The 112,420-nt window shown below is 68.8% G+C and carries 107 protein-coding genes, 1 tRNA gene, 1 pseudogene and 1 riboswitch (2 of these 110 running past the window's edge); of the genes and pseudogenes, 46 read left to right on the top strand and 63 right to left on the bottom strand.

Going from position 1 to position 112,420, the window contains the following annotated elements:
• Positions 1-188, bottom strand: partial view of a serine hydrolase gene (locus FHR20_RS10475; protein WP_167299603.1) — the start only. It extends 889 nt beyond the left edge of the window; only the first 188 of its 1,077 coding nucleotides appear in the window; the start codon lies at positions 186-188; its stop codon lies off the left edge, out of view.
• A gap of 126 nt (positions 189-314) precedes the next feature.
• On the opposite strand from FHR20_RS10475, the gene FHR20_RS23160 reads away from it, so the two are divergent.
• Positions 315-1,706, top strand: a complete 1,392-nt coding sequence (locus FHR20_RS23160; RefSeq protein WP_167299602.1) for a LytTR family transcriptional regulator DNA-binding domain-containing protein — start codon at positions 315-317, stop codon at positions 1,704-1,706.
• On the opposite strand, the gene FHR20_RS10465 is transcribed toward FHR20_RS23160, so the two are convergent.
• The 20 genes from FHR20_RS10465 to folK all read right to left on the bottom strand — a co-directional run bounded on the left by FHR20_RS10465 (position 1,700) and on the right by folK (position 19,493).
• Complete coding sequence (locus FHR20_RS10465; RefSeq protein WP_208413558.1) at positions 1,700-2,668, bottom strand: hypothetical protein; 969 nt, start codon at positions 2,666-2,668, stop codon at positions 1,700-1,702. The two genes, FHR20_RS23160 and FHR20_RS10465, sit on opposite strands and share 7 nt — an antisense overlap.
• A 68-nt stretch (positions 2,669-2,736) precedes the next feature.
• Positions 2,737-3,243, bottom strand: a complete 507-nt coding sequence (cobU, locus tag FHR20_RS10460; protein WP_167299601.1) for a bifunctional adenosylcobinamide kinase/adenosylcobinamide-phosphate guanylyltransferase — start codon at positions 3,241-3,243, stop codon at positions 2,737-2,739.
• The gene (locus tag FHR20_RS10455) at positions 3,240-4,697 is read right to left on the bottom strand and encodes a cobyric acid synthase (RefSeq protein WP_167299600.1); all 1,458 of its coding nucleotides are present in this window, start codon (positions 4,695-4,697) and stop codon (positions 3,240-3,242) included. The genes cobU and FHR20_RS10455 overlap by 4 nt, the downstream gene beginning before the upstream one ends.
• Complete coding sequence (gene cbiB, locus FHR20_RS10450; RefSeq protein ID WP_167299599.1) at positions 4,685-5,623, bottom strand: adenosylcobinamide-phosphate synthase CbiB; 939 nt, start codon at positions 5,621-5,623, stop codon at positions 4,685-4,687. The genes FHR20_RS10455 and cbiB overlap by 13 nt, the downstream gene beginning before the upstream one ends.
• Positions 5,616-6,581: an aminotransferase class I/II-fold pyridoxal phosphate-dependent enzyme gene (locus FHR20_RS10445; protein WP_167299598.1), complete on the bottom strand. Its 966-nt coding sequence runs from the start codon at positions 6,579-6,581 to the stop codon at positions 5,616-5,618. Before FHR20_RS10445 ends, cbiB begins: the two co-directional genes overlap by 8 nt.
• Positions 6,578-7,297, bottom strand: a complete 720-nt coding sequence (locus FHR20_RS10440) for an adenosylcobinamide-GDP ribazoletransferase (RefSeq protein ID WP_167299597.1) — start codon at positions 7,295-7,297, stop codon at positions 6,578-6,580. The genes FHR20_RS10445 and FHR20_RS10440 overlap by 4 nt, the downstream gene beginning before the upstream one ends.
• On the bottom strand, positions 7,294-7,848 hold the full coding sequence (locus tag FHR20_RS10435) for a histidine phosphatase family protein (RefSeq protein WP_167299596.1): 555 nt from the start codon (positions 7,846-7,848) through the stop codon (positions 7,294-7,296). The genes FHR20_RS10440 and FHR20_RS10435 overlap by 4 nt, the downstream gene beginning before the upstream one ends.
• Positions 7,845-8,858, bottom strand: a complete 1,014-nt coding sequence (cobT, locus tag FHR20_RS10430; RefSeq protein WP_167299595.1) for a nicotinate-nucleotide--dimethylbenzimidazole phosphoribosyltransferase — start codon at positions 8,856-8,858, stop codon at positions 7,845-7,847. Before cobT ends, FHR20_RS10435 begins: the two co-directional genes overlap by 4 nt.
• On the bottom strand, positions 8,855-9,262 hold the full coding sequence (locus tag FHR20_RS10425; RefSeq protein ID WP_167299594.1) for a DUF1636 domain-containing protein: 408 nt from the start codon (positions 9,260-9,262) through the stop codon (positions 8,855-8,857). Before FHR20_RS10425 ends, cobT begins: the two co-directional genes overlap by 4 nt.
• Complete coding sequence (locus tag FHR20_RS10420; protein WP_167299593.1) at positions 9,262-9,798, bottom strand: hypothetical protein; 537 nt, start codon at positions 9,796-9,798, stop codon at positions 9,262-9,264. Before FHR20_RS10420 ends, FHR20_RS10425 begins: the two co-directional genes overlap by 1 nt.
• Before the next feature lie 14 nt (positions 9,799-9,812).
• The gene (locus tag FHR20_RS10415; protein ID WP_167299592.1) at positions 9,813-11,768 is read right to left on the bottom strand and encodes a TonB-dependent receptor plug domain-containing protein; all 1,956 of its coding nucleotides are present in this window, start codon (positions 11,766-11,768) and stop codon (positions 9,813-9,815) included.
• A 144-nt stretch (positions 11,769-11,912) separates the two neighbouring features.
• A riboswitch (cobalamin riboswitch) is annotated at positions 11,913-12,096 on the bottom strand.
• Positions 12,095-12,790, bottom strand: a complete 696-nt coding sequence (locus FHR20_RS10410; protein ID WP_167299591.1) for a phytanoyl-CoA dioxygenase family protein — start codon at positions 12,788-12,790, stop codon at positions 12,095-12,097. It overlaps the preceding riboswitch by 2 nt.
• Complete coding sequence (locus FHR20_RS10405; protein WP_167299590.1) at positions 12,787-13,560, bottom strand: ABC transporter ATP-binding protein; 774 nt, start codon at positions 13,558-13,560, stop codon at positions 12,787-12,789. The genes FHR20_RS10410 and FHR20_RS10405 overlap by 4 nt, the downstream gene beginning before the upstream one ends.
• The gene (locus FHR20_RS10400) at positions 13,554-14,546 is read right to left on the bottom strand and encodes a FecCD family ABC transporter permease (RefSeq protein ID WP_167299589.1); all 993 of its coding nucleotides are present in this window, start codon (positions 14,544-14,546) and stop codon (positions 13,554-13,556) included. The genes FHR20_RS10405 and FHR20_RS10400 overlap by 7 nt, the downstream gene beginning before the upstream one ends.
• Positions 14,543-15,412, bottom strand: a complete 870-nt coding sequence (locus tag FHR20_RS10395) for an ABC transporter substrate-binding protein (protein WP_167299588.1) — start codon at positions 15,410-15,412, stop codon at positions 14,543-14,545. Before FHR20_RS10395 ends, FHR20_RS10400 begins: the two co-directional genes overlap by 4 nt.
• A gap of 142 nt (positions 15,413-15,554) precedes the next feature.
• A complete protein-coding gene (gene cobO / locus FHR20_RS10390) occupies positions 15,555-16,163 on the bottom strand; it encodes a cob(I)yrinic acid a,c-diamide adenosyltransferase (protein WP_341786437.1) in 609 nt (202 codons plus the stop codon).
• Positions 16,164-16,182: 19 nt separating this feature from the next.
• Complete coding sequence (locus tag FHR20_RS10385) at positions 16,183-18,123, bottom strand: TonB-dependent receptor plug domain-containing protein (RefSeq protein ID WP_167299586.1); 1,941 nt, start codon at positions 18,121-18,123, stop codon at positions 16,183-16,185.
• A gap of 388 nt (positions 18,124-18,511) precedes the next feature.
• Positions 18,512-18,587, bottom strand: a tRNA-Lys gene (locus tag FHR20_RS10380).
• Positions 18,588-18,624: 37 nt separating this feature from the next.
• Positions 18,625-19,029, bottom strand: a complete 405-nt coding sequence (locus FHR20_RS10375) for a nuclear transport factor 2 family protein (RefSeq protein WP_167299585.1) — start codon at positions 19,027-19,029, stop codon at positions 18,625-18,627.
• Positions 19,026-19,493, bottom strand: coding sequence for a 2-amino-4-hydroxy-6-hydroxymethyldihydropteridine diphosphokinase (folK, locus tag FHR20_RS10370; RefSeq protein WP_167299584.1), 468 nt, complete (start codon positions 19,491-19,493; stop codon positions 19,026-19,028). Before folK ends, FHR20_RS10375 begins: the two co-directional genes overlap by 4 nt.
• A 23-nt stretch (positions 19,494-19,516) precedes the next feature.
• Here folK and FHR20_RS10365 point away from each other — a divergent pair, with 23 nt between their 5' ends.
• Positions 19,517-20,122 carry a uracil-DNA glycosylase gene (locus tag FHR20_RS10365; RefSeq protein ID WP_167299583.1) on the top strand — a complete coding sequence of 202 codons (606 nt, stop codon included), beginning with the start codon at positions 19,517-19,519 and terminating at the stop codon, positions 20,120-20,122.
• Positions 20,119-20,814: an aspartate/glutamate racemase family protein gene (locus FHR20_RS10360; RefSeq protein WP_341786436.1), complete on the top strand. Its 696-nt coding sequence runs from the start codon at positions 20,119-20,121 to the stop codon at positions 20,812-20,814. The genes FHR20_RS10365 and FHR20_RS10360 overlap by 4 nt, the downstream gene beginning before the upstream one ends.
• 66 nt (positions 20,815-20,880) lie before the next feature.
• Here FHR20_RS10360 and aguB read toward each other — a convergent pair whose 3' ends face one another.
• Positions 20,881-21,732 (bottom strand): N-carbamoylputrescine amidase, encoded by an 852-nt coding sequence (gene aguB, locus FHR20_RS10355; protein ID WP_167299582.1) that lies wholly within the window; start codon positions 21,730-21,732, stop codon positions 20,881-20,883.
• Between the two features lie 186 nt (positions 21,733-21,918).
• Here aguB and lnt point away from each other — a divergent pair, with 186 nt between their 5' ends.
• From lnt to FHR20_RS10325, 6 genes are all read left to right on the top strand, one after another.
• Positions 21,919-23,457, top strand: coding sequence for an apolipoprotein N-acyltransferase (lnt, locus tag FHR20_RS10350; protein WP_167299581.1), 1,539 nt, complete (start codon positions 21,919-21,921; stop codon positions 23,455-23,457).
• Positions 23,458-23,529: 72 nt separating this feature from the next.
• Complete coding sequence (gene metK / locus FHR20_RS10345; RefSeq protein ID WP_167299580.1) at positions 23,530-24,744, top strand: methionine adenosyltransferase; 1,215 nt, start codon at positions 23,530-23,532, stop codon at positions 24,742-24,744.
• 160 nt (positions 24,745-24,904) lie between these two features.
• Entirely contained in the window at positions 24,905-25,666 is a 762-nt protein-coding gene (locus FHR20_RS10340) for an EAL domain-containing protein (RefSeq protein WP_208413557.1), read from the top strand.
• 250 nt (positions 25,667-25,916) lie between these two features.
• Positions 25,917-26,747 (top strand): EAL domain-containing protein, encoded by an 831-nt coding sequence (locus tag FHR20_RS10335; RefSeq protein WP_167299578.1) that lies wholly within the window; start codon positions 25,917-25,919, stop codon positions 26,745-26,747.
• A 38-nt stretch (positions 26,748-26,785) separates the two neighbouring features.
• Positions 26,786-27,466, top strand: coding sequence for a class I SAM-dependent methyltransferase (trmB, locus tag FHR20_RS10330; RefSeq protein WP_167299577.1), 681 nt, complete (start codon positions 26,786-26,788; stop codon positions 27,464-27,466).
• A gap of 67 nt (positions 27,467-27,533) precedes the next feature.
• Positions 27,534-28,757, top strand: coding sequence for an aminotransferase class V-fold PLP-dependent enzyme (locus FHR20_RS10325; protein WP_341786435.1), 1,224 nt, complete (start codon positions 27,534-27,536; stop codon positions 28,755-28,757).
• Positions 28,758-28,787: 30 nt separating this feature from the next.
• Here FHR20_RS10325 and FHR20_RS10320 read toward each other — a convergent pair whose 3' ends face one another.
• From FHR20_RS10320 to FHR20_RS10310, 3 genes are all read right to left on the bottom strand, one after another.
• On the bottom strand, positions 28,788-29,480 hold the full coding sequence (locus tag FHR20_RS10320; protein WP_167299575.1) for a Crp/Fnr family transcriptional regulator: 693 nt from the start codon (positions 29,478-29,480) through the stop codon (positions 28,788-28,790).
• A 77-nt stretch (positions 29,481-29,557) separates the two neighbouring features.
• Positions 29,558-30,772, bottom strand: coding sequence for a GNAT family N-acetyltransferase (locus FHR20_RS10315; protein ID WP_167299574.1), 1,215 nt, complete (start codon positions 30,770-30,772; stop codon positions 29,558-29,560).
• 51 nt (positions 30,773-30,823) lie between these two features.
• Positions 30,824-31,183 (bottom strand): SpoIIAA family protein, encoded by a 360-nt coding sequence (locus FHR20_RS10310; RefSeq protein ID WP_167299573.1) that lies wholly within the window; start codon positions 31,181-31,183, stop codon positions 30,824-30,826.
• A 42-nt stretch (positions 31,184-31,225) separates the two neighbouring features.
• On the opposite strand from FHR20_RS10310, the gene FHR20_RS10305 reads away from it, so the two are divergent.
• On the top strand, positions 31,226-31,687 hold the full coding sequence (locus FHR20_RS10305) for a DUF2721 domain-containing protein (protein WP_167299572.1): 462 nt from the start codon (positions 31,226-31,228) through the stop codon (positions 31,685-31,687).
• Positions 31,688-31,772: 85 nt separating this feature from the next.
• Here the strand turns inward: FHR20_RS10305 and FHR20_RS10300 are convergent, their stop codons facing one another.
• The 3 genes from FHR20_RS10300 to FHR20_RS10290 form a co-directional block, all read right to left on the bottom strand.
• Positions 31,773-33,404, bottom strand: coding sequence for an amidase (locus FHR20_RS10300; protein ID WP_167299571.1), 1,632 nt, complete (start codon positions 33,402-33,404; stop codon positions 31,773-31,775).
• A gap of 286 nt (positions 33,405-33,690) precedes the next feature.
• A complete protein-coding gene (locus tag FHR20_RS10295; protein ID WP_167299570.1) occupies positions 33,691-34,854 on the bottom strand; it encodes an HlyD family secretion protein in 1,164 nt (387 codons plus the stop codon).
• Entirely contained in the window at positions 34,847-36,520 is a 1,674-nt protein-coding gene (locus FHR20_RS10290; RefSeq protein ID WP_167299569.1) for an MFS transporter, read from the bottom strand. Before FHR20_RS10290 ends, FHR20_RS10295 begins: the two co-directional genes overlap by 8 nt.
• A 676-nt stretch (positions 36,521-37,196) precedes the next feature.
• On the opposite strand from FHR20_RS10290, the gene FHR20_RS10285 reads away from it, so the two are divergent.
• A complete protein-coding gene (locus tag FHR20_RS10285) occupies positions 37,197-39,131 on the top strand; it encodes a ribonucleoside-diphosphate reductase subunit alpha (protein ID WP_167299568.1) in 1,935 nt (644 codons plus the stop codon).
• 193 nt (positions 39,132-39,324) lie between these two features.
• Here FHR20_RS10285 and FHR20_RS10280 read toward each other — a convergent pair whose 3' ends face one another.
• From FHR20_RS10280 to FHR20_RS10260, 5 genes are all read right to left on the bottom strand, one after another.
• Positions 39,325-41,775 carry a TonB-dependent receptor gene (locus tag FHR20_RS10280; protein ID WP_167299567.1) on the bottom strand — a complete coding sequence of 817 codons (2,451 nt, stop codon included), beginning with the start codon at positions 41,773-41,775 and terminating at the stop codon, positions 39,325-39,327.
• Between the two features lie 43 nt (positions 41,776-41,818).
• Complete coding sequence (locus FHR20_RS10275; protein WP_167299566.1) at positions 41,819-42,547, bottom strand: phosphatase PAP2 family protein; 729 nt, start codon at positions 42,545-42,547, stop codon at positions 41,819-41,821.
• 27 nt (positions 42,548-42,574) lie between these two features.
• Positions 42,575-43,564, bottom strand: coding sequence for a YncE family protein (locus FHR20_RS10270; protein ID WP_243857282.1), 990 nt, complete (start codon positions 43,562-43,564; stop codon positions 42,575-42,577).
• Positions 43,565-43,735: 171 nt separating this feature from the next.
• On the bottom strand, positions 43,736-45,112 hold the full coding sequence (locus FHR20_RS10265) for a sensor histidine kinase (protein ID WP_167299564.1): 1,377 nt from the start codon (positions 45,110-45,112) through the stop codon (positions 43,736-43,738).
• On the bottom strand, positions 45,102-45,776 hold the full coding sequence (locus tag FHR20_RS10260) for a response regulator transcription factor (RefSeq protein ID WP_167299563.1): 675 nt from the start codon (positions 45,774-45,776) through the stop codon (positions 45,102-45,104). Before FHR20_RS10260 ends, FHR20_RS10265 begins: the two co-directional genes overlap by 11 nt.
• 173 nt (positions 45,777-45,949) lie before the next feature.
• Here FHR20_RS10260 and FHR20_RS10255 point away from each other — a divergent pair, with 173 nt between their 5' ends.
• The gene (locus FHR20_RS10255; protein ID WP_167299562.1) at positions 45,950-48,220 is read left to right on the top strand and encodes a TonB-dependent receptor; all 2,271 of its coding nucleotides are present in this window, start codon (positions 45,950-45,952) and stop codon (positions 48,218-48,220) included.
• Positions 48,221-48,222: 2 nt separating this feature from the next.
• Here FHR20_RS10255 and FHR20_RS10250 read toward each other — a convergent pair whose 3' ends face one another.
• Positions 48,223-49,590, bottom strand: coding sequence for a sensor histidine kinase (locus tag FHR20_RS10250; protein WP_167299561.1), 1,368 nt, complete (start codon positions 49,588-49,590; stop codon positions 48,223-48,225).
• Positions 49,577-50,254: a winged helix-turn-helix domain-containing protein gene (locus tag FHR20_RS10245; protein ID WP_167299560.1), complete on the bottom strand. Its 678-nt coding sequence runs from the start codon at positions 50,252-50,254 to the stop codon at positions 49,577-49,579. The genes FHR20_RS10250 and FHR20_RS10245 overlap by 14 nt, the downstream gene beginning before the upstream one ends.
• Before the next feature lie 149 nt (positions 50,255-50,403).
• Between FHR20_RS10245 and FHR20_RS10240 the strand changes: the two genes are divergently transcribed.
• From FHR20_RS10240 to FHR20_RS10205, 8 genes are all read left to right on the top strand, one after another.
• Positions 50,404-50,706 (top strand): PepSY domain-containing protein, encoded by a 303-nt coding sequence (locus FHR20_RS10240; protein WP_167299559.1) that lies wholly within the window; start codon positions 50,404-50,406, stop codon positions 50,704-50,706.
• A 94-nt stretch (positions 50,707-50,800) separates the two neighbouring features.
• A complete protein-coding gene (locus FHR20_RS10235) occupies positions 50,801-52,153 on the top strand; it encodes a TolC family protein (protein ID WP_341786434.1) in 1,353 nt (450 codons plus the stop codon).
• Positions 52,150-53,190 (top strand): efflux RND transporter periplasmic adaptor subunit, encoded by a 1,041-nt coding sequence (locus tag FHR20_RS10230; protein WP_341786433.1) that lies wholly within the window; start codon positions 52,150-52,152, stop codon positions 53,188-53,190. Before FHR20_RS10235 ends, FHR20_RS10230 begins: the two co-directional genes overlap by 4 nt.
• Positions 53,191-53,240: 50 nt before the next feature.
• On the top strand, positions 53,241-56,258 hold the full coding sequence (locus tag FHR20_RS10225) for an efflux RND transporter permease subunit (protein ID WP_208413613.1): 3,018 nt from the start codon (positions 53,241-53,243) through the stop codon (positions 56,256-56,258).
• Between the two features lie 43 nt (positions 56,259-56,301).
• On the top strand, positions 56,302-56,775 hold the full coding sequence (locus FHR20_RS10220) for a DedA family protein (RefSeq protein ID WP_167299556.1): 474 nt from the start codon (positions 56,302-56,304) through the stop codon (positions 56,773-56,775).
• Positions 56,776-56,906: 131 nt separating this feature from the next.
• Positions 56,907-57,158, top strand: a complete 252-nt coding sequence (locus tag FHR20_RS10215; RefSeq protein WP_167299555.1) for a hypothetical protein — start codon at positions 56,907-56,909, stop codon at positions 57,156-57,158.
• Complete coding sequence (locus FHR20_RS10210; RefSeq protein WP_279589412.1) at positions 57,142-57,438, top strand: phosphatase PAP2 family protein; 297 nt, start codon at positions 57,142-57,144, stop codon at positions 57,436-57,438. Before FHR20_RS10215 ends, FHR20_RS10210 begins: the two co-directional genes overlap by 17 nt.
• A 945-nt stretch (positions 57,439-58,383) precedes the next feature.
• Complete coding sequence (locus tag FHR20_RS10205) at positions 58,384-58,806, top strand: SPFH domain-containing protein (RefSeq protein WP_243857281.1); 423 nt, start codon at positions 58,384-58,386, stop codon at positions 58,804-58,806.
• 89 nt (positions 58,807-58,895) lie between these two features.
• Here FHR20_RS10205 and FHR20_RS10200 read toward each other — a convergent pair whose 3' ends face one another.
• Positions 58,896-59,159, bottom strand: a complete 264-nt coding sequence (locus tag FHR20_RS10200) for a DUF2171 domain-containing protein (protein ID WP_167299553.1) — start codon at positions 59,157-59,159, stop codon at positions 58,896-58,898.
• A gap of 101 nt (positions 59,160-59,260) precedes the next feature.
• Here FHR20_RS10200 and FHR20_RS10195 point away from each other — a divergent pair, with 101 nt between their 5' ends.
• From FHR20_RS10195 to FHR20_RS10180, 4 genes are read left to right on the top strand one after another with little or no spacing between them, the layout of a single operon-like run.
• Positions 59,261-59,605 (top strand): hypothetical protein, encoded by a 345-nt coding sequence (locus tag FHR20_RS10195; RefSeq protein WP_167299552.1) that lies wholly within the window; start codon positions 59,261-59,263, stop codon positions 59,603-59,605.
• On the top strand, positions 59,602-59,823 hold the full coding sequence (locus tag FHR20_RS10190) for a hypothetical protein (RefSeq protein ID WP_167299551.1): 222 nt from the start codon (positions 59,602-59,604) through the stop codon (positions 59,821-59,823). The genes FHR20_RS10195 and FHR20_RS10190 overlap by 4 nt, the downstream gene beginning before the upstream one ends.
• Positions 59,820-60,032 (top strand): hypothetical protein, encoded by a 213-nt coding sequence (locus tag FHR20_RS10185; protein WP_137864450.1) that lies wholly within the window; start codon positions 59,820-59,822, stop codon positions 60,030-60,032. Before FHR20_RS10190 ends, FHR20_RS10185 begins: the two co-directional genes overlap by 4 nt.
• 5 nt (positions 60,033-60,037) lie before the next feature.
• Complete coding sequence (locus FHR20_RS10180; protein WP_167299550.1) at positions 60,038-61,096, top strand: ribonucleotide-diphosphate reductase subunit beta; 1,059 nt, start codon at positions 60,038-60,040, stop codon at positions 61,094-61,096.
• Between the two features lie 143 nt (positions 61,097-61,239).
• On the opposite strand, the pseudogene FHR20_RS10175 reads toward FHR20_RS10180, so the two are convergent.
• A pseudogene (locus FHR20_RS10175) lies at positions 61,240-61,485 on the bottom strand (type II toxin-antitoxin system RelE/ParE family toxin); the annotation flags it as partial.
• A gap of 1 nt (position 61,486) precedes the next feature.
• A complete protein-coding gene (locus FHR20_RS10170) occupies positions 61,487-61,663 on the bottom strand; it encodes a CopG family transcriptional regulator (protein ID WP_167299549.1) in 177 nt (58 codons plus the stop codon).
• A gap of 198 nt (positions 61,664-61,861) precedes the next feature.
• Here FHR20_RS10170 and FHR20_RS10165 point away from each other — a divergent pair, with 198 nt between their 5' ends.
• On the top strand, positions 61,862-62,494 hold the full coding sequence (locus FHR20_RS10165; protein ID WP_167299548.1) for an outer membrane protein: 633 nt from the start codon (positions 61,862-61,864) through the stop codon (positions 62,492-62,494).
• A 132-nt stretch (positions 62,495-62,626) separates the two neighbouring features.
• Here the strand turns inward: FHR20_RS10165 and FHR20_RS10160 are convergent, their stop codons facing one another.
• The 4 genes from FHR20_RS10160 to FHR20_RS10145 form a co-directional block, all read right to left on the bottom strand.
• Positions 62,627-63,586, bottom strand: a complete 960-nt coding sequence (locus tag FHR20_RS10160; protein WP_167299547.1) for a lipase family protein — start codon at positions 63,584-63,586, stop codon at positions 62,627-62,629.
• A gap of 136 nt (positions 63,587-63,722) precedes the next feature.
• Entirely contained in the window at positions 63,723-64,199 is a 477-nt protein-coding gene (locus tag FHR20_RS10155; protein ID WP_167299546.1) for a c-type cytochrome, read from the bottom strand.
• 330 nt (positions 64,200-64,529) lie between these two features.
• A complete protein-coding gene (locus FHR20_RS10150; RefSeq protein ID WP_167299545.1) occupies positions 64,530-66,593 on the bottom strand; it encodes a S9 family peptidase in 2,064 nt (687 codons plus the stop codon).
• Positions 66,594-66,614: 21 nt separating this feature from the next.
• The gene (locus FHR20_RS10145; protein WP_167299544.1) at positions 66,615-67,781 is read right to left on the bottom strand and encodes an MFS transporter; all 1,167 of its coding nucleotides are present in this window, start codon (positions 67,779-67,781) and stop codon (positions 66,615-66,617) included.
• 99 nt (positions 67,782-67,880) lie between these two features.
• On the opposite strand from FHR20_RS10145, the gene FHR20_RS10140 reads away from it, so the two are divergent.
• Positions 67,881-68,783: a LysR family transcriptional regulator gene (locus FHR20_RS10140; protein WP_167299543.1), complete on the top strand. Its 903-nt coding sequence runs from the start codon at positions 67,881-67,883 to the stop codon at positions 68,781-68,783.
• 51 nt (positions 68,784-68,834) lie between these two features.
• Here FHR20_RS10140 and FHR20_RS10135 read toward each other — a convergent pair whose 3' ends face one another.
• Both FHR20_RS10135 and mutS read right to left on the bottom strand, forming a co-directional pair.
• Positions 68,835-69,059 (bottom strand): hypothetical protein, encoded by a 225-nt coding sequence (locus FHR20_RS10135; protein ID WP_167299542.1) that lies wholly within the window; start codon positions 69,057-69,059, stop codon positions 68,835-68,837.
• A complete protein-coding gene (mutS, locus tag FHR20_RS10130) occupies positions 69,056-71,635 on the bottom strand; it encodes a DNA mismatch repair protein MutS (RefSeq protein WP_167300463.1) in 2,580 nt (859 codons plus the stop codon). Before mutS ends, FHR20_RS10135 begins: the two co-directional genes overlap by 4 nt.
• 227 nt (positions 71,636-71,862) lie before the next feature.
• Here mutS and FHR20_RS10125 point away from each other — a divergent pair, with 227 nt between their 5' ends.
• The 4 genes from FHR20_RS10125 (at position 71,863) to FHR20_RS10110 (ending at position 76,402) form a co-directional block, all read left to right on the top strand.
• On the top strand, positions 71,863-74,118 hold the full coding sequence (locus tag FHR20_RS10125) for an NADP-dependent malic enzyme (RefSeq protein WP_167299541.1): 2,256 nt from the start codon (positions 71,863-71,865) through the stop codon (positions 74,116-74,118).
• A 77-nt stretch (positions 74,119-74,195) separates the two neighbouring features.
• Positions 74,196-74,570: a BlaI/MecI/CopY family transcriptional regulator gene (locus FHR20_RS10120; protein WP_167299540.1), complete on the top strand. Its 375-nt coding sequence runs from the start codon at positions 74,196-74,198 to the stop codon at positions 74,568-74,570.
• On the top strand, positions 74,567-76,015 hold the full coding sequence (locus tag FHR20_RS10115) for a M56 family metallopeptidase (RefSeq protein ID WP_167299539.1): 1,449 nt from the start codon (positions 74,567-74,569) through the stop codon (positions 76,013-76,015). Before FHR20_RS10120 ends, FHR20_RS10115 begins: the two co-directional genes overlap by 4 nt.
• A gap of 84 nt (positions 76,016-76,099) precedes the next feature.
• Positions 76,100-76,402: a UrcA family protein gene (locus FHR20_RS10110; RefSeq protein ID WP_167299538.1), complete on the top strand. Its 303-nt coding sequence runs from the start codon at positions 76,100-76,102 to the stop codon at positions 76,400-76,402.
• Here FHR20_RS10110 and FHR20_RS10105 read toward each other — a convergent pair.
• Together FHR20_RS10105 and FHR20_RS10100 are read right to left on the bottom strand one after the other, a co-directional pair.
• Positions 76,399-77,187: an SDR family NAD(P)-dependent oxidoreductase gene (locus FHR20_RS10105; protein WP_167299537.1), complete on the bottom strand. Its 789-nt coding sequence runs from the start codon at positions 77,185-77,187 to the stop codon at positions 76,399-76,401. The two genes, FHR20_RS10110 and FHR20_RS10105, sit on opposite strands and share 4 nt — an antisense overlap.
• 109 nt (positions 77,188-77,296) lie before the next feature.
• On the bottom strand, positions 77,297-78,442 hold the full coding sequence (locus FHR20_RS10100; RefSeq protein WP_167299536.1) for an acyl-CoA dehydrogenase family protein: 1,146 nt from the start codon (positions 78,440-78,442) through the stop codon (positions 77,297-77,299).
• Between the two features lie 151 nt (positions 78,443-78,593).
• Between FHR20_RS10100 and FHR20_RS10095 the strand changes: the two genes are divergently transcribed.
• The gene (locus FHR20_RS10095; protein WP_243857280.1) at positions 78,594-80,054 is read left to right on the top strand and encodes an MFS transporter; all 1,461 of its coding nucleotides are present in this window, start codon (positions 78,594-78,596) and stop codon (positions 80,052-80,054) included.
• Positions 80,055-80,095: 41 nt separating this feature from the next.
• Here the strand turns inward: FHR20_RS10095 and FHR20_RS10090 are convergent, their stop codons facing one another.
• Positions 80,096-80,248 (bottom strand): hypothetical protein, encoded by a 153-nt coding sequence (locus FHR20_RS10090; protein WP_167299535.1) that lies wholly within the window; start codon positions 80,246-80,248, stop codon positions 80,096-80,098.
• 23 nt (positions 80,249-80,271) lie between these two features.
• Positions 80,272-81,558 carry an isocitrate lyase gene (gene aceA, locus FHR20_RS10085; RefSeq protein ID WP_167299534.1) on the bottom strand — a complete coding sequence of 429 codons (1,287 nt, stop codon included), beginning with the start codon at positions 81,556-81,558 and terminating at the stop codon, positions 80,272-80,274.
• A gap of 234 nt (positions 81,559-81,792) precedes the next feature.
• Between aceA and FHR20_RS10080 the strand changes: the two genes are divergently transcribed.
• Positions 81,793-83,166 (top strand): short-chain fatty acyl-CoA regulator family protein, encoded by a 1,374-nt coding sequence (locus tag FHR20_RS10080; protein WP_167299533.1) that lies wholly within the window; start codon positions 81,793-81,795, stop codon positions 83,164-83,166.
• A gap of 115 nt (positions 83,167-83,281) precedes the next feature.
• Here the strand turns inward: FHR20_RS10080 and FHR20_RS10075 are convergent, their stop codons facing one another.
• From FHR20_RS10075 to FHR20_RS10055, 5 genes are all read right to left on the bottom strand, one after another.
• A complete protein-coding gene (locus tag FHR20_RS10075) occupies positions 83,282-83,770 on the bottom strand; it encodes an SRPBCC domain-containing protein (protein WP_167299532.1) in 489 nt (162 codons plus the stop codon).
• Positions 83,751-84,116 (bottom strand): ArsR/SmtB family transcription factor, encoded by a 366-nt coding sequence (locus tag FHR20_RS10070; protein ID WP_167299531.1) that lies wholly within the window; start codon positions 84,114-84,116, stop codon positions 83,751-83,753. Before FHR20_RS10070 ends, FHR20_RS10075 begins: the two co-directional genes overlap by 20 nt.
• Before the next feature lie 83 nt (positions 84,117-84,199).
• Positions 84,200-85,213, bottom strand: a complete 1,014-nt coding sequence (locus FHR20_RS10065; protein WP_167299530.1) for an inorganic phosphate transporter — start codon at positions 85,211-85,213, stop codon at positions 84,200-84,202.
• Positions 85,214-85,222: 9 nt separating this feature from the next.
• The gene (locus FHR20_RS10060; RefSeq protein ID WP_286712789.1) at positions 85,223-86,341 is read right to left on the bottom strand and encodes a DUF47 family protein; all 1,119 of its coding nucleotides are present in this window, start codon (positions 86,339-86,341) and stop codon (positions 85,223-85,225) included.
• A gap of 68 nt (positions 86,342-86,409) precedes the next feature.
• Positions 86,410-87,096 carry a helix-turn-helix transcriptional regulator gene (locus FHR20_RS10055; protein WP_167299529.1) on the bottom strand — a complete coding sequence of 229 codons (687 nt, stop codon included), beginning with the start codon at positions 87,094-87,096 and terminating at the stop codon, positions 86,410-86,412.
• Positions 87,097-87,185: 89 nt separating this feature from the next.
• Here FHR20_RS10055 and FHR20_RS10050 point away from each other — a divergent pair, with 89 nt between their 5' ends.
• Positions 87,186-87,593, top strand: a complete 408-nt coding sequence (locus FHR20_RS10050; protein ID WP_167299528.1) for a GFA family protein — start codon at positions 87,186-87,188, stop codon at positions 87,591-87,593.
• Positions 87,594-87,600: 7 nt separating this feature from the next.
• On the opposite strand, the gene FHR20_RS10045 is transcribed toward FHR20_RS10050, so the two are convergent.
• A complete protein-coding gene (locus FHR20_RS10045; RefSeq protein ID WP_167299527.1) occupies positions 87,601-88,002 on the bottom strand; it encodes a hypothetical protein in 402 nt (133 codons plus the stop codon).
• Between the two features lie 126 nt (positions 88,003-88,128).
• On the bottom strand, positions 88,129-90,498 hold the full coding sequence (locus tag FHR20_RS10040) for a TonB-dependent receptor (RefSeq protein ID WP_243857279.1): 2,370 nt from the start codon (positions 90,496-90,498) through the stop codon (positions 88,129-88,131).
• Positions 90,499-90,671: 173 nt separating this feature from the next.
• Between FHR20_RS10040 and FHR20_RS10035 the strand changes: the two genes are divergently transcribed.
• Entirely contained in the window at positions 90,672-91,817 is a 1,146-nt protein-coding gene (locus tag FHR20_RS10035; RefSeq protein ID WP_167299526.1) for a serine hydrolase domain-containing protein, read from the top strand.
• A gap of 6 nt (positions 91,818-91,823) precedes the next feature.
• Here FHR20_RS10035 and FHR20_RS10030 read toward each other — a convergent pair whose 3' ends face one another.
• A complete protein-coding gene (locus FHR20_RS10030) occupies positions 91,824-92,597 on the bottom strand; it encodes a nuclear transport factor 2 family protein (protein WP_167299525.1) in 774 nt (257 codons plus the stop codon).
• Between the two features lie 88 nt (positions 92,598-92,685).
• On the opposite strand from FHR20_RS10030, the gene FHR20_RS10025 reads away from it, so the two are divergent.
• Complete coding sequence (locus tag FHR20_RS10025) at positions 92,686-93,528, top strand: LysR family transcriptional regulator (protein ID WP_167299524.1); 843 nt, start codon at positions 92,686-92,688, stop codon at positions 93,526-93,528.
• Here the strand turns inward: FHR20_RS10025 and FHR20_RS10020 are convergent.
• Genes FHR20_RS10020 through FHR20_RS10010 form a run of 3 tightly spaced genes read right to left on the bottom strand, consistent with a single transcriptional unit; the run spans position 93,525 to position 94,891 of the window.
• On the bottom strand, positions 93,525-94,472 hold the full coding sequence (locus tag FHR20_RS10020; protein WP_167299523.1) for an aldo/keto reductase: 948 nt from the start codon (positions 94,470-94,472) through the stop codon (positions 93,525-93,527). The two genes, FHR20_RS10025 and FHR20_RS10020, sit on opposite strands and share 4 nt — an antisense overlap.
• On the bottom strand, positions 94,469-94,633 hold the full coding sequence (locus tag FHR20_RS10015) for a hypothetical protein (RefSeq protein WP_167299522.1): 165 nt from the start codon (positions 94,631-94,633) through the stop codon (positions 94,469-94,471). Before FHR20_RS10015 ends, FHR20_RS10020 begins: the two co-directional genes overlap by 4 nt.
• A 3-nt stretch (positions 94,634-94,636) precedes the next feature.
• Positions 94,637-94,891 carry a hypothetical protein gene (locus FHR20_RS10010; protein ID WP_167299521.1) on the bottom strand — a complete coding sequence of 85 codons (255 nt, stop codon included), beginning with the start codon at positions 94,889-94,891 and terminating at the stop codon, positions 94,637-94,639.
• 118 nt (positions 94,892-95,009) lie between these two features.
• Here FHR20_RS10010 and FHR20_RS10005 point away from each other — a divergent pair, with 118 nt between their 5' ends.
• The 7 genes from FHR20_RS10005 to metH all read left to right on the top strand — a co-directional run bounded on the left by FHR20_RS10005 (position 95,010) and on the right by metH (position 101,659).
• Complete coding sequence (locus FHR20_RS10005) at positions 95,010-95,963, top strand: ArsR/SmtB family transcription factor (protein ID WP_167299520.1); 954 nt, start codon at positions 95,010-95,012, stop codon at positions 95,961-95,963.
• Positions 95,960-96,874 carry a methylenetetrahydrofolate reductase gene (gene metF / locus FHR20_RS10000; protein WP_243857278.1) on the top strand — a complete coding sequence of 305 codons (915 nt, stop codon included), beginning with the start codon at positions 95,960-95,962 and terminating at the stop codon, positions 96,872-96,874. Before FHR20_RS10005 ends, metF begins: the two co-directional genes overlap by 4 nt.
• A gap of 150 nt (positions 96,875-97,024) precedes the next feature.
• A complete protein-coding gene (locus FHR20_RS09995) occupies positions 97,025-98,071 on the top strand; it encodes a homocysteine S-methyltransferase family protein (RefSeq protein ID WP_167299518.1) in 1,047 nt (348 codons plus the stop codon).
• A gap of 2 nt (positions 98,072-98,073) precedes the next feature.
• Positions 98,074-98,349: a hypothetical protein gene (locus FHR20_RS09990; RefSeq protein ID WP_167299517.1), complete on the top strand. Its 276-nt coding sequence runs from the start codon at positions 98,074-98,076 to the stop codon at positions 98,347-98,349.
• Positions 98,350-98,371: 22 nt separating this feature from the next.
• Positions 98,372-98,503, top strand: a complete 132-nt coding sequence (locus tag FHR20_RS23025) for a hypothetical protein (protein ID WP_279589411.1) — start codon at positions 98,372-98,374, stop codon at positions 98,501-98,503.
• A gap of 1 nt (position 98,504) precedes the next feature.
• On the top strand, positions 98,505-99,029 hold the full coding sequence (locus FHR20_RS09985) for a GNAT family N-acetyltransferase (RefSeq protein WP_167299516.1): 525 nt from the start codon (positions 98,505-98,507) through the stop codon (positions 99,027-99,029).
• Positions 99,030-99,043: 14 nt separating this feature from the next.
• Positions 99,044-101,659 carry a methionine synthase gene (metH, locus tag FHR20_RS09980; RefSeq protein WP_167299515.1) on the top strand — a complete coding sequence of 872 codons (2,616 nt, stop codon included), beginning with the start codon at positions 99,044-99,046 and terminating at the stop codon, positions 101,657-101,659.
• 18 nt (positions 101,660-101,677) lie between these two features.
• Here the strand turns inward: metH and FHR20_RS09975 are convergent, their stop codons facing one another.
• Positions 101,678-101,980 (bottom strand): fucose-binding lectin, encoded by a 303-nt coding sequence (locus FHR20_RS09975; RefSeq protein WP_167299514.1) that lies wholly within the window; start codon positions 101,978-101,980, stop codon positions 101,678-101,680.
• 181 nt (positions 101,981-102,161) lie between these two features.
• Between FHR20_RS09975 and FHR20_RS09970 the strand changes: the two genes are divergently transcribed.
• The 3 genes from FHR20_RS09970 to alr all read left to right on the top strand — a co-directional run bounded on the left by FHR20_RS09970 (position 102,162) and on the right by alr (position 106,152).
• Positions 102,162-103,424 (top strand): NRAMP family divalent metal transporter, encoded by a 1,263-nt coding sequence (locus FHR20_RS09970; protein ID WP_167299513.1) that lies wholly within the window; start codon positions 102,162-102,164, stop codon positions 103,422-103,424.
• A 74-nt stretch (positions 103,425-103,498) separates the two neighbouring features.
• Positions 103,499-105,085, top strand: coding sequence for an MFS transporter (locus tag FHR20_RS09965; protein WP_243857277.1), 1,587 nt, complete (start codon positions 103,499-103,501; stop codon positions 105,083-105,085).
• A 50-nt stretch (positions 105,086-105,135) separates the two neighbouring features.
• Positions 105,136-106,152, top strand: coding sequence for an alanine racemase (gene alr, locus FHR20_RS09960; RefSeq protein ID WP_167299511.1), 1,017 nt, complete (start codon positions 105,136-105,138; stop codon positions 106,150-106,152).
• Positions 106,153-106,203: 51 nt separating this feature from the next.
• Here the strand turns inward: alr and FHR20_RS09955 are convergent, their stop codons facing one another.
• The 3 genes from FHR20_RS09955 to FHR20_RS09945 all read right to left on the bottom strand — a co-directional run bounded on the left by FHR20_RS09955 (position 106,204) and on the right by FHR20_RS09945 (position 111,885).
• Complete coding sequence (locus tag FHR20_RS09955; RefSeq protein ID WP_167299510.1) at positions 106,204-109,428, bottom strand: TonB-dependent receptor domain-containing protein; 3,225 nt, start codon at positions 109,426-109,428, stop codon at positions 106,204-106,206.
• Between the two features lie 242 nt (positions 109,429-109,670).
• The gene (locus FHR20_RS09950; protein WP_167299509.1) at positions 109,671-110,852 is read right to left on the bottom strand and encodes an acetyl-CoA C-acetyltransferase; all 1,182 of its coding nucleotides are present in this window, start codon (positions 110,850-110,852) and stop codon (positions 109,671-109,673) included.
• 37 nt (positions 110,853-110,889) lie between these two features.
• On the bottom strand, positions 110,890-111,885 hold the full coding sequence (locus FHR20_RS09945; protein ID WP_243857335.1) for an alpha/beta hydrolase: 996 nt from the start codon (positions 111,883-111,885) through the stop codon (positions 110,890-110,892).
• A gap of 88 nt (positions 111,886-111,973) precedes the next feature.
• Between FHR20_RS09945 and phaR the strand changes: the two genes are divergently transcribed.
• Positions 111,974-112,420, top strand: partial view of a polyhydroxyalkanoate synthesis repressor PhaR gene (gene phaR, locus FHR20_RS09940; RefSeq protein ID WP_167299507.1) — the 5' portion only. 132 nt of this gene lie beyond the right edge of the window; the window shows 447 of its 579 coding nt (coding positions 1-447); the start codon lies at positions 111,974-111,976; its stop codon lies off the right edge, out of view.

Genomic DNA, 112,420 nt, shown 5'->3' with positions numbered 1-112,420 from the left:
CTGCTCGCGGTTGCGTGTCCCTTGCGGCCGAGCGCGACCAGGCCCCTGAAGCCCTGCTCGTTCGCCCATTTGCGCACCAGCGCGTCGAGCCCGGCCTGCTCCGCACCGCTCCCGAAGCGCGCGGCACGGGCAGTGACGGGCAGCAGGATCATGCCGGCCATCAGCATGCGGCGATCGATATGCTCCACTTCTCGATTCTCCCTTGGGGGCCCCTTGCGCGATCCCGGCGCGAACGTCAGGAACGCGCCATGGGGCGTTCCATCCACTCCTGCGATCGGCTCCGCCGGATCGCCACCGCCAATCGGTGAGCGTTCGTGGCGGTCGGTGAACGCATCCCCGCATCGCTGATCGCGCCGTTCCTGCTCCTTGCCGGGCTGGCCGCGCTCGGGATCGCGGCGTGGCCCCGGCCCGTGCCGGCCCCGCAGTCGAGGGGCCCGGCATGGTGGATCTGCCCCTCGAATGCCGCGTGCGGCTGGGGCGAGCCGACCGGCGCGCCGCTCGCCGCGCCGGTCACGGTGATGCGGCGCGTGGTGCGGATCGCCGATCCGCGGCGGGAGGAGGCGCTGGCGGTCGACGTGACGGCGATGGCGAGTGCCGAGGTGCGGTGGAACGGCACGGTGATCGGCGTCAACGGCCGAGTCGGCCCGGATCGCGCGCGCGAAGTGCCCGGCAGGTTCACCGCGAGCTTCCCGGTGCCCTGGGAACGGCTGCGCGCGGGGGACAATCTGGTCGAGGTGCGGTTCTCCGCGCATCATCGCTGGGTGCCGGTCGGCCGGCCGGTGCACCGGCTCGCGGTCGGCCCGCCGCAGGAGCCGCTGCGCAGCGTGCTGCGCGCCTATCTGCCGACGCTGATCGCCCTGGGGCTGCTGGTGGCGGCCCTGCTGCTCCAGCTGTTCGCCGGAACCGGGCGCGTGGCCGCGCTGCTGGGCGGCGTCGTACTGGCGCAGGCGGTGGCCGAGGCGTCGAAGCTGATGCTGACCTATGCCTATCCCTGGCAGGTGACCCGGCTCTTCGTCGTGGCGCTGCTCGCGGGGATCGGCGCGCTGCTGCTGGCATGGCTGGCCGGCGCGCTGGTGGAGCGGCGGGCGCGGCTGCTGTTGCTGTCGGCCACGGCGCTCGCGGTGGGCGGGGCATGGTTGCTGCCGGCCTGGGATGCGAAGGCGCTCTGGGCGCTGCGTGCCGGCGCGGGCGCCGCGCTGGCGGGCGCGGCACTCGGGCGGGGGCGGATGCGGGTGCTGCTGGGCGGCTATGGCCTGGCGCTGCTCTGGTCGTCGCTCGTGCCGGGCTTTCTGGATTCCGGCTATTACCTGCTGGCCGCGGCCTTCCTTGCCGCCGTCGCGTTCCCCAGGCGCGCGGTCCCGGTGGGAGCACCGATGCCGGCGCCGGTCGTACCGGCCTATGTGACGCTGCCGCACGGCAATGTGCAGCACCGCATCGCGAGCGGCGACCTGCTGCGCGCGCAGGCCGAGGACGATTATTGCCGCGTCCATCTCGCCGACGGGCGCGACCTGCTCGTCACCGTCAATCTCGGTGCGCTGGTGCGGATGGCGGCACCGCATCTGATACGCGTGCACCGCAGCCACGCCGTCAACGGCGCAAGCGTCGCGGCGCTGCACCGGGGCGGGCCGATCGAACTGATCGACGGGAGTTCGATCCCGGTCGGCCGCACCTATCGCGCGGCGCTGGCGGCCTGGCGCGATCAGTAGATCGCGGGCGGGTCGCTGGCCGGAAAGGTTTCCTTCAGCGCCTCGTCCAGCTCGCGGTCGCGCTGCCGGGCCCGTTCGTCGATGGGCAGGCGGCCGGCCAGCCACAAGGCCAGGTTGCGCGCATAGTTGCGGACCGAGGCCTGCGCCTCGGGCGAAGCGGCAAGACCCTGGCCGGGCGCCTCGGCCACGAAGCTGGGGCAGCCGCGGGCGGGATCCCAATTATAGTCGGCGAAATGGTGGAAGGTCGATTCCGCCCAGGCCGGACCGCCCTGTTCCGAAGGCTCGAAGGCGATGGCGATGTTGAACGCGCGCCCGCTGACCTTGCTGGTGCCCATCGCCACCACCCGCGCCGAAGGATCGTCCGCCGGCGCGCCGACCGCGCCCTCGTGCGGATGCGCGGGCAGGAAGCGGATCAGCCCGCCCGCCGCATCCGGGTCGCGCAGCACCGGATGGACGTCGCCGAGGATCGCGATCTCCTGGAAATCGCCGTTCGCGCCCGAATGATAATTGGGCCACCGGATGTCGCCGGTCTCGCGATCGTCGTCGACGCGGCGGTCTTCCTCGGGATCGGGATTGTGGCTGTGGAAGAAATGCGCCGCGCCCACGCCGCCCAGCGAGCAGACCGAGCAGCCCAGATCCATATGGTCGCGCGTCACCAACAGGCCGCGCCCGCTCCGGCGGAAGCGGCCGATCGCCGCGCAATCCTCGGCGGTGAGCCCGTCGCCGGTATCGACCGCGAACAGCCAGAGCGCCGCATAGTCGGACCGGTCGAGCGTGGAGAGCACCGGATCGGGCGCGCCGGGGGCGGTGCGGTTGCGCGCGGTCACTTCGAAGATGGGCATGCCGTTCTCGCCGGCCAGCCCGGCCAGGTGTTCGCGCAGCATCGAGAAGCGCGCGATGTTCCAATCGTCCGCGATCATGGGGATCGTGGTCTGGAGCAGGATCTTGACCGGCACTCCCATGTTGCACTCCCGAACTGCGCTTCCGCGATTATCATGCCATCCCCGGGGGCTCCAACGCTCCGAACGGGCTATTTGACCCGCATCGGCAGGCCGGCGACGATGAACGTCACTTCCTCGGCCACCGCCGCGACCGCCTGGTTGACCCGCCCCGCCGCATCGCGGAAGCGGCGTGCCAGCGCATTGTCCGGCACGATGCCGAGGCCGGTTTCGTTGGCGACGAGGATCAGCCGGCCGTCGAAGCGCGCAATGGCCGCGCGGAGCCCGGCCGTCGCCTGCTCGATATCGGCATCGGCGAGCAGCAGGTTGCTGACCCAGAGCGTGAGGCAGTCGACCAGCACCACCGCCCCGGTGCCGCTCGCGGCATCGAGCGCGGCGGACAGGTCGCGCGGTGCATCCACCGTCTCCCAGCGCGCGTCGCGATCGGCGCGGTGCCGGGCGATGCGCTCCGCCATTTCCGCGTCCCAGGCTTCGGCGGTGGCGACGAAGACGTGGCGGCCGGGCAGCGCCTCGGCGCGCTGCTGGGCATAGCGGCTCTTGCCCGAGCGGGCGCCGCCGAGGACGAACAGCCTGGTCATGAAGTCCCCCGGGCCAGTTGCAGCAAGCGGTCGATATCGACATGGCATTCGAGTTCGGCGGCGATCTGGTCGAGCGCGGCATCGACGTCCGCCGCATGGTCGCGGCCCGACCCGGCCACGCCGATCCGGGCGAGCAGCGTGCCGCGCGCTTCGGGCGCGGCGAGCAGTCCGTGGAGATAGCTGCCCATCACCGAACCGTTGCGGCTGATCGCGCCTTCGGGGCCGATCCCGTCGAGCAGCGCAAAGGGGCGCGCCGTGTCCGGGCCGGTCGTCTCGCCCATGTGCATCTCATACCCATGGACGGGTGCGCCGAGTGCGACGCCCGCCACCTGGCGCAGCATCTTGCCGGGCGCGAGCCTGGTCGCGACATCGAGCAGGCCGAGCCCTTCGACCTGCCCCGGCGGCCCCTCGATCCCCAGCGGATCCGCAACGCTGCGCCCGAGCATCTGGTAGCCGCCGCACAGCCCGAGCACGGCGCCGCCGCGGCGATGATGGGCGTGGATGTCGATGTCCCAGCCCTGGGCGCGCAGGAAGGCGAGATCGGCGATCGTCGCCTTGGAACCGGGCAGCACGATCAGCGCCGCATCGCCCGGAATCGGCGTGCCGGGCGGCACCATCGCCAGTTCCACGCCCGGCTCCAGCTTCAGGGGATCGAGATCGTCGAAATTGGCGATGCGCGGCAGGATCGGGCACGCGACCAGCCTGCGCCCTCCGCCGCGCGGCGCGCCGCGCTCCAGCACCACCGCATCCTCGCTGGGCAGGCGAACGGCGGCGGCCAGCCAGGGCACCACGCCGAAGCCCGGCCAGCCGGACCGTTCCTCGATCGCGCGATAGCCGTCCTCGAACAGTGCCGGATCGCCGCGGAACTTGTTGATCAGGAAGCCGCGGATCATCGCCGCGTCCTCGGGCTCGATCACCGCGCGGGTGCCGACGATCGCCGCGATCACGCCACCCCGGTCGATGTCGCCGACCAGCACTACCGGCACCCCGGCGGCGCGGGCGAAACCCATGTTCGCGATGTCGCCGGCGCGCAGGTTGATCTCGGCCGGGGAGCCGGCGCCCTCGACCACCACCAGGTCGCATTCCGCCCGGAGCCGGCGGTAGCTCGCCAGCACTTCGGCGATCAGGCTGCCGCGCGCTTCGCGGAAATTGCCGGAGCCGAGCGTGCCGCGCACCCGGCCCTGCACGATCAGCTGCGAGGTGCGATCGGCCTGGGGCTTGAGCAGCACCGGGTTCATGTCGCTATGCGGTTCCACGCGGCAGGCGATCGCCTGCAATGCCTGGGCGCGGCCGATCTCGCCGCCGTCCGCCGTCACCGCGGCGTTGTTCGACATGTTCTGCGGCTTGAACGGGCGCACGGCGAGCCCGCGATTGGCGAAGGCGCGGCAGAGCCCGGCGACCAGCACCGATTTGCCCACGTCCGAGCCGGTGCCCTGCAGCATCAGAGCGCCCATGCCATGCCTCCCGCGACGAGCCAGAGCAGCAGGCAGGCACGGACATAGATGCGCAGCGCGCGGCGGATGTCCCCGCTGTCCGCGTCATCGCGGCCGTCGCCGATCCAGGACTTGTCGTGCATCACGCCGTCATAGGCGATCGGGCCGGCAAGGCGCAGCCCCAGTCCACCGGCCATCGCCGCTTCGGGCCAGCCGGCATTGGGGGAGGCATGGTTGCCGGCGTCGCGCCACAGGATCCGCCAGCCGCCGGGGGCGGCAAGGCAGAGCAGCAGGCCGGAAAGCCGGGCGGGAACCAGGTTGAGCAGGTCGTCGGCGCGCGCCGCGGCCCAGCCGAACGCCTGCCAGCGCGGCTCGCGATGGCCGATCATCGAGTCCGCGGTGTTGATTGCCTTGTAGGTCCACACTCCGGGCAGGCCGAGCAGCAGCAGCCAGAAGGCGGGCGCGACCACGCCGTCGCAGAAGCTTTCGGCCAGGCTCTCGATCGTGGCGCGCGACACCCCGGCTTGGTCGAGCATCGCGGTGTCGCGGCCCACGATCCTGCCCACCGCCGTGCGCGCGGCGGGCAGGTCGCCCTGGGCCAGCGCCCGGGCGACGGGGCGGACATGATCGAACAGGCTGTGCTGGGCGAGCGCGGGCCAGGCGAGCGCCGCGACCGCGGGCCAGCCCCAGGGGCCGAGATGCCGCAGGAGCAGCTGCTGGGCGATCCAGCCGGCGCCGCCAACGAGCGCGATCAGCAGCAGCAAGGCGAGGATGCCCAGCGCGCGCCGGGTGCCGAAGCTGCGTTCGGGCCGGTTCCACCGCGCTTCGCACGCGCCGATGATCTGCGCGAACAGGCCGACGGGATGGCCGATCCGGCGATAGAGCGCGTCCGGCCAGCCCAGCGCGGCGTCGAGCATGAGCGCGGCAAGGGCGATCGGCTCAGCCATCGGCCAACGCCGCCGCGAGCCGTGCGCGGCCGGCTTCGTCGGGCGGCAGGCCGATGCGCAGCCAGTGCGGCCGATCGGCGAAGGGACGGGTGAGGATCGCGCGGCGTGCCAGCCGCTCGAACAGCGCCATGCCGTCCGCCACCTCGATCAGGCGAAAGAGCGGGCAGGCGCCGGCCGGGCGGTGGCCCGCCTCGTGCAGCACCGTGTCGAGCGCGGCGGCCTGGGCGGGGAGCTGCCCGCGCATCCCCTCGATCCAGGCGCGGTCGCGATAGGCGGCGGTGCCGATGGCGATGGCGGCGGCGGAGACCGGCCAGGCGCCGAGCGCCGCCCGAATCGCATCGAGGAGCGGGGCAGGCCCGAGCACGAAGCCCAGCCGCACGCCGGCCAGGCCGAAGAACTTGCCGAAGGAGCGGAAGATCACCAGGCGGTGTGCGTCGCCGATCCGGCCGGCCAGGCTCGGCGCCGGATCGACATCGGCAAAGGCCTCGTCGAGCAGCAGCCATGCGTCGTCGGTGCGCCGGCCGAGCAGCGCGCCCAGCAGCGCCGGGGCAAGAACGCGCCCGTCGGGATTGTTCGGATTGGCGAGGATCAGCGTGCCGTCATCCGCGTCGTCGAGATCGGTCGGCGCGGCGTTCGCGATCATCTCGGCATGAGTGCGATAGCTGGGGGCGGCGAACTGTGCCGCCCCCCCGAGCAACCTGCCGGCCAGTCGCAGCCCGATCTCGGTGCCCGGCACGGCGCAGACATGGCGGGGGTCCAGGCCGAAATATGCGGCGGCCGCGGTTTCGAGTTCGGCGAGTTCCTGGCGTTCGGGCAGGCGCCGCCAGTCGATCGCCACTGCATCGGCGCCGGGCCAGGGATGGGGGTTGATGCCCGTCGACAGGTCGAGCCAGTCGCTCCCGCCGAAGTGCCGCCGCGCGGCTTCGATCCCGCCGCCATGCCAGGTCCAGCCGCTCATGCGAACCGTGCCACGAGCAGCGCCGCGAGGAGCAGGCCGGTCTCGGTCGCTTCGATCCCGCCGCCATGGCCGTCGCCCGAGATGCCGCCGAGCTTGCGCCACAGCCATGCGGCCCAGCCGAACAGCAGCAGCGGGGTGGCGAGCAGGCTGGGCGAGAACCAGGCGGCGGCGAGCAGCGCCAGCGTCCAGATCGCCAGGTCGATCGGGCGCACCGCGTCGCGAAACCGCGCGGCGAGGCCGGCGTGTAGATCGGGCAGCCAGCGCGTCCAGAACAGGGGCCCGATGCGCGCCGCGAACGGGATCAGGGCAATGGCGGCATAGGCGCTGCTCGCGGCCAGCGCGTGCAGCAGCAGCAGCTTGGCGAGCAGTTGCAGCCCGATCGCCACCGCGCCGAAGCTGCCGAGATGCGGGTCGGCGAGCACCGCCAGGACGCGGTCGCGATCCTTGTGCGCGGCCCCGCAGGCATCGGCGATGTCGCCGAGCCCGTCGAGATGCAGCGCGCCGGTGACTGCCACCCAGAGCACCAGCCCCGCAAGCGCGGCCGTCCATGGATCGATCTCCGCGCCGGCCCGGCATCCGGCCGCGACGATCGCTCCCACGATCAGCCCCACTGCCGGGAACCAGCGCATCGAGGCGGCGAATTCCGCGCCGCTCACCGCGATCCGCGGCGTCGGCAGTCGGGTGAGGAACTGGATCGCGACGATCAGCCCCTTCACGGATAGAGGCCCATGATCTGGGCGGTCGGCCGCGCGCCCGGCCACACGCGCAACGAGACCAGCACGCCATAGGGCAGGTCGAGCGCCCAGAGCTGGTGCTGTTCGAAGCCGCACAGCAGATGCAGCGCGGCGCGGATGGCCCCGCCATGGGTGACGGCGAGCGTGGGTGCGGGCGCCAGCGCGCCCAGCGCCGCGGAGACGCGGGCGACCAGTTCCGACCAGCGCTCGCCGCCGGGCGGCGGATTGGCATCGGGGTCCGCCCAGAAGCCGGCGAGCGCGTCGGGATCGACCCGGTCCGGCGCCAGCCCGTCCCATGCGCCGAAGTCCAGCTCGCGCCAGCGCGGGTCCAGGATCGGCGTTCCGATCGCTTCGGCCGCCGCGCGGGCACGGAGCAGGTCCGAGCTCACGAGATGCGCGGCGCCCAGATCCGCCGCCTGTGCCGCGCATGCCGCGATGCCCTCGGCCGTCGGCTCGCCATCGGTATGCCCCATCAGCCGCCCGGGCAGGACGGGTGCGCCGTGGCGCAGCAGATGGAGCGCGAAGCTGGTCACAGCGATCCGGATACCTGCGCTTCGGCGAAGGTCGCCATCTGGTCGTGCGCGGCCAGCGCGGCGCGGATCACGCCGACTGCCACCGCCGCGCCGCTGCCCTCGCCCAGCCGCATGCCGAGTGCCAGCAGCGGCTCCAGCCCGAGCCGGGCGAGCAGACGGGCATGGCCGGGCTCGGCCGAGACATGGCCGGCGATGCAATGCGCGGCGATCGCCGCATTGTCGGCGGCGAGCGGCGCGACCGCCGCGCTGCCGATGAACCCGTCGAGCACCACCGGGATGCCGAGCCGGCGCGCTTGCAGCACGGCGCCGGCAATCGCGGCGATCTCGCGCCCGCCCACGCGGCGCAGCGTCTCGAACGCGTCGGCGGGTGCATCGAGGTGGCAGGCGAGGGCGCGCTCGACCACCGCCGTCTTGCGCGCGATCCCCTCCGCATCCACGCCGGTGCCGGGGCCGATCCAGTCCGCCGCCGCGCCGCCGAAGCTGCGCAGGCAGAGCGCGGCGGCGGCGGTCGAGTTGCCGATGCCCATCTCGCCGATGGTGAGCAGGTCGAGATCCCCGGCCACCGCCGCGGCGCCGGCATTCAGCGCGGCGAGGCATTCGGCCTCGGTCATCGCGGGGCCGATCGTGAAGTCGGCCGTGGGCTTGTCGAGATCGAGCGCGGTCACCACCAGCTCCAGCCCCGCCGCGCCCGACAGCGCGTTGATCGCCGCGCCGCCGGCCTCGAAATTGGCGACCATCTGCGCGGTCACGCTCGCCGGGAAGGCGCTGACGCCGTGCACGGTCACGCCGTGATTGCCGGCGAAGATCGCGGCACGGGCGCGGGCGATCCGCGGCCGGGCGGTGCCCTGCCAGCCGGCGAGGAAGAGCGCGATCTCCTCGAGCCGGCCGAGCGAGCCGGCCGGCTTGGTCAGTTCGGCCTGGCGGGCACGGGCGGCGGCGATAGCGCCCTGATCGGGGCCGCGGAGATCGGCAAGCGCGGCGCGGAAATCGGCGGGCGAGGCAAAGGTCATTCGGCGACGTATCCAGGTGGTGGGGTGCGCGTGATGAAATGCCCTTTGACGCCTTCCGGCCATTGCTGGAAGGGCACCCGGCCATGTTCGCTCGCCGCATGGTGCACGGCATAGTCGAGAATGGCGCGCGCGCTGTCCTCGTCCGGCGCGAACCGGCCGAGGACATAGCCCACCTTGCCGGGCGCGCGCAGATGGACGGTGCAGAAATCGGTGCAGGCGAACAGGCAGGGCATCTCCTGGACCGCGACACCGGCATAGCGCGCGTCGCTCGCCTGCACCTTGCGCAGCGCCGCGACCAGCCGGGCGCCGCCGCGCACGCCGTCGCCGTCCTCGCGGGCATCGGCGGAGTGGCGACAGGTGTTGCAGGCGACGACCGCCGGGCCGTCCGCGACGCGCTTCAGCATCAGGCGGGGGCGAGCTTCTGCCGCGGTGCGGGCATGCCGAGCGCGCGCAGGAGGTGGTAGAAGGCGTAGAGCCCGATCAGGATCGCGCCGTTGCGCAGGAACTGGTCGAGCGAATAGCCGGGATGGAGCGTGATCGCGACGCCGCCGAGCACCGCCGCCCAGCACAGGGTCACCAGCTTCCCCGCCACGAACGCCGCGACATAGGCGATGGCGAGCCTGGCGGCGGTCGACCGCACCCGCAGCCGGGCGAGCGCCGCATAGGCACCGATCGCCGACCCCGCCGCCGCGGTACCCAGCCCGACGCCCCACAGGAGCGTCTTCGGGTCGTGCGGATAATGGAGGAAGAGGAAGCCCACCGCCTGATTGGCGCCCCAGGCGGCGAGCGCCAGCGCGATCCCGTCGCGCCGGCGCATGTGCACCGCCGCCAGCGCGGCGAGCGCCGCGACGGGAGCCGTGCAGGCAAGGGCGAAGCTGGTCGCCATGCTCGCCAGGGTGAGCAGCATGATCCACAAGGTGGAGGCGCGTGCCTGCGTCATATTGTCTTCTCCCATCAGAAGCGCCCGCGAATGCCGGCATAGATGCTGCGGCCCAGCGTGCCGTAGCGATAGGCGGTCATGTAGGTCTCGTCGAACAGGTTCTCGGCGCGGGCGAACACGCTGAGATTGTCGCCGGCCTTCAACTCGGCGCGCAGGTCGACCAGGGTGTAGCCGTCGAGCCGCGTCGTGTTGGCCGCATTGTCGAAGCTGTGGCCCGACCAGCGGATCGCGGCGCCAGTGGTGAGGCCGAAGGGGAAGGCGTAGCTGATCGAGCCGTTGGCGCTGTTCTGCGGACGGCGCGGCAGCCACTTGCCGAAATTCGCGGTGCCCGGCGAGCGGTCCTCGGCGACGATCCAGCTGTAATTGCCGTCGAGCGTGAAGCCGCCCAGCTTGAGGGCTCCCGCGGCCTCGATGCCGTGCGCCTCGGCGCGCGAGACGTTAGAATAATAGCCCGAGCGGCGCGTGGTGGTGCCCGGCACGAAGCAGAGCGGCACGGTCGAAGTCGCGGTGCAGCTGTTGAAGATGATCTGGCTGGTGGTGGTGCGCTCGAAATAGGTCGCGCCGAAGGTCAGCTTGCGGCCGAACAGCTGCTGCTCGACACCGGCCTCCCAGCCCTTGGCCCGCTCGGGATCGAGCGCCGTGTTCCCATATTCGCTGAACTGCTGATAGAGCGTCGGCGCCTTGAAGCCCTCGCCATAGCTGGCGCGCAGGATCGTGCCGGTCGACAGGCGCCACACGCCGCCCGCCGCGAACAGCGTCTGGCCGCCGAAGCGGTTGTGGTCGTCGTAGCGGATGCCGACATTGAGGGTGAGGCCGTCGATCGGCTCGACGCTCAGCTGGGCATAGGCGCTGGTGATCTCGGCATTGCCGCGCGCGAAGGCCGGGAGCGGCGTGGCGAGCGAAGCCGCGGGCGAGCGGCTGCGGAATTTCGAATTCTCGTTCTCCAGCCCGAATACCGCCGAGACGCGCTTGGTGAAGGCGAAGCTGCCCTGATATTCCAGCCGCTGGTTGCGGCCGTTGGATTCGAAGCTCAGCGGGCGGGCGCGGGCGGGGCCGTAGCTGTCGCGATCGGTGTCGGTATAGGCATAGGCGAAGCGGTTGCGCAGCCGGCCGCCGAGCAGGGCGAGGTTCACGCCCACATAGCCGACGAACTCCTCGTTCAGCGAATAGTCGCTGCTGTCGCCGGTGGTCGCGTCGATCTCGGTGCGGCCGTTCGAATAATAGCCGCGCACCTCGACGCTGAGGTTGCTCGCCAGCGCCAGCTCGGCGCGGCCGGTGGCGCTGCGGTTGGTATAGCCGTCGGTTTCCTTGCCGCCGAACGCCGGGGCGATCGCCGAGATGCCGGCGGTGGTGAAGCTCTGGCCGCCGATGCGCCAGCTGAGCGGCCCGGTGCGGCCGCCGATCGCGGCGCGGGCGCTCACCGTCTCGCGCGATCCGGCCTCGATGTCGAAGCTGCCTTCCAGCGGCTTCTCCGGCGCGGCGGTGACGATGTTGACCACGCCGCCGATCGCCTGGCTGCCCCACAGGATCGATTGCGGCCCGCGCAGCACTTCGATGCGCGACGCGTCGCCGACCAGCAGGTTGGCGAAGTTGTAGCCGCCGCCGGTGGCCGCCGGATCGTTGAGCTTCACCCCGTCGATCACCACCACGGTCTGATCGGCCTCGGCGCCGCGGATGCGCAGCGACGTGGAGGTGCCATAGCCGCCGTTGCGCGAGACGCTGATGCCGGGCGTGCGGAGCAGCAGCTCGGTCGCGCCGATATCCTGGCTGCGGTCGATCGCCGCCTTGTCTAGCACGGTGATCGAGGCGGGGACCTGGTCGATGTTCACCGGCGCGCGGGTGGCGGTGACGGTGATCTGGTCGCTGTCCTCGGCCGCCGCCGCATCGGGCGCGGGGGCCTGCTGGGCGAAGGCCGCGGGCGCGGCGGCCAGGGCGAGGAGCGAGGCGGAGAAACGGAGAACGGACTTCATTGCGTGCAACCCATGACGACGCCGCATCCGTGCAAGGCCGACGCCGCTGCCGCCAGGGGCGAACGACATCGTCCGCGCACGCACGCGGCCAACCTTGTCGTCGCTCGGGTTCACCCCCGTCCGCCCGGCACACCCTGTCCGCACGAAAGACGACCGCGACGGGCAGGTCTCCTGGCTCGCGGGTCGTTGCCGGTCCGGCCGCCTTCTCGGGTGCAACACCCAATGGCATGAGGCCGATGGCTCGCCGCTTACAGTTGCAGGGGCAGCCGGGATTGTCCCGTTCCCTTTTCATCCCCGTCTCCGGGGAACCTGTCGCGCGGGTGGCCTTAGGCGGCCTTCATCCAGACGACAAGCGCGAAGCGCGCCCTGTCGGCGGGCAGGGTGCGGTGCGGCGTGAAGCGATCGAGGAACAGCACGGTGCCGGCCGGGCATTCGGGCTGGAGGCGCGGCAGGCCGGCGATCGCTTCCTCGGTGATCCTGAGGCCGTTGTCGGTCTGGCTGGCGAGCGGGGCGGGCTGGCGGCCGGGGATGATCTCCAGCCCGCCATTGCCGGGGCCGGCATCGCAGAGCGGAATCCAGGCAGTGGTCCAGACCTGGCCGCAGGCGACGCCGTCGTCGCGGGCGACGTCGCTGTGCCAGGCGTGGCGATGCTCGGGAAAGCTCGCGATGCTGGCGCGGACGCGGACGACCTGGCCGGCCAGCGCGCGCTCGCCGATCCGCTCGGCTTCGGCACGCAGGCGCGGATCGTTGGCGATTGCCTGGAGGCGGGGCCCGCGATGCGCATCGGTGCAGATCGCCACGCGCAGCAGGTTCGCCTGGCTGCGGTCGTGCGCGTAGATGCGGTCGAGCCGCTCCGCGAGCGGCGCGTCGGGGCAGCTCCTGTCGAAGGGCAGGTACATGGCATGCGAGAGCCGGTCGATATGCTCGGCGATGTCGGCCTGGGCGGTCTCCACCAGGGCGGGATCGAACAGCGGCAGCGCGACATGGCCCTGGTCGCGGTAGAAGGCCGCGTCGTCGCTCACCGGCTGCGGCCCAGGGCCGTGACCGTCGGCCAGTCGCCGGCCAGCTCGACGCGCGCGTCGATGCCGTAGACCGACTTGAGATTGGCCGGGGTCAGCACTTCGGCGGGCGTTCCGTCGGCGACGATGGTGCCCCGGTCGATCAGTACCAGCCGGTCGCAATAGCGCGCGGCCATGGTGAGGTCGTGCAGCACCGCGATCACCAGCGCGCCGGCGCGGGCCTCGCCATGGAGCAGTTCCATCACGTCGATCTGGTGGCCGGGGTCGAGGCTGGCGAGCGGCTCGTCGGCGATCAGTGCGGGGGCCTCCACCGCCAGCGCGCGGGCGAGCAGGACGCGGGCGCGCTCGCCGCCCGAAAGCTCGGTGGCGACACGCTCGCGCAGTGCGGCGATATCGGCGCGTGCGATCGCCCGTTCGATCGCGGCACCGTCGGCATCGCCGATCCGCGACATCGGGGCGAGATGCGGCAGCCGGCCGAGCTCGACCAGCCGCTCGACGGTGAGCGGCCAGTGCAGGGTCTGGCCCTGCGGCAGATAGGCGACGCGGCGGGCGAGTTCGGCGCGCGGCATCGTCGCGACTTCCGCATCGTCGACCAGGATGCGCCCGATATGGGGCACCAGCGCCAGCATCGCGCGGGCAAGCGTCGACTTGCCGGCGCCGTTGGGGCCGACGATGCCGGCAAGGGTGCCGGCCCGGAAGGTGGCGCTGGCATTCCGAACCACAGTGCGGCGGCCGAGCGATACGCCGACCTGTTCGAGGCTTATGCTCACCATAGCCGGCGCTCCCGCATCAGGTGGATCAGGAAGACCGGCACGCCGAGAAAGGCCGTGACGACGCCGAGCTTCAGTTCGTTCCGGGTGTCGATCAGCCGCACCGCGACATCGGCGAAGGTGAGCAGCGCCGCGCCGCCGATCGCCGAGGGGACGAGGATCGCCGAGGGGCTGCGATCGGTGAGCGGGCGGACCAGGTGCGGCACGATCAGCCCGATGAACCCGATCGCGCCCGACACGGCCACCGCGCCGCCCACGCCGATCGCGGTGCCGAGCAGCAGCCGGATGCGCGTGCGCCGCAGATCGACGCCGAGCGCCTGCGCGCCGTCCTCGCCCAAGGTCAGCGCATCGAGCGCGCGGCCGTCCCAGAGCAGCAGCAGCCCGCCGATGGCGATGCAGGGATAGGCGATCCAGACATGCTCGAACGAGCGGTTCTCCAGGCTGCCGAGCAGCCAGGTCATGATCTCCATCGCCGCGAAGGGATTGGGCGAAAGATTGAGCGCCAGGCTGACGCCGGCCGTGGCCAGGGTGGCGATCGCGATGCCGGCGAGGATCAGCGTGAGCGGGCTCTCCGAGCGGCCGGCCAGCGCCGACAGGCCGGCCAGCGAGAGCAGCGCGCCCAGCACCGCCAGCACCGGCAGCACCACCGGGTGCAGCGCGGCCAGCCCGAAATAGAGCGCGGCGACCGCGCCGAGCGACGCGGCGTTGGACGTGCCCAGCACCGAAGGCTCGGCGAGCGGGTTGCGCAGATAGCCCTGCAGCGCGGCGCCGGCCAGGCCGAGCATCGCGCCCACGCCCAGGCCCAGCAGCATGCGCGGCAGGCGCAGCTCGAGCAGGATGGTAGTGGCGATCCTGTCGCCATGGCCGGTGAAGGCGGCAATCATCCGCGCGAGCGAGAGATGGACCGGCCCGAACAGGATCGATCCGATCGCGGCGGCCAGCGTGAGGGCGATCAGCCCGGCGATCAGCAAGGGGCGGGAAATCGTCATCGGGCGTGGGTCCGATCCTGAAAACGGGCCAGCTGCCGCGCCATCCCCCGCGCGGCGTCGACATAGGCGGGGCTGCCGCACACGGTCCAGGCCTGGGGAATGCTGATCCGGGGAATGCCGGCCAGCGCCGGGTGGTGGAGCATCTCGGTGCCCTGGTCGGCAACCTTGTCGGTAGCGCTCTCGACGATCAGATAGTCGGGCCGGGCCGCCACCATCTCCTCGATGCTCAGCTGCGAGAGCGGCGGCTTGCCGAGTTTCGCCGCCAGGTTCACCAGCCCCATGCGGCGCATCAGATCGTCGATCAGCGTGCCGGTGCCGGTCATGAAGCCGCGCCGCTGATAATAGGCGGCAACCTTGCCGCCGCCCGGCCTGCCGATCCCGGCGAGTTGCGCCTGCATGCGCGCGACCAGCGCGTCGCCGCGCTCGGGATGGCCGACCGCCGCGGCGGTCTGGCGGATCGAGACGTAGATCTCGTCGACCGTGTTGGCGGTCTCGAGGTCGAGCAGGTTGTAGGAATGGCCCTTCAGTGCGCGCATCGGCGCGCTGCGGCTGGCCGGCATGCCGATGATCAGGTCGGGATCGATCGCGAGGATCTGCTCGGCCGAATTCTTCAGCACCGGCAGCCCGCGCGCCTTCGCCGCCTCGCCCGACATCTCGGCATCGGTGGCGTTGCGGGTCACCCCGGCGATCTGCTCGCGATCGGCGAGCGCGAGGACGAGCTGGTCGGCGCACAGGTTGATCGAGACGATCCGCTTCGGCTTGCCCGCCGATGGCGGTGTGGGCGCGCCGGTGCTCGCCCACGAGATTGCGCCACCCAAAGCAAGCAGTGGTAGGCCGAGCGCTGCGATTCTGATGCGGGAAGCCATCAGAAAGAGCCTTCCCGTTCCCCGGCGAAGGCCGGCGCCCGGCGTCGGCGCAGTTGGTGAACCGAGAGAGCCTCTCGAATGCCGTGGCAACTGGGCCCCGGCCTTTGCCGGGGAAGATGTAGGTGAGCGCTGGGACCGATCATCAGAACTCGATTCCCGCCTGCGCCCTGACGTTCTGCTCGCGAAAGGGGTGCTTCACCTGGGCCATCTCGGTGACGAGGTCGGCCGCGTCGATCAGCGCCTGGGGCGCGTTGCGGCCGGTGATGATCACGTGCTTCATCGCCGGCTTGGCGGCCAGCGCCGCGAGCACTTCGTCCGTCGGCAGATAGTCGTAGCGCAGCACGATGTTGAGCTCGTCGGCGATCACCATCGCATAGTCCGGATCGGCGATCATCCGCTTCACTTCTTCCCAGGCTTCGCGCGCCACGGCGATGTCGCGCGCGCGGTCCTGGGTGTCCCAGGTGAAGCCTTCGCCCATCGGCTTGAACGCGATCAGGTCGGGGAAGCGGTCGAACACCGCCTTCTCGCCGGTGGCCATGGCGCCCTTCACGAACTGGACCATGCCCACCTTCATGCCGTGCCCGATCGCGCGCACCGCCATGCCGAGCGCGGCGGAGGTCTTGCCCTTGCCCGGCCCGGTATGGACGATGACCAGGCCCTTCTCCACCGTCTTGGTGGCGAGCTTCTTCGCCTGGGCCGCCTGGACCTTCCTCATCTTGGCATTGTGTTCTTCGTCGGTGCGCTGCTTCACGGCCGCTTCCCCCTTTGCTTCAGAAGGCGACGCGCACGCCGCCATAGGCGGCGGCGCCCGGCGTCGCGAAGCTGAACACTTCCTCATACTTCACGTCGAACAGGTTCTCGACGCGCCCGAATACCGAGAAGCGGTCGCTCAGCTTGTACTGCGCGTTGAGGTTCACCAGCGTGAAGGGCTTGAGCGAGACGCGCACCGGCACATAGCTTGGGTCGATATAGGCCAGGTCGTCCATCCGGCCGTTGTAGCGTATGGTCAGCGTGGTCGAGAAACGCTCGTCCTTGCTGAACAGCGTGGCGTTGACGCTGGCCATGTCGCCCGGGCGGCGAACTTCGGTGACGCCGTCCTCGGTCGCCTTCAGATGGGTATAGGCCGCGTCGATCCGGAGCTGGCGGATCGGGCGCAGGCTGGCGGTCACCTCGACGCCGTGCTGCTTGGAATCGGTGGTGCGGTTGCCGGGCGTCGCCGTGTAGGTCGGCGCGGGATAGGCGATGTAGATCTCGTCGGTCAGCTTCGAATCGAAATAGGTCGCGCCGATCGTCGCCTTGCCGTCCCAGAAGCTCTGCTCGATCCCGGCTTCCCAGCCCGCGGATCGTTCCGGCTTGAGGTTCGGATTGCCGATATAGGTGCCGCTGGAGAAGCCGAAGAGCTCGTAATAGCCCGGATTCTTCACGCCGGTGCCATAGGCGGCGTGGACGCGCGTGTCGGTCGGCAGGCGATAGCCGGCCTGGACGCGCCAGGTGGTCGCGTCGGCGAAGCGGTTGTTGTCGTCGTGCCGCACCGAGGCGCCGCCGGTGAAATCGCCGGCGGTCAGCTCATATTGGCCGACCAGGCCGAGATTGTCGGTGCTGCGGCGGCCGCGAAAGGCGTCATAGGGCGAGCCCGTGCCCGGCGTGGTGTTGCGGAACTGCTCGCGCTCCCAGTCGACCGCGGCGGTCAGCCGGTGGGTGATCGCGTCGGTGCCGAAGCGGAAGCTCGACACGAACGAGCCCTTGTAGCGCTGGCCCTTGTCGCCATAGTCGATCCCGCTCGGCTTGTAGCCGGTGCGGGTGGTGTCGGCGAACTGGCCGGAAAGCGTGTTGGTCCAGCGGCCGTCGAGCGCGGTCAGTTCGGCGCTGAGCAGACCGTAGAACGCTTCGTTGGTGAAGCGCACGCCCGGGCTGTCGACCGTATAGCCGAAGCGCGGGCTCGCCGGATTGCTCTCGCTGTTGTTGGTCTCGGCATCGGTATGGCTGTAGCGCAGCACGCCGGTGACCTTCAGGTTGGCAGCGGGGGCCCAGCCCAGCTTGGCGCTGGCGCCGACGCTGTCCGAGCCGATGTCGCGCGTGCCGCCCCGCGCCGTCGGATAGCCCTTGGTGTGATACCAGCTGCCCGAGACCGCATAGTCCAGCGCGTCCGAAGCGCCGGCCGCGCGGGCGGCGCCGCTGAAGGTGCCGAACGAGCCGCCTTCGGCCCGTGCGCCATAGCCCGGCGCCTCGCGGCCCGAGAGCGTGATGTAGTTGACCACGCCGCCGATCGCATCCGATCCGTAGAGCGACGATTGCTGGCCGCGCAGCACTTCGATCCGCGCGGACGGATCGGCGATCAGCGTGCCGAGGTCATATTCGCCATAATAGGGGTCGGCCGCCTCGATCCCGTCGATCAGGACGAGGACGTGATTGGCCTCGCTGCCGCGGATGCGCAGCTGAGTCTGGCCGCCGATCGCGCCGATGCGGCTGACCGCGACGCCGGGCACGTCGCGCAGCACGTCGGAGACGATGCGCGTCTGGCGCTGGTCGAGCGCTTCCGCGTCGATCACCGTGGCCGAGGCGGGCAGGTCCTTGAGCGCGACGCCGTCGCCCGAGCGCGAGGCAGTGACGATGATCGCGTCCTGCGGATCGGTGGCCTGGTCGGCGTCCTGCGCATGGGCCGGCAGAGCGGCGGCGATCGCGATCAGCGAGACGAAACTGGTCTTCAACATGGGTAGTCCCCCCTGCGCCCGTGCAACGAGGGCGGGGCCCGCCGCGAACGGCCGATGCGGGCGACGGGCGGGCACTTGCCCGTCGCACGGCACCGAAGCGGCCCCGGCCGCTTGGTCGTCGCTCAGACGGAGAGATACCGTGCCTTGGCCATCCCCTGGACCAGGGCAAGAGCGACCGTTGCGCCGGCAGGTCTCCTGGCTCGCGGGTCAGGGCACGATGCACGGCCTTCCCGGATCGGCGATCCAGTGGCCGCTCCCTCGAATCGGGGAGCAAGTGCATCGCGCTCGCCGCTTACAGTTGCAGGGACAGCCGCGGAATTGGACGGAAGGCCCGTCCGCACCGCATTCCCGTTTAAGCCCCTTCCGGGGCACCGGCGCGATCATTCGGTGGTGGGTCCGCCGGGATTCGAACCCGGGACCTCTCGATTAAAAGTCGCTTGCTCTACCGACTGAGCTACGGACCCACACCAGCGTCGCCCCTAGGCGGGCCGGCCGGGCGGGTCAACGTCGCGCTTCGATCCGCGTCACTTGAACATGCGCGACCTGCCAGCGGCCGTTCGTCCTGCGGAACGTGTCGGCGAAGCGGAAATGGCTGGAGAAGCGCCGCCCGCCCGAGATGCCGCCCAGCACCGTCTCGGCATTGGCCACGCCGGCATCCGGCCCGAGCGACACGATCACCCGGTCGGTCAGCACGAGCGGATCATAGCGGTCGCCCGGCGTCATCCAGCCATCGATGAACGCCTGCTTGCCCTGTCGCCTGCCCGAGCCGTCGATATAGACCAGGTCGTCCGCGATCATCGCCTCCATCGCCGCGCGATCCTGGCGCAGCTGCGCCCGGTCGAACGCATCGGCAAAGGCGACCAGGCCCGGATCGGGATCGGCCAGCGCCAGCAACGCCCAGATCATCGTTTCCTCCGCAATCGTGCCGCGAGCTGGCGCACGCTAAGCCCGGTCACCGGATCGCGCCAGTCCGCCGCGACCCGGGCGAGCGGCGCCAGCACGAATTCGCGGCCGCGGAACAGGCGATGGGGCACGGTGAGCGCCGGCTCGCCCCAGCTGCCGCCCGACCACAATATGATGTCGAGATCGATCACCCGCGCGCCCCAGTTCCGCCCCCGCCGCCGGCCGAAGCCGCGCTCGAGCGCCTTCAGCCGGCGGAGCAGGGCGGGGGGCGGCTCGTCGCTCTCGATCAGCGCGACGGCGTTGGCGAAGCGGCGCTTCGAGGGGCCGAGCGGCGGCGTGTGCAGGATCGGGGAGACGGCGGTGACGCCGCCCAGCGCGTCGATCGCCGCCGCGACTTCCCGCGCCGGGCTGCCATGGCGACCCCGCCGGTTCGATCCGATCGCGATGGCATAGCTTGTCCTCGCCATGCCGGGCGGCCTATCGCGCGGGGATGCTCCAGCCAAGCCGCGATTGCCCGCTCTGCCCGCGCCTCGTCACGCTGCGCGAACAATTGCGCGCCGAACATCCCGACTGGTGGAATGCGCCGGTGCCCGCGCTGGGCGATCCCGATGCGCCGATCGCGATCGTCGGCCTGGCACCCGGCAAGCATGGCGCGAACCGCACCGGCCGCGCCTTTACCGGCGACGATTCGGGCGCGCTGCTGTTCGCGACGCTGGAGAAGTTCGGGCTGGCCGAGAAGGGCGAACCCAGGGGCGTGGTGATCCTCAACGCAGTCCGCTGCCTGCCGCCCGAGAACAAGCCCGAGCCCGCCGAAATCCATGCCTGCCGGCCCTTCCTGGCGGCGGAGCTCCGGGCGCCGGTGGTGCTCGCGCTCGGCCAGATCGCGCATCAGTCGGCGGTCAAGGCGATGGGCGGCAAGCTGCCCAAGGTGCGCTTCGCCCATGGCGCCGAGCACCGCCTGCATCGCGGCCAGTGGCTGGTCGATAGCTATCACTGCTCGCGCTACAACCAGAATACCGGGCGGCTGACGCCCGCGATGCTCGAGGCGGTGGTGGAACGGGCCATTGCCTTGGCGGGACCGGGAGCATTCCGATGATGAAGACGATCGGCCTGCTCGGGGGCATGAGCTGGGAGAGCTCGGCCCAATATTATGCGCTGCTCAATCGCGAGGCGCGCGCGCGGCTGGGGCATCCGCATTCGGCGCGCAGCGTGATGCTGTCGGTCGATTTCGGGGAGATCGAGCGGCTCCAGCACGCCGGCGCCTGGGATGCGCTCGCCGAGCAGCTCGCGGCCGAGGCCCGGGCGGTCGAGGCGGCGGGCGCCGATTGCCTGCTATTGTGCACCAACACCATGCACCTGGTGGCCGACCGGATCGCGGCCGCGATCGGCATTCCGATGCTCCACATCGCCGATCCCACCGGGGCGGCGATCCGCGCGGCGGGGATCGCGCGGATTGGCCTGCTCGGCACGGCCTTCACCATGGAGCAGCCATTCTACCGCGAACGGCTGGAGCGGCGCTTCGGGCTGGAAGTGCTCCTGCCCGGCGCGGAGGCGCGTGCCGCCGTGCACCGCGTCATCTATGACGAGCTGGTCGGTGGCGTGATCCGCGAGGAATCGCGCGCCCTCTATCGCGGGGTGATCGCCGAGCTGGCGGCGGCTGGGGCGCAGGGCGTGATCCTCGGCTGCACCGAGATCGGGCTGCTCGTCGGCCCAGGGGACAGCGAAGTGCCGTTGTTCGACACGACGCGCCTGCATGCGCTCGCCGCGCTGGAGTTTGCGCTGGGCTAGGGCCGAGGCCTAGGGCGGGAAATCAGCGATCGCGCAGCGCGTCCGGTGACGGGCCGCCAGGCGGGGTCAGATGTCCTGCGCGAGCCGCCCATAGAGATCCGGCCGGCGATCGCGGAAGAAGCCGAAGGCGGCGCGGTGGCGCTTGGCCAGCGCAAGGTCGAGCGTCGCGACGATCACGCCTTCCTCCTCGCGGTCCAGCTCGGCCAGGATGTCGCCACGCTCGTTGGTGATGAAGCTGGTGCCGTAGAAGGTCTGGCCATGCTCGGTGCCGACGCGGTTGGCGGCGACGACGGGGACGACGTTCGACACCGCATGCCCCACCATCGCCCGGCGCCACAGCCGCGCGGTGTCGAGGCTCTCGTCATGCGGCTCGCTGCCGATCGCGGTGGGATAGAACAGGATGTCCGCGCCCATCAGCATCATCGCGCGGGCGGTCTCCGGATACCATTGGTCCCAGCACACGCCCACGCCGAGCGTGGCCTTGTCCGGGCCGTTCCACACCTTGAACCCGGTGTTGCCGGGGCGGAAGTAGAACTTCTCCTCATAGCCGGGGCCGTCGGGAATGTGGCTCTTGCGATAGACGCCGGCGATCCGGCCGTCGGGGTCGATCATCGCGAGGCTGTTGTAATGATGCGGCCCGTCCGCCTCGAAGAAGCTGGTCGGGATGTGGATCTTCAGCTCGGCGGCGAGCGCCTGCATCGCCAGCACCGCCTTGTGCTCGGCGGTCGGCTTCGCATTGGCGAACAGGCCTTCGTCTTCCACCCGGCAGAAATACTCGCCTTCGAACAGCTCGGGCGGCAGCACCACTTGCGCGCCCCGGCCGGCCGCCTCGCGCACATGGGCGGAGACCTTCGCGATGTTCGCGTCGATGTCGTTGGAAAAGGCGAGCTGCAGGGCGGCGACGGTGATCTCGGTCATGGCGCGGCACATAGGGGGAATGCGTGATTTTCGCTACCTGGGATCACGATTTTCGCGGCCGGTCGTCGAGCTGCTTCGTTACCCTGGATGCGCTTGGCGCCATCTCCTCGAGACAGTGCTCCCTTCCCTCACCCCCGCGCAGGCGGGGATGACGGAAAGGGGATGGATCGGTTAAGCATCCAGACGATGCTGTCCCGCCCCCTGCTCGTCGCGCTGCTTGCCGGCTTTCTCTCCGCCACCGGATTCGCCCCGCTCGACTGGTGGCCCGTCACGCTGATCTGCCTCGCGGTGCTGCTGCACCTGACCTGGCACGCGCCGAGCGCCAGGGCGGCGCTGCTGCGCGGCTGGGTGTTCGGCGCCGGTCATTTCACCCTGGGCAACAACTGGATCCAGCACGCCTTCGATTTCCAGGACAAGATGCCGCCCGTGCTCGGCTATTTCGCCGTGCTGCTGCTGGCGCTCTATCTCGCGGTCTATCCGGCGGTGGCGATGGGCCTCGCCTGGCGCTTCGCCCGCATGGTGAAGGCGCGCTGGAACGAGCCGGACCTCGCCTTCGTCCTTGCCGCCGCCTCGGCCTGGATCGTCACCGAATATCTGCGCGGCACGCTGTTCACCGGCTATCCGTGGAATCCGGTGGCGGCGATCTGGGTGCCGACGCCGATCGCGCAGCTTGCCGCCTTCACCGGTACCTATGCGCTGTCGGGGCTCACCCTGATCGTCGCGGGCGCGCTCTATCTCGCCAGCCAGCACCAGTATCGCGTGCCGCTGGCCACCGCCGCGCTGCTGCTCGCCGGCGGGTTCGCGCTCAATCCCGGCCGCCCGGTGGAGGACCTCACGCGCCCGCATGTCCGCGTCGTCCAGCCCAATATCGGGCAGGAAGGCGTCGACCGGCCGGACTATGCCCCGCGCGTCCTCGCCAAGCTGGCCGAATGGAGCGGCCAGCCCGGCGGCGTGCCACGGCTGGTCGTGTGGCCCGAGGGCATGGTCAACTACTATGTCGAGGACGGCTATCCGCAGCGCTTCTACCAGCAAGGCGATCCGCGCTGGGTGCGCGGGCGGATCGGCGGGCTGCTCGGCCCCCGGGACCGTGCGATGGTCGGCGGCAATGCGCTGTTCTTCGACGGAGACCGGCTGACCGGCGCGGGCAATTCGGTGTGGACGGTGGATCCCGCCGGCATGCTCGGCGGGCGCTACGACAAGGCGCATCTCGTGCCCTATGGCGAGTATCTGCCGATGCGCACGCTGCTCGCGCCGCTCGGCCTCGCCCGGCTGGTGATGGGCGAGATCGACTTCATCCCCGGCCCCGGCCCGCGCACGCTCGCCGTCGACGGCTTCGGCAGGGCCGGCGTCGCGGTCTGCTACGAGATCATCTTCTCCGGCCAGATCATCGACCAGCGCAATCGCCCGGATTTCCTGTTCAACCCGTCGAACGACGCCTGGTTCGGCAGCTGGGGGCCGGTGCAGCATCTCGCCCAGGCGCGGTTGCGGGCGATCGAGGAGGGGCTGCCGATCCTGCGCGCCACGCCCACCGGCGTTTCCGCCGTGATCGACGCCCGTGGCCGCCTGCTCGGCACGGTGCCGGCGGGGCAGGAGGGCGCGGTGGAAGTGCCGCTCCCCGCGCCCCTGCCGCCCACCTTCTTCGCGCGGCTCGGCAATTGGCTGGCGCTGCTCGTTGCGCTGGCCCTGGTGGTGTTCGCGATTGCGTTTCGGCGCTTCGCCCGCTAGGGGCGTGATATAAGGAAAGCTTTATATGGGCATGGCAACGGCCCGGCTTTCCTCCCCACAAGAGGAATTTCCATGCGTTCCAACTATCTCTTCACGTCCGAATCGGTTTCCGAAGGCCATCCCGACAAGGTCGCGGACCAGATTTCCGACGCCATCGTCGATCTGTTCCTGTCGAAGGACCCCGAGGCCCGCATCGCCTGCGAGACGCTGACCACCACCCAGCTGGTCGTCCTTGCCGGCGAGATCCGCGGCAAGGGCATCATGGACACCGAGGGCAACTGGGCGCCGGGCGTGCAGGAAGAGGTCGAGAAGGCCGTCCGCGACACCGTGAAGCGCATCGGCTACGAGCAGGAAGGCTTCCACTGGGAGACGCTCCGCTTCGAGAACAACCTGCACCCGCAATCGGCGCACATCGCGCAGGGCGTCGACGCCTCGGGCAACAAGGACGAGGGCGCCGGCGACCAGGGCATCATGTTCGGCTTCGCCTGCGACGAGACGCCGGACCTGATGCCGGCGACGCTCGACTACAGCCACAAGATCCTCGAGCGCATGGCCGCCGATCGCCATTCGGGCGCGGCGCCGTTCCTCGAGCCGGACGCCAAGAGCCAGGTCACGCTGCGCTTCGAGAACGGCAAGCCGGTCGCGGCCACCGCGATCGTCGTCTCGACCCAGCACGGCAAGGGCTATGACGAGGGCGACAAGGAAGCCGAGCTCAAGGCCTATGTGAGGAAGGTCGTCGCCGACCTGCTCCCGGCCGAGCTGCTCTCGGGCGAGACCGAGTATCACATCAACCCGACCGGCTCGTTCGAGATCGGCGGTCCGGACGGCGATGCCGGCCTCACCGGCCGCAAGATCATCGTCGACACCTATGGCGGCGCTTCGCCGCATGGCGGCGGTGCCTTTTCGGGCAAGGACCCGACCAAGGTCGATCGCTCGGCGGCGTATATCACCCGCTATCTCGCCAAGAACATCGTCGCCGCCGGCCTGGCCAAGCGCGTGACGATCCAGCTGGCCTATGCGATCGGCGTGTCCAAGCCGCTGTCGCTCTATGTCGACACGCACGGCACCGGCACGGTCTCGGACGACAAGATCGAGGCGGCGATCGCGGGCATCGAGAAGCTGGGCGGCCTCACGCCGCGCGGCATCCGCACGCACCTCCAGCTCAACAAGCCGATCTATTCGAAGACGGCGGCTTATGGCCATTTCGGCCGCAAGCCCGAGGGCGATTTCTTCCCCTGGGAGAAGACCGACCTGGTCGAGGATCTGAAGGCCGCGCTCGCCGCCTGATCCCGCCGGCCTCGGCCTGCCGAACATCACAGCCCCGCGCCGCATCTGCCGGCGCGGGGCTTTTCGTTGCGCCGCTTCGATACGTATTCGTACGGGCCATCCTATAAAGCACTGGGCAACCGTAATTCTTCATCAGGAAGGAATGGAAAGGAGCGAGTCGGTGGAGTCGGAGAATTCGATGATGGTTCCGGAGAGCGGAGCATCCCCTGGCGCCGGCACCGGGCTCGCGATCGCCTTCCAGCCCATTGCCGAGATCGCTGGCGGGCGCATCCATGCCTATGAGGCACAGGCGCTCCGCGACGGCGCGCCCGCCACGGGCGATTTCGACCAGCTCTCGGCCGAGCAGCGCCGCGACGTCGACCGCCGCTGCGCGGTTGCCGCGGTGCGCTGGGCCGCGACGGCGGGCTTCGCCAGCTCGGGCGGGCGGCTTGCCATTCCGCTGAGCGCCCCGGCGATCGGCGATCCGGCGGAGCATATCCAGCCGGCGCTGCTCACCGCCCGCCAATATGGCATCGTCGCGGAGCGGCTGGTGTTCACGCTCCACCACTATCAGGCGATCACCAGCTCCGAACTCGCCGACATCATGCATGTCTTCAACAAGCTGGGCCCGGTCGTCGCCTTTCACGGCGTCGGCCCCAACGAATCGGGGCTCGCCTATTGCGGGAAGTTCGCGCCCCATGCGGTGACGATCGAGCCCGAGCTGGTCAGCACCATCGCGTCCAGCTGGTCGCGCCGCATCGCCATCGAGGACCTCATTCGCCGCATGCAGAGCCTGGGTCTGCGCATCGTCGCGGCTGGCGTGGACAGCGAGCCGGTCTATGAGCGCATCCGCAGCTTCGGCGTGCCGCTCGTCCAGGGCGCCCATGTCGGCGCACCTGCCACGGGCTGCCTGCCGCAGCCGGCGCTGCGCAACGCGGCCTGATTCGCGCTTCGCCGCGCGCAGTTCCCGCATCGGTCTCCAGAAAAGAAACCATTTCGGTGGTAATTTGCCCCGGGGTCGTTTCGACGCCGATTCTTTCCCCGCGGCACGACTCGCGGATTCGCGTGAGGCAAGCGGAATCCGCCATCGCCTTCCCCGGTAGAATCCCCATGGGGAGAATCCCCCTTCGGCGACGCACGGAATGGAGCGGGCGGCGTTAACCATTTTTAACGAAGGGCAGAAAGGAAGCATCATGCATACCGAACCTGCTCCAGCCGCGCTTCAGTCCGGTCTCGCCATTGCCTTCCAGCCGATGATCGCCGCGACTTCGGGCCAGCCCTTCGCCTGGGCCGCGATCGCCACCGTCGATGGTTGCGGCTTCGGCCGGGTCGCCGCGGCGCTCGCCCCCGAAGCCCGTCTCCGGCTCGAAGTGGCGCGGATCCGCGGCGCGATCGCCGGCGCGGCCGATGCCGGGCTGCTCGACGGCGAGGCGCTGCTCGCGGTTCCCGTCGCCGCCGCCTGCGGCGCGCCCGAGGTGCTGCTCGCCCATCTCTTCCGCGCCGCGATCGCGCATCGCGTGCCGCTCGACCGCATGGTCCTCGAAATCGACGCCGACGAGCGGGGCGACCTGGCCGGTATCGCGGCACTGGCCCAGGCATGTCTGGACCGCGGCATCGCCATCGCGTTCGACAACTTCGCCGTCGGCCCGCTTGCCGTCCGCCTGCTCGGCCGCTTCACGCCGCGCTTCGTCAAGCTCGATGCCGGCCTCGTCCGCAACATCGCCGACAGCAGCTCGCGCCGAGTGATCGTCGAGGGCGTGCTGCGCCTTGCCCGCAACATGGACGTGACGCTGATCGCCAATGGCGTCGCGCGCCGCGAGGACCTGGTTCTGCTGTGCACGATGGGCATCCGCCACATGCAGGGCGACTGGATCGCGCCGGCCCGCAGCCGCCCGCTGCCGCGCGCGCACCTCGCCCGCCGCGAGCCGCGCGCGACGGTGCCCCAGCATCGCCGCCTTGCCGCGCACCAGCGCATGGCCGCGATGCGTCCGGCGGCGCCTGCCGCGTTCGCCCAGGCGCTCTAACGCTTGTCCTCCGCGTCCGGGGCGCTAACAGGCGGCCCGTGTCCGATCCCGTTTCCATCCGCCGTCTCTATGGCCGCCGCCAGGGCCACAAGCTCCGCCAGGGCCAATCCGCCCTTGTCGAGGAGCTGCTCCCGCAGGTGAGCCTGCCCGAATCGGGTCCGCTCGATTCGGCCATTCTCTTCGGCGACGATCGCCCCCTCGAGTTCGAGATCGGCTTCGGCGCGGGCGAGCATCTCGCCGGCCAGGCCGCGATGCGCCCCGGTCACGGCTTTATCGGCTGCGAGCCCTTCCTCAACGGCGTGGTCGGCGCGCTCGGCCATGTCCGCGACGGCGATCTCAAGAATGTCCGCCTGCACATGGGCGACGCGCTCGAAGTGCTCGAGCGGCTGCCCGATGCCAGCCTCGAGCGGCTCTATCTGCTCCATCCCGATCCCTGGCCCAAGGCCCGCCATGCCAAGCGCCGGATGATGAACCATGGTCCGCTCGACATCATCGCCGCGAAGCTCAAGCCCGGCTGCGAGTTCCGCCTGGGCACCGACGATCCGACCTATTGCCGCTGGTCGATGATGATCATGGACCAGCGCCGCGACTTCGCATGGCAGGCGAAGACCGCGCAGGATTTCCTCACCCGCCCGGCGGACTGGCCCGAAACGCGCTACGAGCGCAAGGCGCGGCGCCAGGGCCATGAAGTGTGGTACTTCCGCTACATCCGCCGATAGGCCGCTGCATGGTGCGGCGCTGGCCCCGCTGCTATCCGTGCGGCGCCGGATCGGGAGGAGGGGAATGATGGACCGCAGGACCTTGCTCGCCGCCGCGGCCGCGATGCCCGTCGCCCCGGCCCTTGCGGCGGACGACGAGCGCTGGGCCGGCATCGCCGCGCAATACGACGTCACGCGCAAGGTTGCGCAGCTCGAGCATGGCAATTGGGGAATGATGGCGCGGCCGGTGCATGCCGCCTATCGCGCCCATGTCGATCGCGTGAACCGCGACACCAGCTTCTATGTCCGGCGCGAGATGCCCGGCGAGATCGAGGCGGTCCGCGCCCGGGTGGCCGCCGCGATGGGCGTGGGAACCGGGGAGATCGCCTTCACCCGCAACGCGACCGAAGCGATGCGCGCGCTGATCCTGGGCTATAACCGCCTGCGCCCCGGCGACGCGGTGCTTCATGCCGATCTCGACTATGACGCGATGCAGGCCTGCATGGAGAGCCTGAAGGGCCGGCGCGGCGCGGAAGTGATCAAGATCGCCTTGCCGCTGCCCGCCACGCGCCAGGCGGTGATCGATGCCTATGCGCAGGCCTTTGCCGCGCATCCCAACCTTCGCATGGTGCTGCTCACCCATGTCAGCCACCGCACCGGCCTGGTGCTGCCGGTCGCCGAGATCGCGGCGATGGCTCGGCTCCGCGGCATCGATGCGATCGTCGATGCCGCGCACGGCGTCGGCCAGATCGACTATAGGCTGCCCGATCTCGCCGCCGATTTCATCGGCATCAACCTGCACAAATGGATCGGCGCGCCGCTCGGCGTCGGCGCGATCGTGATCCGGGACGGCCGGCTGACGGACATCGATATCGACCCCGCCGAAGCCGGCGCCAACCCCGCGGACATCCGGTCCCGCGTCCATACCGGCACGGTCGACTATGCGGCGCTGCTCGCGGTGCCCGCGGCCCTCGACTTCCACGAAGGCATCGGTGCCGCCGCCAAGCAGGCGCGGCTCCGGGCGCTGCGCGATCGCTGGGTCCGCCCTGCGCGGGCGCTGGCGAATGTCGAGGTGCTCACGCCGGACGATCCCGGCAGCTATGGCGCGATCACTGCGTTCCGGCTGAAGGGCCGGACATCGCACGAAGCCAATGTCGCGCTGGCCAGGCGCCTGCTCGACGAGCATGGCATCTTCACCGTGCACCGCGACGGCCTGGCGAGCGGAAGCTGCGTGCGGGTGACGCCGGCGCTGGCGACGACGATGGAGGAGGTGGACCGCTTCGTCGCGGCGCTGCGGAAGGTGGCATCCTGATTCCCCCCCGCCGGGGAGGAACGGGAAGTCTCAGGCTGCTTCCAGCAACGCCCGGTCGCGGATGGTGATGCCCCGCGCGCCCATCAGGTTGATCGCGCCTTCGGCCTTGAGCCTGCTCAGCTGGCGGCTCACCGTCTCGATCGTCAGCCCCAGCACCTCCGCCATCTCGCCGCGCGTCAGGGGGAAGTCGAAGGTCACCGGCCCGGAGGCGGTGGCGCGGCAGCCCTGCACGCGATCGGCCATGTCGAGGAGGAAGCCGGCCAGCTTCTCGCGCGCCGAGAGCCGGGCGAGGGCGAGCATCCGTCCCCGTGCCTCTTCGAGCGCCGCCAAGGTACGCTGGAGCAGGAGCCGCTCCATGCGGACATGGTCCTCGAGCACGCGCTCGAACGGCTTGCGCGGAAAGACGCAGAGCTCGACGTCGCCGAGCGCGGTGACGGTGAAGTCGGCCAGCTCGGCCCAGGGCCGGCCGACGAAATCGGCCGGGTAGAGCAGCCCCACCACCTGTTCGCGCCCGTCGGGCGTGACGGCGCTGAGCTTGAGCACGCCGGAGAGCAGATTGGCGCAGACCAGGCTCTCCTCGCCCGCCCAGACCAGCGTCTGCCCGCGCGTCAGCCGGCGCCGCTGGCCGAGCGCATTGAGCGTATCGAGCTCGACATCGTCGAGGCTGGCGCAGAGCGCCCGGTCGCGCACCGCGCAGCCGGAGCAGATATGGGCGGCAATCATGCGCCGCATATCGGAGGTGGTTTGACGAAGGTCAAAGCGACGGATTGTCCCAGGGGGCAGGCACGCGGCACGTCACGTCACGAGCCGGGAAGTGCCCCATGTATCTCTGTCTGGTTGCCGCTGCCTTTGCGTTCTTCATCGCCGCGGTCGCCTTCCTCAGCATCGAGGACGCGGTTCGCTTCCGCCGGCGCTGATCCGGTCTCGGCGCGGCCCGTGCGCTTCCAGGCGCCGCGCAGCAGCTTGCCGGCCAGCGCGTCGATCCCCGGCCGCACGAACAGCCAGTCGCGGATCGCCGGGCCCTTCGCGGCGCCGATCACCTGCTTGTAGCCGCTGTCGCCGGCGCCCCAGTCCACGGCCGCGATGCCGTCCTCGATCGCGCGGACGAGGTTGCGATAATAGAGCAGCTTGCCCGGCGAATGCTTGGCGAAGCGCGGGTCATAGCTGTTCGCGATCGCATATTTGAGCGGGCCGGCATTGAGGTCGAAGGAGAAGGCCGCAGGGGCGCCGTCGACGCGGAGCAGCGCCGTCCACAGCATCCGGGCGATGACGGGATCCTCGGCGGCGGCGCGCCAGAAGCCGCCATGGCCGCGCGCGGTGAACTTGGCGTCGGAACCGTCGGTCCGCGCCGCGATCCAGCTCTTCTCCTCGATGCCGGCGAGTGCCTCGAACGCCGCCTCGTCCCAGCCGGCGCCGTGGACGAAGCTCCAGTCGAGTTCGCCGTGCCCGCCCAGATGCTTCTCGTGGAAGCGGTTCTTCTTGAGCGTCGAGTTGCGCGGCCAGGTGCCTTCGGCGCGCTCGGCGGCGATGTCGAGCAGGAAGCTGTCCGCCACGAACCGGTCGAGCACCGCCCAGCCCCGGTTCCGCGCCGCTTCCTTGAGCAGCTCGAGCCCGGGATCGCCGTCATAGACCGGCCCGACGCGCAGCGCGCGTGCCGCGCGGGCGAGCCGGGGGAGCAGCGCCTCGATCGCCTCGACCCCGGCATCCTCGCGGACGGGGAAGCTGCGGAAGGGCCAGTAGCAGCCGGGGATCGCGGCCAGCTTCGCCCAGGCCGGCCCGGCGGCGACGATCGGCAGCGCGGCGACGGGCTCGCCCTCGCGCGCCACGGTGAGCGTGCGGGCATGGCCGCCATAGGTGCGGAGCGCGGCGGCGAACCAGCCATAGCGCAGGAAGCGGTGCGACGGGCGCGCGCGGGCGGCCACGGCGTCGATCGCGCCGGCCAGCCCGTCGACGCAATCGATGGTGAGCGCCGGCGGCAGGCGCGTGAATTCCTCGAGCAGCATCGGCTTCGACATGGCCATGTTTCTAGCGCGGCACCCGTTACCAAGCCGTGATGACGCCGGCGGTCATCCGCCGCGAGCCCAGGCGCGGGCGGCGTCCAGCTCCTCGGGCGTGAAGATCGTCTGCTCGCCCGGCACCATCCATCCGGTGGCGCGGCTGGCGGCGACGATCCAGCCGATATCGGTGACCACCGCGACGCGGCCGATCCTGGTGAGATGCCCCACGCCCCAGCTGATGTCCTTCCACCACGCCGCCAGCTCCATGCCGGCGAAGCTGCGGATCACCGCAACCGCCGACAGCTTGCCGTGGCGCGCGATCACTGCCTCCATTTCCGTGGCCGCGGCGTCATATTCGGCGCGGGTGACTTCGCCGTCGACGGTGAACTCGATCACCCCGGCATCCATATCGGTCTCGAACTGCATCATGGGCTTCACTCCGTTCGGTTCCCCGGTCATAACGCATGACGCATGGAAGGACCCTATCTCTCCACGGTTTCGGAAACGATTCAGGCGGCGATCGCGCCCGTGTTCCTGTTGGCGGGCATCGGGGCGTTCCTGAACGTGATGGTCGGCCGGCTCGCCCGCATCGTCGATCGCGCGCGCAACATCGAACAGCTCCACCCGCGATCCACCGGGCCCGAGCATGATCGCCACGTCTGGGAGCTGCGGATCATCGATCGCCGCATATCGGTGATCAACAACGCGATCTTCCTGTGCACGGCCAGCGCCCTCGCCATCTGCTTCGTCGTCGCGATGATGTTCGTCGCGCGGCTCAGCAACCTGCATGTCGGCATCTGGGTGGCGAGCGCCTTCATCGTCTCGATGCTGCTGCTGATGGCGGGCCTGATCTATTTCCTCTTCGAGGTGCGCATGTCGCTCGAGGCGATCCATGTCCGCGAGGAACTGCTGGAGCTGGACGGGAAACGCTAGGTTGAGAACCCAGGCAAGTATCTGATTTTCCTTCGTCGTCCCCGCACGGGCGGGGATGACGGGGTTCGTCGAATGCGTTCTGGACCTAGGGCGTCCGCGGCCCCAGGTCCGCCGGGATCGTCGGCAGATATTGCGGCGCCACCCGGGCGTGCGTCGCCTGCTCATAGGCATAGCCGGCCTTGAGCAGCAGCCCGTCGGCATAGGCCGTGCCGATGAAGGACAGGCCGGCCGGCAGCCCGTTCACCAGGCCCATCGGCACGGTGAGGTGCGGATAGCCCGAGACTGCGGGCAGCTCGCTTGCCGAGGGGCCCTGGAACTGGTCGCCATGCGCCGGGTCGCTCAGCCAGGGCGTGCCATAGGTCGGGGTGACGAGGATCCGCGCATCCGCGGCCTTGAGCATCGCGTCGATCCCCTCGGGCCCGGCCATGCGCGCCGATTTCTCGCGCGCCGCCTGATATTCGGGATCGTCCAGGCCCTTGGACTTGTCTGCCTTGATGAAGGTCTCCTGGCCGAAGAACGGCATTTCGGTTTCCTCGTGCGCCGCATTGAAGGCGATCAGGTCGGCGAGCGTCTTCGCGCCCACGCTCGCCGGCGTGGTGGCGAGATAGGCGGCCATGTCGGCCTTCAACTCGGTGTGGAGCACCAGCCCCTCGGCCTCGCCCAGGCCCTTCAGCTCAGGCATCTTCACTTCGACCAGCACCGCGCCGGCAGCGCCGAGTTCGGCGAGCGCCTTGTCGAAGCGCGCGGCGAGGTCGGCCGCCATCTCGGGCTTCCAATAGCCGATCCGCATGCCCTTGAGCGCGTCCGGAGACAGCCCTGCCGCATAGTCCTTCCGATATTTGTCCGCGTCCTTGGTCGCCGGATCGGCGGGGTCGCTGCCCACCATTGCGCCGAACAGGATCGCCGCGTCCTTCACCGAGCGCGCCATCGGCCCGGGCGTATCCTGGCTGTGGCTGATCGGCACCACGCCGGTGCGGCTGATCAGCCCCAGCGTCGGCTTGAGCCCGACCAGCCCGTTCATCGCCGCCGGGCACACCACCGATCCATCGGTCTCGGTGCCTACCGCGACCGCCGCCAGGCTCGCCGCGACCGCCGCGCCCGATCCGCTCGACGAGCCGCAGGCGGAGCGGTCGAGCGCATAGGGGTTCTTCACCAGGCCGCCCATGGCGCTCCAGCCGCTCATCGAGTTGTTCGAGCGGATGTTCGCCCATTCGGAGAGGTTGGTCTTGCCGAGGATGATCGCGCCCTGTGCCCGCAGCCGCGCGACCAGCGGCGCGTCGCGCCCGGTGTCGTTGTTGGCGAGCGCCAGGCTGCCCGCGGTGGTGGGCATGTTCTGCGTCTCGATATTGTCCTTGATCAGCACCGGAATGCCGTCGAGCGGGCCGAGCGGCTTGCCCGCCCTGCGCCGGTCTTCGCTGTCGCGCGCATCGGCGCGCAGGTCCTTGCCCGGCGCGACGGCGATCACGGAGCGCAGCGTCGGTCCGGCGCGGTCGAGCTTCCCGATCCGCGCGACATAGGCATCGACGATATAGCCGCTGGTCATGCTCCCGTCGGCGAGCGCGGTGCGCAGCGCATCGATCGACTGTTCCTCGACGGTGGGAAGCGGGCGGGGCGTTTCCTGGACCACGATGTCGGATTGGGCGGGGGCAGGGGCGGGGGCCGCTTCCTGTGCCCATGCGGGCGACGTCCATGCCAGAGCCACCGCCAGAGCCGTCATTCCCGTTCGCATGCGCCGTCCCCGAATCTCGTTGCGCGGCCAGCCTAGCGCGTGCGCCGGGCCCTGCAAGCGGAGGGCGGATCGCAAGGGCGTCTATCCCCTTGGGGCACGTATCGCTTGGGACAAATACCCCCTTTTCGTCATCCCCGCGCAGGCGGGGAACCAGAGTCACGGGCGATGCTGCAGAGAAACCTGGACCCCGCCTGCGCGGGGATGACGGGGTTGGGACGGGGTGGTGGGGCGGGAGGGGATGGCGGGGACGGGGTCCGCCGGATGTGCCGCGACTCTAGTGCCCCACCTCCACGCTTGCCTCCACCGACATGCCCGGCCGCAGCCGTGCCGCCGCGGGCTGGCCCGGATCGATTCGGATCCGCACCGCGATCCGCTGGGGGATCTTCACGAAATTGCCTGTCGCATTGTCGCTGCGGATCACCGCGAACTCCGATCCCGCCGCCGGCGCCAGCTGCTCGACCGTGCCGTTCAGCTTCGCGCCGCCCAGCGCGTCCACCCGGAAGCTCGCCTTGGCGCCCGGGCGGATCTTCGCCGTCTGCGCTTCCTTGAAATTGGCGGTCACCCATAGGGTCTGCGGCACCAGCGCCATCAGCTGGGTGCCGGCCGTGACATATTGCCCGCGCCGCCCGCCGATCTCGCCCAGCTGACCTGCTACCGGCGCGCGGATCACCGTGTTGGCGAGGTCGATCTCGGCGAGATGGAGCGCCGCCCTGGCCGCATCCACTGCGGCGACCAGCCCGCCCTTGTTCACCGTCACGCTGCGGATGTCCTCGCTCGCCACCGTCCGCGCCGCCTGGGCCTGTGCCACCGCCGACTGGGCGGTGCGCAGCGCGGCGAGCGCCGCGTCGCGATCGCGCCGGGTGATGAAGCCCTGCTTCGCCAATGCGTCGATCCGGCCGAAATCGGCCTGCGCCTTGGCGAGCTGCGCCTGGGCCGAGGCGACCGCCGCTTCCTGCGAGCCATAGGCCGCGGTCTTGGATGCCGCCTGTTGCGGGTTGTTGGCGAGCGCCGCCTGGGCGCTGGCGACGTTCGCCTTCGCCTGGTCGACGCGCTGGCGATAGATGCGCTCGTCGATCGTCGCGAGCACGTCGCCTGCCTTCACGGTCGCGAAATCCTGGACCGGCACGTCGGTGAGATAGCCGCTCACCTGGGGGCTGATGATCGTCACCTGCCCGCGCACATAGGCATTCTCGGTCGACTGGACGTTCCCGGCAAAGGGCCAGACCTGCCACGCCATCAGCACTGCCGCGATGCCCGCCAGCACCAGCAGCACGGCGATCGCGATGGCGGTCCAGGAGAGGCGGGGCGGGACCCAGCGGCGCGCGGCGACCTCAGGCGTGGGCGGCGGATCCGCACCCTCGCTCGGCGCGGGCACGGCGGCCGGCACCGGCGCCGGCTTCGCTTCCGCTTCGATCGCCGGGGTTGTCGGCTCAGCCATTCCTTGCTCCTGCTTGCTGCTCGGCCGCGGCGCGCGCCAGGTTCTCGCGCCGGATCCGCATGATGGGGATGAAGACCCACAAGATCGTCCCCGCCGCGATCGCCGCGATCAGCAGGAAAGTGTCGTTATAGGCCAGGATGTTCGCCTCGCGCGTCACGGTCTGCGAGAGGATCGCCGCGCCCTCGGCCTGGCGCAGGCCGGGATCGATCAGCACCCGGCCATAGGCGCCGGCATTCTGCTGGAGCCGCTGCGCCACCAGCGGATCGCCGCTCGCCAGCTGCGCGACGATGGCGTTGCCGTGCGCCCGCTCGCGGATCACCTGGAAGGTGCCAAGCATCGCCGATCCGAACAGGCCGCCCAGATTCTGGGTGATGCCGAACAACGCCGAGAAGCTGACGAAATGAGTCGGGCCCTCGCGCAGCGCGCGGGTCAGCCCGATCAGCATCGCCGGGCCGATGAACAGCGCGCTGGCGAAGCCCAGCAGCGCCTGGCTGAAATACATGTCGTGCGGGCGGACGAGGTTGGTCGAACCCGAATCGAGCCAGGCGCCCAGGCCGATCAGCGCCAGCGCGATCAGGATCGGCTTGCCCAGGAACAGGGGATCGAGCGTGAGCGCGCCGACCACCACGCCGGCCAGCGTCGCGAGCAGCACGACCAGATAGAGCATCCGCATCTGGTCGTTGCCCATGCCCAGCACAGTGAGCAGCCCCGACGCGCCGATCGTCTGCTCCGAAAGCACCACACGCACCAGGATCGAGACGAGGGCGAAGCGCACGATGTCGCGGCTCGCCAGCCAGCGGGTGTTGAGCAGCGGGCGCTCGCGGTGATGCTCGATCAGCCAGGCGATCGGCAGCAGCACGATCGCCCCGATCAGCGCCGGCGCGATCCATGGCGCCTCGAACCACCACAGCGCCCGGCCCATGCCCAGCACCGCGCAGAGCAGCGCCATGCCGCCTGCGAAGATCGGGAAGGTGACGAAGTCGAGCGGCTCGAACACCTTCATCCGCTCGACCGGCGGCAGCACCAGCAGGCGCACCGCGGCCAGGCAGAACAGGGCCAGGCCCAGCTCGAACAGATACATGGTCTGCCAGCGATCCGGCTCGAAGGCTTCGCTGGGGAAGAGGCGGGCGAGGGGGACGGCGATCTGCGGCAGGCTGATCGCGATCACGATGCCCTTCAGCCGGTGCTCGGGCGTCCAGGCCTGCACCATGTAGAGCAGCCCCACCGTGCTGCACGCGGCGGCCGCGATCCCGCTCAGCGCGCGCACCGCCACCGCCGTCGCGAAGCTGTGCGCGATCAGGTGTCCGGCGGTGGTCAGCGCGAAGGCACCCAGGAAGATCTGGGTGAACAGCCGGATGCCGAACTGCTGGCGGAACTTGATCAGCACCATGTTGGCGCAGACATTCGTCATCACATAGACGGTCGGCAGCCACTGGATCTCGGCCGAATAGAGCCCGAGCGATCCCTGCAGGGTCGTCAGGTTCGCGGTGACGATCGCATTGCCCAGCGAACCCGACAGGATCACCAGCACCGCCACCGATATATAGGCCGCGCGCCGCAGCGGCGGGTGCCAGGGGGTAGGGGGCGAACCGGGGATCGGCGAGCGCTCGTGCGGGGCCGGCTGCCATGCCGGCTGCTCCCCCGTCGCTGCCCCGTTCGTTGCCATCCCGACATAATCCCGCTCGCGGCGAAACGATCCGCCAAAGGACTGCCTCTAGACCCGGGCAAGTCTGATTGAATATCGCGCAATCGGCAACGCTCGGTTGCGTGGACTGCAACTGCGCACCGGGAGGGCAAGGGAGCCCGGAACTACGAGATTCCATCCGTCATCCGGCCTTTGCGGGGATGATGGCGGAAGGCGGATGCGTCCGCGCCGCGATCGCCATCCTCTGCGGTGCGATCATGCGGCCGACCACAAGCCCTTGTGGTCCCCCGGATTCCTCCACGCGAAAAAAATTAACGTTCCGCGTTCGTTCCCTTGCCTTTCGCAAACCCTAGGAAAGTCCGCGCGTCGCGGCATTGCAGCAGATATGCAGGTGCCACGAACCGAGTCATTTTAGCGACGAAACGTTGTGGAAATTAACCATTTCGGGTCTTGTGCGCGGACTCGGATTGGCACAATCTGTTGTGGTTGCACTGAGGGGCAAGCTCAAGCACTGGTGGACGCGCCGCCGCATACCCATATGCGGAAGGGGTCGATTCGTGCCTGGGACGAAGTGCGATGGACATGTTTTGTTCTTCGCGCGCGGCCGCGTCGATGCTAGGATCGGCAGCCCCTTCGAGTCGGGATTTGATGCCTTCCCCCGGGGGAAGGCCGGTGAAGCTTTTCAGGGGTGAGAGTCATGGAATTCAGGGACACGGAAAACAGCGTGAACGAGACCGTCGCCGAAGCCCCCGCCACTGCCGGCAAGCCGGCCGCGAGCGATGTCGCCAAGGCGGCACCGAAGGCGCGCAAGCGGAACGACAGCAAGGCGGTTGCGCCGCGCGCGTTCGATGTCGAGGTCGATCATTCGCGCGACGCGCTGCTCACCGAATTCGGCAAGGAGACGCTGCGCGACCGCTATCTGCTGCCCGGCGAGACCTTCCAGGACCTGTTCGTGCGCGTCGCCTCGGCCTATGCCGACGATCAGCCGCATGCCCAGCGCATCTACGACTATATCTCGAAGCTGTGGTTCATGCCCGCCACGCCCGTTCTGTCGAACGGCGGCACCGGCCGCGGCCTGCCGATCAGCTGCTTCCTCAATTCGGTGCCGGACAGCCTGAACGGCATCGTCGACACCTGGAACGAGAATGTCTGGCTCGCCTCGCGCGGCGGCGGCATCGGCACCTATTGGGGCAATGTCCGCGGCATCGGCGAGCCGGTGGGCCTCAACGGCAAGACATCGGGCATCATTCCGTTCGTGCGCGTGATGGATTCGCTCACCCTGGCGATTTCGCAGGGCTCGCTGCGCCGCGGCTCGGCCGCCTGCTATCTCGACATCTCGCACCCGGAGATCGAGGAGTTCCTCGAGATCCGCAAGCCGTCGGGCGACTTCAATCGCAAGGCGCTGAACCTGCACCACGGCGTGCTGATCCCCGATGCGTTCATGGAAGCGGTGCGGGGCGGCGAGGAATGGGTGCTGCGTTCGCCCAAGGACCAGTCCGAGCGGGGCAAGGTCGATGCGCGCGCGCTGTTCCAGAAGCTGGTCGAGACCCGTCTTGCCACCGGCGAGCCCTATATCGTGTTCGCCGACCATGTGAACTCGAACATGCCCAAGCATCATCGCGATCTGGGCCTCAAGGTCTCCACGTCGAACCTCTGCTCGGAAATCACGCTGCCCACGGGCAAGGATCATCTGGGCAATGAGCGCACCGCGGTGTGCTGCCTCTCCTCGCTCAACCTCGAGACCTGGGAGGAGTGGAAGGGCGAGACCGGCATGATCGAGGACGTGATGCGCTTCCTCGACAATGTGCTGCAGGATTATATCGACCGGGCCGAGCCGGGCATGGAAAAGGCCGCCTATTCGGCCAGCCGCGAGCGTTCGGTCGGCCTGGGCGTGATGGGCTTCCACTCCTTCCTCCAGGCGCGGAACATCCCGTTCGAGGGCGCAATGGCGAAGAGCTGGAACCTGCGCATGTTCAAGCACGTCAAGGCGCAGGTCGACCAGGCGTCGATGGCGCTGGCGGTGGAGCGCGGGCCGTGCCCGGACGCGGCCGACATGGGCGTGATGGAGCGCTTCAGCTGCAAGATGGCGATCGCGCCCACCGCGTCGATCTCGATCATCTGCGGCGGCACTTCGGCCTGTATCGAGCCGATCCCGGCCAACATCTACACGCACAAGACGCTGTCGGGCTCGTTCTCGGTCAAGAATCCCTATCTGGAGAAGCTGCTCAGCGAGAAGAGCAAGAACTCGGATGCGGTGTGGAACTCGATCCTCGAGCAGGGCGGCTCGGTCCAGCACCTCGACTTCCTCAGCCCGGAAGAGAAGGACGTCTACAAGACCTCGTTCGAGATCGACCAGCGCTGGATCCTCGAGCTGGCCGGCGATCGCTCGCCCTATATCGACCAGGCCCAGTCGCTGAACCTGTTCATCCCGGCGGACGTCGAGAAGTGGGACCTGCTGATGCTCCACTTCCGCGCCTGGGAGCTCGGCATCAAGTCGCTCTATTATCTCCGCTCCAAGTCGGTGCAGCGCGCCGGCTTCGCGGGCGGCGTGGAGGCCGACAACACGATCGAGAAGCCGCAGTTCAACCTGGGCGAGTCGACGGATTATGATGAGTGCCTAGCCTGCCAGTAACTGGACATCCCACGGAATCGTAAACCTTCGTCGGGGCCGGGCTTCAGGAAGCAAGGTATTTCAACCTTCCTGGCCTTTTCCTGAAGGAAATACGGGGTAAACTGTGCCTCGCTTCTCCTCCATCTCGGACCGAACGCGAGCCGTCCGGGCTGGGGTGCCCACCGCGCTCTGACGCGGCAGGCACCCTTGGCCATCAGAACTTGATGCGTGCGTCGACCAGGAAGGAACGCGGCGGCAGGAAGTTGAACTGGTCACCCTGCCCATAGCCGTTCTGGTAGCTGACGCCGTTCACGACGGTGGTCGGCGCGCCCGAGGAACTGCTCGAGATGGCAGTGACCGCGCGGCTGTCGAACACGTTCTGGACGGTTATTCCCAGCCGGAAGTGCTCGCCGACTTCCTGGCTCATCGCGAACTCGCCGACGCTGTAGGGCTTGATGCGATAGAGGCGCAGATTGGGATTGCCGCTGAACTCGGTCGCATATTGCGGGCCGGTGTACTTCTGGTTGAAGGACAAGCGGAAGCCCTGGTCGCGATACACGAAGCCCGCCGCCGCGGTGCCGAACGGCGCCTTGGCGATCTGCGCGCCGGTGGTGACGCTGCGCGCGTAATTGTACGAGCCGTTGGCGAACAGGGTGAGGCCGCGGACCGGCATCAGGCTGAGCTGTCCCTCGACGCCCTTGTAGCGGACCTGGCCGATGTTGACGAGTAGCGTGGTGTCGCAGCCGACCGTGGTGCAGGTGCCGATCTTGTTGTTGACGTTGATGACATAGCCGTCGACGTCGATCGAGACCTTGTCGCCGTGCCAGACGGTGCCGACCTGGTAGTTGGTCGTGGTCTGCGGCTTGAGCGCATCGAGCGCGGTCGAGAGCGAGCCCGAGGTCGAATAGAAGCTCGACAGGTCGGGCACGTACATGCCCTGCGCATATTGGGCGTAGAAGGACCAGTTGGTCATCGCCTCCCAGTTCGCAGTCAGGAACGGCAGCGTCTTGGTCCAGGTCTGGCTGGTGTCGATCGGGCCGCGCGACTTCTGGTTGACCAGCGCGTCGACGCCGCGGGTGAAGTGGACATATTTGACGCCCGGCGTGATCGCCAGGCTGTCGATCGGACGGATCTCGAACTCGCCGAACAGCTGGTACTGGCTCCAGTTCGAATGCTGCACATATTGGATCGCGGCCAGCGCAGTCGACGGCAGCGCGTTCTGGGCGGCGGAGCCGTTGCCGTTGTTGAACTTCTCGTTGAACGACAGCGCGCCGGTGGTCATGTCGAGATCGACCAGGTGGCGATCGGTATCGGCATGCTCGTACCAGCCGCCCAACCGGATCTTGCCAAGCGCGAAACTGTAGTTGAGCTGGCCGATATAGCCGAGCACCCGGTACTTGTTCATCTTGTTGTAGCCGAGCACGTCGCCGGCCTTGGTCACCGCGACATAGGGCGAGGCAGGCGTGCCGGCGCCGGCGAAGCCGGTCACCACCGTGCCGCTGTTCCCGGACAGCGTGTTGTTGGTGTAGCCGTACATGTAGACGCGATTGTCCATCGAGAAGCCGGAGCCCAGCTCGCTCTGGAGGCGCAGATAGGAGAAATCGGTGGTCTTGTCGGTGCGGTTGTAGCGCCAATAGTCCATCGTGGTGGGATCGTTGGTCAGCCCGTAATTCTTGCCATAGACGCCGACGTTCGAGCTCGCCGCGCAATTCGTGCCGCTGAGCTGGGTCAGCGGCTGGCCGTCGGGGCCCAGCGCGGCGTTGGCGAAGCCGGCGATGCCCTTCGTAGCGCTGCCGCAGGTGGCGCCCTTGGCCACGTCCGACTGGTAATAGTGGTTGCGGTTCCAGGTGCTCATCACGGTGAGCGTGTTCGACGCGCCGATCGGCACGACTGCCTTGCCGTAGAGATTCTTGCCGGCGACCGGGGAGTAGGTGAGCGCGCCGTCCGACTGCATGATCTGGCCGGTCAGCACGATGCGCGTGCCGCCCAGGCTCTGGATCGCGCCGCTCTGGAATTCGGCGCGGCCGATGAACGAGTTCCACGGGCCGGCGATCGCCTGGACCTGGCCGCCCATCTGGTCCTTCACCGCGCGCGAATACATGTTGAGGTTGCCGCCATAGCTGGCCTGGCCGAGCTGGCTGGCATTGCCCGGACCGCGATCGACCACGACCGTCTCGATCGTGTTCGACGGGAAGAAGGCAGTCGAATGGTGCGTCGGGTTGTTGGTGTCGCCGAACGGGATCGAATCATAGGTGATGTTGTATTCGCCGTCCTGGAAACCGCGGATGACTGCCTTGGTCTCGCCAAAGCCATAGCCGTTGCCGGCGCCGGTGATCGAGACGCCCGGGGTGAGCGCGATCAGCTCGTTGAAGTCGGCGGCCGGGGTGGTGTTGTCGATATAGTCGCGGCTGACCGCCGATTGCGGCTGGGTGGTGGTGAGCGACGCGGTGAGCGGCGCGCTCTCCGCGGTGCGTGAACCGGTGACGATGATGTCGGACGAGGTCAGCGACTGCTTGTCGTTGGCTTGGCCGGCATCGTTGGCGCTGGTCGACTTGGTCTGGCCGTCGTCGGCCACCGCGGCGGTCTGGGCCTGGGCGGCAGTGGCGCAGGCGAGCGCCGGAAGGCTGCCGGCGATGAGCAATGCGATGCGCGTTTGAGGCTTCATGTCGTTTCCCCCTCGGGACGTTCAAAGGTTCACTGGCAAGGATTCACTGGGCGATGCGGGCGAGTTCGGCGCGGGCCGCGGCGATGCGCGCGGCGGCGGCCGGGCTGGCAAGGATGCGCGCGACCGCGATGGAGGCGATCACATGGCTCGCCTCGGTGTCCGACGGGAAATGCACGCCGCAGATCTCGCGGCTGAGCGCATAGTCGCGGGCACGGTCGAGCACGGCCCTGGCCTTGGCCGGCGCCAGCGTCGCCAGCATCAGGCCGACCGAATAACCGAGCGTCGAATGGCCGCTCGGATAGCTGCGGGTCGGCTGCTTGCCCTTGCCGGCATCGCAGTTCGGCATGGTGGGATCGACGCCCCAGGGGCGGACCCGGGCGAAATGCTCCTTGGCGATATTGGCCGCCAGGTTGGCGTCATTATGGACCAGGCCGAGCAGTTCCCAGGTCGCCGGCAGCGTCTTCAGGTCGATGCCCATCGCCTGGTCGAAGATCGAGGGGTCTTCATGCGCGTCGTCCCGGCGCGCCTGCTCCATCCGCGCGGGCGAAGTGCCGGCGATCAGCGCGTGGAGATAGGCGAGCTCGAGCTTCTCGACGTCCGATCCGCGGGCCGGCGGCGCCGGGACGATGCCATCGGCCGGGAAATCCTCGGCGCGGAGCAGCTTGAAGGTCTTGGCCGGCTTGGCTGCCGGTGCCTGCTGGGCATTTACCGCGACCGGAACCGCGAGGCAGGCGCCGGCGAGCAGCAGCATGAAGCGAGTGCGCAGGAACATGGGATGGTCTCCGTTTCGAGGGGGCGTTCAGGAGCGGACGGGGGCGAGGACCAGCACGACGAAGCTGCCGGGCACGGGCTTGCCGCGCTTGGCGCCGGCCTCGGGCGCGGCGAGCGTGGCGGCGGGCAGGTAGATGCGGCCGTTGCGCGGATCGATCGCGCCGGTCTTGGCGCCGACCTGGGTCTGGATCGTCCCGGCGTGGCGGATGTGCCGGGCGTCGCCGATGTCGACGACTTCCAGCGTGCCGGTGCCGCCGCAGGGTATGAAGGCCAGCCCGCGTGCGGGGTCGACGAGCACGGCGTCCGGATCGCTGCCGATCGCGAAGCTGCCGGCGACCTTGGCGGCGGCGACGTCGACGATCATCGCGACCTTGTTGGCGCAGGCGCTGATCAGCCGCGTGCCGTTCGCGACCAGGGCGAGGCCGGTCGGCCCCTCGCAGCCGGGCAGCGCGATCGACTTGAGGACGCGGCGCGCCTTCAGGTCGACGACGGCGATCGCATTCCTGTCCTCAATGTTGACATAGCCCAGGCCCTTGCCGTCGGCGACGCCGAACTCGAGGCCGCCGCCGACCTGGATCTTGCCGGCCAGCGCATGGCGCACGGGATCGACGAGCGCGATCGTGCCGTCGCCGGCATTCATCACGGCGACCAGGCCGGTGGCGGGATCGAGAAAGGCGGCGTCGGGCTTGGCGCCGGTGGCGACTTCCGCCGTCACTGCGCCGGTGGCGCCGTCGATGAAGCGAGTCAGGCCGGTCTCGCCGTCGGTCTCGACGATCTCCCGGGTGCCGGGCATGGGCAGGACGGCATGGGCACGATGCGCGGGCGCCAGCGCGGCGGTCACCTTCCGGTCGGACAGGTCCACCGCCATGATGCCGTTGGAGCGCGCGACATAGAGCCGGCCGGCCGCGGGATCGACGCTGGCGAAGTCCCAGCCGCCGTCCGCGCCGGGGATCCGGTCCACGATCCGATAGTCGGCGTGCATCGCCGGTTGCGCCCAGCTGCAGATGGGCGCAAGCATTCCTGCCACGGCGAGCGCCGCAGCACAGCATTTCCGAGTCATGTTCCAGTCAACCCCAATATGGGCCGGCGATGCGTTGCCGGCCTTGGCAGGGGTGGCGCTAGGTTCGCCGAATGACAGTCTTGTGACTTGTCCCGTCCGAAACCGTACCTGGAGCGTTACATTGCAAAATTAGAATGTCGCGCCTTGCTCCGACGCGGGAAATCGCACGCGGACGATCAGGCCCGGCCCGGCATCGTCGAGCTCGACCGTCGCTTCGTGGAAGCCGGCGATGGCGGCGACCAGGGCGAGGCCCAGTCCATGGCCGGGCGTGCTCCGGCTGCGTTCCAGGCGCACGAAGCGGCCCAGCACTTCCTGGCGCTCGCTCGCCGGAATGCCGTTTCCGTCGTCACGCACCATGAGCACGGCCGAAGCCCCGTCGCGGCGCAGCGAGACCTGCGTGGCGCTGCCCTCGGGCGTATGCAGCTGCGCATTCTCGATCAGGTTCACCAGCAGCTGGTTGAACAGATCGGCGTCGCCCCGGATGAAACAGGGCTCGCACGCCTCCAGCCGCAGCGTGCGCGCGGAGTCGACAAAAGCAGGCGCATAGGATTCGACCACGTCCTCGACCAGCGGGGCCAGGCGGATGGTGGCGACCTGTGCGCGGCGGCGGCCGGCCTGGACCTCGCCGATGCGCAGCAGCGCCGCGAACAGGGAGAGGATACCGTCGCATTCGCGATCGGCCGCAGTGATGAGCGCCGTGCGTTCCTCCTCCGCCAGCCCGGCTTCGGCGGCTTCCCGCAGCGTCGCCTGCAGGCGCGTGAGCGGCGTGCGCAGATCATGGGCGATGTCGCTCGAGACCTGGCGCAGATTGTCCATCAACGCCTCGATCCGGTCGAGCATGCGATTGAAGGTTCGGGCCTGCTCGGCAAAGGTGCCGCCGAGCGAATCGACCGGCACGCGCCGGGAATAGTCGCCCGCGATGATCGCATTGGCCGTAGTGCCGATCGCCGCGAGGCGGGCCGAGATCAGCCGGCCGAGGAGCAGGCTCGCCAGCGCGCCGAAGATCGCCGAGAGCGCCAGCGCCGTGCCGAACAGCGGCCAGACGCTCTTGCCCAGATCCTCGATCGATTCGCTTTCGGCGACAATGGTGAGCCGGCCGCCATCGGCCAGCGCGAACTGGGCCGCGCGCGCGGCCTCCCAGGCTTCGCCCGGCTGGCGGAACAGCACCGCGCCGTCCCGGCCGGGCGGCGCCCGCAGCTCCGCGGTTCCGGCGAGGAGGGTGCCGCGGGTATCGGTAAGGCGGTGCCCGATGCTGCTGATCTCCCGCCGGCGCACACGTTCGGCGATGCGCGCGGCGACGTCCCCGGCACCGGGCGCGCGGCCGTCGATCGGAGCCAGCAGCCGTGCCTTCTCGCGTGCCAGGCGGGCATCCTGCACCCGATTGAACGAGAGATCGGCCAGGACATAGAGCGCCATGCCGATCGCCACCGATGCGAGCGCGCAGACAAGGCCGAACAGGCCGGCCAGCCCGGTGACCGAGCGGGGCCGCAGCCGGTCAGGCAGCATCGTCGGCGTGGAGCGTATAGCCGAAGCCGCGGGCCGTCTCGATCGGATCGGGATCGCCATGGATCGTGAGCTTGGCGCGGAGCCTGCTCATGTTGCTTTCGATGATGTTCGTCGAAGGCTCGAACGAATAGCCCCATACCGCTTCGATCAGCATCATGCGGGTGACCGGGCGGCCGGCATTGCGCATCAGCTCGGCGAGCAGCGCGAATTCCTTCTTGTTGAGGTGCAGCGGCTTGCCCCGTCGCCAGGCGCGGAAAGTCGTCAGCACGATCTCCAGGTCGCCCGCACGCAGCATGTCGCTCCGGTCGGTGCCCTTGGCGCGGCGGCCGATCGCGTTGAGCCGCGCGATCACTTCGCCGATGTCGAACGGCTTGACGAGATAGTCGTCGGCACCGGCGTCGAGCCCCTCGATACGGTCCTCGAGCGTGCCGAGCGCGCTCAGCATCAATACCGGCACATGGCCTGGCTTGCGGCGCAGCACTTCCATGCCGTCCACCACCGGCATCATCCGGTCGAGGACCATCGCGTCATAGTTGCGGCTCGTCAGCAGCGTGAGCGCGGCGCGCCCCGAAAGCGCGATATCGCACTCCAGGCCATGATGTCGCAGACCGCGCTGGAGGAAATGCGCGATCCCGGCGTCGTCCTCGACGATCAATATGTTCATTGGAGGTCTCGTCCGCTTGCCCGGCCTGCTTGGCGGGCATTTGTGACAAATTGACGCACGCGCGCGCGCAAGGCTTTCGGGGCCGCGAAGATTGCAAACTTATAATGAAAACCCCCCTGTTTCGCGGGCGGCGGGCGAACCATAAGCCGGCGCGAACACTGCAAGGGGGATCCATGACGTCGGCACCGCGTGCCTGGCGGCCGGTTCGGCGCGCCGGCCTTCTCTGCCTGGGCATCGTGCCGGCGATGCTGCATGTCGGCGCGGCGCGGGCGCAGGAAGGCGGCGCGGCTGCACCATCGCGCGATCCGAACGAGATCGTGGTGACCGCCAACCGCGTGCGCGGCGAGGTCGGCGGACCGATTCCCCCGGAGACGTCGATCGATGCCGGCGCCGTACAGGCCTTGGGCGCGAGCACGCTCGGCGACGTGATCGCGCAGCTCTCGGCCCAGGCCGGGGGCACCCAGGGCCGGGCGGGCGAGGGCAGCGTGGTGCTGCTCAACGGGCGGCGCATTTCCTCGCTTGCCGAGATCCGCAACCTGCCGCCCGAGGCAGTGGCGCGGGTGGAGGTGCTGCCCGAGGAAGCGGCGCTCCGCTTCGGCTATCCGGCGCACCAGAAGGTGATCAACGTCGTGCTGCTGCCGAACTTCGCCTCGGCGACCGGCGAGCTCGAGGACCGGGTTGCCGAGGCGAGTGCGCGCAACGACTTCAACACCGAGGCGAACCTGGTCCGCATCGCGGGCGGCAATCGGATGACGCTCGACCTGCAATATCAGGTCGGCGACGATGTGACCGAGGCGCGGCGCGGCATCGCCGGTCGCGCGCCGGGCGAGGCAGCGCTGCGCACCCTGGTGCCGCTCACCCGCCAGTTCACCGCGAACGGCGTGTTCGCCCGGGCGCTGGACGGCGGGCTGGGCGTTACCGGCAATGCCAGCGCGGATCGCCTCACCGCGCGGACGCTGCTCGGCCCGATGCAGTCGGACCCGACGCGCGCGCTCGCCCGGACGACGCGCACCGACACCGGGCATCTGGGCGGCGTGTTCAACGGTTCGCTCTCGGGCTGGAACTGGTCGATCACTTCCAATGCCGATCATGTCGCGACGGTGATCCGGACCGGCGCGGACGGCGCCGCGCCGGCGCGGAACAGCCGCGGCATCGACGATGCGATAGCGATCGATGGCGTCGCCAATGGGAAGCTGTTCGCCGTGCCCGCCGGCGACGTCGCGCTGAGCGTGAAGGCGGGGGCGAGCGGGGAGCGGCTTTCCGCGCGCGACGAGGACGGGGTCGCGCGCCGGCTCGCGCGGCGGATGTTCGACGGCCGGCTGGCGATCGAGCTTCCCCTGCTCGGCAAGGCGAGCCCGATCGGCGCGCTCGCCGCCGGTCTCAATCTCGCTGTGCACGACTATTCCGATGCCTCGGTGCCGGTCGATCGCGGGTGGACGCTGAGCTGGGCGCCCTGGCCGAAGCTCGGGCTGCTGCTCGCCGGGAGCCGCGAGGCGGCGCCGGCGACGATCCGCCAGCTCGGCGATCCGGTCACCGCGACGCCCGGGGTGCGCTTCTACGACAGCGCCAGCGGGCAGAGCGTCACCGCCGTGCGCCTGGACGGCGGGGATCCCGGGCTGCGCCACGATCTCCGCTCGCTGTTCAAGGCCGAGGCGACGTTCAAGCCGGGCAAGACGATGTCGCTGATCGCCGCCTATACCGATGTCGCGACGCGCGACGCGATCCTTGCCTTTCCCGGCATCTCGCCGGCGATGGAGGCGGCGTTTCCGCAGCGGATCGTGCGCGACGGGGGCGGGGCGATCGTCAGCGTGGATGCCCGCCCGCTCAACATCGCCCGCGAGACGCGCAGGAGCCTGCGCTTCGGCATCAACTTCAACCGGTCCTGGGGCGCGCCGGGCAAGGGGGCGGGGCCGAAGCTGCCCGGTGGCGGCGGCTTCGGCGGCGGCCATTATTTCGGCGCGGCCGGGACGACCCTGCAATTCGCGGTGTACGACACGATCCGCCTGTCGGATCGCGTGGTGCTTGCCGCGGGGCAGGCGCCGATCGATCTGCTGGGCGACAATCGGCTCGGGGAGGGGCTGCGCGCGCCGCGCCACGCCGTGGATGCCCAGCTCAGCGCCACCCATCATGGCTTCGGGCTGCGCGCGAATGCCAGCTGGAAGAGCGCCGAGACCGTCGCGCCCGGCCTGCCGGGGCAGCTGCGCTTCGACGAGCCGGTGACGCTCAACCTGCGGCTGTTCTTCTTCCCCGATCGCCAGGAGGGGTTGCGGCGCAGCCATCCCTGGATCGAGGGCGTGCGCTTCCTCCTCGCGATCGACAATCTGCTCGACCGGGCGCCCGAGGTGCGGGATCGGTCGGGTTCGGTCCCGCTCGCCTATCAGCGTGGCTATCTCGATCCGCTCGGCCGATCCTTTCGGTTCAGCATCCGCAAGACCTGGCGATAGTTTCAGGCCGCGAGCCTCGGAAAGCGGAGCTCGACGCGCAGGCCCGGCGCATTGTCGGCCAGGGTGAGCGTCGCGCCGTGCAGCCGGGCGATCGAATCGACCAGCGCGAGGCCCAGGCCGGCGCCCGGCGTGCTGCGGCTGGTGTCGATGCGGTAGAAGCGGCCCAGCACGCGCGTGCGCTCGGCGGCGGCGATGCCGGGCCCGTCGTCGGCAACGCTCAGGCGGACCTGGTCGCCGTCGCGCGCCAGTGCGAGGTCGATGCGCGTCCCCGGCGGCGTGTGATGCAATGCGTTCTCGATCAGGTTGGTGACGGCCTGGGTCAGCAGCTCGACATCGCCGCGCACCGCTATGCCCGGAGCGATCGCCTCGTGCAGCACATGCTCCGCATCCTCGATGACGGGCGCATATATCTGGCCGAGGCGTTCCAGCATCTCGCTCAGATCGGCGGTGGCCAGGCTCGCCTGCACGCCGCGCGCCTCCATCGCGCCGATGCGCAACAGCGCGCCGAAGATGCCGAGTATCTCGTCGATCTGCGCGATCGCGCCGTCGACCTGTTCGGGGATCGGCGCGGGATCGGTGCCGAGCTGCATCCGTTCGAGCCGCTGGCGCAGACGGGTGAGCGGCGTGCGCAGATCGTGCGCGATGTCGGTGGATACCTGCCGCAGCCCGTCCATCAGCGCTTCGATCCGGTCGAGCATCCGGTTGAGATTGGTGGAGAGCTGGTCGAACTCCGGCCCCATGCCGATGCGCGGAAGCCGCTCGTTGAGCCGCCCATCGTTGATCCGGGCGATCGCGCCGTTCACCTGGTCCAGCCGCCGCAGGAACAAGGTGCCGACCAGCAGGCCGCCGGCGAGCGCGAGCAGCGAGATCAATATTCCGAACGAGATGGTCGATATCCTAAGGCCGCTGCGCAGGTCGCGTAGGTCCGAGACGTCGTTCGCCACGACGAGGAGCGCGCCGTCGGAAAGCCGCGAGCCGAACGCCATCACCGGTGCCGGTCTGCCCGAACCGCCCTGATCGGAATCCCAGACGTCGAATTCATGCCAGCCCGTGCGCGCCGCCGCTGCGGGGAGCGATCCGGCGAGCCTGGCACCCGCGGAATCGACGAGCAGATAATGGAACTGATCCTCGCGCACGGCACGGGCGTGGCGATTGACTGTGGCGACCAGCTCCGCCCGGCCGCTCGCGTCGAACTCGTTCACCAGCACGTCGTGCTCGGCGAGGATCCCGTCGCCGGCGGCTTCCACTGCATAGGCCGAGACGGAGTGCTCGACGATCACGAGCAGGGCAACCGCGCCGAGCGCGAACACCAGGGCAAGCGCGATCGCGAAGCGGAACGCGCCGCTGACGAGCAGCCTAGGGGTTCGCATCGAGCCGATAGCCCGCGCCGCGGATCGTGTGGATAAGCTCGCGGTCGAACCCCTTGTCCACCTTGGCCCGCAACCGGCTCATATGGCTTTCGATCAGGTTCGAGCCCGGATCGAAATGGAAGGACCAGACATTCTCGAGCAGCATCGAGCGCGTGACGATCTCCCCTTCGTGGCGAAGGAGATATTCGAGCAGCTTATATTCCTGCTGCTGGAGCTCGATCCGCCGGCCGGCGCGCGTGACGCGGCGCTTGAGCAGGTCGATCTCCAGGTCGGCCGCGCGCAGCACGGTCGCCACTTCCGCGACGGGGCGGCGGCGCGAAAGGGCGGCAATGCGCGCGAGCAGCTCCGATGCGGCGAACGGCTTGACCAGATAATCGTCGGCCCCGGCGCGAAGCCCGGCGACGCGGTCGTCGACTTCGCCCATTGCCGTGAGGAAGAGCACCGGCGTCTGCACGTCCGCGGCACGCAGCGCGCGCAGCACCGCCAGGCCGTCCACGTCCGGCACCATGCGGTCGAGCACGAGGACGGCATAGGCGCCGGTGGTGCCGAGGAAGATCGCATCCGGGCCGGTGCGGGCAGTGTCGACGATATGCCCCTCCGCCTCGAGCAGGCGGACGATGTGCACGCGGGTCTCGGTGTCGTCCTCGAGTAGAAGCAGCTTCACGAATTCAGCCCATGCCAGCCTGATCCAGGCGCACCGACAATGCCCGGCCGCGCCCGAGGTGCAAGTTGGGGATTCCCAATGTTCGCCTCAAGCTCTGCCAATGTCGCGCCGGCTAGAAAGGCGGCGGCAGGGGCAGAGGAGCATTGACGATGCGAAACACCAACCGACTCCTGATCCTGGCGGCCGGTGCCGTCGCGCTGCCCGCCGCAGTCTTCGCGGCGCCGCAGCAACGGGCGCCCAAGCCGCGCCTCACTCTGGCCCAGGCCCAGGTAATCGCGCTCAAGGCGCGGCCGGGCAAGGTCACCGATCACGAGCTCGAGGCCGAGAAGGGCGGCAGCGGATTGCGCTATTCCTTCGACATCAAGGCGGGCGCCAAGACCTTCGAGGTCGGCATCGACGCGATGACCGGCCGCGTGCTCGAGAATGTGGCGGAGGGGCCCCATCCCGACTGACCGATCCTCCCTGTTATCGGTCAGGACGCCGCCGCGCCGCCCCATCCCTGTCGCGGGGCGGCGGCGTCTCCTTCCCTCCGTTCCCAGAGGTTTCGTGCCCTTCGCCCTTGGCCTTCGCATTCCGTTGCTGCTCGGTCTGGGACTGACGGTCGCGGGCTGCGCGCATTATGCGCCGGCGCCGCTGCCCGAGGCCGCGCCGCTTGCGCCCGCGCTCGCCGCCATTCCCGATCTGCCCGCGCGCCCGCTCACGATCGGCGACGTCGCGGCGCTGGCCGTCGCGCGCAACCCGGACCTGCAGGCGGCGCGGACCAGGCGCGGCGTGGCCGAGGCGCAGCTGGTCCAGGCCGGGGTGCTGCCCAATCCCAGCCTGACCGGCGCGATCCTGCCGCTGCTCTCGGGCGCCGGATCGGTGCCCGCTTGGAATCTGGGCCTGGCCCAGGACATCAAGTCGCTCATCGTCCTGAAGCCCAAGCGCCGCTCGGCGCGCGACAGCCTGCACCAGGTCGAGGCCGATCTGCTCTGGCAGGAATGGCAGGTTGCGGGGCAGGCGCGGCAGCTGGCGGCGGACATCGTGCTCGGCGATCGGCTGCGGCCGATGCTCGAACAGGCCTATGCGCTGATGGCCAAGCGCCAGGCCGCCGGGCGCAAGGCGCTGGAGGCAGGCAATTCGACGCTCGCCACGCTGGCGCCCAGCGCCGTCGCGCTGCAGACCGCGCGCGCAGCCCTGCTCCAGCAGGACCAGGCGCTTCTCGCCAACCGCCACAAGCTCAACGCGCTGTTGGGGATCGCACCGGAGGTGGTGCTGCCGCTCGCGGATGCGATCGACCTGCCGCCCTTCCAGCCCACCGAGATCCGCGCGATGCTGGCGACGCTCCCGCAGCGCCGGCCCGACCTGCTTGCGCTGCGTGCCGGCTATGCCGCGCAGGATGAGCAGCTGCGTGTGGCGATCCTGTCGCAATTCCCCGATCTCGTGCTCGGCGCCTCGGTGAGCAGCGATAATGCCAAGGTGATCAATGGCGGCCCCAACGCCCAGATCGGCCTGCCGGTGTTCGACCGGAACCAGGGCAATATCGCGATCGCGCGAGCCACGCGCGCGCAGCTCAATCGCGAATATGCCGCGCGCCTCGCGACCGTGACCGGCGAGGTCGGTGCGCTGCTTGCCGAGCATGCGCAGATCGCGCTCCAGCTCGCCGCCACGCGCCACGACCTGGCCGAAGCGCGCCGTGCCGCCGATCGCGCGGCGGCCGCCTTCGCTGCCGCGAACCTCGACGAACGCGCCTTCGTCGATCTGCTCGGCACCCGATTTTCCAAGGAACAGGAAGCGATGACGCTCGAGATTGCCCTGATCGACCGGCAGGTCGCCATCCAGACCCTGATCGGCGCGGACCTGCCCGCGGTCGACACGCTCGGCTTCCCCGATCCGGGCACGGCGGGAGCGGCACGGTGAACCCCGTGCGACATGCCGCGGCCCTGGCGCTCGCCGCGGTCCTGGCGGCCTGTGGCGGCGGCCGGCCCGACGATCGGGCCGAGCCCTCGGCCCTGGTGACCGTGGTACGCCCGGTCCAGGGCAGCCTGCCGATGCTCGTCGAAGCCTATGGCACGGCGGCGGCCGCGGGCAACGGCCAGCAGACGATCAGCATATCGCAGCCGGGCCAGGTGCTGCGCCTGCTGGTGACGGCGGGGGTCGCCGTGCGGTCCGGCCAGCCGCTGCTGGTCTTCGCAGTCGCGCCGACCGCCCGCAGCGCCTATGCCCAGGCGGCCGATGCAGTGAAGGCCGCCACGTCGCAGCGCGATTCCACTGCCCAGCTGCTCGGCCAGCAACTCGCGACGCGCGACCAGCTCGCCCAGGCCGAGAAGGCGCTCGCCGATGCGCGCGCCCAGCTCGCCGCGCTGCGGGCCGAAGGCGCCGGCTCGGGGACGATCACGTTCCGTGCGCCGTTCGACGGCGTGGTGGCGACGGTGCCGGTGGCCGCAGGCGATCGCACCCAGCCCGGCGCGGCATTGGCGACGGTGGCGCGCAGCGGCGCGATGGTGATCACCACGGGCGTCGATCCCGCGCAGCGCGACCGGATCCGCGTCGGCGCCGAGGCGCGGCTGACGCGGATGGAAGGCGGCGGCACCGTCACGGGCCATGTCGTGCGGGTCGATTCGATCCTCAATCCGGTGACGCGCCAGGTCGATGTCGACATCGCCTATCCGGCGGGCAGCTTCCTGGCGGGCGAGGCGGTGCGCGTCGCCACCGTCACCGGCGAGGCGCATGGCTGGATCGTGCCGCACAAGGCGGTGGCGTTCGATGCGAACGGCAAGGCGATGCTGTTCCAGATCGCCGGCGGCAAGGCGCGCGCGGTGCCGGTGCAGCTGCTGGCCTCGACACCGGAACGGGATGTGGTTTCCGGACCGGTCGCGCCCGGCCAGCCGTTGATCCTGGACGGCGCCTATCAGGTCGCGGACGGCGACGCGGTCCGGACGAGCGCTGCGAAGTGAGTTTCGGCAAGCTGCTCTCGAGCCAGTCGCGCGCGTTCGTCGTCGTCGCGATGGCGCTGGCCCTGGCGGGGCTGGTCTCCGCCCTGTCGCTGCCGATCGGCTTGTTCCCGCAAGTCTCCTTCCCGCGGGTGGTGGTCGACATCGATGCGGGCAGCCGCCCGGCCGACCAGACGGCGCTCGTCGTGACTCGTCCGATCGAGCAGGCGATCCGGGCGGTGCCGGGCGTGCAGAATGTCCGTTCCGAGACGTCGCGCGGCGCGGCGCAGATCTCGATCGACTTCGGCTGGGGCCGCGACATGGTGGCGAGCACGCTCGAGGTGGACGCCGCCATGGCGCGCGCCGTCGCGGGGCTGCCCGCGGGCACCCGCTACAATGTGCGCCGGATGGACCCCACGGTCTTCCCGATCATCTCCTATGCGCTCGTCTCCGACCGGATGTCGCCGACCCAGCTCCAGGACCTGGCGCGCTACCAGATCACGCCGCTGCTCTCCGGCGTCTCCGGCCTCGCCCGGGTCGACGTCCAGGGCGGGGAGACGCAGGAAGTCCAGGTGCTGGCCGATCCCGCTCGCCTCGCCGGTCATGGCCTGGCGATGAGCGACCTCTCCGCGGCGATCGCCAACGGCAATGTCCTGAGCGCCGTCGGCCAGGTCCAGGACCGCGGGCGGCTGTCGCTGGTCATCGCCGACCATGCCATCGCCTCGCCCGATCGCATCGGCGACGTCGTCGTCAAGTCGAGTCCCGGCGGCGTGATCCGGGTGCGCGACGTCGCGACGGTGCAGGACGGCGTCCTGCCGCAATGGCTGCGCGTGTCGGAAGACGGCAGGCCGGCCGTGCTGTTCAACATCTACGAGCAGCCGGACGGCAATTCGGTGCGGATCGCCCGCGACGTGCAGGCGAGGCTCGCCGGGTTCAAGCTCCCGCCGGGCGTCCAGCTGCGCAACTGGTACGACCAGAGCGAGCTGGTCAGCCAGTCCTTCGCCAGCGTGCGCGACGCGGTGCTGATCGGGCTGGTGCTGGCCGCGATCGTGCTGCTCGTCTTCCTGCGCAGCTGGCGGGTGACGCTGGTGGCGCTGATCGTGGTTCCCGCGACTCTCATGGCTACGGTGCTGGTCCTGATGATCGCGGGGATGAGCTTCAACATCATGACGCTGGGTGGCATCGCCGCGGCGGTGGGCCTCCTCATCGACGACGTGATCGTGATGATCGAGCACATCGTCCGCCGCGCCCAGGGCGAGGGATCGCCGCCGGAGGCGCCGGCCGGCGCGGCGGCGATCCTGCCCGCCGCGCGCGAGTTCCTGGCGCCGCTCACCGGATCGAGCCTGGCGACGCTGATCGTCTTCCTGCCGCTGTCCTTCCTCACCGGCGTCACCGGCGCCTTTTCCAAGGCATTGTCGCTCACCATGGCGGCGGCGCTGGCGATCTCCTGGGCGATGACGGCGTTCGTCGTCCCCGTCCTCGCCCGGCGGCTGCTCAGGTTCGACGGCGGGGAGCCGGCGCATGCCGGTCGCGAAGGGTGGATGACGCGGCGGCATGACCAGCTGATCGACGGCACCATGCGCCGGCCCTGGCTGCTCGCGCTCGCCGCCGTTCCGCTCTTGCTGCTCGGCTATGTCGCCTATTCCAGCGTGCCGACCGGGTTCATGCCCAAGGTCGACGAAGGCGGCTTCGTGATGGACTATTTCACGCCGCCCGGCACTTCGCTCGACGAGAGCAACCGGCGCATGGCCCAGGTCGATGCGCTGCTGCGCGCGAACCCGGAGGTCGAGACCTTTTCCCGGCGGCTGGGCACCGGCCTGGGCGGCGATCTCGGCCAGAGCTATCACGGCGATTATTTCGTGCGGCTCAAGCCCGGCCATTCGATGCCGGCCGAGCAGGCGATGAACGCCGTGGCCGGGGAAGTGGCGCAGAAGGTTCCCGGCGTCGAAGTCGAAGTCGCGCAGCTGATGGAGGATCTGATCGGCGACCTGACCGCGGTGCCGCAGCCGATCGAAGTCAAGCTCTATGCGTCCGATGCCGGCCTGCTCGGCCCGCAGGCGGAGAAAGTCGCGGCGCTGATCGGGAAGATCCCCGGCGTGGTCGAAGTGAAGAGCGGGCTTCAGCTCGCCGGCGACGCGATCGACGTGAAGATCGATCCGGTGCGCGCGGGCTTCGAGGGGGTCGCGCCGAGCGACGTGCAGGCTGCGCTCGACAGTGCATTGACCGGCGTGGTGGCCACTTCGATCGCGCAGCCTGCCAAGGCGGTGGACGTGCGCGTCCGCCTGCCGGGCGTGGCGACGCTGACTCAGGAGGAGCTGGCCCGGTTGCCGATCCGTGCGCCCGACGGGCATGTCTTCGCCCTTTCGCGCGTCGCCGCGCTCCAGCCCGTCCGCGGGCAGCCGCAGATCAGCCGCGAGAATCTCGAGCCGATGGTGGCGGTCACCGCGCGCATCACCGGACGCGGTATCGGTGCCGCCGTGGGCGACGTGACCAAGGCGATCGACGCGCCGGGCGTGCTCGCGCCCGGCATCCGCTACGAGATGGGCGGGCTCTACCAGCAGCAGCAGATTGCCTTTGCGGGGCTGGCGCGGGTGTTCGTCGCCGCGCTGATCGCCGAATTCATCCTGTTGCTGATACTCTATCGCCGCTTCGCGACGCCGCTGATCATCATCGGCTGCTCGCTGCTTTCGACCACCGCCGTGTTCATCGCGCTCTGGCTGGCCGGGCTCGACCTCAACATCACCGCGCTGATGGGCATGACGATGATCATCGGCATCGGCACCGAGATGGCGATCTTCTATGTCTCCGAGTTCGAGGAGCTGCGCCATCGCATGCCGCCGCTCGCGGCTGTGCGCGAGGCAAGCCGCAACCGCCTGCGGCCGATCACCATGACCACGCTTGCCGCGATCCTGACGCTGCTGCCGCTCGCCTTGGCGATCGGCCAGGGATCGGGAATCCAACAGCCGCTCGCGGTGGCGATCATCGCGGGGCTGGCGTTGCAATATCCGCTGGTGCTGGTCGCCATGCCGGCGCTGCTGCGCCTGACGCTTCCGCAGGACGGTCGCAGAGCGGCGGAGCAGGTGGTGGAATAAGCGACTGGGGCCAGGCGATCGCAATTTCGGCATCGCCCTGCTGATGTTCGCCGAGACGCTGTTCCCGCCTTTGCCCTCCGAAGGGATCATGCCGCTGGCCGACATGGAGGCCGGGCGCGGCGCCTTGTCGACGCCGGGCGTGATCGCGGCCGGCACCGCCGGGGCGATGGCCGGCAATATCGCTTGGTATGTGCTGGCGCGTGTGGTCGGGGCGGAGCGCCTTCACGGGCTGGTCGACCGGCACGGCATCTTCTATGTCTGCCTCGCACGGCTGGTTCCGACGCTCCGTTCGATCGTCCCGATCCCCGCCGGGCTGCTGGCGATGCCGCTCCTCCCTTTTCTCGGCTGGTCGCTGCTCGGCACCTTTGCCTGGACCAGCACCCTGACATTGGCCGGCCTGTTCCCCGGACAGCGCTTCCCCGAAGTGCGCGCGGTCGTCGATTGGGGTTCGATCGGCGTGACCGGCCTGCTGCTTGGTTGGTATCTATGGCGGGTGGCTCGATGGCACCGTTCATGAAGGACTGGGTCGCGCGGCCGCATCTCGTCATCGCTGCGGCGGTGGCCGGTACGGCGCTGGCGATGCTTGCCACGCTCAAGCTCGCTTCGGAGATCCTCTAGGGTGAATTCGATGCCTATGACCGCGCGGCATTGGTCTGGATCCGCGACCATCTCGGCGGGTTCGCCGGCCTCCACGCCGTCATGCTCGATCTGACCGTGCTCGGCGAAACCGCGACGCTGGTGCTGGTGCTGGTGATGCTCGGCGCGGCGGGGCTGTTGCTCGCCGTGGGCACACGCCGGCTTGCAGCAATCCTCTGCGCGCAAGCCGCCCTGGGAATGCTGGTCGTGCAGGGCGTGAAGGCCCTGGCCGATCGCGCCCGGCCCGATGCGGTGGAGCATTGAAGCGACCTTCAGCGCGGCGAGCTTTCCGAATGGGCACGCAGCCTTGTCCGAGATCGTATATCTAACTCTCGCCGTCGTCGCCGCCGAGCGGCTGCCCAATGCTGCAAGCAAGCGCTTCCCGATGGCCTTCGCGGTGCTCCTGGTCGTGGCGATCGGGCTCTCGCGGCTTTATCTCGGTGTCCATTGGCCCACCGACGTCCTCGCCGACTGGGCGGGCTCTGCCGCTGCTTCCTCGGTCTCGAGGATAGGCGTTGGTCTCCAATCCAAACATGCGCGTTGATCCACAGGTCGCCTAGCGCAGTGACCCCGAGACCATTGAACACGTACAACAGGTGCGAAAACCCGGAGGGCGCATTCGGGAACTCCACTCGATTGGGGAATTTAATCCGCATTCCGCTCCTCCTCATTTGTATAGGACGGGCCGGCGGAAGCCGGGTGTTCAGAACTTGAACTCACGCCAAGGCGCCGCCGCCTTTAGGCGAAGCCTTAAACATGCTCGACGGCCACCCGGCCACGCGATGTATGTGACCGGCCGTGAGCTCTGGGGTTCTGAAGCCCCGCCACTAGGATTTACCAGCGGCGTCGGGATCGTTGCAGAACGAATTCTGGAGCGCAAAAGTCTTTCAGGATCGTCCTGATCTAGACGAAATCTGTCCGGGAAATGGGCTCGAACGTCCCATCGTGCCGACAATGCAGTAGCTTCGGCTAGCGCCCGTTTCCCGGCGCTTCGGGCCGGGTTGCGATCGGTGGAGTTGCAAAGTGCAGTGGCGCTTTGCAACTCCACCGATCGCTCAGATTGTGACCACCGACGGTGGAAAGCGATTGAAAACCTTCGTTTCGATTGCTAGATTAGAACATATAGAAAACATTCGAAATCCCCATATTTGGGGTTGGCGTGATAGCAAGCTCCTCAACATGTGGTGTTATCCCCACAAATTTGCCGCCGGTGAGGCGCTTTGGGAGTGACACGCGGATTCGGATTGGAGTAGCCTGATCGCAACGTAAACCTTTGGGTCCAGCGGGGCCGTCGAAACTCTTCAAAGTTTACGACGCTGTCTCCGATGGGTGGGTTGTATGGAGGTTTTTGATGAAAATACGCTTCTCCAGCACAAAGTTTACGCGTGGCAGTGTCCCATATTGCCAATGACGACGGCGGGCCATGGTTCCGGGCGCCGGCGCGCCACCGGGGGTGTGGCTGGATTCCGGATCCGGCAAGGATGAGCCGATGAGGTTGGGTGACATGAACCAGAATATGGGATGTACGGCGATCGCCGCGGGTGTCGCGGCGGTGCTGCTGCTCGCCATACTCGTCGCCTGGCCGCAATATCGCGTCTATTCGCAGCGCTTGGCAGGCGAAGCGGCGCTGGCCGAGGCGCAGTCCTCGCGGCAGGTCGCGATCTTGGAGGCGCGTGCCAAGAAGGAAAGCGCGACGCAACTCGCCGAAGCCGAAGTGATCCGCGCGCGTGGCGCTGCACAGGCCAATGCGATCCTGCAGAACAGCCTGGGCGGGCCCGAGGGCTATCTGCGCTATCTGCAGATCCAGGCGCTCGAATCGAGCAAGGCGTCGCTGATCTACGTGCCGACCGAGGCCGGTCTGCCAGTCACGGAATCGCGCCGGATCAGACAGCCGGCCGAAGCAGGCGACTGATGTGCGCGCGCGGCCATTGCATGCGCGATCCGCGCCGCGCCGGCCGTGATGCGGTGGTGCGGGCCGGGGCCGCGCGCCGCCTACGGGCCTCAGGCCTCTTCCTCGAAGATCTCGACCGCATTGGCCGCGGTGGCCGACAGGCGCACCTTGTCGCCTTCCACGCCGGCGACCAGGCCGATCGAGACATAGTGATGATGCCCGGCATGGCTGCCGGTCGCGCCTTCGATCTCGACGGCGCTGTCCTTCCTGGTGAGCTTGATCCGGTTGCCTTCGACCTTGTCGACCGTGCCGACATGGACGCCGTCGGCGCCGATCACTTCCATATGCTCCTGGATTGCACGCACATCGCTCATGCCGGGTCTCCTTGGGGGGATGGTTCGTTCGCTCAACGCACGCGGCCGGGAAACGATGCAGCCGCCTGCGCCGCCCGTCGCCCATCCGAAAGGAGGATCGCATGAAGCATGTCCGCACGTCCTGGCGCGCCCTGCCGCTTGCCGCTTTCCTGCTGCTTGCCGCCTGCGCGAAGCAGGTGCCGAGCGCCGTACAGCCGGAAGCGCCGGGCTTCCTGCTTGGCCTGTGGCACGGTTTCATCTTCCCGGTCGCCTGGTTCCTCTCGCTGCTGATGCCCGAAGTCGCCGTCTATGCCGTGCCCAACAATGGCGGCTGGTACGACTTCGGCTATTTCCTCGGCATCTGCGTATTCGGCGTCGGCGCCAATCGCGGGCACCGGGTGACGCGCATCGTCTATCGCGACCGCATCGTGCGCGAGCGCGGCGGCCGGGTGATCGACCACGAATGACGCGCAGCATCGCCTTGATGGCCGGGCTGGCCGCTGCCGCGGGCGCCGCGGGGCTGACGGCGCTTGCTCGCCCCGGCCGGGTCCGCCGTGCGCTCGGCCTGCCCGAGGCCGAGGCGACGGCCTATGCCCTGCGCATCGCCGGCATGATGCTCTTCGCGCTCGGCCTGTTCCTCGGCGGCTTCGCGGCGGCGTTCACGCTGGCGGGAGGGGCGGCATGAGCAACCCCCTGGTCGGCGCCTTCTCGTTCTTCGGGATTCTGGGCGGGGTCTTCACGCTGGCGCCACGTCTCGTCGCTGCCCGCCTGCTCGGCAATGACGATCCCGGCCCGGAAGGGCTGCGCGGCATCCGGACCGGGGGCGTGATCCTCCAGTTCGCCGCAGCGATCCTCGCTTCGATCTTCCTCTATTCTCAGTTCGTCACGGAGTAACCCCAATGCCGCTTCTCGAAGCCCGCAAGACCTACAAGCCCTTCGAATATCCCTGGGCGTTCGAGTTCTGGAAGCGCCAGCAGCAGATCCACTGGCTGCCGGAGGAAGTGCCGCTGGGCGAGGATTGCCGCGACTGGGCCCAGAAGCTCACCGATCACGAGCGCAACCTGCTTACCCAGATCTTCCGCTTCTTCACCCAGGCGGACGTGGAAGTGCAGGATTGCTACCACGAGAAATATGGCCGCGTGTTCAAGCCGACCGAGATCAAGATGATGCTGACGGCGTTCAGCAACATGGAGACGGTCCACATCGCCGCCTATTCGCACCTGCTCGATACGATCGGCATGCCCGAGACCGAATATGCCGCCTTCCTCCAGTATAAGGAGATGAAGGACAAGCACGACTATCTGAGCACCTTCGGCGTCGATACCGATGAGGACATCGCCAAGACGCTGGCCATGTTCGGCGGCTTCACCGAGGGGCTGCAGCTCTTCGCTTCGTTCGCGATGCTGATGAACTTCCCGCGCTTCAACAAGATGAAGGGCATGGGCCAGATCGTGTCCTGGTCGGTGCGCGACGAGAGCCTGCACTGCGAGGGCATCATCAAGCTGTTCCACGCCTTCTGCAAGGAGCGCAACTGCCTGAACCCGTCGGTGCGCGACGACATTCTCGACATGTGCCAGAAGACGGTGCGCATCGAGGACGCGTTCATCGACCTGGTGTTCGAGATGGGCCCGGTGAACGGGATGACGCCCAAGGAGATCAAGAAATATGTCCGCTACATCGCGGACTGGCGCCTGGGCCAGCTCGGCCTCAAGCCGATCTACATGGTCGAGGAGCACCCGCTGCCCTGGCTCGCCCCGCTGCTGAACGGCGTGGAGCACGCCAATTTCTTCGAGACCCGCGCGACGGAATATTCGAAGGCGGCGACCCGGGGTGCATGGAACGAAGTGTGGGATTCGTTCGACAAGCGCCAGAAGGCCAAGATCACGCCGGTCGCCAACGAGGATGGCGGGGACGGCGGGCCGGACATGTTCTCCAAGGCGGGGATTGCGGCGGAGTGATTGCCCCAAGGCGACCAAGGCCTGCATGATCCAGGTTGGGGCCGCGTGAAGTGTGGGTGGTCGAAATGGCCGCCCACACACGCTTGGAACAACCCGGTAGCCAATCTCCTCCTATTCCTCCACCTCATCCCGCGCCCCCGCCGGATGCGTAGGATGATGACCGTGTCGCTCTCCACCCGATATCGCAGGATATAGGGCCAGACGCTGGTCATTTCCCGCCGGCCTTCGCCTGCATCGCGACCACGCTCGGAGAACGCCGCCAAGCTGTCCGCCACCGCGATCAGACGTTCGCCCAGCCGCGATGGCGCGCCGGGATTGAATGCGGAGACATAGGCAAGAATGGCTTCGAGATGGCTGATCGCCTCCTCGGTCCAGACGATCTTGCGCAAGCTATTCGCCGGTTTTGGGACGGGGCAGCGGTGCTTCGGTTCCCCAGGAAGCGATCCAGCGCTTCACGGCATCATGCCCCACCAGCCGGCCCGCCCCCACATCGGCCTCGGCACGCGCATCCGCTGCCGCTTCGGCAGCAGGGTCACGTTCGTCGAACAGGGAGCGTTCGCGGGTCATGTCAGGAAAATACCAGCTTCGCACTCCTGCCGAAGCCCCAACCGTGTCCCCAAGGCAACACCCCCGCCGCAATTCCATGCTGCAATGCAACCCGGCGGACTCCTCGTGCATTGACCCCATGCCCCGCCGCCAGCGCCCGCGTATCTGGGTCGCCTTCGGCGGGGCGAGTGTTTGAAATAGCCACGAGGTTCCCCCGACATGCGTAAACTCCTTGCCGCCGCGGCGTTCGCCGCGCTGCCCTTCGTCGTCCCCGCCGCCCAGGCGCAGGATGCCGGCACCGACAGCGCTCCCGCCGAGGCGGCCACCACCGCCATGCCGGCCAGGACCGCACCCGACGGCACCCGCGCCTTCGGGATCGAGCCTTATATCGGCATCCTGGGCGGCTATGAGCGGTTCGATCGCCAGTCCAACGCCGGCATCCCGATTCCCGCGAGCGGCAAGGCCTATGACGGTGCCCTGGTCCAGGGCGTCGCCGGCATCAACATTCCGCTCGGGCCGGTCTTTGTCGGTGCCGAGGGCAATGTCGCCAAGGGCATCAAGGGCGATATCGACTGGGAATATGGCGCCGCCGGCCGCTTCGGCCTGCGCGCGGGCGAGAGCGGCATGATCTATGGCAAGGTCGGCTATCAATGGGTCAATTTCGACGCGCTCGGCAACGACAGCCGCGACTATCACGCGATGACCTATGGCGCCGGCGTCGAGGTCGGGCCCAGGGACATCGGCCTGGGCGGCGTCACCGGCAATAGCGGCGTGCGCCTGCGCATGGAGATCAACACGTTCAACAACGCGAAGAGCTTCCGCCCGATGGCCGGCCTGATCGCGCACTTCTGACGGCACGGCAACGGCGGCGCGGCTCCCCGGGAGCGCGCGCCGCCGCTTGCTTCGTCATGCCGATGCCGGACTCGATCCGGGGCTCGGAAGCCCTTGTGCGGAAACGGACTCGTAGCGGCCGAACCCGCGCGCTCAGGCCCGCTTGCGCTTCGGCTCCTGGCCGTGATCGCACACCGCTTCGCCGTCGCAGATCAGCCGGTCATAGCCGCTGCCCGGGCAGATGGCATGCGCAGTCAGGATCGCCGGGGTCAGCGCCTCGAGCCCCGCGCCGCGCCGGTCGAGCAGCCTGCGCACCGGGCGGCGCGAGCCGGCCCAGGCCTGGTGGCCCGCCTTGGGCGCAGGCGGCGGCGCGACGAGCAGCCCCACCGGCCGATAATCGGCGGTCGCGAGCCGGGGGAACACGCCGCGCGCGATCGCCCGCGCCCAGGCCGGCGTGGCGGGGCTCAGCGGCAGATGCGGCACCACGTCGCCCGGCATCTCGTAGCGCAGGCAGGCGATGCGGGTACGGTCATAGCTGGCGGCGAAATCGGCATTGCCGGCGCGCGCCGCGGCGATGGTGGCGACGCTCACCGGCAGGTCCGCCCATTCCTTCACCTGGGCCGATCGCATCGCCGCCAGATTGGCGAGCGCGCCGCCCTTGCTATGGCCGGTGACGAACAGATGCCGCCGTGCCTTGCGGTCGAGCAGGCTCTGGTCGAGCATTGCCTGGATCGCGGTGCGCACGCCGGGGCCCGAGCCCAAGTCGTTCCACAGCCGGCGCGTCGATTCGGCAAAGCCGAAATGCACGCCGCCGCCATAATGCGAATCCTCGACGCACAGCGAGAAGGCGTCGTTCAGCCAGTCGAGCACCACGTCCCAGCCGTCATGCGCGCTGCCGAAAAAGGGCGGGAGCGAGCCGCGGAACGCCACCACCACGCCCTGGGAGGTGCGGCCGACCAGCGCCTGGTCGATCTGGCGCTGGCCGAGCGCGCTCTCGCGGCGCACGACGAAGGGCGCCTCGATCCAGCCGACATTGCGGCCATGGACGTGCATGGCCGGCTGATAGGCCTGGCTGGAAGCGTAGAGCAGGCGGCGTTTCATGCAGTCGTGCATCGGCAATACTCCCCGAACCATACAACCTTGCCCTGGCGGATGGTGCACAGGCAATTAGGGTTAACACCGGAGTCGAAAATCGCGAAGCCGCGCTTTCGTTGCGCTGAACCGGAACCGGGCGCCCGGGCGGGCTTGCTCAATGATGGTCGTCGGGCTTGCGATAGGCATCGTGGCACGCCTTGCAGGCCTTGCCCACTTCGCCGAACTGCGCGGCGAAGCCGGCCTTGTCGCCGGCCTTGGCGAGCTCGGCGAGCTTGGCCGCCGCTGCGGCATAGTCGGCGGCGCGTGCCTCGAAGCCGGCGCGGTCGCTCCACACGGCGGGCTGCGCCTCGGACGGCGCCGCGCCGCTGCCGGCGGGGAACATGCCGGGGATCGCCCGGGCCCAGCCGGCCAGCGCGCGGGCGGCGAAGCCCAGTGCCTTGGGATCATCGCCACGATCGATGCCCGCCTTGATCTGGCCGAACAGCGCGCCGGACAGCAGGAAGGCGGCCTTGCGGCCGGCGATCACGTCCGCGGCCGGATCGGCGGCGACGGCGCGGCTGGTCGGGGCGGTGGCCGCGAGGCCGGTGAACAACGCCGCCGCGGCGCCGAGTGCGAGCATGGAAGTGCGCATGGATTCGCTCCCTTGGTCGGAGAAGGCGAGGCTAGGCCTCCTTCCTCCGATCCGCAACGGCCGCGCAACCTTGTCCATTATGGAGATGGTTACCGCCGAAACGGATCGGAGATCCCCTATGCTGCCGGGCGTGGCAGAAGGCGAAGCTCCTCGGGTCGAGTATGCGTGCGAACGTTGCGGCGGTGTTGCCGTTACGCGCGACGCCTGGGCAGAATGGGACGTCAGTTCCCAGGCCTGGGCGCTCAGCGAGACGTTCGATTTCGCCTTCTGCCACCAATGCCACCGCGAGACCCGCCTCGCGGTGCGGCCGGTGGGATAGTCGGGCGGGACTCAGGCTGTGGTCCCGAGCTTCCACAGCACGAACGCCATCTCGTCGGCAGCTTCCTGCAGACTTTCCCACCGGCCGGATTTGCCGCCATGGCCGGCGCCCATGTTGGTCTTGAGCACCAGCACCTGGTCGTCGGTCCGCGTCGCCCGCAGCTTCGCGGCCCATTTGGCGGGCTCCCAATAGGTGACGCGCGGATCGTTGAGCCCGCCCGAGATGAACAGCGGCGGATAGGCCTGGGCAGTCACATTGTCATAGGGCGAATAGGAGCGGATCAGCGCGAACGCCGCCGGATCCGTCACCGGATTGCCCCATTCGGGCCATTCGCCCGGGGTAAGCGGCAGGCTCTCGTCGAGCATGGTGTTGAGCACGTCGACAAAGGGCACGTCGGCGACGACCACTGCCCACAGGTCGGGATCGGAATTGATCACCGCGCCCATCAGCTCGCCGCCCGCGGAGCGGCCCGCGATGGCGATGCCGCCGGCATGGGTGAAGCCCCGGTCGATCAGCCCCCTAGCCACATCGACGAAATCGTTGAAGCTGTTGGTGCGCTTCTCGAGCTTGCCGTCGAGATACCATTGCTGGCCGAGATCGTCGCCGCCGCGGATATGGGCGATGGCGAAGGCGACATCGCGATCGAGGAACGAGATGCGGCTGGTCGAGAAGCCGGGCGGGATCGCATAGCCATAGGCGCCATAGGCATAGAGATAGAGCTTGCCCGTGCCGTCCCTGGGGAAGTCCTTGGGATAGACGATGGACACCGGCACCTCGGTGCCGTCGCGGGCGGCGATCTTCAGCCGCTCGGTGCGGTATTTCGATCCGTCATAGCCCGACGGGATCTCCTGCACCTTCAGCGTCTCGAGCGTGCCCGTGGCGACGCTATAGTCATAGACCGTGCCCGGCGTGACCATCGACTCATAGCCGATGCGCAGCTTGTCCATCGCATATTCGGGATTGTCGCCCAGCCCGGCGACATAGCTGGCCTCGGGGAATTTCAGCCGTACCGGGGCGATGGCGGCGTCGTAGCGGTGGAGTTCGATCTGATCGAGCCCGTCCTCGCGCCCCTCGACGATGAAATAGTCGGCGAAGCAGGTCACGCCGGTCATGTAGAAATGCGCCGACGGGCCGATGCGCTCGGTCCATTCGCCGGGCGCCGCCACCGGCGCGGTCACCAGCCGGAACTGCGGATCGACGTCGTTGGTGTGGATGAACAGCGTGCCGTCATGCTCGTCCACGTCATATTCGCGGCCCGGCTTGCGGGGGCTGACGCAGACCATCGGCCGGGAAGGATCCTCGGGCGAGAGGAGATAGACTTCGCTGGTCACATGGTCGCCGGTCGAGACGAGCAGATAGTTGCGCGACTGAGTCTCGCCCACCGCCACGCGGTAGCCCTCATCGGCTTCCTTGAAGAGCTCGACGTCCTGCGCCACGGGCTCGCCGAGCCTGTGCCAGCGGGCATTGTCGGTCCGCCAGTTCTCGTTGGCGAGGCCGTAGAGGAAGCCCCGGGAGTCCGCGGTCCAGACGATTTCGGAGAGCATGCCGGGGATCGTGTCCGGCAGCAATTCGCCGGTCTCGAGATTCTTCACCCGGACTTCGAACCGCTCCGAGCCGTTGTCGTCGACGGCATAGGCGAGCAGCCGGCCGTCCGGGCTCACCGAGAAGGCGCCGAGCCGGAAATATTCCTTGCCCTCGGCCAGTGCCGGCTCGTCGAGGATCATCACGTCCGCGCCGCCGCCCACGGGGCGCCGCCACCAGCGCGGATATTCGCCGCCGGTCTCGTAGTCGGTCCAGTAGAGCCAATCGCCGTCCTTCTGCGGAACGGTGGATTCGTCTTCCTTGATCCGCCCGCGCATCTCGGTGAACAGCGTCTCGCTGAGCGGCTTGAGCGGCGCCATCACCTTCTCGAAATAGCCGTTCTCTTCCTCGAGATAGGCGAGCACGTCCTTGTCGGCGACATTGGGATAGGCCGGGTCCTTGAGCCAGGCCCAGGGATCCTCGATCGTGACGCCGTGGCGCGTGAAGCTGTGCGGGCGCGTGGCGGCGACGGGCGGCTTGGGAAAGTCGGTCATCGGCCTTCCCTAGCGCGCCCCTCAGCCGACCGCCACTGCCCGCCGTCGCCGCGCCAGCCGGGGCGCGAGCACCATCGCGAGCCCGGCCAGCGCCATCGCCGCGCCGGCCAGCGACACGGCCGGATAGCCCAGCCCCTGGCGGATCACTTCGCCGCCCAGCGCCGCGCCGATCGCGTTGCCCAGGTTGAACGCGCCGATATTCATCGCCGAGGCAAGGTTGGGCGCCTCGTGCGCGGCGTCCATCACGCGCATCTGCAGCGGCGGCACCAGCGCGAAGCTCGCCGCCCCCCAGAGCGGCAGCAGGAGCATCGCCACCGGCAACGAGAACATGCCGAGCGCGAACAGCACCAGCAGCACCGCCAGCGCCGCCGTCATCGTGACCAGCGCGGCCTCGACCGAGCGATCGGCATAGCGCCCGCCCAGCCAATTGCCCGCGGTGAGGCCGATGCCGAACAGCACCAGTGCCGCCGTCACCTGGAAGGTGGAAGCATGGGCCGCCTCCCGCAGGATCGGCGCGATATAGGTGAAGACGGTGAACATCGCGCTGAATCCAACCATGGTCAGCGCCAGCGCGAACAGCACCGGTCCGCGGCCCAGCACGCGCAGCTCCGCGCCCATATCGGCATCCGCCTGGCCGGGCAGCGCCGGCACGAACAGCCGCAACGCCGCCATCGTCACCACGCCGATCGCCGCGATCGCCGCGAACACCGCGCGCCAACCGAACGCCTCGCCCGCCCAGGTGGCGAGCGGCACGCCGCCGATCGTCGCGATCGTCAGGCCCATGAACATCGTCGCGATCGCCCCGGCCCGGCGCTCGGGCGGGACCAGGCCGGCAGCCACCACCGATCCCACGCCGAAGAACGCGCCATGGTTGAGCGAAGTCACGATCCGCGCCGCCAGCAGCATCGCATAGCTGTCGGACAGCGCCGCCAGCAGGTTGCCGAGCGTGAAGATGCCGGCGAGCGCGATCAGCAGCGTGCGGCGCGGCACCCGCCCGGTGGTCAGCGTCATCAGCGGCGCGCCGATCAGCACGCCGATCGCATAGGCGCTGACGAGCAGGCCGGCGGCGGGGATCGAGACGCCGAGATCCCCCGCGATCACGGGAAGCAGCCCCATGGGCGTGAATTCGGTGACGCCGATGCCGAAGGCACCGATGGCGAGCGCAGTGAGGGCGAGGCGAGGACTCATGAATAGGGCTCCGGGATTTGTGCGGCAATGCAAATGGACCGGCATGCACGCGTCCAGTAGAGCGTCGAAAGGCGAAACATCTGTGCTTGGGAATCACGAATGACACGCATCATGGCGGATCGATCGGGCGAGATGGAAATCTTCGTGACGGCAGTGCGCGAGGGCAGCCTCTCCGCCGCCGCGCGCCGGCTCGACCTCACGCCTTCCGCGGTCAGCCGCGCGCTCGGCCGGATCGAGGCCCGGCTGGGCGTGCGCCTGATCACGCGCACCACGCGCCGGCTGGTGCTGACGCCCGAGGGCGATGCCTATCTCCACGCGGCCCAGCGCATCCTTGCCGACATCGCCGAAGTGGAGGGCGCGCTCGCCGACCAGGCCGCGCCGCGCGGGCGCCTGCGGGTCAGCGCCGCGCTGGCGCATGGCCGGCTCTCGGTGGTGCCGCTGCTCGGCGCATTCGTCGCGCGCTATCCCGGCATCCTGGTCGACATCAGCCTCAGCGATACGCTGGAGGACGTCGCGGGCGGCCGCGCCGATGTCGCGATCCGTTTCGGCCCGCTGGCGGACAGTCCGCTCACGGCCCGCAAGCTTGGCGAGACCGGCCGCACCATCGCCGCCTCGCCCGACTATCTGGCGCGCATGGGCACGCCAGCGCTGCCCGAGGACCTGCACGCGCATAACTGCCTCAATTTCAACTTCCGCCGCGCCGAGCCGGTCTGGCCGTTCCGGCGCGACGGCCGCGACTATGCCTTGCCCGTCGGCGGCAATATCGAGGCGAATAATGGCGAGACGCTGGTCCAGCTCGCGCTGGCCGGTGTCGGTGTCGTCCGGGTCGGGAGCTTCCATGTCGAGGATCATGTTGCCGCCGGGCGGCTGGTCGCGCTGCTCGAGCCGTTCAACCCCGGCGATCGCGAGGACATTCACGCGCTCTATGTCGGCGGCGCCACCCGCCCGGCACGCGTGCGCGCCTTCGTCGATTTCCTGGTGGAGAAGCTGGGGCGGTCCTGAATATCGCCAGCGAGGAACGAGGCCGGGCGTCGCCGGGACGGCGACATGGGCTCAATCGATGATCGGATGCCTGTCCCGCAGCCGGTCGGCGATGCGCTCGACCGCCGCATTCTCCTCGGCCTCGCCGCCGGGGGTGATCGACCAGTTGCAATGCGGATGCGTCGCGGCGCTGTAGCGCTTCACCGGGCCGATCACGTTCCGCCACCGCCGCCGCGTGCCGCCGACTTCGCGCAGCAGGATGGCGAGGAACTGGTCGATGAGGTCGGCGGCGTTCATGCGCCTTCCGCCGCCAGGCCCTTGAGCCGGTACAGGACCCCGAGCGCATCGCGGGGGCTCAGGCTGTCGATGTCGAGCGTGCCCAGCTCGGCGCGAAGCGCGTCGACGGACTCCTCCTCCTCGATCGCGGCGGCGGCGAACAGGGGCAGGTCGTCAAGGCCCGCGGCCAGGCCGCCGGTGGCGGCGCGGCCGGCCTCCAGCTTGTCGAGCACGGACTTGGCGCGCCGGATCGTCACCGGCGGCAAGCCGGCGAGCCGCGCGACGGCAAGGCCGTAGCTGCGATCGGCCGGCCCTTCCGCGACTTCGTGGAGCAGGACGAGGTCGCCCTTCCACTCGCGGGCGCGGACATGGTGGAGCGTGAGCGCGTCGCAACGCTCGGCGAGCCGGGTCAGCTCGTGATAGTGCGTGGCGAACAGGCACCGGCAGCGATTGTCCTCATGGATCGCCTCGACCACGGCCCAGGCGATGGCGAGGCCGTCATAGGTCGAGGTGCCGCGGCCCACTTCGTCAAGGATGACGAAGCTGCGCGGCGTCGCCTGGGCGAGGATTGCGGCGGTCTCCACCATCTCGACCATGAAGGTCGAGCGGCCGCGGGCGAGGTTGTCCGATGCGCCGACGCGGCTGAACAGCCGGTCGACCAGCCCCAATGTGGCGCGGGCGGCGGGGACATAGCTGCCGGCCTGGGCCAGCACGGCGATCAGCGCGTTCTGGCGCAGGAAGGTCGACTTGCCGCCCATGTTCGGGCCGGTGACCAGCCACAGGCGGCTGGACTCGGAGAGGGTGCAGTCATTGGCGACGAAGCGCCCGCCCGACTTCGCGACGGCTTCCTCGACCACCGGGTGGCGGCCGCCCTCGATCTCGAAACAGGCATGCTCGACGAGGTGCGGACGCGCCCAGCCGCCCTCGGCGGCGCGCTCGGCGAGGCCGGCCGAGACATCGATCCGGGCGAGCGCGTCGGCGGTGCGGGCAATGGGCTCGCGTGCGTCGAGCGCGCGGGTGGTAAGGTCCTCGAGATGTGCGGCCTCGGCCGCGAGCGCATGGGCGCCGGCCTGGGTGACCTTGACCGCGACGTCGTGCAGTTCGGGCGCGTTGAAGCGGACGACGCCGGCCAGCGTCTGGCGATGGGTGAAGCCGCTGTCCTGCGCCATCAGCGGATCGGCGTTCTTCGCCGGCACTTCGATATGATAGCCGAGCACGCCGTTGTGGCGGATCTTGAGCGAGCCGATCCCGGTGCGCGTGCGATATTCGGCTTCGAGCGCGGCGATAGCGCGGCGGCCGCCGGCGCCCGCGTCGCGCAGATCGTCGAGCGCGGCGTCATAGCCCTCGGCGATATAGCCGCCATTGGCGGCGTCGATGGGCGGCTCGGGGACGAGCGCGCGGCCGAGCAGGTCGATCAGCGCGCCATGCCCGCGCATCTGGGGCAGGAGATCGGCGAGCAGGGGCGGGATGCCTGTCGCCTCCAGCCGCTCGGCGAGGCGCCAGGCGCCGTCGAGCCCGTCGCGCAGCTGGCCCAGGTCGCGCGGGGAACCGCGCCCGGCGGCGAGGCGGCCCAGCGCGCGGCCGATATCGGGCATCGCCCGGAGCGCGCCGCGCACCATGTCGCGCAGGCCCGCATCGTCGTGGAAATGGGTGACGAGATCGAGCCGCGCCTCGATGCCTGGCCGGTCCATCAGCGGGGCGGCGATATCGCTGCCGAGCAGGCGGGCGCCGGCGCCGGTGACGGTGCGGTCGACGCTATCGAGCAGGCTGCCCCTGCGCGTGCCCGCCGAGCTGATCGTGAGTTCGAGGCTCTCGCGGGTCGCCGCGTCGATCGCCATCGCGGCTTCGGTGCGCGTGACACGCGGCGGGCGCAGGAAGGGAAGCGCTCCCTTGGTGGTGTGCTCCAGATAGGCGGCGAGGCCCCCGGCGGCGGCGAGCGCCGCGCGCGAGAACTGGCCGAAGCCGTCGAGCGTCGCCACGCCGAACAGCCGCTTCAGCCGCGCTTCCCCGCCGGCGCTGTCGAAATCGATTCGCGGGCGGACGACGGTGGCGAGTTCGTCAAAGGCCGAGCCGTCTCCGACCACCGTCTCGGCGGGAGAGAGGCGGGCGATCTCGGCGGCGGCGCGGTCGGCGCTGCTCTCGATGATCTCGAAGCGGCCGGTGGAGATGTCGGCGCAGGCGATCGCCACGCTTCCGCCGGCCTCGCCGATCGCCGCGCACCAATTGGCGGTGCGGCTGTCGAGCAGCGATTCCTCGGTCAGCGTGCCGGCGGTGACGACGCGGATGATCGCGCGATTGACCAGCGCCTTGGAGCCCATGCGCTTGCGCGCTTCCTCGGGCGTCTCGGTCTGGTTGGCGATGGCGACGCGGTGGCCGGCCTTGATCAGCCGGGCGAGATAGCCCTCCATCGCATGCGCGGGCACCCCGCACATCGGGATGCGCTCGCCGTCATGCTCGCCGCGCGCGGTGAGCGCGATGTCGAGCACGGCGCTGGCGATCTTCGCATCGTCGAAGAACAGCTCGAAGAAATCGCCCATCCGGTAGAAGAGCAGGCAATCCTCCGCTTCTGCCTTCAAGGCGAGATATTGCGCCATCATAGGGGTGGGAGCTGCGGAGGACATGGCTTGCGGCCTAGCGGAACCCGGTGCGCGATCAACACCCCGGCGGGGCATTTTCCTGGGGAAAAGGCCGGATGTGCGGAAATCCGCACATCTGGGCGGGTCGATCCGTGCCGATCCGTGGCGGATGCATGGGAATCCATCGCATTCGGCACATTGCGGCGTCGGAACGGCCCCCCTAAAGGGGAGGCAATCTGGAGAGAAGAATGTCTGAGGAATCGAACGTCCAGTTTTCGGAGCGCGAGGCGCTGCTCTATCACTCCGAGGGCCGGCCGGGAAAAATCGAAGTCATCGCATCCAAGCCGATGGCGACGCAGCGCGACTTGGCGCTGGCCTATTCGCCCGGCGTGGCGGTGCCCGTGCTGGCGATCGCCGAGAATCCGGCGGCGGCCTATGACTATACCGCCAAGGGCAATCTCGTCGCCGTGATCTCGAACGGCACCGCGATCCTCGGGCTGGGCAATCTCGGCGCGCTGGCTTCCAAGCCGGTGATGGAGGGCAAGGCCGTTCTCTTCAAGCGCTTCGCCGATGTCGATTCGATCGACCTCGAAGTGAAGACCGAGGACGTCGACGCCTTCATCAACTGCGTCGAGCTGCTCGAGCCGAGCTTCGGCGGCATCAATCTGGAAGACATCAAGTCCCCCGAATGCTTCGTGATCGAGCAGACGCTGCGGGAGCGGATGAACATTCCGGTGTTCCATGACGACCAGCACGGCACGGCGATCATCGCCGCCGCGGGCCTGATCAACGCGCTCCATCTGACCGGGCGCGACATCAAGGACACGCGCGTCGTGATGAACGGCGCCGGCGCGGCGGCGATCGCGTGCGCCGAGCTGATCAAGGCGATGGGGCTGCCGCACGGCAACCTGCTGATGCTCGACCGGACCGGCGTGATCTATCAGGGCCGCGAAGGGGTGAACCAGTGGCAGTCGGCCCATGCCGTCGCCACCGATCGCCGCACGCTGGCCGATGCGCTGGAGGGCGCGGACGTGTTCATGGGCCTGTCGGCCGCAGGCGCGCTGCCCGCCGAGCTGCTCAACCACATGGCGCTGAAGCCGATCATCTTCGCGATGGCCAACCCCGATCCCGAGATCACCCCGCCCGAGGCGCGCGCGGCGCGCCCGGACGCGATCATCGCGACGGGGCGTTCGGACTATCCGAACCAGGTCAACAACGTGCTGGGCTTCCCGTTCATCTTCCGCGGCGCGCTCGACGTGCGGGCGACGACGATCAACGATGCGATGAAGATCGCGGCGGCGACCGCGCTCGCCGAGCTGGCCCGCCAGCAGGTGCCCGAGGAAGTGGCGGCGGCCTATGGCGTGCAGCACAGCTTCGGCCCCGACTACATCATCCCGGCACCGTTCGATCCGCGGCTGATGGAGCTGGTGCCCGCCGCCGTCGCCCAGGCGGCGATGGATTCGGGCGTGGCGACCAAGCCGATCACCGACATGGCGGCCTATCGCCAGGCGCTGCGCGCGCGGCTGAACCCGACCACGTCGGTGCTCTCGCTCGCGTATGAAGGCGCACGGGCCAATCCGAAGCGCGTGATCTTCGCCGAGGCGGAAGAGGAAGTCGTGCTGCGCGCGGCGATCGCCTTCAAGGATGGCGGCTATGGCACGCCGGTGCTGGTGGGCCGCGAGAGCGTGCACGACCGGCTGAAGGCGCTCGGCGCCGATCCGGCGCATTTCGAGCTGCACAACAGCGTCAACTCGCCGCTGGTCGAGCAGATGGTGGAGTTCCTCTATTGCCGCCTGCAGCGCCGCGGCTACCTTCGCCGCGATTGCGAGCGCATGGTCAACCGCGACCGCAACATCTTCGGCGCGCTGCTGCTCCAGCTCGGCCATGCCGATGCGATGATCACCGGCGTCACCCGCACCTGGGCCGAATCGATGCGCCAGGTGAAGCGCGTGATCGATCATGCCCCGGGCCGCACGCCCTTCGGCATGCACGTGCTGGTCGGCCAGTCGCACACGGTGTTCATTGCCGACACCACCGTGAACGAGCGGCCGAATGCCGAGGAACTGGCGGACATCGCCGAGGGCGCGGCCGCCGTCGCCCGCCGCATGGGCCATGAGCCGCGCGTCGCCTTTCTCAGCTATTCGAACTTCGGCAATCCCGAGGGCCAGTGGCTCGACAATGTCCGCGGCGGCATCAAGGTGCTCGACGGGCGCGGGGTGGAGTTCGAATATGAGGGCGAGATGTCGCCCGACGTGGCGCTCAACAAGCGCCAGCTGGCGAACTATCCCTTTGCGCGCCTTTCCGGCCCGGCCAATGTGCTGATCATGCCGGGCCTGCAATCGGCCAACATCTCGGCCAAGCTGCTGCGCGAACTGGGCGGCGATTCCACCATCGGCCCGATGCTGATCGGCATGGAGAAGCCGGTGCAGATCGCTCCGATGACGGCGACCGCCAGCGAACTGGTGACGCTGGCGGTGCTCGCGGCCGGCGGGATCGCACGCTGATCTAGGCCAGTACGACCTCTCTTGCCTGTTACATTTGTAGCATGCTACAAATGTAGCGGGTCAGAGGAGGTCGAGTCGTGATCGAATCGCTGCCGCGCCGCGAGCGCGAGGTTTTCGAGGCGCTGTGCAGCCTGGGCGAGGGCACGGCCATCGCCGTGCGCGGCGCGCTGACCGACCCGCCGAGCGATTCGGCGGTGCGCACCTTGCTCGGCCGGCTCGAGGCCAAGGGGCTGATCGGCCATAGCACGCGCAACCAGGCCTATGTCTACCGGCCGGTGGAGCAGGCCGACTCGGTGGCCGAGACCGCGCTCCAGCGCCTCGTGCATACTTTCTTCCAGGGCTCGGCGGCGCGCGCCGCGACGGCGTTGCTTGGCATGGAGAAGGCGCTCACCCGCGCGGAAGTCGACGAACTCCAGCGCGCGATCGACGAGGCGCGGGGGGAAGCGAAATGATCGTGGAGCTGCTGATCGCGCTCGGCTGGAAATCCGCGCTCGCCTGCGGTGTCGCGCTGCTCGCCAGCCAGGCGTTGCGCGGCCGGCCCGCTTCGCAGCGCGTGGCGGTGCTGCGCGCCGGCGTGGCCGCGCTGCTGCTGCTGCCGCCGCTCCTCCTGGCGATGCCCGCGGTCGAGATAGCGGTGCTGCCGGCGGCCGCGCCGCTATCCGCCTTGCCCGCCATTGCCGAAGCTGCGGCGCTGCCCGTCGCCGCAGCGCCTGTCGTACCCGAGATTGACTGGATCGCCCTGGCCTATCTGGGAGGTGCCGCGTTCGTGCTGCTGCGCCTCGCCATCGGGCTCTTCCTGTTGCACCGCTGGACCCGCCATGCGGTGCCGGCCTCCCATCCCGTGTGGATGGAGGTGTTCGCACGGGCCGCCAAACCCTTGAGGCGGCCCGTGCGGCTACTGGTTTCACCTCATATCGCCTCGCCCCTGAGCCTGGGGGTCGCGCCGGCGACGATATTGATCGGCCCGGATATCGAGCGGTGCCCCGATCGCGCCGCCGCGGTGATTGCGCACGAGATCGCGCATGTTCGCCGGTTCGACTGGCCGGCGATGCTCGCCGCTCGGCTGGCGCTGGCCCTGTTCTGGTGCAACCCGCTCGCCTGGCTGCTCGTCGCCGAGCTGGCTCGCCAAACCGAGCTGGCCGCCGACGAGGACGCGCTGCAGCATGTCGGGCGTGCTGATTACGCGCAGACGCTGCTTGCGGTCGCCGGCGGATGCGGGGCGCATGCAGCTTGCGGCATGGCGGTCTCGCGCGGTGCGATGGCGCGGCGGATCCGGCGCGTGCTCGATGCGGCCCCGCGCAAGCCGGCGAGCGGGCTTGCATGCGCGCTGCTGATCGGTGGCATCCCGCTGGGGATTGCGCCGGTTGCCGCGATGCAGGTCGTCGAGCGGCCCCAGGCGTCGGCCGTGCCGGGAGGCGATCGTGCGGCGGCCCGGCCGGCGCACGCCATGTCGCCTGCCCAGGTGCGGGAGGAACCGGCACGGACGCCTGTGGTGCCGGCGCCACGGGCATCCTCTTCCCGGCATGACGAGTCGGTACGCGTCCTGGCCAAGGCCAAGGCCAGGGCCCTGGTCGCGTCGACTCCCGCCCCGACCCGGGATGTGCCGCGCGCTGCGGGGGCGGCGGCGCGGTTCAGGGCCCAAGCGCCGATGCCGACCATGGGCGAGGCAATTCCACCGGCCGGCACGGGCACCGCGCGCAGAGTCGCGCCGCCGACGGAACAGCGGTTCGCCGCCGTGCAGCGCCTGCGCAAGGCCGCGCTGGAATATCGCGACCGTGCCCATGACCGCGCCCTGCCGCTCGATGTCCGCCAGGGCTATCGCAACGTGGGGGCATCGCTGGCGGACGAAGCCGACCGGCTGGAGAGGCAGGCCCAGCAGATGGCGGGCGTCTACTAGCCCCCCAACCCGGCACCACCGAACCGAAGCGCGGCTTTCGCGCCACGGGGCCGGCTTGCCCGGCGACTTGAAGGGAGAATGACGATGCGTTCGATCCTGTTCCTGTCCGTTGCCCTTGTCGGCGCTTGCGCCTCGCATCCGCCCATGCCGGTCGGCGAGCCGGCGCTGCGGGTTGCCTATGGCGACCTGCAGCTGGACACCAGGGCGGGCCGCGCCGCCTTGCGGGAGCGCTTGGACGGCGCGGCCCGCACCTATTGCCGGACCAACGACCGGGACGCGGCACCCCAGTTGATCCGCAACAAGGCGGGATATTGTTTCGACATGGTGCGGCTCTCGCTGGTCGCCGAAATGCCCGACAGGGTGCGGCGCGGATATTATCGGCGCTAGCCGTCGATGCTCACGCCCAGCGACGCATTGACCAGCCCGCCATCGACGGTGATCGTGTCGCCCACGACATAGTCGCCGGCGCGGCTGGCGAGATAGATGGCGGCGCCCGCCATGTCCTCGTCCACTCCGATGCGCCGGGCCGGGATCGCCCGAGCGACGTCGCCGCCATGATCGCGCGCCGCCTTGTTCATGTCGCTGGCGAAGGCGCCGGGAGCGATCGAGGTGACGTTGACATGGTCGCGGACCAGCCGGGCGGCCATGCGCTTGGTCAAATAGATCAGTGCCGATTTGGAAGCGTGATAGCTGTACGTCTCCCACGGGTTCAGCCGCTGGCCGTCGATCGAAGTGATGTTGATGACCTTGGCCGGGCGTTCGGCCGATCCGCCCGCCTTGAGCAGATCGAAGAGCGCCTGGGTCAGGAAGAAGGGCGATTTGACGTTCAGGTCCATCACCTTGTCCCAGCCCTTTTCCGGAAAGCCCTCGAACGGTTCGCCCCAGGCCGCGCCGGCATTGTTGACCAGGATGTCGAGCCGTTCCTCGCGCTCCGCCAGCGCGGCGGCGAGCGCCTTGCAGCCGGCGACGGTCGAGACGTCCATCGGCAGGGCGATGCAGTTCGGGCCGAGGGCCGCGGCGGTCTCCTCGCAGGCTTCGGCCTTGCGGGAGGAGACATAGACCCTGGCACCCTGGGCGACATAGCCCTCGGCGATCATCCGGCCGATGCCGCGGGATCCGCCGGTGACGAGGGCAATGCGGCCGTCGAGGCGGAATAATGTCGTGGTGTCCATAGCTTAACTCCCTTTTTCCTTCAGGGGAGGGGCAGGGGAGAGGGGCATGTTGCCACCGTCTCGCACTGCCCTTCTCCCCGATCCTCTCCCCTGAAGGGGGAGAGGAAGACTAGCCGCCCCGCTTCAGCGTCTCGCGGGCGATGATCAGTTGCTGGATCTGGCTGGTGCCTTCGTAGATGCGGAACAGCCGGACGTCGCGGTAGAGCCGCTCGATGCCATAATCCGCGATGTACCCGGCGCCGCCGAAGATCTGCACGGCGCGATCCGCCACCCGGCCGACCATCTCGCTGGCGAAATATTTCGCCGCCGCCGCTTCCATCGTGGTGTTCGCGCCGCGGTCCTTCGCGGCGGCGGTCTCCAGCACGAGCGCCCGTGCCGCCAGCGCCTCGGTCTTGGAATCGGCAAGCATCGCCTGGATCAGCTGGTGCTCGGCGATCGGCTTGCCGAACTGTACGCGCGCGCTCGCATAGGCGACGCAGTCGGCGATCAGCCGCTCGGCCACGCCGACGCAGACCGCCGAGATGTGCAGCCGGCCGCGATCGAGCACCTGCATCGCGATGCGGAAGCCCTCGCCCTCGGCGCCCAGCCGGTTGGCGACGGGCACGGGCGTGCCGTCGAACACCACGTCCGCCACCCGGGCACCCTTCTGCCCCATCTTCTTCTCGGGCTCGCCGATACTGACTCCCGGCAAGTCGCGCGGCACCAGGAAGGCGGAGACGCCGCGGCCGCCGGGCGCATCGCCGGTGCGGGCCATCACGGTGAACAGCTCGGCCTTGTCGGCATTGGTGATGAAGCGCTTGGTGCCGGTGAGGCGATAGACGTCGCCGTCGCGGACCGCCCGGGTCTTCACTGCGCCGCTGTCGGATCCCACGTCCGGCTCGGTCAGGGCGAAGCTGGTGACGATCTCGCCGCTGGCGATGCGCGGCAGCCATTGGGCCTTCTGCTCGGGCGTGCCGGCCATGACGAGACCTTGCGAGCCGATGCCGACATTGGTGCCGAAGCTGGAACGGAAGGCCGGCGTGGTGCGGCCCAGCTCGATGGCGACCTTGCATTCCTCGAGCATCGTCAGCCCCAGGCCGCCATAATCCTCGGCGATCGACAGGCCGAACAGGCCGAGCGCCTTCATCTCGGCGATCACTTCGGCGGGGATGGCGTCGGCGGCCTCCACCTCGGCTTCGAGCGGGCGCAGGCGCTCGTGGACGAAGCGGCGGATCGTATCGATCAGCGTGTCGAAGATTTCGGGGTCGAGCGCCATGGCCACGCGTTCCTCAGGTTCGAAGCCAAAGGCTATACCGACCATATGGTCCGGAGCAAGCCATACCCGATATTCCAACAGCTTGCAGTTGACCCCCGGATTGCGGCACATATGGTGCGCGGCAAAATGGGTCGAAAGGGAGCATAGGGGCATGGACGGCAACCAGGCGGCAGTGCCGCCCGCACGGCGAATCCGCACGCCGATCATGCTCGCCTATGGCTTCGGCACCGTGGCGTATGGCGTGAAGGACTTCTGCTTCTCGACCTTCCTGCTGTTCTTCTTCAACCAGGTCCTCGGGCTGCCGGCTGCCGAAGTGGGCTTCGCGATCATGTGCGCGCTGCTGCTCGACGCGGTGGCCGATCCGGCGATCGGTTTCCTCTCGGACCGGACGCGGAGCCGCTGGGGGCGGCGCCATCCCTGGATGTACGCCTCGGCCATTCCGATCGCGATCGGCTGGCTGTTGCTGTGGAATCCGCCCGCGCTCTCGCACGCCGGCATGCTCGCCTGGGTCTTCGCCATGTCGGTGCTCGTCCGCACCGCGGTGAGTGCCTATGAAGTGCCGAGCCAGGCGCTGACCCCCGAGCTTTCCGCCGACTATGAAGAGCGGACGCGGATCATGGCCTATCGCTTCCTGTTCGGCTGGGCCGGCGGGCTGGGGATGATGATCCTGGCCTATGCCTGGCTGCTCGGGCCTTCGCCCGGCCATCCCAATGGCCAGCTGGTCCGCGAGAACTATCCCGGTTTCGCGCTGGCGAGCGCGCTGATCATGGCCTTTGCCATTCTCGTCTCGGCGCTGGGGACGCATGGCGAGATCAAGCGGCTGCCTCAGCCGGAGGAGCGCACGCGCCAGTCGCTAGGCGCCCATTTCGCCGAACTGGGCGAGACGGTGCGGAATCGCGCCTTTCTGATCCTGATGGCGGCCGGCCTCTGCTATTATTCCGCGCAGGGCGTGAGCTTCGCGCTGTCGAGCTATCTCTATGCCCATGTCTGGCGTTTCCAGAACCAGGACTTCACGATCATCGCCTTCTCGCTGCTGGTCGGCGCCTTTTTCGCCTTCTTCGTCGCGCCGCGGGCTTCGCGGGGGCTAGGCAAGCCCCGGGCGGCGATGTGGCTGATGGCGGCGGCGGCCTTCTGGGTCGCCTTGCCCTATGTGCTGCGCCTGCTCGGCCTGTTCCCGGCGCCCGGCACGCCCTGGCTGCTCCCGTCGCTGTTCGCCATCTACGCGCTCAACGTCACCTGCAGCATTTCGGCGACGATCCTCGGCGCCTCGATGATGGCCGATGTCGTCGAGCATTCGGAGATCGAGACCGGCCGGCGCAACGAAGGGGTGTTCTTCGCCGGATCCTTCTTCATCCAGAAATGCTGCAGCGGACTGGGCATCTGGGCGACGGGCCTGCTGCTCGACCTGGTGAACTTTCCCGCGGCGGCCCGACCGGGCCAGGTGCCCATGGCGACGGTCGACCGGCTCACCATCCTGTTCTTCGTCGTCTATGGCGTGCTCGCGATCGCCGCGGCGATCCTTTACCGCTTCTTCCCCTTCGGCAAGGCGGAGCATGAGGCGCGGATCGCGGCGCTCGCCGGCCGCAATGCGGAAATGTCCGCCGGAAGCTGACCTTCCGACGGACATCCTTTCCTCCCCAGGAAAGTCTGCGCTCAGGCCACGCGGCCCAGGCGGTGATAGAGATTGGCGTATTTCGTCGACTCGGGTGCGTCCTTCACCTTCTCGAGATGGGTGGCCACCGCCTCGCGGATGAGGCGGAAGTCCTCGGTCGAGAAGACGGCGCGGCTGCGCTGGGGCTCGGTCATGGCAATCACTCCTTTCTCTTGGTTCAGGCGGCTTCGGTGGTGACGAACTGGGCGGCTTCGGTGCTCTCGGCGAGCGCGGTGGTGCTGCTGCTGCCGCCCGCCAGCGTGGTCGCGATCGCATCGAAATAGCCGGTGCCGACTTCGCGCTGGTGGCGAGTCGCGGTATAGCCATTGGCCTCCGCCGCGAACTCGGCCTGCTGCAGCTCCGAATAGGCCGCCATGCCGCGATCCCTGTAGCCCCGGGCCAGCTCGAACATGCCGTAGTTGAGCTGGTGGAAGCCGGCGAGCGTGACGAACTGGAACTTGTAGCCCATCGCGCCGATCTCGCGCTGGAAGCGGGCGATGTCGTCCTTGTCGAGATTCTTCTCCCAGTTGAAGCTGGGCGAGCAGTTGTACGCCAGCATCTTGTTGGGGAATTCCTTCTTGATCGCTTCGGCGAAGCGGCGGGCATCGTCCATGTTCGGCTTCGAGGTTTCCCACCACAGCAGGTCGGCATGCTCGGCAAAGGCCAGGCCGCGCTTGATGCAGTGATCGACGCCGGTGCCGTCCTTCAGGCGGAAAAAGCCCTCTGGCGTGCGCTCGCCGGTGAGGAATTCGCGGTCGCGCTCGTCGACGTCCGACGTGATCAGCCGCGCGCTCTCCGCATCGGTGCGGGCGCAGATCACCGTCGGCACGCCGGCGACGTCCGCCGCCAGCCGCGCCGCGTCGAGGTTGCGGATATGCGCCTGGGTGGGGATCAGCACCTTGCCGCCGAGGTGCCCGCACTTCTTCTCCGATGCGAGCTGGTCTTCATAATGCACCCCGGCGGCGCCTGCGGCGATATAGGCCTTCATGATCTCGAAGCAGTTGAGCGGGCCGCCGAAGCCGGCCTCGGCATCGGCGACGATCGGCGCGAACCAGTCGCGCTGGGCGCCGCCTTCCATATGCTCGATCTGGTCGGCGCGCTGGAGCGTGGCGTTGATCCGGCGCGCGAGCTCGGGCCCCGCATTGGCGGGATAGAGCGACTGATCGGGATACATCTGGCCGGCGGTATTGGCGTCCGCCGCCACCTGCCAGCCCGACAGGTAGATCGCCTTCAGCCCGGCGCGGACCATCTGCATCGCCTGGTTGCCGGAGAGCGCGCCGAGGGCGTTGATGTAATCCTCGGTCTGCAGCAGCTCCCACAGCTTGAGCGCGCCGCGGCGGGCGAGCGTATGCTCGACCGCAAGCGAGCCGCGCAGGCGCTCGACATCCTCGGGCGAATAGGGGCGCACGATGCCGTCGAACCGGCCGGTGGGGGCGGGGATCAGGTCTTCGAAGCGCGTCGGCATTGTGTGTTCCTTGACTAGGTTGCCGAGCCTGTATGGATACTCCCTGATGTTCCTGGCGAGAGGCCATGGACCCCTGGCGGGGTCATGGTGTGCATGGGGCTTTTCTCTGATTTGAAAGGATGTAAATTATTTACAAAGCGTCCCGACTCGTTCGATATGAACGCATCGGAACATTGCGTGCGGGACAACCCAATGCTTTCCCGCAGGCGGGAGAGCGAATCGAAGGCGGGAACAGTGGCCGAACAGAAGCTTTTCGCGGGACATGCCGTGCGGCGCCTCCGCCGCCAGCTGCTGCTGACCCAGGCGGCGATGGCCGAGGCGCTGGGGGTGTCGGCGAGTTATCTCAATCTGGTCGAGCGCAACCAGCGGCCGGTCTCGGCCATGCTCATGCTGCGGCTTTCCGAAGTATACGACTTCGATCCCCGCAAGCTTGCCGCGGCGGAGCCGGGCGGCGGGATGGAGGCGCTGCGGCGGCGACTCGCCGATCCGCTGTTCGCCGACCTCGAGATCGACCGGCAGCAGATGGAGGAGTGGCTGGCCGGTGCGCCCGGCGGGGCCGAGGCGTTCGCGCGGGCCTATGACCGGATCGGGGCCGCTGCGGCGCCGGACCAGGGCGCGGGCGACCCGGGGCGGCAGGTGCGCCGCGAGATCGAGCGCTGGCGCGGCCATTTCGCCGATCTCGACGCCGCGGCCGAAGCGCTGGCCGACGAACTGCGCCAGGCGGCGAGCGATCCCTATGGCGCGATGGCCGAGCGGCTGCGGGTGAAGCATCAGCTTTCGGTGCGCATCCTGCCGGCGGACGTGATGCCGGGGCTGCTCAAGCGGCTCGACCTGCATGCGCGCCAGGTGCAGCTTTCCGAACTGCTCGACATGCCGGGCCGCACGTTCGCGCTGGCCGAGCGCTTGTCGCAGGAAGCGCGCGGCGAGATCGATGCGCTGGTGCGCGGCGCCGGGCTCGATCGCATGGGCGAGCGGCTCTATCAGCGCCATCTGGTCGGCTATTTCGCGGCGGCGGTGATGATGCCCTATGGCCGGTTCCTGCGGGCCTGCGAGCAGACCGGCTACGATATGGAGGTGCTCCCGCGGCGCTTCGGCGCGAGCTTCGAGCAGGTGGCGCACCGGCTGACCACGTTGCAGCGCGTGGGCGCACGGGGGCTGGCCTTCTTCGTGATGCGCGTGGACCGGGCGGGGCAGGTCTCCAAGCGCTTCGCCGGGGCGAGCGGGTCGCCGCTCGTCGAGGGGCCGGGGCTGTGCCCGCTATGGAACCTGACCGAAGCGTTCGGCCGGGCCGACGAGACGCTGGGCCAGCTGATCGAGACCGAGGACGGCGCGCGCTGGTTCACGCTGTCGCGGGCGCGGACGCCCCAGGGCGCGCAGGGAGTGCGGGCGCGCTTCGCCCTGGGGATCGGGCTTGCCGCGGCCGAGGCGCGGGCGCTGTCGGCGGCGCGCGGCGTCGACCTTGCGGGCGAAGCGGTGCCGGTGGGGCTGGGCTGCCGCGCCTGCACCCGGCCGGACTGCGCGCAGCGCTCCGCCCCGCCGGCGGGGCGCGCGACCCTGGCCAATGAGCGCGAGAGCGGCGTCACGCCGTTCGGGTTCGTGGGGGATTAGGGGGCGGATTGGCGCTCGGCGGATGCGCTGCATGATGGTGCCAACCCATGCAGGGATCGGCGCCCGGCCCGCCCCGCCCCCTCTCTTGCAGGCAGGGGGAGATCGGTGCCCGCGTTCAACCCTCCGCCAATTCCGCCAGCAGTTCCTCCAGCTGCGCAAGTTGCTCGGGCATGCCTTCGGCGGCGCCAATGCCTTCGTCGAGCGCTTCCTTCGAAGGGTGGAGCTCGCGGAAGGTCAACAGCGTCTTGCCATCCCGTTCCTCGAAGGTGACCGTGGAAATCGGGCCGTTGTCGCTTTCTTCATTGGTCCAGACGATGCGCGCGTTCGGGACGACTTCGATATATTTGCCGAAGAACGCCCAGATCTGACCGTCTTCCCCGTCGAACTCGATCCGGTAGCCGCCGCCGACGCGGACATCGAGCTCGCGGACGCGCATCGGCGCGCCGATCGACCGGGGTGCCCACCAGCGCTGGAACAGTTCGGGCGTGGTCCAGGCCCGGTAGACGAGATGTGGCGGAGCATCGAAGACGCGCGTGACCTCGACTTCGGTATCCGACTTGCGCGCTACCGTGGTGGCGCCGAAGTCATTGGCGTTCAGGCCCATCCATTTTCTCCTTGGCTTTGAGTTCCGCGATCACGTCGTCCAGCGCATCGAAGCGGGCGCTCCAACGCTGGTGGTAACTGGCGATCCAGCCGGCCTCCTCGGCGAGGTCCTGGGCGCCGAGCCGGCAGGTCCGCACCCGGCCGACCTTCTCGGTGACGACCAGCCCGGCGCGCTCGAGTATGCCGATATGCTTCTTCATGCCGGTGAGGGTCATGTGGAAACGCTCGGCGAGATCGGTGATCGACGCTTCGGCGCGCGCGAGCTGCTCGATCACGCCGCGCCGGGTAGCGTCCGACAGCGCGGCGAAGGAAGCGTCGAGGCGGGCGGTGCCGAAATACTGAACCATATGGTTCAGTATTAGCGCATGCCGGCGCGCGGCGCAAGTCCGGGGCGACGGTCAGGATGGGTGAGGCAGTTCCGACTGCGAGATCAGAACAACGTCGTCAGCAGGTAGAACAACGCTCCCACCGCCGCCGAGGCGGGGATGGTGATCACCCAGGCGGCGATGACGTTGCCGGCGACGCCCCAGCGGACCGCCGAGGCCCGGCGCGCCGTGCCCGCGCCGATCACCGCGCCGGTGATCGTGTGGGTGGTCGAGACCGGGATGCCGAGCGCCGAGGCCGTGAACAGCACGATCGAGCCCGCCAGCGAGGCGCTGAACCCCTGGTGCTGCGAGAGCTTGGTGATGCGCGAGCCCATCGTCTCGATGATCTTCCAGCCGCCGCTCAGCGTGCCGAGCGCGATCGCGATATAGCAGGCGATCGCCACCCAGTGCGGCACCTCGAACTTCCCGTGCAGATAGCCGGTCGAATAGAGGAGCACGGTGATGATCCCCATCGTCTTCTGCGCATCGTTGAGGCCGTGGCTGAGCGAATAGGCGCCGGAGGAGACGAGGTGCAGCATGCGGAAGCTGCGCTCGGCCGTGCGCGAGCTGGCGCGCATGAACAGCCAGGAGGTGACCAGCATCACCAACATGGCCAGGATCATGCCGATCGTCGGCGAGAGGACGATGGCGATCAGCGTCTTGTTGAGGCCGGTCCATTTCACGCCGGTGAGCCCGGCATGCGCCACGCCCGAGCCGATCATCCCGCCGACCAGCGCGTGGCTGGAGGAGGACGGAATGCCCTTGAGCCAGGTCACCACGTTCCAGAACATCGCCCCGATCAGCGCGCCGAACACCACTGCGGGCGTGATCAGGTTCTTGTCGATCAGCCCCTGGCCGATCGTGTCCGCCACCTTGTGCAAGGCGGGGAAGGCGATCGTCAGGAAATAGGCCGCGAAGTTGAATGCCGCGGCGAAGGCCACGGCATGGACCGGCTTCAGCAGCCGCGTGGCGACGACGGTGGCGATCGAGTTCGCCGCGTCGTGCAGGCCGTTCAGGAAATCGAACGCCAGCGCGACGAGGATCAGGCCGACCAGCAGGGGAAAGGCGAGCTCGTACATCGGGCGGCGTCAGGAATGGTCGATCACGATGCCGTCGATCTCGTTCGCGACATCCTCGAACGCGTCGACGATCCGCTCGAGATGCTTGAACAGCTCGCGATGGACGGCGAAGCCCAGCGGGTCGCCGGGGCCGAGCTCCTTGAACGCGCGCTTGAGGCCGGCGGCGTGGATCTCGTCCGCATGGCTTTCCATGCGCACCAGCCGCTCGGTCAGTTCGTGCAGGCGCGGGCCGTTGCGGCCGACGTCGCGCAGCAGGGGCATCGCTTCCATGGTGAGGCGGGCGGCATCGACGATGATCGCCGCCATGTCCTTCATCTCCTGGTCGAAGCTGGTGACTTCGTAGAGGTCGATCGCCTGGACGGCGGCCTGCATCTCGTCGATCGCATCGTCCATCGCGCCGATCAGCGACGTGATCGCGCCGCGATCGAAGGGCGTGAGGAACGTCTCGCGCACCGTGCGCAGCATCTCGCGGATGATCTCGTCGGCATCGTGCTCGCGCTCGATCACTTCGCGGATGTGATCGCGGTTGCCGTCGGCGAGCAGCCGGGCAAGCGCGTCGGCACCGGCGACGATGGTGAGCGCGTGCTGCTCGAACATCTCGAAGAAATTGCCGGTCTTGGGGAGCAGGCGCTGGAACCAGGCGAACATGTGATGCACTTTCGATTTGCGGGCGACGGCGGTGAGCAGGCCGTTGCGCTGCGCCGCCGCCCTGAACTCGGCCGGGCCGAACGACCGGATGAGATCGCTCAGATCGGGCTCGTCGACGGCGGCCGCGGCTTCGGCGAGGCTGAACCAGCGGCGTTCGCGCTGGCCCTGCTCCTTCCAGGCGACCAGCTCCTGGCTGACCGACAGGGGGAAGACGTCGACGTCGATCATCAGCGAGGCGCCGTTGCCGCGCTTCTTGCGATAGCGATAAGAGCCCAGCGGCAGCGGGCAGACGGGACCGCGCACCCCGGCTTCCTCCTCCGCCTCGATCGCCGCGGCGGTGTGGGCGGGCAGGCCGGATTCGGGATTGCCCTTGGGGATCACCCAGCGCCCGCTCTCGCGCGACGTGACCAGCAGCACGCGCACCGGCGCATCGACGGCATTGCCTTCGGTGCGATAGGGCAGGGCGGCGATCTGGCGGATGGCGCGGACTCCGGAGCGCCGGGATGGCGGGTGCCGCGTTTGTTACAATTTAGTGTCACGCGCAAGCCTCAGCCGCGCTCCCGGATCTCCTTGAGCCAGCGGGCGCGGAGTTGCGACGGGCTGCCGGGGATCGCGGCGTCGAGGAATTCGGCGCCGACGATGCGATCGAGGCGGAAGGTGCGAAAGCCGGCGCGCAGCTCGCACCACGCGACCAGGACGCGAGTCGCGTCGCTATAGCCGATCATCAGCGGCCAGACCGTGCGCCGAGTGGCGCGGCCCTGTTCGTCGGCATAGTCGAGGTGAAGCTTGCGGCCGGCACGGATCCAGCTGCGCAGCTGGGGGACGTCGATGCCGTCCCGGGGCCGGTCCCAGGCGGGGACGGCGCGCGCGGCGGGGTTGCCGAGGAACGGGCGCATCTCCTCGGGCAGGACGGCGGCGATCTTGGCGAGCAGATCCTCGGCGGCGCGCGCCAGGCCCTCGTCGGCATGACCCGCGACCCAGGTGGCGCCGAGCGCGACCGCATCGATCTCGTCGGTGGTGAGCATCAGCGGCGGCAGGTCGAACCCGCTTTCGAGCACATAGCCGATCCCCGCCTCGCCGCGGATCGGCACGCGCTGGCCGATCAGCGCCGCGATGTCGCGATAGACCGAGCGCTTCGACGTCTCGAGTTCTGCCGCGATCGCGTCGGCAGTCACCGGGCGCGCGGTACGCCGGAGGATCTGGACGATCTGGAAGAGGCGATCGGCTTTTCGCATTGCTGAATCCTACTGCCATGCTGCTGACACCATGCTGTCAGCAGCATGGCAGTAGGTCGAGTCCCGTGAGTTCAAACGGGAGCCAGGAAATGACGACGAAGACCTATCATGGCAGCTGTCACTGCGGCGCGGTGACGTTCGAGGCGGACATCGATCTCGCGGCGGGGACGGGCAAGTGCAACTGCACCTATTGCCGCAAGCGCCGCAACTGGGGGGCGCTGCTCAAGCCCGAACAGTTCCGCCTGCTTTCGGGCGAGGCGGCGCTGGGTGAATATCAGTTCGGCACCAAGAGCGGGCATCACCGCTTCTGCAAGACCTGCGGCATCGCGCCGTTCGGGTCCGGCTATGTCGAGGAGATCGGCGGGGCCTTCGTCTCGGTGCAAGTGCTCTGCCTCGACGACGTGCCGCTCGCGGAGCTGGAGGCGGCACCGGTCAACTATGCCGACGGGCTGCACAATGCCTGGTGGCAGGAGCCGGCGGAGAAGGCGATCCTGTGAGGCGGGGTCAATCCGCGCCGGGTTGCCAGCTGCTCCTGCGTTCCTCGTCGGGCAGCTGCGCCAGCGCCCGGCGGGCGAGCGCGCGCACTTGCTCCCAGCGCGGATCCGACCAGAGCGCTTCGCGGCGCCAGAAATCGGCGTGCGCCTTTCCGCTCAGCGTGCGCAGCATCGCGTCGAGCGGGCGGATCGCCTCGATCTCCTCGCGGCTGATCTCGCCCCATTCGTGCATGTGGTTGGCGGCATGGTAGAAGTCGTCCAGCTCCAGCGCGAGCTCGTCATTGCCATAGCCGGAGGCGTCGCCGTCGGGCGTGAGATGGCCGAGGATCGATTCGAGATGGGCGTGCTGCGTATCCGCGCCCGCGGCGAGGTGCGCCACAGCCTGTCGGAGATACTGGTAGCACGTGGGCATGCGGGATGCTGGCATCGCGCGCGATGGCTGGCAACACTCGACGCTTCCGCGCCGCGGACGAGGGCGCCGGAAACGCGAAAGGCCGGGGCGTGAACCCCGGCCTTTCCCTTTGCGCAGCGCGGCTGCTCAGAAGCCGGCGCTGAGCGTGACGAAGGCCTGGCGCGGGGCCGAGGAATGGAACACCAGCACGGTGCCCGCCGCATCGTCCGGCGCGAAGACGCTGCTGTCGAAGTTCGACGCGTAGCGCTTGTTGGTCAGGTTGGTGACGTTCAGCGACAGCTTGAGGTCCTTCACATAGGCGAAGGAGCCATAGTCGTAGCTGACGCCCAGATCGAAGGTGGTGTAGCCGCCGAAGCTCTGGTCGTTGGTGTAGGTATAATAGCGGCGGCCGGTATATTTGCCCTGCAGCGAGGCCGAGAGGCCGCCCTGCTTCACGGTCAGCACGCTCGCGAGCATCGTCTTCGGCGTATCGACCTGCTGCTTGCCGGCAGTGAGCTTCACCACGCAGGTGGTGGTGCACCAGTTGAGATTCTCGTCATAGGTCGACTTGTTGAACGAAGCCGAATTGTACCAGCTCAGCCACGGCGTCGGCTTCCACAGCACGCCGAGCTCGGCGCCCTTGCTGGTGACGCTGCCGGCATTGTGGAAGCTGTTGCCGCAGCCCGGGTTCTGCTGCTGGTTGGTCGGGCAGGGATTGTACTGGAGCAGGCGGTTGTCGAACTTGACGTAATAGCCGCTCAGCGCGACCTGGAGCGGGCCGCTGACATAGCGATAGCCGCCCTCGACGCTCTTCGACGTCTCGGGCTTCAGATACTTGCCCTGCGCGTCCCACACGGCCTGCGAGACCGACTGGGGGCCGAGCTTGAAGCCGCCCTGGAACATGGCCATGTTCTCGGCATAGCTGGCGAACAGCTCGTGCCCGGGCGCGACCTGCCAGTGCACGCCGACTTCCGGCAGGAAATTGTCCTTGGCCACCAGCGTGCCGCTGGCGAACTGGCTGGAGGCCGGCGGCGCCCCGACGGCGATGCCGCGGATCGCGCGGGCATCCGATTTGGAATAGGTGCTCTTGAAGCCGAAATCGATGCTGAGCGCATCGTCGAACAGGCGCACCGTGTCCTGCACATAGAATTGATGCGTCTTCCAGTGCGTCTCCTGCACCCACTGGGCGGTGTTGGGCTGGCCGACCAGATACTGGGCCAGGCTGAACGGGCCGGTGACGTTGGTCCAGATGTAGCGCGCGGCGCTGCTGGTATTGTCCTCCACCCACAGGCCGGCCTGGAACTCGTTGAAGGCGACCTTCCAGCTCAGGCTGGCGAGCACGCCGGTGCGATCGATCGTGTAGCGCGTGTCGCGGATCTGGACCGGCACGTCGTCCGCCGTGGTCGTGGTGCCCTGGTTGGAAAGGCCGGTGATGAAGTTGTTGCCGGCGCCCTTGTCGTTGTGATGATAGACCTGGGTGTGGACGCTCAGGTTCCTGGCCAGCTCGAAGTCGCCGGCCAGGTAGAAGAGATTGTCGTTGCGCAGGATCTGGCCGTTGGTGAAGGTGACGTCGGCATTCTTCTGCGGCGCCGGGGCCGCGGCGCACTTGTACGGCGTGGTGGTCACGGTGCAGGCGGCGACGCCGACATAGGCCTGCCAGTTCGGCGCATAGCCGCCCCAGTCCCAGCCGAGGCGGTTCAGCATGTCCTTCGACAGATAGGCGTCGTCGGCCTGATTGGTGCGCGAGACATCGGCAAAGGCAGTGATCCGGATGCCGTCGGCCCGGTATTGCAGCTTGGCGTTGAGCTGCTTGCCGGTGGACTTGTTGTAGGCCGGCTGGTTCACGAACAGGTCCTGCTCGACATATTGGCCGGAGACATAGGCCGAGAAGCCGCCATGCTCGCCGGTGTCGAGCCGCACGAAGGTGCGCACGCTGTTCTCGCTGCCCACGGTCTGGCTGACCGCCAGCGCCGCGTCCTTGCTCGGGTCGCGGCTGACATAGGTGAGCGCGCCGCCCAGGTTGCTGGTCGAGGGGATGGCGAGGCCGGCGATGCCCGTCGCGAGATCGGCCCGGCCGAGATTCTCCGAGATCAGCGCGCGGCTGATCGTGAGGCCGTTGTAATTGTTGTAGGCGCCGTCGCCGAGCGGCATGCCGTCGAGCGTGTAGCCGAGATGGGTGGTGTTGAAGCCGCGGACCTGGAGCGACAACGACTGCTCGTTCACGCCAAGCGCGTCGATCGACTGGGCCATCACGCCCGGCAGGAAGTTCAGCGCCTTCTGCACGCTGGTGCCGGGCGGCAGCAGGTCGAGATTCTGCGGCACCAGGGTCGAGACCGAGCGGGTCTGGCCGCTGCCGATGACGACGATCTCGTCGCCGCCATCGCCGTCATTGGCGTCGACGGCGGCGGCGGCGCTGTCCTGCGCATGTGCGGCCGGCGCGAGCGTGACGAGGGCGGCCGAGGCCATCAGAAATGCGTAGGCGTGGCCGTGGCGCAGCCGGCGCGAAAAATCGGTCATGATCATTCCCATCCCAGCGACCGGAGGGCCGCTCCCATGAGAGCCGCTAGGCAGGGTTCGCGTCGGTACCGTTACGAGTGTGCGACGTTTCAGTGACGATCCACGAAGCTCGGTTTGTGTTGCCGATCGGCAACGATCGTGCAGGATGCCGGCCTGAACAGGGAGGAAGCGGGATGCGTCGTTCGGTACGATATGGGCTGGCCGGCCTGCTGGCGCTCGGTGGCGCGGCACCGGCTGCGGCGGATACGCCGCCGGTGGATCTGGAGCCGGCGGTTCGCGCGGCGATGGCCGAGACCGGCGCCAGGGGAGTGGCGATCGCGCAGATCGCGGACGGCAAGGTGGTCATGGTGCGGGCCTATGGCGCGCGCAACGCGAAGGGCGATCCGCTGACCGCTGACACCATAATGTACGGCGCGTCGCTGACCAAGGCGGTGTTCGGCTATCTGGTGACCGAACTCGCGGCGGAGGGGAGGCTCGACCTCGATGCGCCGATCGCGGCGATGCTGCCGAAGCCGCTGCCCGACTATGGCAATCTCGACGCCTATGGGCATTGGGGCGACCTGGCCGGCGATGCGCGCTGGCGCCGGGTGACGCCGCGCCACGCGCTCAACCATGCGACCGGCTTCGCCAATTTCGCCTTCCTCGAGCCCGGCGGGAAGCTGCGCTTCCATTTCGATCCGGGCACCGGCTACGCCTATTCGGGCGAGGGTATCTCGCTGCTCCAATTCGGCATCGAGCAGGGGCTGGGGCTGAGCGTGGAGAAGGAATTGCAGCGCCGCTTCTTCGCCCCGCTCGGCATGACGCGGACGAGCCTGATCTGGCAGGACGGCTTCGGGACCAATCTGGCGGATGGCTGGGACGCGCAGGGCAAGCCCGAGCCGCATGACGACCGCAGCCGGGTGCGCGCGGCGGGATCGATGGACACCACGATCCACGACCTCGCCGAAATGACGGCGGCGATGGTGCGCGGCTATGGCCTGCCCAAGCGGTGGCGGGTGGCATATGCGCGGGGGACCCAGGCGATCGCGAGCAGGACGCAGTTCCCGACCCTGGACAATCCGGCCGGGCCGGGCGAGGGGACCGATGCGAAGGCGGCGCTCGGCGTGGTCGCCTTCACCGGGCCGCAGGGGCCGGGCTGGTTCAAGGGCGGCCATAACGACGTGACCGCCAACACGATGGTCTGTCTCGAGCGCGGTCGGCGCTGCGTGCTGATCCTGGGCAACGACGTGCGGATCGAAAGGGCGTTTCCGAAGCTGGTCCGCGCCGCGCTGGGCGAGACCGGTGTCCCCTATCGCTGGGAATATGGGTTCGGGGAATAGGGCCGGCTAGTTCGCGCCCGGCGCTTCCCTGGCGAAGGCCAGCGCGGCCATGCGCCAGCCCTGCGAGGTCCGGATCATCAGCGCGCGATCGGTCCATTCGCTGCCGTCGGTGCCGCGGAAGGACCATCGCGCCGTGCCGATGCCGCCGCGGGCGTCGATCACCATCGACGTCGGCGTCGCGGGGCTGCCGCCGGAGGCCGATCTTCGGGCGACATAGCGTGCCTGCCATTCTCCAAGCGTCGCCGCGACGAATTCGCCGCCGTCGACCGTCATCACCAATGCCCTGGAGTCGATGCTCTCCGCGAGGAGCTTGGCGTCCCAGGCGCGATCCGCGGCGAGCTTGGTGCCGACGACCTGCCGCACGCCCGCCTCGCCGGCCTCGTCCGGGCGCGCGCCCGCCTCGCAGACCTTGCCGACGATGCGCCAGCCCTCCGCGAGCCGGGCAAGCAGGAGGTAGTCGACATATTCCTTGTCGCCACGCACCGAGACCGTGCGCGCGACCGACGTGGTGGCGCCGCTGTCGATCCAGGCGATCCTGGTGGAGATCGGGCCGGCGGGCATCCCGGCGGTGCGCATGCGCTGCTTCCATTCCCCCTGGCTGGTCGCGCGGATTGCCGCGCCGTCGGTGCAATACATGATCGCGCTCGGCTGGAACGCGGCCGCCAGCTGCGCCGGGTCGTTCGCCGCAACTGCGGCGCCATAGGCTTCGACTGCGGCGCCCGGCGTCGCGAAGCCCGATGCCAGCATCGCCAGCAAAGCGAACATATTCGTCAGCATCATCTTGTCCCTCACCAACGAACGACGGCATAGCCCTCGCTCGATCATTCCGATATTCGTAAGATTGATCATCGTTATTCGGAAAAATGGAATGAAGATCGACCTGCGTCGTGCCGCTGCCTTTCATGCCGTCGCCCGCGCGGGCGGGATCAACGCGGCGGCGCGGAACGAGGGCAGGTCGCCGCCGTCGATCCATGCCGATTTCCGGCGGTTCGAGCGGGATGCGGGCGTGCCGCTTGCCGAACGCGTCGGTCGCCGGCTGCGCCTCACCCCGGAGGGGCGGGCCCTGTACGAAGCGATCGATCGGGCGCTCGCCGAGGTCGCGCATGCCGCCGAGCAGGTCCGCAGCGAGGCTCCGGCGGCCGTGCCGTTGCGCATCGGCTGCGTCACCGGCTTCGGCCGCTATCGCCTGGCCCCCCGGGTCTTCCGCGAGGCCGAGCGGACGCGCCGCATCGTTCTCCGCATGGGCTCGCACGATCAGATCCTCGACTGGCTCGGCGCCGGCGTGATCGACCTGGGGATCACCTATCGCGGCGTGGTGGCCGCTCCGATCGAGAGCGTCGCGGTGGCCGAGGAAACGCTCTGGCTGGTCGGGGCGCCTGACGGCCCGCCGACGCGCGACAGCCTCTCCCGGGCCCCGTGCATCGCCTATGACGAATATGAATATGTGTTCGGGCACTGGTTCGGCCAGGTGCTGGCGGCGCAGCCGCCCGGCCTGGCGGTTCGCGATCACTGCAACGAGCTGGAAGAGGCGCTGATCGGCGTGCGCGCGGGGCGGGGCTTCACCATCGCGCCCGAGGATGCCGCCCGCGCCTTCGGCTTCGAACCCTGCGGGCCGGTGGCGCGCAATACCCTTATCCTGTGCGGCATGGGCAACCGCCTGGCCTCGGAAGATGCCCGCTGGATCGCCGGGCTGGCCGGGGCGCCTGCCTAGGCCCCTGCCGCCGTCAGCCGGTCGAGCTGCGCGCGGTCGAGCGCCAGGTTCCAGCTCCCCACCAGTTCCTCGACCTGGGCGAGCGAAGTCGCGCTGGCGATGGGTGCCGTCACGCCCGGTTGCGCCGCGACCCAGGCCAGGGCGATCCGGGCGAGCGTGGTGCCGGTCTCCGCCGCGATCTCGTCCATCGCGGCCAGGACGGCGGGGCCCTTGCCCTGCATGAACGCCGTCATCCGCCCGCCGCGCACGCTCTTCCCGAGATCCGCCTCGGAGCGGTACTTGCCGGTGAGATAGCCCGAGGCGAGCCCGTAATAGGGCACGCAGCCGATATTATGCTCGACGCACAGATCCTGCAGCTCGCCTTCGAACTTGTGGCGGCTGACGAGGTTGTACTCGTTCTGCAGCGCCCGGTAGTGCGGCAGGCCGTCGCGCGTGGCGATGTCGAGCGCGGACTTGAGGCGTGCGGCGTGGAAGTTGGACGCGCCGATCGCCTGGACCTTGCCGGCCCGGATCAGCCCGTCAAAGGCGGCGAGCACGTCTTCCTGCGGCACGGCGTCATCGTCCTGATGCGCGAAATAGAGGTCGATCGTCTCGACGCCGAGGCGCGCAAGGCTGGCGTCGCAGGCGGCGGCGATGCGCGCGGGCGCGAGCTTGGAGCCGCCTTCGCCGTCGAGCATGCCGACCTTGGTCGCGACCTTCACCTTGCCGCGCTTGCCCGAGACGCGGAGCCATTCGCCGATGATCGCCTCGGATTCGCCGCCCCGATGCCCGGGGACCCAGGCCGAATAGACGTCGGCGGTGTCGATCAGCGCGCCGCCGGCTTCCGCGAAGCGGTCGAGCACGGCGAAGCTGGTCGCCTTGTCGGCGGTCCAGCCGAAGACGTTGCCGCCCAGGATCAATGGCGGCGTCTCGATGCCGCTCGCGCCCAGTTCCCGCCGGATCATTCCGCTGCTCCGTTCGACTGGCTCGCATTCGCGTCGATCGCGGCCGCCGCCGCATCGAGCTGGCGGGACTCGCCGGCGCTCAGCCCGCCCTGCGCGTCATCGGATCCGCCGCGGCCGCAGGCGGCGAGGGCGAGCAGGAGGAGGAGAGGAGCGAGCCGCATGGATCAGTCGGTGATCTCGTCGCCCGAGCCCTCGCCGGCGGCATTGCCGACCGGCACGGCCTGGTCGTAATTGCTCTCGGCGGCGCCGAACGCCGCATTCTCGGCGGCGTTCACGTCGCTCACTGCCTCGCCCATCGTGTTGCTGTCGCCCGTGACTGCTTCATTGGCCTCGGCTGCTTCGTTCTTCGCCTTGTTGCCGCAGGCCGAGAGCCCGAGCAGCGCGACTGCCGCGAGCGGGAGGATGAGCGCGTTGCGCATGGATGCGTCCCCTTTTCCGGAATGGTTCGGGCAAGGGCTAACCGAGGGAGCGACTCGCGCGCAAGGCGCATGCGGTGCGTTGACCGCATATAAAGATATCTTTATATCTATAACCGCCGTGCAGAACGCCCTCGCCATCTTCCGTGCCCTTGCCGATTCGACGCGGTTGCGCATCCTCGCGCTGGTCCGCTCGATGGAGCTGAGCGTGGGCGAGCTGGCCCAGGTGCTGGGCCAGAGCCAGCCGCGCGTCTCGCGCCATGTGAAGATATTGTGCGATGCCGGGCTGCTCGAGCGGCGCAAGGAAGGCAGCTGGGTGTTCGTCGGCCTGGGCGATGCGGCCAGGGTGGAGCCGATGCTCGCCGCGCTCGATGCCTGGAACGAAGTCGATCACTGGATGGTCGCCGACGAGGCGCGGCTCGCCGCGGTGCGCGCCGACCGGGCGAGCGCGGCGGCGGACTGGTTCGAGAGCAATGCCGGCGAATGGGATGCGATCCGCTCGCTCCATGTCGCCGAGAGCGAAGTCGAGGCGGCGATGGCCGCGGCGCTGGGCGATGGGCCGGTCGGCCATCTCATCGATATCGGCACCGGCACGGGCCGTATGCTCGAGCTGTTCGCGCCGCGTGCCGAGCGGGCGCTGGGGATCGACCGGTCGAGCGAGATGCTGCGCCTTGCGCGTGCCAAGCTTTCCGAGCAGGGGCTGGCCAATGCCGAGCTGCGGCAGGCGGACCTCTATGCGCTGCCGTTGCAGGATGGCGGGGCGGACCTCGCGATCCTGCACCATGTGCTCCATTTCGCGCAGCAGCCCGGCGCGGCGATCGGCGAGGCGGCGCGGGTGCTGGCGCCGGGCGGCCGGCTGCTCATCGCCGATTTCGCGCCGCACGAGCGCGAGGAGCTGCGGCAGAAGGACGCGCACACGCGCCTCGGCTTCTCCGACGAGCAGGTGCTCGGCTGGTTCGAGGCGCATGGGCTCGCGCCGGTGAAGGTGGAGACGCTGGAAGGCGGCGAGCTGACGGTGAAATTATGGCTCGGTCGCAAGACCGGCGAAGCGAAGCAAGGGGTGAAGGCCGCATGACTATATTGGACCCGCTGGCGGCGCCGCTGTTCGCGGACGTGGCGGGCGATATCGATGTGAGCTTCGAATTCTTCCCGCCCAAGACGGAGAAGATGGAGGAGACGCTGTGGGAGTCGATCGAGACGCTCGGCCCGCTTGGGCCGCGTTTCGTGAGCGTGACCTATGGCGCCGGCGGCTCGACTCGCGAGCGGACGCACAACACGGTGGCGCGGATCGCGCGCGAGACGGCGATCCCGGCGGCGGCGCACCTCACCTGCGTCGAGGCGACACGGGAAGAGATCGACCAGGTCGCGCGCGAATATTGGGCGGCCGGCGTGCGCCACATCGTCGCGCTGCGCGGCGATCCGCCCCGGGCGGGCGAGAAATACGGCACCCATCCCGGCGGCTATGAGAATGCCGCGGACCTGGTGGCGGGGCTGCGCCGGCTCCATCCGTTCGAGATCTCGGTCGCGGCCTATCCCGAATGCCACCCGGATTCGCCGAACCAGGCGGCGGACCTCGACAATCTGAAGCGCAAGATCGACGCGGGCGCCACCCGGGCGATCACCCAGTTCTTCTTCGAGCCCGAGACGTTCCTGCGTTTCCGCGACGATGCGGCCAAGGCGGGGATCGACGCGGAGATCGTGCCGGGCATCATGCCGGTGATGAGCTTCGCCAGCGTGGTGCGCATGGCGGGCATGTGCGGAACCCAGGTGCCGGGCTGGATGGAGCGGCTGTTCGAAGGGCTGGACGAGCATCCCGCCGCGCGCCAGCTGGTGGCGGCGACGCTGGCGGCGGAGCTGTGCCGCAAGCTCTATGCCGGCGGCGTGCGCCAGTTCCATTTCTACACGCTCAACCGGGCCGAGCTGAGCTACGCGATCTGCCACTTGCTGGGCGTGCGGCCGAAGGTGGCGGCGCTGGCGGCGGCATGAATTTGACCCTCCCCGGCGCGGGGAGGGGAAGCGCGCCGCGCGGCGGCGTGGTGGAGGGGGCTCTCCACCAGCGGATCGGAATGCGGAGAGCCCCCTCCACCATGTTTCGCATGGTCTCCCTCCCCGTGCCGGGGCGGATCGAGGAACGATATGACTGTACGCGAGAAACTGCTGGCCGAAGCCGCCAAGCGCATCCTGATCACCGACGGGGCGTTCGGCACCGAGATCCAGAACTGGAAGCTCGACGAGGCCGCCTATGCCGGCGATCTGGGGCTGAGCCATGACCAGAAGGGCAACAACGACATTCTCGCGCTGACCATGCCCGAGGTGCCGGCGTCGATCCACCGCGCCTATTTCGAGGCGGGAGCGGACATCGCCGAGACCAACACCTTCTCGGCCAACCGGATCAGCCAGGCCGATTATGGCGCCGAGCATCTGGTGCGCGAGATCAATGTAGAGAGCGCGAAGCTCGCCCGCTCGATCGCCGACGAGTTCGAAGCGAAGGATGGGCGCCCGCGCTTCGTGGCAGGCGCGCTGGGCCCGACCAACAAGACGCTCTCGCTCAGCCCCGACGTCAACGATCCCGGCTATCGCGAGATCGACTTCGACTATCTCAAGGACGTGTATCGCGAGCAGATCGACGCGCTCGTCGAGGGCGGGATCGACTTCGTGCTGATCGAGACGGTGTTCGACACGCTCAACGCCAAGGCCGGCATCATGGCGGCGATCGAAGCGGGCGAGGCGCTGGGCCGCGACTTGCCGATCATGCTGTCGATGACGCTGACCGACCTGAGCGGCCGCAACCTTTCGGGCCATACGGTGGAGGCCTTCTGGCACGCGGTGCGCCATGCGAAGCCGGTGACGATCGGGCTCAACTGCTCGTTCGGCGCCGAGCAGCTGCGCCCGCACGTCAAGACGCTGTCGGCGCTCTGCGACACGCTGATCATGGTCTATCCGAACGCCGGCCTGCCCAACGAGCTGGGCGCCTATGACGAGGCGCCGGCAACCACGGCCGGGCTGGTCAAGGAATGGGCCGATGCCGGCCAGGTCAACGTGCTCGGCGGCTGCTGCGGCTCGACCCCGGAGCACATCAAGGCGATCGCGGACGCAGTGGCGAGCCTTCCCCCCCGCCCGATCCCGACCCCGGAGGTGCGGACGCGGCTGGCCGGGCTCGAGCCCTTCGTCATGGGGGCGTGAGCATGGAGCTCGGTTTTGCAGCGGTTCGCAAATCGATAGCGGCGGCCCGCCTCGCATTGGCGGAGACGGGCGAACCGCAATGGACGGGGGACCGCCGCACAGGCTGGCTGCAGGCGCTGGATGCGATCGATCGCTTTCTCGACGGCGACGAAAGCGAGCGCGGGTTCAGCATCATCCGATCGCTGGACGCCGGTGTGGGAACCGATGGTGCCACGAGCCGGGCAATCCTGGAGGTCGCCACGGCACTCAGGCTGGGCGGTATCGACCGATACCGCTGAGGACAGAAGAGAACGGACTGAAATGAACAATACCGCCTTCTCCGCCGGCTCCGGGCGCTCCAGGGAGCCGATCATGCCGGGCGACCATGCAGCCGCGGTGGAAGCCGCGCCGCAACAGGCCGGGCCCGAGCCCTTCACGATGGCGGCTGCCTGACATGGTCGATGGGGAAAGCTGGCGCATCCGCGAGGCGGGCGAGGACGACATCGCCGCGCTCGCCCTTGTCGGGCGTGCGACGTTCCTCGAGACCTTCGCCGGCGTGCTGCCGGGCGCGGCGATCGTCGCGCATTGCGCGCGGGCCTATGCGCCCGAGAGCTTTGCCGCCTATCTGGCCAAGGGCAGCCGGGCCTGGATCGCCGAGGCGCAGCCGGGCGGCGCGCCGATCGGCTTCGCACAGCTTACCGCGCCCGACCTGCCCGGTGCCGAGCCGGGCGATGTGGAACTCAAGCGCATCTACCTGCTCTCGCGCTTTCACGGCACCGGGCTGGGCGCGGGGCTGATGGCCAGCGCCGTCGAAGGCGCAGCCGGGCATGCGCGCTTGCTGCTCGGCGTCTATGCGAGCAATGCCCGCGCCATCGCCTTCTACACCAAACAGGGCTTTGCCCGGATCGGCGAACGCCGCTTCGACGTCGGCGGCCAGCTGTTCGACGATGTCGTTCTCGCCCGCCCGCTTTCCTCGTGAACAAGAACAGAGAAATGACGAACACTCCCTCCTCCACCAACTTCGTCAATGTCGGCGAGCGTACCAACGTCACCGGTTCGGCGGCGTTCAAGAAGCTCATCATGGGCGGCGACTATGCCAGGGCCGTGGAGGTCGCGCGCCAGCAGGTCGAGAATGGCGCGCAGGTGATCGACGTCAACATGGACGAGGGCCTGCTCGACGCGCACGAGGCGATGACCACCTTCCTCAAGCTCATCGCCGCCGAGCCCGACATCGCGCGCGTGCCGGTGATGATCGACAGCTCGAAATGGGACGTGATCGAGGCGGGGCTGAAATGCGTCTCGGGCAAGCCGATCGTCAATTCGATCAGCATGAAGGAAGGCGTCGACCAGTTCCTCGAGCATGCGCGCAAGTGCATGGCCTATGGCGCCGCCGTGGTCGTCATGGCGTTCGACGAGACCGGCCAGGCCGACACCCAGGCGCGCAAGATCGAGATCTGCGAGCGCGCCTACAAGCTGCTGGTCGGCATCGGCTTCCCGCCCGAGGACATCATCTTCGATCCCAACGTGTTCGCGGTGGCGACGGGCATCGAGGAGCACAACAATTACGGCGTCGACTTCATCGAGGCGACGCGCGAGATCAAGAAGCGCTGCCCGCATTGCCATATCTCGGGCGGCCTCTCGAACCTGAGCTTCTCGTTCCGCGGCAACGAGCCGGTGCGCAAGGCGATGCACTCGGTGTTCCTCTATTATGCCATCCCCGCGGGCATGGACATGGCGATCGTCAACGCCGGCCAGCTCGACGTCTACGACCAGATCGAGCCCGAGCTGCGCCAGGCCTGCGAGGACGTGATCCTCAACAAGGACCCCGAGGCCGGCGACCGGCTGGTCGCGCTCGCCGAGAAGTTCAAGGGCACCGACGCGGTGGCCGAGAAACAGGCCGCGGAGTGGCGCGGCTGGGCGGTCGAGAAGCGGCTGGAGCATGCGCTGGTCAAGGGCATCGACGCGCATGTCGTCGAGGATACCGAGGAGTGCCGTGCGGCGCTGGCGGCGCGCGGCGCCCGCCCGATCGAAGTGATCGAGGGCCCGCTGATGGACGGGATGAACGTGGTCGGCGACCTGTTCGGATCGGGCAAGATGTTCCTGCCCCAGGTGGTGAAGTCCGCCCGCGTGATGAAGAAGGCGGTGGCGCACCTGATGCCCTTCATCGAGGCCGAGAAGCAGGCCGGCGCCAAGGCCAAGGGCCGGGTGGTGATGGCGACCGTGAAGGGCGACGTCCACGACATCGGCAAGAACATCGTCGGCGTCGTGCTCCAGTGCAACGGCTTCGAAGTGATCGACATGGGCGTGATGGTGCCCTGGGCCGATATCCTGAAGGCAGCCAACGAGAATGACGCGGACATGATCGGCCTGTCCGGCCTGATCACCCCGAGCCTGGACGAGATGGTCACCGTCGCCGAGGAGATGCAGCGCGCGCAGATGACGATGCCGCTGCTGATCGGCGGCGCGACGACCAGCCGCGTGCACACCGCGCTGCGGATCGAGCCGGCCTATACCGGCCCGGTGGTGCATGTGCTCGACGCCAGCCGCGCGGTGGGCGTGGCGACGGCGCTGGTCTCGGATACCCAGCGCGACGATTATGTCGCCAGGATCGCGGCCGAATATGAGCAGGTCCGCCAGGCGCGGGCCGGGCGCGGGCAGAGCGAGCTGCTGCCGCTCGACAAGGCGCGCGACAATGGGTTCGAGGCCGACATGCGCCTCAAGCCGGGCAAGCCGCGCATGCCGGGCGTGCACGACTTCCCCGATTGGGACCTCAAGGACCTGCGCAGCTATATCGACTGGACGCCCTTCTTCCGCGCCTGGGAACTGGCGGGCAATTATCCGGCGATCCTGGAGGACAAGGTGGTCGGCGAGAGCGCGACCAGCCTGTTCGCCGATGCGCAGAAGATGCTCGACCGGATCGTCGAGGAGAAATGGCTGACCGCGCGCGGCGTCGCCGGGCTGTGGCCGTGCCGCCGCAAAGGCGACGACATCATCGTCCATGTCGGCGACGAGGAGCATGTCACGCTGCCGATGCTGCGCCAGCAGATCGCCAAGCGCGAGGGGCGGGCGAACATGTGCCTGGCCGATTTCATCGATACCCAGGGCGACTGGATCGGCGGCTTCGCAGTGGGCATCCACGGCATCGAGCCGCATCTCGCGCGCTTCAAGAACGCGATCGACGATTATAGCGACATCCTGCTCAAGGCGCTGGCCGATCGCCTGGCCGAGGCGTTCGCCGAGCGGCTCCACCAGTTCGTGCGCACTTCGATCTGGGGCTATGCCGAGGGCGAGCAGCTGACCAACGAAGCGCTGATCAAGGAAGAATATCGCGGCATCCGCCCGGCGCCGGGCTATCCGGCCTGCCCCGAGCACAGCCTGAAGCCGATCCTGTTCAAGATGCTCGACGCGCACAAGCGCACCGGCATCTCGCTGACCGAGAGCTTCGCGATGCTGCCCACCGCGGCGGTCTCCGGCTTCTATTTCGGCCACCCCCAGGCCGAGTATTTCGGCGTGGCGCGGATCGGGCAGGACCAGCTCCAGGATTATGCGGCGCGGCGCGGCGTCGACCTGGAACAGGCGACCCGCTGGCTGCGGCCGAACCTCGACTGAGGCCGGCCGCGCCGCCGTTCAGGGCTGGACGTACTGGCCCTTGGTCCAGCCCGGGGTGCCCGGGTCGGAGCAATATTCGGTGGTGACGTTCGCGTTGGTCACATAGAGGCGAAGGTGCTGTCCGGCGGAATCCGCCCAGGTGATGACCGATGCCTGCGAGCCGGGAAACGTCGCGCCGGTGGTCCAGCCATTGCCGTCCGCGCATCGTTCGGTGATCGTGTAGCCGTCGCTCGAATAGACGCGGATGTGCAGCGCGTGCGCGCCGTCGAACCAGCTCGTCGAGCAGGTGCCGATCGGATAGCTCGGATTGTCTCCAGACATAGGATCTCCCCTTTGCGGTTCGCGTCCCCTGAGGCGAACCGCGGGGAGGCTCCCGCGTAAGCCGCGCCCGCGCAATCGGCATTCGGTCCGGATCGGTGCGGCCCGGCGCATCGATCTGGGTTGGTTCGGGATCGCGCGCTATCTGATAGCATCGCCTGTTCGTCACGATGCCGGAGCCTGCATGACCGCCAGCAGACAGGAAGAAACCTCGGTCGCGAAGAAGCTCGGCCCGGGCCTGATCACCGGCGCGGCGGACGACGATCCCAGCGGCATCGCCACCTATTCCCAGGCCGGCGCGCAATTCGGCTATGGGCTGATGTGGACGATGGTGCTCACCTATCCGCTGATGACGGCGGTGCAGCTGGTGAGCGCGCATATCGGCCGGGTGACCGGGCGCGGGCTGGCCCGCAACATGCGCGGGGTGCTGCCCGGCTGGCTGCTCACCCTGCTCGTCGCGATCCTGTTCGTCGCCAACACGATCAATATCGGCGCCGACATCGCCGCGATGGGCGATGCGGCGCAGCTGGTCCTGGGCTGGGGCGACCATGGGTTCACGATCTTCTTCGCGCTGCTCTGCCTGGTGCTGCAGGTCTTCATCTCCTATCACCGCTACGCCCATGTGCTGAAATGGCTGACCCTGTCGCTGTTCGCCTATGTCGCGGTGGTGCTGGTGGTGCATGTCGATTGGGCGGCGGCGGCGAAGGGGCTGGTGGTGCCCAGGATCGACGGGCCCCAGGCGATCGCCACGGTGGTGGCGATCTTCGGCACCACGATCAGCCCCTATCTCTTCTTCTGGCAGGCGGCGCAGGAAGTGGAGGAAGTCGAGGACCATGACGGGGCCCGGCCGCTCACCGAGGCACCCGAGCAGGCGCCCGGCGAGATCCGGCGGATGCGGATCGACACGTTCATCGGCATGGCCTTTTCCAACCTGATCGCGATCGCGATCATCGTGGCGACCGCCGCGACGCTGCACGTGCAGGGCGTGACCAGGATCGACACCGCCGCCGACGCCGCCGAGGCGCTGAAGCCGGTGGCCGGCAACTTCGCCTTCGCGCTGTTCGCGATCGGCATCATCGGCACCGGGCTGCTCGCGGTGCCCGTGCTCGCCGGCTCGGCGGCCTTTGCCGTGGGCGATGCGCGCGGCTGGCGCTGCGGGCTGGAATACCGGGTGCGCGACGCGCCGGGCTTCTACGGGGTGATCGCGCTGGCGACCCTGCTCGGCATCGGGCTCGACTGGTCGGGCATCCCGCCGATCCAGGCGCTGTTCTGGAGCGCGGTGGTCAATGGCTTCGCGGCGGTGCCGATCATGGCGGTGATGATGGTGATCGCGACGCGCCGCAGCCTGATGGGCGCCTTCCACATTCACGGGCCGCTGCTCTGGTTCGGCTGGGCGGCGACGCTGGTGATGGGCGCGGCGGCGGTGGCGATGCTGGTGTGGCGGTGAAGCGGGGGCGGGCCCCGTCTTGTCGCCCATCCCGAAGCCGCTAAGCTCGCGCGCAGATTATGGGAGGGGACCCAATGGCGGAGCCGACGGGCAAGGACATCAAGTTGGTGATCGGCGCATCGTCGCTGGGCACCATCTTCGAATGGTATGATTTCTTCATCTGGGGCACGCTGACCGCCACCGGCATCCTCCAGCATACTTTCTTCCCCGCGGGCAACGACGTGCTGGCGAGCCTGCTCGCCTGGGCAGCGTTCGCGGTCGGCTTCGGGTTCCGGCCGCTGGGCGCGGTGCTGTTCGGCTATCTGGGCGACAGGATGGGGCGGAAATACACCTTTCTCGTCACCATCACCGTGATGGGCCTGGCCACCGCCGGCATCGGCCTGGTGCCGAGCTATGCCGCGATCGGCATCGCCGCGCCGCTGCTGATCCTGCTGATGCGGGTGGCGCAGGGGCTGGCGCTGGGCGGCGAATATGGCGGTGCCGCCATCTATGTCGCCGAGCATTCGCCGGGCGGGCGCGCCGGCTTCCACACCAGCTTCATCCAGGCGAGCGTGGTCGGCGGCTTCATCCTCAGCCTGGCGGTGGTGCTCGCCTTCAAGGCGCCGATGCCGGCCGCGACCTGGGAGGCATGGGGCTGGCGCCTGCCCTTCCTCTTCTCGATCCTGCTGCTCGCCATATCCTTGTGGATGCGCCTGAAGCTTTCCGAAAGCCCGGTGTTCCAGGCGATCAAGGACGCCGGCGAGACGGCGAGCAACCCGTTCCTCGAGAGCTTTACCTATCCGGGCAACCTGCCCCGGCTCTTCGTCGCGCTGTTCGGCATCGCGGCGGGGCTGACGGTGATCTGGTACACCTCGATGTTCTCGGTGCTTTCCTTCCTCACCGGGCCGATGCGGATGGACCCGACCACCGCGCAGCTGATCTGCGGCGGGTCGGCGCTCGCCGGATGCGGCTTCTTCATCCTGTTCGGCCATCTGTCCGATCGGATCGGGCGCAAGAAGCCGATCGTGATCGGCTATGCGCTGACGCTGGTGCTGCTGTTCCCGCTGTTCTGGGCGATCGGCGGCGCGGCCAATCCGGGGCTGGCGGAGGCGGCGAAGCGCACGCCGGTGGTCGTGCGGGGCCCCGACTGCACCTATGATCCCTTCGCGGCCAAGCAAGTGGATGCCTGTGGCCGGATCCTCGACCAGCTTTCGAAGAAGGGCATCGCCTACAAGACCGACCGGGCCGAGGCGGTGGTGGTGACGATCGGCGGCGTGCCGGTGGCGGATGCCAGCCCCGCCGGGCTCGACGCCGCGCTCGCCGCGGCCGGCTACAGGCTGGAGCGCACCATGCCCTCGGCGGGCAATATCGCGGTGATCGTGCTGGCGATACTGGGGCTGATGGCGCTGGCCGGCGCGACCTATGGCCCGGTCGCGGCGCTGCTCAGCGAGATGTTCCCGAGCCGGATCCGCTATTCGTCGATGTCGATCCCCTATCATCTCGGCACCGGCTATTTCGGCGGCTTCCTGCCCTTCATCAGCCAGTATATCGTCGCGCGCACGGGCGATCCCTATGCGGGGCTGTGGTACACCATCGCCGTGGTGGCGATGGCGCTGGTGGTGACGGCGCTGGGGCTGACCGAGACGGTGAAACCGCCGCGCAAGGTCCATCCCCATCTTTGAATGGGTCAGAGCCATTGCGGCATGGGGGCGCACCCCGTAACCGCAAGGGCATGACTGCTCCCCTGCGCTTGCGGCTCGACGGCGCCGCGCTCGTCTCGAACTGGCGGCACCTGGCCAAACTCGGCGGCGCCGCCTCGTGCGGTGCGGCGATCAAGGCCAATGGCTATGGGCTCGGCGCGCGCGACGTGGCGGCCCGGCTGGCCGAGGCGGGATGCCGCGACTTCTTCGTGGCGACCTGGGGCGAGGCGGCGGCGCTCGCGGGCCTCGGCGTCCCGGTATCGGTGCTGCACGGCGTGCGCGCCGAAGACCCGCTCGACGCCCCCCATGCCCGGCCGGTGCTGAGCACGGCGGAGCAGGTGAAGCGCTGGAAGCCGACGGGGCGGCCGTGCGACGTGATGGTCGATACCGGGATGAACCGGCTCGGCGTCTCGGCCGAGGAGATCGGCGCGGGCCTGCTCGACGGGCTGGCGATCGAGACGCTGATGAGCCATCTCGTCTCGGCCGACGAGGACGTGCCGCTCAACGCCCGGCAGCTTGCCGCCTTCGGCGCGCTCAAGGGCAGGACGCCGGCGAAGCGGATGAGCCTGGCCAATTCGGCGGGCATCGCGCTGGGGGCCGACTATGCCTTCGATCTCACCCGGCCGGGCATCGCGCTCTATGGCGGCCGGCAGCGCCCCGGGCACGATGCGATCCGCCAGGTGGCGACGCCGGAGGCGCAGATCCTCCAGCGCCGCCGGGTCCGCGCCGGCGAGAGCGTGGGGTACAACGCGACCTGGATCGCGCCGGCCGATACCGAAGTGGCGATCCTCAACCTTGGCTATGCGGACGGGTATCTGCGCTGCTTCTCCGGCAGGGGATCGGCGATGGTGGCGGGCGTCGGCCTGCCGGTGATCGGTCGCGTCTCGATGGACCTGACTGCGATCGACGTGACGGCGCTCCCCGAACTGCGCGAGGGCGACTGGGTGGCGATGTCCTATGGCCTGCCGGAGACGGCGGCGCTGAGCGGCCTCTCGCAATATGAGCTGCTGACCGGGCTCGGCGGGCGCTTCGACCGGATCTGGGCATAAGAAAAGGGCCGCCCTTTCGAGCGGCCCTTTCCGGTTTTCAGGAGCGAAGGATCAGAAGCGAACCTGGGCGCCCGCATAGAAGAAGCGGCCCGTGTTCGGGTAGATCGCATCGTTGCCCGTGCCGGTCGCATCGTACGGCGGCAGTTCATTGGTGAGATTGTCTACGCCGAAGTACAGGCGATAGTCCTTGGTCACGTTCACGCCGACCCGCACGCTCTGGTAGATGATCGGATCATAATAGATGAACGGACGCGCATCCGGGTTGGTGGGCGTGCGGCCCTGCGACGGGAAGAAGGTCTCGTAGGCGAGCCCGGAGACGATCTGCTTGCCGACATAGCGCGCGTTGTAGTTCACATCGACGTTGCCCAGCTTGACGTTGGCCGTGAACTGGCCCTGCCACTTCGGATCGCCCAGCGTGCTGTCGATACGGTCGTAGCGGTTCGGCTCGGTGATGTAGCTGTAGGACAGGCGATCCATCACATAGCTTACGATGGTGCGCAGGCTGATCGAGATATCGTCATTGAACTTGTGGTCATAGGCCACGTCGATGTCGATGCCGCGCGTTGCCAGCTTGGCGAAGTTGTAGGGCTGGTTGATGAAGCTGTTGCCGTTGCCGGCAAGCGCCAGGTTGAAGGTCGACTGGTCGATCTGACGATTCGACTGGCCGTTGAAGGTATAGTTCTCCACGGCGTTGGAGCTGCTGCGACGGAAGACCGCGGCGCAGAAGATGTTGTTGATGCCGCTGGGATCGTCATAGCAGCGATTGATGATCGCCTGGCCGGTGAGGCCCGAGATGACGTTCTTCACGCGGACATTGTAGTAATCGACCGAGATGCTGAAGCCCGGAGCGAATTTGGGCGTGAACACCGTGCCGACCGTGAAGCTGTAGCCGCTTTCCGGCAGCAGGTTCGGGTTGCCCGAGTTGATGCCCGCCAGGCCGGCCGTCGTCTGGTTGGTCCAGGGACGGGTCAGCACGTTGCCCGAGACCGGATCGGTGTAGGTGATCGTGGTCGGGATGCCGGCCGCGGCGCAGTTCTTCACGCGGTTCGGGTTGGTCGTGATGTTGTTCGACGCGTTGGTGCCGCCGGCCTGATCGCACGGATCGGTGAAGCTGTTCTGGAAGGTGGTCGCCGCCGTCGCATAGAGGTTGCTCAGGTTGGGCGCGCGGACCGACTTCGAGAAGGTGCCGCGGAAGCGCAGGTCGCGATGCGGAGCCCAGATGACGCCGCCGTTCCACGCCCAGACCGAACCCGTGGTGCCGCCATAGTCGGAGACGCGCGCGGCGCCTTCGAAGGTCAGCTCGCGGATGAGCGGCAGGTTGGCGAGCAGCGGGATGCGCAGTTCGCCATAGGCTTCCTTCACCTTCACCGCGGGCGGATCGAAGGTCGCCGCCGGGTTGAGGAAGGTCTGGCCCGACGCGGTGACCGAATCCTGGCCGGAGAAGGCGTCCTCACGGCGATATTCGCCGCCGATCGCGAAGCCGACCGGGCCGCCCGGCAGGCTGAACAACCCGCTCGAATCACCCGACACGAAGGCCGTGAAATCGAGCTGCTCGGCCCATTGGTTGCGAGTCGAGGTATGCAGGATATAGTTCAGCGCGCGCTGGTCGTAGCGCTTCTCGCCGAACAGGTTGATCGGATAGCAGGCCGCGTCGTCATTGGTCGTGATGGCGTCGGCATTGACGCCGCAGACCACCTTCTGGCCCGCATCGTTGAGCACGAAGTTCGAGCCCGTATAGCCGGCCGGTGCAAGCACCGCGTTCGCTGCGCGGTTGAACTGGGTGACCAGCACGTTGCCGCCGGTGCGATAGGAGTTCTCGGTGCGGCCATAGTTGGCGGCGATTTCGTAACGCAGGTTGCCGGTGTCGCTGAGGTCGCCGCCAACGCCGATGACGCCGCGATAGGTCTTGCGGTTGTGGAACTCGGCGCGGGTGCCGAGGTCGTTGTTGAAGCGGTTGAGCGTGAAGCTCGTCGCCCCGGGCGCCAGGATGGTCGTGAGCGTGTTGCGCGCGGCCGTCGTCAGGAACGGGTTGTTGACGCTGAAGGTCGAGCTCAGCGTGCCGCCGGTGAAGCTCGGCTGCACCGATTGCTGGTGGACCTTGACCTGCGCATAGGTGAGCTCGACGAACGGCCGGAAGGCGCGCGAGAAGTCACCGTTGATCAGCAGGTTGCCGACGATGCGGTCCTGGCTCGGCATGAGCATCGCGCCTTCGACGCCCGAAGCCGACTTGCCGAACAGGATGCCGCCGCCGATCGCGCGATTGTCGGTCATGCCCGTGGTGGCGGGCGAGTCCTTGATCAGCGAGCCGTCGGGCTCGAACATGTAGTTATAGGCGATCGGGCTGCCGGTCGGCGAATTCTGGCCGGTGCAGATCGCCGCGCGCTGTGCCGCATTGGCCGTGGTCGCGGTGGACGGGCACTGCGTGATGACGGTGCCGCCGATCGAGCGGTTGCCGAACACGACGCCGCGCGGAACGAAGGCGGTGTTCGGAATGCCGTCGAAATTGCGGTTCGGCGCGGTGGTGATCTGCGAGGTGATGAAGCCCGGCACGCCGCCATAGGCACCCAGATAGTCGCGATCGGCATAATAGAGCTCGTTCGCGTGGGTGTATTCGGCCGAGGCAGTGACGTTCAGGCGGCCGTCCATCAGGTTCTTGCCGGCGAGCGCGCTGACCAGATAGGTGCCGCGGTCGCCATAGGTGCTGATGCCGCTCTGCGCGCGGACGCGCACGCCGTCATAGTCGCGGCGCAGGATGAAGTTGGCGACGCCCGCGATGGCGTCCGAACCATAGATGGCCGACTGGCCGCCGGTCACGGTCTCGATGCGGTCGACAAGGTCGTAGGGAATGGTGCTGACGTCGGGCGTGTAGCTGCCCGGCACGGCCGACACGACGCGGCGGCCGTTGATCAGGGTCAGCGTGCGCGAGGTGCCGAGGCCGCGCAGATCGAGCAGGCTGAGGCCGGCGGTGCCGATCGAGCCGGTCGAGTTCGCCTGGCTGAAGGTCGAGCGGAACTGCGGCAGCTGGTTGAGCGCGTCGCCGAGCGACACGTCGCCACGGGTGCCCAGCAGCTGCGTCGCCGTGATCGTCTGCACCGGCACGGCGGCGTCGATCGTGTTGCGGATGCGGATGCGCGAACCGGTGACGACGATTTCCTCGTCCTGCGCCTTTTCGGTCTGCTTCGTGGCCGGCGCCTGCTGCGAATCCTGGGCGAAGGCTGGCGTTGCCAATAGCGACCCGGCGAGCGCCGTCGCGCTCAGCAAGTGAGAGATTTTCATTGGTTCTTTTGCCCCTCGGGCGGAATGCCCGAAGGGAGGAATGAGCCGGACGTGTTTCTGCACCGCAAGGGCTGGAAATATTAGCCAGCGCAATTGTGTCCGCGGTGTTGCAAAAAAGAGACTATCAAGCGCGCCAAATTTCAAACTGGCGCGCGTTAATGTAACATTCAGAATGTGCCTTAGCGTTTCAACACGCTAAGGCCCCATCCGCTAGAAACATTTCGTAACGCGACGAAAGCCGCTCAGCGCTCGACGCACATGGCGATTCCCATGCCGCCGCCGATGCAGAGCGTGGCCAGGCCCTTCTTCGCATCGCGCTTGGCCATCTCGTAGATCAGGGTGGTGAGCACGCGGGCGCCCGAAGCGCCGATCGGATGGCCGATGGCGATCGCGCCGCCATTGACGTTCACCTTGCTCGCGTCCCAGCCCAGTTCCTTGCCCACCGACAGCGCCTGCGCGGCAAAGGCTTCGTTCGCTTCGATCAGATCGAGGTCGGCGATCGCCCAGCCGGCCTTTTCCAGCGCCTTGCGCGATGCCGGGACCGGGCCGATGCCCATGATCGACGGGTCGACGCCGGCGGTGGCCCAGCTGCGGATCGTCGCGAGGATCGGCGCGCCGCGCTTCTCGGCCTCGGCGCGCGACATCACCACCAGCGCGGCGGCGCCGTCGTTGAGGCCCGATGCGTTGGCGGCGGTGACGGTACCGTCCTTCTTGAAGGCGGGGCGCAGGCCCGCGACGCTCTCCACCGTGGCGCCGGCGCGGATATATTCGTCGTCGGCGACGATGGTGTCGCCCTTGCGGCCCTTGATCGTGACCGGGGCGATCTCGTCCTTGAAGCGGCCGGCGGCGCGGGCGGCCTCGGCCTTGTTCTGGCTGGCGACGGCGAACGCGTCCTGCTCGGCGCGCGTGACCTGATATTGCTCGGCCAGGTTCTCGGCGGTGATGCCCATGTGATAGCCGTTGAACACGTCGGTCAGGCCGTCCTTGATCATCGTGTCGACCAGGGCGACGTCGCCCATCTTGGCGCCGGCACGCAGCGCCTGGGCGTGGTTGGCGAGCGACATGCTCTCCTGGCCGCCGGCGACGACGATGGTCGAATCGCCCGTCTGGATCGCCTGGGCGGCGAGCGCCACGGCGCGCAGGCCCGAGCCGCAGACCTGCTGCACGCTCCATGCGGGCACTTCCTTGGGCACGCCCGCGGCCATCGAAGCCTGGCGGGCGGGGTTCTGGCCCTGCGCGGCGGTGAGCACCTGGCCGAGGATGACTTCGCTGACTTCCTCGCCCTTCACGCCGGCCTGTTCCAGTGCCGCCTCGATCGCGATGCGGCCCAGCTCGTGCGCGGGGGTGCTGCCGAAAGCGCCGAGGAAGCTGCCCACGGGGGTGCGCTTGGCGGCGGTGATGACGACGTCGGTCGGGCTGGTCATGGAAGGACTCCTGCGGATGGTCTTTGTCGTTTGGCGGCTATCTAGTGTGCGCTGCGGCAAGAAGCCAGTCGCGCAGCGGCTCCCACACCATTGCGCGCGCGCGGCTGCCGACGATCATGCCGACATGGCCGAGGGCGAGGCTCCGACGCGCGGCCAGGCCGGCGGCGGTGGCGGCGGGAACGATGCGGTCGGTGGTGGAGAGCAGCTCCAGCGCGGGGCAGGCGAGCCGCGCGGGGAGGATGCGCGTGCCCTTCACCCACCAGCGGCCGGCGCCCGGCCGGTCGGCGCGGAAGAAGCGCTCGAACATCTCCTGCCCCGCGGCATGGGTGAGCGGCGCGCCGGCATTGGCCCAGTCCTCGAGCGCGACGAAGGCGCGGGCCTGGTCGCTGTCCGGCGCCAGTCGGGCGAATCGCTCGAACTTGGCGATCGTCCTGGCAGGATCGAGTTGCCAGAAACCGGCCTGGAGCACTTCCATCGGCACCAGGCCGAGCTGGGCGCAGGACGGTTGCGCGGCCTCCCATTGCGCCGCAATGGCTGCGCGCGCGAAATCGCCATAACGGCGGAAGCGCCAGGGGGCGGCAATGGTGACCAGCCCGCGTGCCGGCCGCAGCATCGCCGCCGCCATGGCCAGCGTGCCGCCCAGGCAATAGCCGGCGAGCAGCGGCGGTTCGTCCAGCGTATCGAGCAGGGGGAGCAGCAGCGCGGCGATGTGATGATCGATGCCCTGGCCCCGATCCTCCGGCGCGGGCGCGCCCCAATCGACGAGCAGCGGCCGAAGCCCTTGCGTCGCCAGCCATTCGAGCAGCGAATTGCCCGGCGCGAGATCGAGAATGAAGGGCGGATTGATCAGCGACGGCACGAAGACGACCGGCGGACCGCTTCCGCCATAGTCGCGCAGCGCGGCGCGACCGGCGGTGGCGATCGCGGGCGGCAATATGCGTTCCGGTGGCCTTTCCGCCTGCTGATAGGCCTTCAGTCCGGCAAGCGCGGCGGCCCGGCGCTCGGGCGATGCTGCGGTCTCGCTGCGCAACAGCGAAAGGAACAGCGGCAGCGGGCGCGGTCCGTGTTGCGCCGCAGAATGAAACGATGATAGATATGTTTCACTCACCTGGGGGCCTTAGATGAAGAAGAGCGCTGCTGGCACCGGTCCGGTCATCATCAAGAAGTACGCGAACCGGCGACTCTACAACACCGAAACCTCGTCCTACATCACGCTGGACCATCTGGCCGCGATGACGCGCGAGGGGCGCGATTTCAAGGTCGTCGATGCCAAGACCGAGGAGGACATCACCCATAATGTCCTCACTCAGATCATCATGGAAGAGGAGCAGCGCGGCCAGACCATGCTGCCGGTGAACTTCCTGCGTCAGCTGATCGCCCTGTACGGCGATTCGATGCAGGCGATGGTGCCCGGCTATCTCGAGGCCTCGATGGAGAGCTTCCGCCGCAACCAGCAGCAGTTCAAGTCGGCAGTGGAAGGCGCCTTCGCCAATTCGCCCTTCGCCGAGATGGCCAAGCGCAACATGGAAATCTTCGAAGCGGCGACTCAGGCATTCAAGCCCGGGACG

Origin of the sequence: Sphingomonas leidyi (assembly GCF_011761945.1) — a bacterium.
Lineage (GTDB): Bacteria > Pseudomonadota > Alphaproteobacteria > Sphingomonadales > Sphingomonadaceae > Sphingomonas > Sphingomonas leidyi.
The sequence above is the reverse complement of the archived record's forward strand: the minus strand, read 5'-3'. Positions and strand labels throughout refer to the sequence as shown.

Coding starts and splice junctions, on each gene's coding strand:
- FHR20_RS10180 (WP_167299550.1), top strand. CDS start 60,038: ATGCCGCTTCTCGAAGCCCGCAAGACCTACAAGCCCTTCGAATATCCC.
- FHR20_RS10265 (WP_167299564.1), bottom strand. CDS start 45,112: ATGCTGCCTGACCGGCTGCGGCCCCGCTCGGTCACCGGGCTGGCCGGC.
- FHR20_RS10300 (WP_167299571.1), bottom strand. CDS start 33,404: ATGACGGCTCTGGCGGTGGCTCTGGCATGGACGTCGCCCGCATGGGCA.
- alr (WP_167299511.1), top strand. CDS start 105,136: ATGACTGCTCCCCTGCGCTTGCGGCTCGACGGCGCCGCGCTCGTCTCG.
- FHR20_RS10190 (WP_167299551.1), top strand. CDS start 59,602: ATGACGCGCAGCATCGCCTTGATGGCCGGGCTGGCCGCTGCCGCGGGC.
- lnt (WP_167299581.1), top strand. CDS start 21,919: ATGCTGTCCCGCCCCCTGCTCGTCGCGCTGCTTGCCGGCTTTCTCTCC.
- mutS (WP_167300463.1), bottom strand. CDS start 71,635: ATGATGGCGCAATATCTCGCCTTGAAGGCAGAAGCGGAGGATTGCCTG.
- FHR20_RS10165 (WP_167299548.1), top strand. CDS start 61,862: ATGCGTAAACTCCTTGCCGCCGCGGCGTTCGCCGCGCTGCCCTTCGTC.
- FHR20_RS10295 (WP_167299570.1), bottom strand. CDS start 34,854: ATGGCTGAGCCGACAACCCCGGCGATCGAAGCGGAAGCGAAGCCGGCG.
- FHR20_RS10250 (WP_167299561.1), bottom strand. CDS start 49,590: ATGCGAACCCCTAGGCTGCTCGTCAGCGGCGCGTTCCGCTTCGCGATC.
- FHR20_RS10170 (WP_167299549.1), bottom strand. CDS start 61,663: ATGACCCGCGAACGCTCCCTGTTCGACGAACGTGACCCTGCTGCCGAA.
- FHR20_RS10420 (WP_167299593.1), bottom strand. CDS start 9,798: ATGACGCAGGCACGCGCCTCCACCTTGTGGATCATGCTGCTCACCCTG.
- FHR20_RS10075 (WP_167299532.1), bottom strand. CDS start 83,770: ATGGGCCTGAACGCCAATGACTTCGGCGCCACCACGGTAGCGCGCAAG.
- FHR20_RS10385 (WP_167299586.1), bottom strand. CDS start 18,123: ATGTTGAAGACCAGTTTCGTCTCGCTGATCGCGATCGCCGCCGCTCTG.
- FHR20_RS10070 (WP_167299531.1), bottom strand. CDS start 84,116: ATGGTTCAGTATTTCGGCACCGCCCGCCTCGACGCTTCCTTCGCCGCG.
- FHR20_RS10065 (WP_167299530.1), bottom strand. CDS start 85,213: ATGTACGAGCTCGCCTTTCCCCTGCTGGTCGGCCTGATCCTCGTCGCG.
- FHR20_RS10160 (WP_167299547.1), bottom strand. CDS start 63,586: ATGCACGACTGCATGAAACGCCGCCTGCTCTACGCTTCCAGCCAGGCC.
- FHR20_RS10020 (WP_167299523.1), bottom strand. CDS start 94,472: ATGATCCGGCGGGAACTGGGCGCGAGCGGCATCGAGACGCCGCCATTG.
- FHR20_RS10150 (WP_167299545.1), bottom strand. CDS start 66,593: ATGACCGACTTTCCCAAGCCGCCCGTCGCCGCCACGCGCCCGCACAGC.
- FHR20_RS09950 (WP_167299509.1), bottom strand. CDS start 110,852: ATGACCAGCCCGACCGACGTCGTCATCACCGCCGCCAAGCGCACCCCC.
- FHR20_RS10325 (WP_341786435.1), top strand. CDS start 27,534: ATGGACCGCAGGACCTTGCTCGCCGCCGCGGCCGCGATGCCCGTCGCC.
- FHR20_RS10110 (WP_167299538.1), top strand. CDS start 76,100: ATGCGTTCGATCCTGTTCCTGTCCGTTGCCCTTGTCGGCGCTTGCGCC.
- FHR20_RS10105 (WP_167299537.1), bottom strand. CDS start 77,187: ATGGACACCACGACATTATTCCGCCTCGACGGCCGCATTGCCCTCGTC.
- FHR20_RS10260 (WP_167299563.1), bottom strand. CDS start 45,776: ATGAACATATTGATCGTCGAGGACGACGCCGGGATCGCGCATTTCCTC.
- FHR20_RS10015 (WP_167299522.1), bottom strand. CDS start 94,633: ATGCGGCTCGCTCCTCTCCTCCTCCTGCTCGCCCTCGCCGCCTGCGGC.
- FHR20_RS10115 (WP_167299539.1), top strand. CDS start 74,567: ATGATCGTGGAGCTGCTGATCGCGCTCGGCTGGAAATCCGCGCTCGCC.
- FHR20_RS10145 (WP_167299544.1), bottom strand. CDS start 67,781: ATGAGTCCTCGCCTCGCCCTCACTGCGCTCGCCATCGGTGCCTTCGGC.
- FHR20_RS10395 (WP_167299588.1), bottom strand. CDS start 15,412: ATGGCTTCCCGCATCAGAATCGCAGCGCTCGGCCTACCACTGCTTGCT.
- FHR20_RS10375 (WP_167299585.1), bottom strand. CDS start 19,029: ATGATCTGGGCGTTGCTGGCGCTGGCCGATCCCGATCCGGGCCTGGTC.
- metF (WP_243857278.1), top strand. CDS start 95,960: ATGACTATATTGGACCCGCTGGCGGCGCCGCTGTTCGCGGACGTGGCG.
- FHR20_RS10055 (WP_167299529.1), bottom strand. CDS start 87,096: ATGCGAAAAGCCGATCGCCTCTTCCAGATCGTCCAGATCCTCCGGCGT.
- FHR20_RS09985 (WP_167299516.1), top strand. CDS start 98,505: ATGGTCGATGGGGAAAGCTGGCGCATCCGCGAGGCGGGCGAGGACGAC.
- FHR20_RS10050 (WP_167299528.1), top strand. CDS start 87,186: ATGACGACGAAGACCTATCATGGCAGCTGTCACTGCGGCGCGGTGACG.
- FHR20_RS10220 (WP_167299556.1), top strand. CDS start 56,302: ATGTTCGCCGAGACGCTGTTCCCGCCTTTGCCCTCCGAAGGGATCATG.
- FHR20_RS10025 (WP_167299524.1), top strand. CDS start 92,686: ATGAAGATCGACCTGCGTCGTGCCGCTGCCTTTCATGCCGTCGCCCGC.
- aguB (WP_167299582.1), bottom strand. CDS start 21,732: ATGACCGAGATCACCGTCGCCGCCCTGCAGCTCGCCTTTTCCAACGAC.
- cobU (WP_167299601.1), bottom strand. CDS start 3,243: ATGACCAGGCTGTTCGTCCTCGGCGGCGCCCGCTCGGGCAAGAGCCGC.
- FHR20_RS09975 (WP_167299514.1), bottom strand. CDS start 101,980: ATGTCTGGAGACAATCCGAGCTATCCGATCGGCACCTGCTCGACGAGC.
- FHR20_RS10030 (WP_167299525.1), bottom strand. CDS start 92,597: ATGATGCTGACGAATATGTTCGCTTTGCTGGCGATGCTGGCATCGGGC.
- FHR20_RS10360 (WP_341786436.1), top strand. CDS start 20,119: ATGATGAAGACGATCGGCCTGCTCGGGGGCATGAGCTGGGAGAGCTCG.
- FHR20_RS10280 (WP_167299567.1), bottom strand. CDS start 41,775: ATGAAGCCTCAAACGCGCATCGCATTGCTCATCGCCGGCAGCCTTCCG.
- FHR20_RS10225 (WP_208413613.1), top strand. CDS start 53,241: ATGGCGCTGGCCCTGGCGGGGCTGGTCTCCGCCCTGTCGCTGCCGATC.
- aceA (WP_167299534.1), bottom strand. CDS start 81,558: ATGCCGACGCGCTTCGAAGACCTGATCCCCGCCCCCACCGGCCGGTTC.
- FHR20_RS09955 (WP_167299510.1), bottom strand. CDS start 109,428: ATGAAAATCTCTCACTTGCTGAGCGCGACGGCGCTCGCCGGGTCGCTA.
- FHR20_RS10425 (WP_167299594.1), bottom strand. CDS start 9,262: ATGCTGAAGCGCGTCGCGGACGGCCCGGCGGTCGTCGCCTGCAACACC.
- FHR20_RS10035 (WP_167299526.1), top strand. CDS start 90,672: ATGCGTCGTTCGGTACGATATGGGCTGGCCGGCCTGCTGGCGCTCGGT.
- FHR20_RS09995 (WP_167299518.1), top strand. CDS start 97,025: ATGACTGTACGCGAGAAACTGCTGGCCGAAGCCGCCAAGCGCATCCTG.
- FHR20_RS10310 (WP_167299573.1), bottom strand. CDS start 31,183: ATGATGCAGTTCGAGACCGATATGGATGCCGGGGTGATCGAGTTCACC.
- FHR20_RS10365 (WP_167299583.1), top strand. CDS start 19,517: ATGCTCCAGCCAAGCCGCGATTGCCCGCTCTGCCCGCGCCTCGTCACG.
- FHR20_RS10290 (WP_167299569.1), bottom strand. CDS start 36,520: ATGGCAACGAACGGGGCAGCGACGGGGGAGCAGCCGGCATGGCAGCCG.
- FHR20_RS10155 (WP_167299546.1), bottom strand. CDS start 64,199: ATGCGCACTTCCATGCTCGCACTCGGCGCCGCGGCGGCGTTGTTCACC.
- FHR20_RS10335 (WP_167299578.1), top strand. CDS start 25,917: ATGCATACCGAACCTGCTCCAGCCGCGCTTCAGTCCGGTCTCGCCATT.
- FHR20_RS10445 (WP_167299598.1), bottom strand. CDS start 6,581: ATGAGCGGCTGGACCTGGCATGGCGGCGGGATCGAAGCCGCGCGGCGG.
- metH (WP_167299515.1), top strand. CDS start 99,044: ATGACGAACACTCCCTCCTCCACCAACTTCGTCAATGTCGGCGAGCGT.
- FHR20_RS10405 (WP_167299590.1), bottom strand. CDS start 13,560: ATGGTGAGCATAAGCCTCGAACAGGTCGGCGTATCGCTCGGCCGCCGC.
- FHR20_RS10455 (WP_167299600.1), bottom strand. CDS start 4,697: ATGGGCGCTCTGATGCTGCAGGGCACCGGCTCGGACGTGGGCAAATCG.
- FHR20_RS10255 (WP_167299562.1), top strand. CDS start 45,950: ATGACGTCGGCACCGCGTGCCTGGCGGCCGGTTCGGCGCGCCGGCCTT.
- FHR20_RS10275 (WP_167299566.1), bottom strand. CDS start 42,547: ATGTTCCTGCGCACTCGCTTCATGCTGCTGCTCGCCGGCGCCTGCCTC.
- FHR20_RS10270 (WP_243857282.1), bottom strand. CDS start 43,564: ATGCTTGCGCCCATCTGCAGCTGGGCGCAACCGGCGATGCACGCCGAC.
- FHR20_RS10285 (WP_167299568.1), top strand. CDS start 37,197: ATGGAATTCAGGGACACGGAAAACAGCGTGAACGAGACCGTCGCCGAA.
- FHR20_RS10090 (WP_167299535.1), bottom strand. CDS start 80,248: ATGACCGAGCCCCAGCGCAGCCGCGCCGTCTTCTCGACCGAGGACTTC.
- FHR20_RS10185 (WP_137864450.1), top strand. CDS start 59,820: ATGAGCAACCCCCTGGTCGGCGCCTTCTCGTTCTTCGGGATTCTGGGC.
- FHR20_RS10040 (WP_243857279.1), bottom strand. CDS start 90,498: ATGACCGATTTTTCGCGCCGGCTGCGCCACGGCCACGCCTACGCATTT.
- FHR20_RS10125 (WP_167299541.1), top strand. CDS start 71,863: ATGTCTGAGGAATCGAACGTCCAGTTTTCGGAGCGCGAGGCGCTGCTC.
- metK (WP_167299580.1), top strand. CDS start 23,530: ATGCGTTCCAACTATCTCTTCACGTCCGAATCGGTTTCCGAAGGCCAT.
- FHR20_RS10100 (WP_167299536.1), bottom strand. CDS start 78,442: ATGGCGCTCGACCCCGAAATCTTCGACACGCTGATCGATACGATCCGC.
- FHR20_RS10400 (WP_167299589.1), bottom strand. CDS start 14,546: ATGACGATTTCCCGCCCCTTGCTGATCGCCGGGCTGATCGCCCTCACG.
- FHR20_RS10210 (WP_279589412.1), top strand. CDS start 57,142: ATGCGGTGGAGCATTGAAGCGACCTTCAGCGCGGCGAGCTTTCCGAAT.
- FHR20_RS10095 (WP_243857280.1), top strand. CDS start 78,594: ATGGACGGCAACCAGGCGGCAGTGCCGCCCGCACGGCGAATCCGCACG.
- FHR20_RS10315 (WP_167299574.1), bottom strand. CDS start 30,772: ATGTCGAAGCCGATGCTGCTCGAGGAATTCACGCGCCTGCCGCCGGCG.
- cbiB (WP_167299599.1), bottom strand. CDS start 5,623: ATGGCTGAGCCGATCGCCCTTGCCGCGCTCATGCTCGACGCCGCGCTG.
- FHR20_RS10205 (WP_243857281.1), top strand. CDS start 58,384: ATGAGGTTGGGTGACATGAACCAGAATATGGGATGTACGGCGATCGCC.
- FHR20_RS10465 (WP_208413558.1), bottom strand. CDS start 2,668: ATGGGAGTGCCGGTCAAGATCCTGCTCCAGACCACGATCCCCATGATC.
- FHR20_RS10045 (WP_167299527.1), bottom strand. CDS start 88,002: ATGCCCACGTGCTACCAGTATCTCCGACAGGCTGTGGCGCACCTCGCC.
- FHR20_RS10195 (WP_167299552.1), top strand. CDS start 59,261: ATGAAGCATGTCCGCACGTCCTGGCGCGCCCTGCCGCTTGCCGCTTTC.
- FHR20_RS10200 (WP_167299553.1), bottom strand. CDS start 59,159: ATGAGCGATGTGCGTGCAATCCAGGAGCATATGGAAGTGATCGGCGCC.
- FHR20_RS10140 (WP_167299543.1), top strand. CDS start 67,881: ATGACACGCATCATGGCGGATCGATCGGGCGAGATGGAAATCTTCGTG.
- FHR20_RS09970 (WP_167299513.1), top strand. CDS start 102,162: ATGACCGCCAGCAGACAGGAAGAAACCTCGGTCGCGAAGAAGCTCGGC.
- FHR20_RS10320 (WP_167299575.1), bottom strand. CDS start 29,480: ATGATTGCCGCCCATATCTGCTCCGGCTGCGCGGTGCGCGACCGGGCG.
- FHR20_RS10240 (WP_167299559.1), top strand. CDS start 50,404: ATGCGAAACACCAACCGACTCCTGATCCTGGCGGCCGGTGCCGTCGCG.
- folK (WP_167299584.1), bottom strand. CDS start 19,493: ATGGCGAGGACAAGCTATGCCATCGCGATCGGATCGAACCGGCGGGGT.
- FHR20_RS09990 (WP_167299517.1), top strand. CDS start 98,074: ATGGAGCTCGGTTTTGCAGCGGTTCGCAAATCGATAGCGGCGGCCCGC.
- FHR20_RS23025 (WP_279589411.1), top strand. CDS start 98,372: ATGAACAATACCGCCTTCTCCGCCGGCTCCGGGCGCTCCAGGGAGCCG.
- FHR20_RS09965 (WP_243857277.1), top strand. CDS start 103,499: ATGGCGGAGCCGACGGGCAAGGACATCAAGTTGGTGATCGGCGCATCG.
- cobT (WP_167299595.1), bottom strand. CDS start 8,858: ATGACCTTTGCCTCGCCCGCCGATTTCCGCGCCGCGCTTGCCGATCTC.
- FHR20_RS10135 (WP_167299542.1), bottom strand. CDS start 69,059: ATGAACGCCGCCGACCTCATCGACCAGTTCCTCGCCATCCTGCTGCGC.
- FHR20_RS10010 (WP_167299521.1), bottom strand. CDS start 94,891: ATGCGCAACGCGCTCATCCTCCCGCTCGCGGCAGTCGCGCTGCTCGGG.
- FHR20_RS10415 (WP_167299592.1), bottom strand. CDS start 11,768: ATGAAGTCCGTTCTCCGTTTCTCCGCCTCGCTCCTCGCCCTGGCCGCC.
- FHR20_RS10305 (WP_167299572.1), top strand. CDS start 31,226: ATGGAAGGACCCTATCTCTCCACGGTTTCGGAAACGATTCAGGCGGCG.